The 111,814-nt window shown below is 71.9% G+C and carries 106 protein-coding genes (1 of these 106 cut by a window edge); 58 read left to right on the top strand and 48 right to left on the bottom strand.

The genetic code is table 11. From position 1 onward, the window contains the following. The 3 genes in view from ngcE to ACBJ59_RS42435 are tightly spaced (at most 19 nt apart) and all read right to left on the bottom strand, a layout consistent with a single transcriptional unit that may run on beyond the window. Positions 1-789, bottom strand: the 5' portion of a protein-coding gene (gene ngcE / locus ACBJ59_RS42445; RefSeq protein ID WP_375115762.1) for an N-acetylglucosamine/diacetylchitobiose ABC transporter substrate-binding protein. The gene continues 624 nt to the left of window position 1, outside the view; only the first 789 of its 1,413 coding nucleotides appear in the window; it begins with the start codon at positions 787-789; its stop codon lies beyond the left edge, outside the window. A gap of 19 nt (positions 790-808) precedes the next feature. Further along, the gene (locus ACBJ59_RS42440) at positions 809-1,543 is read right to left on the bottom strand and encodes a sugar isomerase domain-containing protein (RefSeq protein WP_375115761.1); all 735 of its coding nucleotides are present in this window, start codon (positions 1,541-1,543) and stop codon (positions 809-811) included. Then, positions 1,544-2,413, bottom strand: coding sequence for a MurR/RpiR family transcriptional regulator (locus ACBJ59_RS42435; protein ID WP_375115760.1), 870 nt, complete (start codon positions 2,411-2,413; stop codon positions 1,544-1,546). It abuts the gene before it with no gap. A gap of 82 nt (positions 2,414-2,495) precedes the next feature. Between ACBJ59_RS42435 and ACBJ59_RS42430 the strand changes: the two genes are divergently transcribed. Then, complete coding sequence (locus ACBJ59_RS42430; RefSeq protein ID WP_375115943.1) at positions 2,496-3,512, top strand: N-acetylglucosamine kinase; 1,017 nt, start codon at positions 2,496-2,498, stop codon at positions 3,510-3,512. 544 nt (positions 3,513-4,056) lie between these two features. On the opposite strand, the gene ACBJ59_RS42425 is transcribed toward ACBJ59_RS42430, so the two are convergent. After that, positions 4,057-4,359, bottom strand: coding sequence for a hypothetical protein (locus ACBJ59_RS42425; RefSeq protein ID WP_375115759.1), 303 nt, complete (start codon positions 4,357-4,359; stop codon positions 4,057-4,059). A gap of 111 nt (positions 4,360-4,470) precedes the next feature. Here ACBJ59_RS42425 and ACBJ59_RS42420 point away from each other — a divergent pair, with 111 nt between their 5' ends. Both ACBJ59_RS42420 and ACBJ59_RS42415 read left to right on the top strand, forming a co-directional pair. Then, the gene (locus tag ACBJ59_RS42420) at positions 4,471-4,947 is read left to right on the top strand and encodes a GntR family transcriptional regulator (RefSeq protein ID WP_364130250.1); all 477 of its coding nucleotides are present in this window, start codon (positions 4,471-4,473) and stop codon (positions 4,945-4,947) included. A gap of 41 nt (positions 4,948-4,988) precedes the next feature. Continuing rightward, the gene (locus ACBJ59_RS42415) at positions 4,989-5,480 is read left to right on the top strand and encodes a GntR family transcriptional regulator (protein ID WP_375115758.1); all 492 of its coding nucleotides are present in this window, start codon (positions 4,989-4,991) and stop codon (positions 5,478-5,480) included. Here the strand turns inward: ACBJ59_RS42415 and ACBJ59_RS42410 are convergent. From ACBJ59_RS42410 to ACBJ59_RS42385, 6 genes are all read right to left on the bottom strand, one after another. Beyond that, on the bottom strand, positions 5,470-6,288 hold the full coding sequence (locus tag ACBJ59_RS42410) for a carbohydrate ABC transporter permease (RefSeq protein WP_375115757.1): 819 nt from the start codon (positions 6,286-6,288) through the stop codon (positions 5,470-5,472). The genes ACBJ59_RS42415 and ACBJ59_RS42410 overlap by 11 nt on opposite strands. Further along, positions 6,285-7,169, bottom strand: coding sequence for a sugar ABC transporter permease (locus ACBJ59_RS42405; protein WP_364130242.1), 885 nt, complete (start codon positions 7,167-7,169; stop codon positions 6,285-6,287). Before ACBJ59_RS42405 ends, ACBJ59_RS42410 begins: the two co-directional genes overlap by 4 nt. Then, positions 7,169-8,416 (bottom strand): extracellular solute-binding protein, encoded by a 1,248-nt coding sequence (locus ACBJ59_RS42400; RefSeq protein WP_364130239.1) that lies wholly within the window; start codon positions 8,414-8,416, stop codon positions 7,169-7,171. The genes ACBJ59_RS42405 and ACBJ59_RS42400 overlap by 1 nt, the downstream gene beginning before the upstream one ends. Positions 8,417-8,473: 57 nt before the next feature. After that, the gene (locus ACBJ59_RS42395; protein WP_375115756.1) at positions 8,474-9,844 is read right to left on the bottom strand and encodes a cellulose binding domain-containing protein; all 1,371 of its coding nucleotides are present in this window, start codon (positions 9,842-9,844) and stop codon (positions 8,474-8,476) included. A 75-nt stretch (positions 9,845-9,919) separates the two neighbouring features. Beyond that, on the bottom strand, positions 9,920-10,666 hold the full coding sequence (locus tag ACBJ59_RS42390) for an SIS domain-containing protein (RefSeq protein WP_364130235.1): 747 nt from the start codon (positions 10,664-10,666) through the stop codon (positions 9,920-9,922). After that, a complete protein-coding gene (locus tag ACBJ59_RS42385) occupies positions 10,663-11,532 on the bottom strand; it encodes a MurR/RpiR family transcriptional regulator (RefSeq protein WP_375115755.1) in 870 nt (289 codons plus the stop codon). The genes ACBJ59_RS42390 and ACBJ59_RS42385 overlap by 4 nt, the downstream gene beginning before the upstream one ends. A 60-nt stretch (positions 11,533-11,592) precedes the next feature. On the opposite strand from ACBJ59_RS42385, the gene ACBJ59_RS42380 reads away from it, so the two are divergent. Beyond that, entirely contained in the window at positions 11,593-12,651 is a 1,059-nt protein-coding gene (locus ACBJ59_RS42380) for an N-acetylglucosamine kinase (RefSeq protein WP_375115754.1), read from the top strand. 13 nt (positions 12,652-12,664) lie between these two features. Here ACBJ59_RS42380 and ACBJ59_RS42375 read toward each other — a convergent pair whose 3' ends face one another. Next, entirely contained in the window at positions 12,665-13,735 is a 1,071-nt protein-coding gene (locus ACBJ59_RS42375) for an acetyl-CoA acetyltransferase (RefSeq protein ID WP_375115753.1), read from the bottom strand. 297 nt (positions 13,736-14,032) lie between these two features. On the opposite strand from ACBJ59_RS42375, the gene ACBJ59_RS42370 reads away from it, so the two are divergent. After that, positions 14,033-14,881, top strand: a complete 849-nt coding sequence (locus ACBJ59_RS42370; protein ID WP_375115752.1) for a LysR family transcriptional regulator — start codon at positions 14,033-14,035, stop codon at positions 14,879-14,881. Between the two features lie 15 nt (positions 14,882-14,896). Next, positions 14,897-15,517, top strand: a complete 621-nt coding sequence (locus ACBJ59_RS42365) for a MerR family transcriptional regulator (RefSeq protein WP_375115751.1) — start codon at positions 14,897-14,899, stop codon at positions 15,515-15,517. On the opposite strand, the gene ACBJ59_RS42360 is transcribed toward ACBJ59_RS42365, so the two are convergent. Then, a complete protein-coding gene (locus ACBJ59_RS42360) occupies positions 15,514-16,401 on the bottom strand; it encodes a hypothetical protein (RefSeq protein ID WP_375115750.1) in 888 nt (295 codons plus the stop codon). The genes ACBJ59_RS42365 and ACBJ59_RS42360 overlap by 4 nt on opposite strands. A gap of 74 nt (positions 16,402-16,475) precedes the next feature. Here ACBJ59_RS42360 and ACBJ59_RS42355 point away from each other — a divergent pair, with 74 nt between their 5' ends. Next, a complete protein-coding gene (locus tag ACBJ59_RS42355; RefSeq protein WP_375115749.1) occupies positions 16,476-16,895 on the top strand; it encodes a TIGR03668 family PPOX class F420-dependent oxidoreductase in 420 nt (139 codons plus the stop codon). Here ACBJ59_RS42355 and ACBJ59_RS42350 read toward each other — a convergent pair. Then, positions 16,885-17,559, bottom strand: coding sequence for a ThuA domain-containing protein (locus ACBJ59_RS42350; RefSeq protein WP_375115748.1), 675 nt, complete (start codon positions 17,557-17,559; stop codon positions 16,885-16,887). The genes ACBJ59_RS42355 and ACBJ59_RS42350 overlap by 11 nt on opposite strands. 171 nt (positions 17,560-17,730) lie before the next feature. Here ACBJ59_RS42350 and ACBJ59_RS42345 point away from each other — a divergent pair, with 171 nt between their 5' ends. After that, the gene (locus ACBJ59_RS42345; RefSeq protein ID WP_375115942.1) at positions 17,731-18,591 is read left to right on the top strand and encodes an RNA polymerase sigma-70 factor; all 861 of its coding nucleotides are present in this window, start codon (positions 17,731-17,733) and stop codon (positions 18,589-18,591) included. 33 nt (positions 18,592-18,624) lie between these two features. After that, positions 18,625-19,386: an SDR family NAD(P)-dependent oxidoreductase gene (locus ACBJ59_RS42340; RefSeq protein WP_375115747.1), complete on the top strand. Its 762-nt coding sequence runs from the start codon at positions 18,625-18,627 to the stop codon at positions 19,384-19,386. On the opposite strand, the gene ACBJ59_RS42335 is transcribed toward ACBJ59_RS42340, so the two are convergent. Beyond that, positions 19,376-19,948, bottom strand: coding sequence for a helix-turn-helix domain-containing protein (locus ACBJ59_RS42335; protein ID WP_364132756.1), 573 nt, complete (start codon positions 19,946-19,948; stop codon positions 19,376-19,378). The genes ACBJ59_RS42340 and ACBJ59_RS42335 overlap by 11 nt on opposite strands. A gap of 79 nt (positions 19,949-20,027) precedes the next feature. Here ACBJ59_RS42335 and ACBJ59_RS42330 point away from each other — a divergent pair, with 79 nt between their 5' ends. The 3 genes from ACBJ59_RS42330 (at position 20,028) to ACBJ59_RS42320 (ending at position 24,440) form a co-directional block, all read left to right on the top strand. Further along, positions 20,028-21,683, top strand: a complete 1,656-nt coding sequence (locus ACBJ59_RS42330; protein ID WP_375115746.1) for an FAD-dependent oxidoreductase — start codon at positions 20,028-20,030, stop codon at positions 21,681-21,683. After that, positions 21,680-23,116, top strand: a complete 1,437-nt coding sequence (locus tag ACBJ59_RS42325; RefSeq protein ID WP_375115745.1) for an ATP-binding protein — start codon at positions 21,680-21,682, stop codon at positions 23,114-23,116. Before ACBJ59_RS42330 ends, ACBJ59_RS42325 begins: the two co-directional genes overlap by 4 nt. A 190-nt stretch (positions 23,117-23,306) precedes the next feature. Continuing rightward, the gene (locus tag ACBJ59_RS42320; RefSeq protein WP_375115744.1) at positions 23,307-24,440 is read left to right on the top strand and encodes a M20 family metallopeptidase; all 1,134 of its coding nucleotides are present in this window, start codon (positions 23,307-23,309) and stop codon (positions 24,438-24,440) included. Positions 24,441-24,488: 48 nt separating this feature from the next. Here the strand turns inward: ACBJ59_RS42320 and ACBJ59_RS42315 are convergent, their stop codons facing one another. Next, positions 24,489-25,499, bottom strand: a complete 1,011-nt coding sequence (locus ACBJ59_RS42315; RefSeq protein ID WP_375115743.1) for an ROK family transcriptional regulator — start codon at positions 25,497-25,499, stop codon at positions 24,489-24,491. Between the two features lie 71 nt (positions 25,500-25,570). On the opposite strand from ACBJ59_RS42315, the gene ACBJ59_RS42310 reads away from it, so the two are divergent. The 3 genes from ACBJ59_RS42310 (at position 25,571) to ACBJ59_RS42300 (ending at position 29,982) form a co-directional block, all read left to right on the top strand. Then, positions 25,571-26,758, top strand: coding sequence for an MFS transporter (locus tag ACBJ59_RS42310; protein ID WP_375115742.1), 1,188 nt, complete (start codon positions 25,571-25,573; stop codon positions 26,756-26,758). 148 nt (positions 26,759-26,906) lie between these two features. Further along, the gene (locus ACBJ59_RS42305; RefSeq protein WP_375115741.1) at positions 26,907-29,081 is read left to right on the top strand and encodes a protein kinase; all 2,175 of its coding nucleotides are present in this window, start codon (positions 26,907-26,909) and stop codon (positions 29,079-29,081) included. A 94-nt stretch (positions 29,082-29,175) separates the two neighbouring features. Next, on the top strand, positions 29,176-29,982 hold the full coding sequence (locus ACBJ59_RS42300; protein WP_375115740.1) for a GNAT family N-acetyltransferase: 807 nt from the start codon (positions 29,176-29,178) through the stop codon (positions 29,980-29,982). 226 nt (positions 29,983-30,208) lie between these two features. Here the strand turns inward: ACBJ59_RS42300 and ACBJ59_RS42295 are convergent, their stop codons facing one another. From ACBJ59_RS42295 to ACBJ59_RS42285, 3 genes are all read right to left on the bottom strand, one after another. Further along, on the bottom strand, positions 30,209-30,625 hold the full coding sequence (locus ACBJ59_RS42295; RefSeq protein WP_375115739.1) for a hypothetical protein: 417 nt from the start codon (positions 30,623-30,625) through the stop codon (positions 30,209-30,211). Positions 30,626-30,738: 113 nt separating this feature from the next. Next, positions 30,739-30,939: a hypothetical protein gene (locus ACBJ59_RS42290; RefSeq protein WP_375115738.1), complete on the bottom strand. Its 201-nt coding sequence runs from the start codon at positions 30,937-30,939 to the stop codon at positions 30,739-30,741. Between the two features lie 40 nt (positions 30,940-30,979). Further along, the gene (locus ACBJ59_RS42285) at positions 30,980-31,807 is read right to left on the bottom strand and encodes a DUF899 family protein (protein ID WP_375115737.1); all 828 of its coding nucleotides are present in this window, start codon (positions 31,805-31,807) and stop codon (positions 30,980-30,982) included. Positions 31,808-32,451: 644 nt separating this feature from the next. On the opposite strand from ACBJ59_RS42285, the gene ACBJ59_RS42280 reads away from it, so the two are divergent. The 4 genes from ACBJ59_RS42280 (at position 32,452) to ACBJ59_RS42265 (ending at position 36,993) form a co-directional block, all read left to right on the top strand. Next, positions 32,452-33,768 (top strand): ferric reductase-like transmembrane domain-containing protein, encoded by a 1,317-nt coding sequence (locus ACBJ59_RS42280; protein WP_375115736.1) that lies wholly within the window; start codon positions 32,452-32,454, stop codon positions 33,766-33,768. A 147-nt stretch (positions 33,769-33,915) separates the two neighbouring features. After that, positions 33,916-34,230, top strand: a complete 315-nt coding sequence (locus tag ACBJ59_RS42275) for a hypothetical protein (RefSeq protein WP_375115735.1) — start codon at positions 33,916-33,918, stop codon at positions 34,228-34,230. A gap of 198 nt (positions 34,231-34,428) precedes the next feature. After that, the gene (locus ACBJ59_RS42270) at positions 34,429-35,487 is read left to right on the top strand and encodes an LLM class flavin-dependent oxidoreductase (protein ID WP_375115734.1); all 1,059 of its coding nucleotides are present in this window, start codon (positions 34,429-34,431) and stop codon (positions 35,485-35,487) included. Positions 35,488-35,499: 12 nt separating this feature from the next. Continuing rightward, positions 35,500-36,993 carry an AMP-binding protein gene (locus ACBJ59_RS42265; protein ID WP_375115733.1) on the top strand — a complete coding sequence of 498 codons (1,494 nt, stop codon included), beginning with the start codon at positions 35,500-35,502 and terminating at the stop codon, positions 36,991-36,993. Here the strand turns inward: ACBJ59_RS42265 and ACBJ59_RS42260 are convergent. Then, on the bottom strand, positions 36,978-37,634 hold the full coding sequence (locus tag ACBJ59_RS42260; RefSeq protein WP_375115732.1) for a TetR/AcrR family transcriptional regulator: 657 nt from the start codon (positions 37,632-37,634) through the stop codon (positions 36,978-36,980). The two genes, ACBJ59_RS42265 and ACBJ59_RS42260, sit on opposite strands and share 16 nt — an antisense overlap. A 98-nt stretch (positions 37,635-37,732) precedes the next feature. Here ACBJ59_RS42260 and ACBJ59_RS42255 point away from each other — a divergent pair, with 98 nt between their 5' ends. Beyond that, complete coding sequence (locus ACBJ59_RS42255; protein WP_375115731.1) at positions 37,733-38,896, top strand: cytochrome P450; 1,164 nt, start codon at positions 37,733-37,735, stop codon at positions 38,894-38,896. Here the strand turns inward: ACBJ59_RS42255 and ACBJ59_RS42250 are convergent. Further along, the gene (locus tag ACBJ59_RS42250) at positions 38,874-39,782 is read right to left on the bottom strand and encodes a cyclase family protein (RefSeq protein ID WP_364132776.1); all 909 of its coding nucleotides are present in this window, start codon (positions 39,780-39,782) and stop codon (positions 38,874-38,876) included. The genes ACBJ59_RS42255 and ACBJ59_RS42250 overlap by 23 nt on opposite strands. A gap of 30 nt (positions 39,783-39,812) precedes the next feature. Here ACBJ59_RS42250 and ACBJ59_RS42245 point away from each other — a divergent pair, with 30 nt between their 5' ends. Then, positions 39,813-40,970 (top strand): serine hydrolase domain-containing protein, encoded by a 1,158-nt coding sequence (locus tag ACBJ59_RS42245; protein WP_375115730.1) that lies wholly within the window; start codon positions 39,813-39,815, stop codon positions 40,968-40,970. Between the two features lie 12 nt (positions 40,971-40,982). Here ACBJ59_RS42245 and ACBJ59_RS42240 read toward each other — a convergent pair whose 3' ends face one another. Both ACBJ59_RS42240 and ACBJ59_RS42235 read right to left on the bottom strand, forming a co-directional pair. Beyond that, positions 40,983-41,720, bottom strand: a complete 738-nt coding sequence (locus tag ACBJ59_RS42240; RefSeq protein WP_375115941.1) for an SDR family NAD(P)-dependent oxidoreductase — start codon at positions 41,718-41,720, stop codon at positions 40,983-40,985. Beyond that, entirely contained in the window at positions 41,720-42,310 is a 591-nt protein-coding gene (locus ACBJ59_RS42235; RefSeq protein ID WP_375115729.1) for an isochorismatase family cysteine hydrolase, read from the bottom strand. Before ACBJ59_RS42235 ends, ACBJ59_RS42240 begins: the two co-directional genes overlap by 1 nt. Positions 42,311-42,473: 163 nt before the next feature. Between ACBJ59_RS42235 and ACBJ59_RS42230 the strand changes: the two genes are divergently transcribed. The 8 genes from ACBJ59_RS42230 to ACBJ59_RS42195 all read left to right on the top strand — a co-directional run bounded on the left by ACBJ59_RS42230 (position 42,474) and on the right by ACBJ59_RS42195 (position 52,184). After that, on the top strand, positions 42,474-44,315 hold the full coding sequence (locus ACBJ59_RS42230) for a protein kinase (protein ID WP_375115728.1): 1,842 nt from the start codon (positions 42,474-42,476) through the stop codon (positions 44,313-44,315). A gap of 88 nt (positions 44,316-44,403) precedes the next feature. After that, the gene (locus ACBJ59_RS42225; protein ID WP_375115727.1) at positions 44,404-44,766 is read left to right on the top strand and encodes a Zn-ribbon domain-containing OB-fold protein; all 363 of its coding nucleotides are present in this window, start codon (positions 44,404-44,406) and stop codon (positions 44,764-44,766) included. Beyond that, on the top strand, positions 44,763-45,116 hold the full coding sequence (locus ACBJ59_RS42220) for a VOC family protein (protein WP_375115726.1): 354 nt from the start codon (positions 44,763-44,765) through the stop codon (positions 45,114-45,116). The genes ACBJ59_RS42225 and ACBJ59_RS42220 overlap by 4 nt, the downstream gene beginning before the upstream one ends. A 42-nt stretch (positions 45,117-45,158) precedes the next feature. Continuing rightward, a complete protein-coding gene (locus tag ACBJ59_RS42215; protein ID WP_375115725.1) occupies positions 45,159-46,667 on the top strand; it encodes a class I adenylate-forming enzyme family protein in 1,509 nt (502 codons plus the stop codon). Next, a complete protein-coding gene (locus ACBJ59_RS42210; RefSeq protein ID WP_375115724.1) occupies positions 46,664-48,676 on the top strand; it encodes an acetate--CoA ligase family protein in 2,013 nt (670 codons plus the stop codon). Before ACBJ59_RS42215 ends, ACBJ59_RS42210 begins: the two co-directional genes overlap by 4 nt. Further along, on the top strand, positions 48,663-49,412 hold the full coding sequence (locus ACBJ59_RS42205; RefSeq protein ID WP_375115723.1) for a glucose 1-dehydrogenase: 750 nt from the start codon (positions 48,663-48,665) through the stop codon (positions 49,410-49,412). The genes ACBJ59_RS42210 and ACBJ59_RS42205 overlap by 14 nt, the downstream gene beginning before the upstream one ends. A gap of 261 nt (positions 49,413-49,673) precedes the next feature. Next, entirely contained in the window at positions 49,674-51,416 is a 1,743-nt protein-coding gene (locus ACBJ59_RS42200) for a CHAP domain-containing protein (protein ID WP_375115722.1), read from the top strand. 78 nt (positions 51,417-51,494) lie between these two features. Further along, positions 51,495-52,184, top strand: a complete 690-nt coding sequence (locus ACBJ59_RS42195; protein ID WP_375115721.1) for a hypothetical protein — start codon at positions 51,495-51,497, stop codon at positions 52,182-52,184. Here the strand turns inward: ACBJ59_RS42195 and ACBJ59_RS42190 are convergent. Genes ACBJ59_RS42190 through ACBJ59_RS42180 form a run of 3 tightly spaced genes read right to left on the bottom strand, consistent with a single transcriptional unit; the run spans position 52,162 to position 55,078 of the window. Continuing rightward, positions 52,162-52,989: a TIGR03619 family F420-dependent LLM class oxidoreductase gene (locus tag ACBJ59_RS42190; RefSeq protein ID WP_375115720.1), complete on the bottom strand. Its 828-nt coding sequence runs from the start codon at positions 52,987-52,989 to the stop codon at positions 52,162-52,164. The two genes, ACBJ59_RS42195 and ACBJ59_RS42190, sit on opposite strands and share 23 nt — an antisense overlap. Beyond that, a complete protein-coding gene (locus ACBJ59_RS42185; protein ID WP_375115719.1) occupies positions 52,986-53,984 on the bottom strand; it encodes an acyl-CoA dehydrogenase family protein in 999 nt (332 codons plus the stop codon). Before ACBJ59_RS42185 ends, ACBJ59_RS42190 begins: the two co-directional genes overlap by 4 nt. Further along, complete coding sequence (locus tag ACBJ59_RS42180; RefSeq protein WP_375115718.1) at positions 53,981-55,078, bottom strand: acyl-CoA dehydrogenase family protein; 1,098 nt, start codon at positions 55,076-55,078, stop codon at positions 53,981-53,983. Before ACBJ59_RS42180 ends, ACBJ59_RS42185 begins: the two co-directional genes overlap by 4 nt. 67 nt (positions 55,079-55,145) lie before the next feature. Between ACBJ59_RS42180 and ACBJ59_RS42175 the strand changes: the two genes are divergently transcribed. Beyond that, positions 55,146-56,195 (top strand): helix-turn-helix domain-containing protein, encoded by a 1,050-nt coding sequence (locus tag ACBJ59_RS42175; RefSeq protein ID WP_375115717.1) that lies wholly within the window; start codon positions 55,146-55,148, stop codon positions 56,193-56,195. On the opposite strand, the gene ACBJ59_RS42170 is transcribed toward ACBJ59_RS42175, so the two are convergent. Then, positions 56,173-57,135 carry an alpha/beta hydrolase gene (locus ACBJ59_RS42170; RefSeq protein ID WP_375115716.1) on the bottom strand — a complete coding sequence of 321 codons (963 nt, stop codon included), beginning with the start codon at positions 57,133-57,135 and terminating at the stop codon, positions 56,173-56,175. The two genes, ACBJ59_RS42175 and ACBJ59_RS42170, sit on opposite strands and share 23 nt — an antisense overlap. A gap of 95 nt (positions 57,136-57,230) precedes the next feature. Beyond that, on the bottom strand, positions 57,231-57,899 hold the full coding sequence (locus tag ACBJ59_RS42165; protein ID WP_375115715.1) for a type 1 glutamine amidotransferase domain-containing protein: 669 nt from the start codon (positions 57,897-57,899) through the stop codon (positions 57,231-57,233). A gap of 72 nt (positions 57,900-57,971) precedes the next feature. Here ACBJ59_RS42165 and ACBJ59_RS42160 point away from each other — a divergent pair, with 72 nt between their 5' ends. Both ACBJ59_RS42160 and ACBJ59_RS42155 read left to right on the top strand, forming a co-directional pair. Further along, positions 57,972-58,859: a LysR family transcriptional regulator gene (locus ACBJ59_RS42160; RefSeq protein WP_375115714.1), complete on the top strand. Its 888-nt coding sequence runs from the start codon at positions 57,972-57,974 to the stop codon at positions 58,857-58,859. Positions 58,860-58,874: 15 nt separating this feature from the next. Next, positions 58,875-59,594, top strand: a complete 720-nt coding sequence (locus ACBJ59_RS42155; RefSeq protein WP_375115713.1) for a dienelactone hydrolase family protein — start codon at positions 58,875-58,877, stop codon at positions 59,592-59,594. A 19-nt stretch (positions 59,595-59,613) separates the two neighbouring features. On the opposite strand, the gene ACBJ59_RS42150 is transcribed toward ACBJ59_RS42155, so the two are convergent. Genes ACBJ59_RS42150 through ACBJ59_RS42140 form a run of 3 tightly spaced genes read right to left on the bottom strand, consistent with a single transcriptional unit; the run spans position 59,614 to position 64,191 of the window. Further along, entirely contained in the window at positions 59,614-60,354 is a 741-nt protein-coding gene (locus ACBJ59_RS42150) for an ABC transporter ATP-binding protein (RefSeq protein WP_364132803.1), read from the bottom strand. Between the two features lies 1 nt (position 60,355). After that, positions 60,356-62,956 (bottom strand): ATP-binding cassette domain-containing protein, encoded by a 2,601-nt coding sequence (locus ACBJ59_RS42145; protein WP_375115712.1) that lies wholly within the window; start codon positions 62,954-62,956, stop codon positions 60,356-60,358. Further along, a complete protein-coding gene (locus ACBJ59_RS42140; protein ID WP_375115711.1) occupies positions 62,953-64,191 on the bottom strand; it encodes an ABC transporter substrate-binding protein in 1,239 nt (412 codons plus the stop codon). The genes ACBJ59_RS42145 and ACBJ59_RS42140 overlap by 4 nt, the downstream gene beginning before the upstream one ends. Positions 64,192-64,336: 145 nt before the next feature. Between ACBJ59_RS42140 and ACBJ59_RS42135 the strand changes: the two genes are divergently transcribed. After that, positions 64,337-65,425: an alcohol dehydrogenase catalytic domain-containing protein gene (locus tag ACBJ59_RS42135; protein WP_375115710.1), complete on the top strand. Its 1,089-nt coding sequence runs from the start codon at positions 64,337-64,339 to the stop codon at positions 65,423-65,425. 31 nt (positions 65,426-65,456) lie between these two features. Here ACBJ59_RS42135 and ACBJ59_RS42130 read toward each other — a convergent pair whose 3' ends face one another. Next, positions 65,457-66,269 (bottom strand): SGNH/GDSL hydrolase family protein, encoded by an 813-nt coding sequence (locus ACBJ59_RS42130; RefSeq protein WP_375115709.1) that lies wholly within the window; start codon positions 66,267-66,269, stop codon positions 65,457-65,459. Positions 66,270-66,374: 105 nt separating this feature from the next. On the opposite strand from ACBJ59_RS42130, the gene ACBJ59_RS42125 reads away from it, so the two are divergent. The 6 genes from ACBJ59_RS42125 to ACBJ59_RS42100 all read left to right on the top strand — a co-directional run bounded on the left by ACBJ59_RS42125 (position 66,375) and on the right by ACBJ59_RS42100 (position 69,780). After that, complete coding sequence (locus ACBJ59_RS42125; RefSeq protein WP_375115708.1) at positions 66,375-66,962, top strand: TetR/AcrR family transcriptional regulator; 588 nt, start codon at positions 66,375-66,377, stop codon at positions 66,960-66,962. A gap of 70 nt (positions 66,963-67,032) precedes the next feature. Continuing rightward, on the top strand, positions 67,033-67,926 hold the full coding sequence (locus ACBJ59_RS42120) for an LLM class flavin-dependent oxidoreductase (protein WP_375115707.1): 894 nt from the start codon (positions 67,033-67,035) through the stop codon (positions 67,924-67,926). Positions 67,927-67,967: 41 nt separating this feature from the next. Further along, positions 67,968-68,462: a cupin domain-containing protein gene (locus tag ACBJ59_RS42115; protein ID WP_375115706.1), complete on the top strand. Its 495-nt coding sequence runs from the start codon at positions 67,968-67,970 to the stop codon at positions 68,460-68,462. Next, positions 68,462-69,109, top strand: coding sequence for an ArsR/SmtB family transcription factor (locus ACBJ59_RS42110; RefSeq protein ID WP_375115705.1), 648 nt, complete (start codon positions 68,462-68,464; stop codon positions 69,107-69,109). Before ACBJ59_RS42115 ends, ACBJ59_RS42110 begins: the two co-directional genes overlap by 1 nt. Positions 69,110-69,161: 52 nt before the next feature. Next, a complete protein-coding gene (locus ACBJ59_RS42105; RefSeq protein WP_375115704.1) occupies positions 69,162-69,479 on the top strand; it encodes a hypothetical protein in 318 nt (105 codons plus the stop codon). Positions 69,480-69,492: 13 nt separating this feature from the next. Beyond that, positions 69,493-69,780: a hypothetical protein gene (locus ACBJ59_RS42100; protein WP_375115703.1), complete on the top strand. Its 288-nt coding sequence runs from the start codon at positions 69,493-69,495 to the stop codon at positions 69,778-69,780. A 45-nt stretch (positions 69,781-69,825) separates the two neighbouring features. Here ACBJ59_RS42100 and ACBJ59_RS42095 read toward each other — a convergent pair whose 3' ends face one another. Continuing rightward, positions 69,826-71,283 (bottom strand): alpha/beta fold hydrolase, encoded by a 1,458-nt coding sequence (locus ACBJ59_RS42095; RefSeq protein ID WP_375115702.1) that lies wholly within the window; start codon positions 71,281-71,283, stop codon positions 69,826-69,828. A 169-nt stretch (positions 71,284-71,452) separates the two neighbouring features. Between ACBJ59_RS42095 and ACBJ59_RS42090 the strand changes: the two genes are divergently transcribed. Next, positions 71,453-72,682, top strand: a complete 1,230-nt coding sequence (locus tag ACBJ59_RS42090; RefSeq protein WP_375115701.1) for a sensor histidine kinase — start codon at positions 71,453-71,455, stop codon at positions 72,680-72,682. Then, the gene (locus tag ACBJ59_RS42085) at positions 72,670-73,326 is read left to right on the top strand and encodes a LuxR C-terminal-related transcriptional regulator (protein ID WP_375115700.1); all 657 of its coding nucleotides are present in this window, start codon (positions 72,670-72,672) and stop codon (positions 73,324-73,326) included. Before ACBJ59_RS42090 ends, ACBJ59_RS42085 begins: the two co-directional genes overlap by 13 nt. A gap of 87 nt (positions 73,327-73,413) precedes the next feature. Here ACBJ59_RS42085 and ACBJ59_RS42080 read toward each other — a convergent pair whose 3' ends face one another. Then, positions 73,414-75,630 (bottom strand): MMPL family transporter, encoded by a 2,217-nt coding sequence (locus ACBJ59_RS42080; protein WP_375115699.1) that lies wholly within the window; start codon positions 75,628-75,630, stop codon positions 73,414-73,416. Between the two features lie 100 nt (positions 75,631-75,730). On the opposite strand from ACBJ59_RS42080, the gene ACBJ59_RS42075 reads away from it, so the two are divergent. Next, positions 75,731-76,255 (top strand): helix-turn-helix domain-containing protein, encoded by a 525-nt coding sequence (locus ACBJ59_RS42075; RefSeq protein WP_364131824.1) that lies wholly within the window; start codon positions 75,731-75,733, stop codon positions 76,253-76,255. 26 nt (positions 76,256-76,281) lie between these two features. Here the strand turns inward: ACBJ59_RS42075 and ACBJ59_RS42070 are convergent, their stop codons facing one another. Next, positions 76,282-77,379, bottom strand: a complete 1,098-nt coding sequence (locus ACBJ59_RS42070; RefSeq protein ID WP_375115698.1) for an ROK family protein — start codon at positions 77,377-77,379, stop codon at positions 76,282-76,284. A gap of 101 nt (positions 77,380-77,480) precedes the next feature. Here ACBJ59_RS42070 and ACBJ59_RS42065 point away from each other — a divergent pair, with 101 nt between their 5' ends. Further along, positions 77,481-78,764 (top strand): Gfo/Idh/MocA family protein, encoded by a 1,284-nt coding sequence (locus tag ACBJ59_RS42065; protein ID WP_375115697.1) that lies wholly within the window; start codon positions 77,481-77,483, stop codon positions 78,762-78,764. A 114-nt stretch (positions 78,765-78,878) separates the two neighbouring features. Further along, the gene (locus ACBJ59_RS42060; RefSeq protein WP_375115696.1) at positions 78,879-80,894 is read left to right on the top strand and encodes a hypothetical protein; all 2,016 of its coding nucleotides are present in this window, start codon (positions 78,879-78,881) and stop codon (positions 80,892-80,894) included. Between the two features lie 605 nt (positions 80,895-81,499). Here the strand turns inward: ACBJ59_RS42060 and ACBJ59_RS42055 are convergent. The 4 genes from ACBJ59_RS42055 to ACBJ59_RS42040 all read right to left on the bottom strand — a co-directional run bounded on the left by ACBJ59_RS42055 (position 81,500) and on the right by ACBJ59_RS42040 (position 86,586). Further along, positions 81,500-81,688, bottom strand: coding sequence for a DUF6203 family protein (locus tag ACBJ59_RS42055; RefSeq protein ID WP_375115695.1), 189 nt, complete (start codon positions 81,686-81,688; stop codon positions 81,500-81,502). Positions 81,689-81,725: 37 nt separating this feature from the next. After that, on the bottom strand, positions 81,726-83,945 hold the full coding sequence (locus ACBJ59_RS42050) for a PASTA domain-containing protein (protein ID WP_375115694.1): 2,220 nt from the start codon (positions 83,943-83,945) through the stop codon (positions 81,726-81,728). A gap of 107 nt (positions 83,946-84,052) precedes the next feature. Beyond that, positions 84,053-85,735 (bottom strand): serine/threonine-protein kinase, encoded by a 1,683-nt coding sequence (locus ACBJ59_RS42045; protein WP_375115693.1) that lies wholly within the window; start codon positions 85,733-85,735, stop codon positions 84,053-84,055. Positions 85,736-85,776: 41 nt separating this feature from the next. After that, positions 85,777-86,586, bottom strand: a complete 810-nt coding sequence (locus ACBJ59_RS42040) for a TIGR03619 family F420-dependent LLM class oxidoreductase (RefSeq protein ID WP_375115692.1) — start codon at positions 86,584-86,586, stop codon at positions 85,777-85,779. 90 nt (positions 86,587-86,676) lie between these two features. On the opposite strand from ACBJ59_RS42040, the gene ACBJ59_RS42035 reads away from it, so the two are divergent. The 6 genes from ACBJ59_RS42035 to ACBJ59_RS42010 all read left to right on the top strand — a co-directional run bounded on the left by ACBJ59_RS42035 (position 86,677) and on the right by ACBJ59_RS42010 (position 91,026). After that, complete coding sequence (locus ACBJ59_RS42035; protein ID WP_375115691.1) at positions 86,677-87,924, top strand: LLM class flavin-dependent oxidoreductase; 1,248 nt, start codon at positions 86,677-86,679, stop codon at positions 87,922-87,924. Beyond that, positions 87,921-88,793 (top strand): TIGR03619 family F420-dependent LLM class oxidoreductase, encoded by an 873-nt coding sequence (locus ACBJ59_RS42030; protein WP_375115690.1) that lies wholly within the window; start codon positions 87,921-87,923, stop codon positions 88,791-88,793. Before ACBJ59_RS42035 ends, ACBJ59_RS42030 begins: the two co-directional genes overlap by 4 nt. A gap of 196 nt (positions 88,794-88,989) precedes the next feature. After that, the gene (locus ACBJ59_RS42025) at positions 88,990-89,460 is read left to right on the top strand and encodes a hypothetical protein (protein WP_375115689.1); all 471 of its coding nucleotides are present in this window, start codon (positions 88,990-88,992) and stop codon (positions 89,458-89,460) included. Next, on the top strand, positions 89,460-89,762 hold the full coding sequence (locus ACBJ59_RS42020; protein WP_375115688.1) for a winged helix-turn-helix domain-containing protein: 303 nt from the start codon (positions 89,460-89,462) through the stop codon (positions 89,760-89,762). The genes ACBJ59_RS42025 and ACBJ59_RS42020 overlap by 1 nt, the downstream gene beginning before the upstream one ends. A gap of 77 nt (positions 89,763-89,839) precedes the next feature. Further along, positions 89,840-90,652: a HipA family kinase gene (locus ACBJ59_RS42015; RefSeq protein WP_375115687.1), complete on the top strand. Its 813-nt coding sequence runs from the start codon at positions 89,840-89,842 to the stop codon at positions 90,650-90,652. Beyond that, the gene (locus ACBJ59_RS42010; protein WP_364131792.1) at positions 90,649-91,026 is read left to right on the top strand and encodes a DUF3037 domain-containing protein; all 378 of its coding nucleotides are present in this window, start codon (positions 90,649-90,651) and stop codon (positions 91,024-91,026) included. The genes ACBJ59_RS42015 and ACBJ59_RS42010 overlap by 4 nt, the downstream gene beginning before the upstream one ends. 68 nt (positions 91,027-91,094) lie before the next feature. On the opposite strand, the gene ACBJ59_RS42005 is transcribed toward ACBJ59_RS42010, so the two are convergent. From ACBJ59_RS42005 to ACBJ59_RS41995, 3 genes are all read right to left on the bottom strand, one after another. Then, positions 91,095-91,922 carry an NAD(P)H-binding protein gene (locus ACBJ59_RS42005; protein ID WP_375115686.1) on the bottom strand — a complete coding sequence of 276 codons (828 nt, stop codon included), beginning with the start codon at positions 91,920-91,922 and terminating at the stop codon, positions 91,095-91,097. Positions 91,923-91,932: 10 nt separating this feature from the next. Then, on the bottom strand, positions 91,933-92,775 hold the full coding sequence (locus ACBJ59_RS42000; RefSeq protein ID WP_364131834.1) for a GNAT family N-acetyltransferase: 843 nt from the start codon (positions 92,773-92,775) through the stop codon (positions 91,933-91,935). Between the two features lie 72 nt (positions 92,776-92,847). Further along, positions 92,848-94,437 carry an alpha/beta hydrolase gene (locus ACBJ59_RS41995; RefSeq protein ID WP_375115685.1) on the bottom strand — a complete coding sequence of 530 codons (1,590 nt, stop codon included), beginning with the start codon at positions 94,435-94,437 and terminating at the stop codon, positions 92,848-92,850. Between the two features lie 239 nt (positions 94,438-94,676). On the opposite strand from ACBJ59_RS41995, the gene ACBJ59_RS41990 reads away from it, so the two are divergent. Further along, complete coding sequence (locus ACBJ59_RS41990) at positions 94,677-95,843, top strand: hypothetical protein (protein ID WP_375115684.1); 1,167 nt, start codon at positions 94,677-94,679, stop codon at positions 95,841-95,843. 54 nt (positions 95,844-95,897) lie between these two features. On the opposite strand, the gene ispG is transcribed toward ACBJ59_RS41990, so the two are convergent. Further along, on the bottom strand, positions 95,898-97,061 hold the full coding sequence (gene ispG, locus ACBJ59_RS41985; RefSeq protein WP_375115683.1) for a flavodoxin-dependent (E)-4-hydroxy-3-methylbut-2-enyl-diphosphate synthase: 1,164 nt from the start codon (positions 97,059-97,061) through the stop codon (positions 95,898-95,900). 39 nt (positions 97,062-97,100) lie between these two features. Beyond that, a complete protein-coding gene (gene dxr / locus ACBJ59_RS41980) occupies positions 97,101-98,291 on the bottom strand; it encodes a 1-deoxy-D-xylulose-5-phosphate reductoisomerase (protein WP_375115682.1) in 1,191 nt (396 codons plus the stop codon). A gap of 196 nt (positions 98,292-98,487) precedes the next feature. On the opposite strand from dxr, the gene ACBJ59_RS41975 reads away from it, so the two are divergent. Continuing rightward, complete coding sequence (locus ACBJ59_RS41975; protein ID WP_375115681.1) at positions 98,488-99,486, top strand: peptidase; 999 nt, start codon at positions 98,488-98,490, stop codon at positions 99,484-99,486. A 55-nt stretch (positions 99,487-99,541) separates the two neighbouring features. After that, the gene (locus ACBJ59_RS41970; RefSeq protein ID WP_375115680.1) at positions 99,542-100,624 is read left to right on the top strand and encodes a trypsin-like serine peptidase; all 1,083 of its coding nucleotides are present in this window, start codon (positions 99,542-99,544) and stop codon (positions 100,622-100,624) included. Positions 100,625-100,675: 51 nt separating this feature from the next. Here ACBJ59_RS41970 and ACBJ59_RS41965 read toward each other — a convergent pair whose 3' ends face one another. Continuing rightward, the gene (locus ACBJ59_RS41965; protein WP_375115679.1) at positions 100,676-102,103 is read right to left on the bottom strand and encodes an aldehyde dehydrogenase family protein; all 1,428 of its coding nucleotides are present in this window, start codon (positions 102,101-102,103) and stop codon (positions 100,676-100,678) included. A 293-nt stretch (positions 102,104-102,396) separates the two neighbouring features. Between ACBJ59_RS41965 and ACBJ59_RS41960 the strand changes: the two genes are divergently transcribed. Continuing rightward, positions 102,397-103,023, top strand: a complete 627-nt coding sequence (locus ACBJ59_RS41960) for a TetR/AcrR family transcriptional regulator (RefSeq protein ID WP_364131778.1) — start codon at positions 102,397-102,399, stop codon at positions 103,021-103,023. Here the strand turns inward: ACBJ59_RS41960 and ACBJ59_RS41955 are convergent. Next, positions 102,989-104,710, bottom strand: coding sequence for a PucR family transcriptional regulator (locus ACBJ59_RS41955; RefSeq protein ID WP_375115678.1), 1,722 nt, complete (start codon positions 104,708-104,710; stop codon positions 102,989-102,991). The genes ACBJ59_RS41960 and ACBJ59_RS41955 overlap by 35 nt on opposite strands. Positions 104,711-104,802: 92 nt before the next feature. Between ACBJ59_RS41955 and gabT the strand changes: the two genes are divergently transcribed. Beyond that, positions 104,803-106,131: a 4-aminobutyrate--2-oxoglutarate transaminase gene (gabT, locus tag ACBJ59_RS41950; RefSeq protein WP_375115677.1), complete on the top strand. Its 1,329-nt coding sequence runs from the start codon at positions 104,803-104,805 to the stop codon at positions 106,129-106,131. A 157-nt stretch (positions 106,132-106,288) separates the two neighbouring features. Beyond that, positions 106,289-106,540: a hypothetical protein gene (locus ACBJ59_RS41945; RefSeq protein ID WP_364131771.1), complete on the top strand. Its 252-nt coding sequence runs from the start codon at positions 106,289-106,291 to the stop codon at positions 106,538-106,540. Positions 106,541-106,650: 110 nt separating this feature from the next. On the opposite strand, the gene ACBJ59_RS41940 is transcribed toward ACBJ59_RS41945, so the two are convergent. The 3 genes from ACBJ59_RS41940 to ACBJ59_RS41930 all read right to left on the bottom strand — a co-directional run bounded on the left by ACBJ59_RS41940 (position 106,651) and on the right by ACBJ59_RS41930 (position 110,655). Further along, positions 106,651-107,784 (bottom strand): extracellular solute-binding protein, encoded by a 1,134-nt coding sequence (locus ACBJ59_RS41940; RefSeq protein WP_375115676.1) that lies wholly within the window; start codon positions 107,782-107,784, stop codon positions 106,651-106,653. Positions 107,785-107,869: 85 nt separating this feature from the next. Next, positions 107,870-109,378 (bottom strand): CoA-acylating methylmalonate-semialdehyde dehydrogenase, encoded by a 1,509-nt coding sequence (locus ACBJ59_RS41935; RefSeq protein WP_375115675.1) that lies wholly within the window; start codon positions 109,376-109,378, stop codon positions 107,870-107,872. Continuing rightward, positions 109,375-110,655 (bottom strand): aspartate aminotransferase family protein, encoded by a 1,281-nt coding sequence (locus ACBJ59_RS41930; RefSeq protein ID WP_375115674.1) that lies wholly within the window; start codon positions 110,653-110,655, stop codon positions 109,375-109,377. Before ACBJ59_RS41930 ends, ACBJ59_RS41935 begins: the two co-directional genes overlap by 4 nt. A gap of 234 nt (positions 110,656-110,889) precedes the next feature. Between ACBJ59_RS41930 and ACBJ59_RS41925 the strand changes: the two genes are divergently transcribed. Beyond that, positions 110,890-111,588 carry an alternative oxidase gene (locus ACBJ59_RS41925; RefSeq protein ID WP_375115673.1) on the top strand — a complete coding sequence of 233 codons (699 nt, stop codon included), beginning with the start codon at positions 110,890-110,892 and terminating at the stop codon, positions 111,586-111,588. A gap of 73 nt (positions 111,589-111,661) precedes the next feature. Further along, positions 111,662-111,814: transposase (locus ACBJ59_RS41920; RefSeq protein ID WP_375115940.1), on the top strand; the 153-nt coding region annotated here is incomplete at its 3' end.

Below are 111,814 nucleotides of genomic sequence, written 5' to 3'. Positions count from 1 at the left end.
CATGGCCTCGCTGGTCCAGGCGCCGTCCTCGAGGTTGTCGATGTTGACCAGCACCTCGTTGCCGCCGACCTTCGCGGCCATGGTGAGCAGCGGCTCGTAGAGGTACTGCGGGAACTTGCCGGCGTAGGTGAAGGGCGCCATCTTGCCGGACTTCTTGATGGTCTCGCACAGCGCCAGGAACTCGTCCCAGGTCTTCGGGATCTGCCAGCCGTTGTCCCGGAACACCTTCTGCGAGTACCAGATGCCGTGGATGTAGTTGACGTACCCGAGGACGCTGAACTTGCCCTCGTACATGCCGATGTCGATGACGGACTGGTCGATGGTGTCCCTGACCTTGGTGTTCGGGTCGTCCCACGAGGGGGCGTCGAGCAGCGGGGTCAGGTCCTGCAGCTGGCCGTCCTGGGAGAGGGCGCCGAAGTCCATGAAGTTGGCGCCGGAGTTGTCGATGACCTCGGGCGGGTTGCCACCGGCGAAGCGCGGCTGGAGGACCTTGGTGATCTCCTTGGTGGCGTTGTGCTTGATCTCGACGCCGGCGTACTTGCTCTTGAAGAGCGGCTGGTGGATGTTCTTGGCGTAGTCCTGGCCGAAGCCGCCGTCGAAGATCCAGACCTCCAGCGGCTTGCTGCCCACGCCGAAGGGGTTGGCCGCGCTGGTCGCGGCCGGGGCCGCCGAGCTCGATGCGGCCGGCGGTGCGGCGGGGGTGGCGCACGCGGCCAGCGCCCCTGCCACGGGCACGAGCGCGGCACCGCGGAGGAGCTCGCGCCTACTGAGGTGGGGGGTGTTAGGCATTATGACTACTCCTGACTGTTCATGATCCGCGCCTGATGCGCCCTGCGTAGCGGCTCTCCAGCGCCTTGTTGTGCTCGTCGCCGCCGGTCACGTTCGCCGACAGGTAGATGGGAGGCGTCTCGCCGAGCGCGACGAGCTCGTCCACCGCCTCGGTGACCACCATCTGCGCGAGCAACGCGGAGGTGATCGTGGAAACCGCACCGTAGCTGCCGCCGCCCGGCAGGTCGAGGATGGCGTCGCCGTACGGCGCGCCGTTGTCCAGCACCACGTCGGCCAGGTCGAGCAGCTTGCGGCCGGACGGGTGGCGCGAGGTCATGCGGGTGCTGTGCTCGACCGAGGTGATCGCGATCAGCCGGTGGCCGCGGTCCTTGACGATCCCGGCCAGCTCGACGACCGTGCCGTTCACGCCGGAGCTGGAGACCAGCACGAACACGTCCTCCGGCGCGACCGGGGCCAGGTCGTAGATCTGGTGCGCGACCGTCGGGTCCCGCTCCAGCTCCGGGGTGAGCACGCTCGCGGGCCGCCCGCCGTACAGCACGAGGTCCCTGGGGGTGAGGCGGTTGCTCGGTACGAGACCGCCGGCCCGTCCGGCGATCTCCATGGCGATGGCCTCGGAGTGCCCGGAGCCGAAGGCGTTGACCACGCCTCCCGCCCGGATCGAGGTCACGATGAGCGCGGCCGCCCGGCGTACCGGCTCGGCCTGGCGCTCCGCGACCTGATGTGCCAGATCGAGGACCTTGGATGCGTACGTCATTCAGCCTCTCTCCACCCGGTGGCTCTCCACGGCGCTGATCGTGCGCTCGAATGCCTCGTTCGTCCGCTCGTAGGTGCGTTGCGCGACCGCCACGTACACCGCGTCCAGCACGAAGACCTGCGAGTGGACGGCGGCCAGCCCGCCGAGCCGGAACGTGGTCTCCCTGCTGGCGGTGGTCAGCACCAGGTCGGCCAGCTCCGCCAGCGGCGAACGGGCGAAGGAGGTGACGGCCACCGTCAGCGCGCCGTGGCTGCCCGCCTCGGCGAGCGCCTCCATGACCTCCCGCGTACGGCCCCGGTGGCTGATGCCGATGGCCACGTCGCCCGCCTTCAGCAGCGCCGCCTCCGACAGGGCCACGTGGGCGTCGCCCGCGCTCCAGCCCGGGATGCCGATGCGGCGCAGCCGCCCTTCGAGCATCGTGGCGACGTCTCCGCTGGTGGAGACGCCGACGAGGAGCACCCGCGGCGCGGCCACGATGGCGTCGGCCACCCGGGCGACGACGTCGAGGTCGAGCTGGGCGGCGGTGTCCTGGATCAGCCTGGTGTCGGCGGCGGCCATCACCTCGATGGCCGCGTCGAGCGGGTCGTCGGGGCCGATCTCGTGCCCGACGCCCGCGCCCCAGCCCGCCTGGGCCGCCCGGCCGGTCTCGGTCGCCAGGGCGACGCGCAACTCGGCGTAGCCCGAGAAGCCGAAGGCCCGGCAGAACCTGGTCACGGTCGCGGGCGAGCTGCCCGCGCGTTCGGCCAGGGCGATGATGGTCGACCGCGCGGCCTCGGCCGGGTCGCCGAGAATCACCTCGCCGACCCTGCGCAATGCCTCCGGCAAACCGGGTAGTTCCGTTTCGACGCGCCCGAGGGCTCCTGAAGTCACGAATATTCCTTCCGAATACCCGGTCTTCTGGCGAAAATTATTCTTGCTTCCCGGCTGCGTCAACCCCCAGACTCGGACCGTGATGCAATCGCTAGTGGTTGGTGTCGATGCCGGTGCCACATCGACGCGGATCGCCGTCCACACGCTCGACGGCACGCGGGTGGGCTACGCCCGCAGCGTGGCGGGCAATCCGAGCGCCCACGGGGTGGCCAAGGCGGTGGCGGCCTTCGACGCGGCGCTGGCGCAGGCGCTCCCGCCGGGCTCGGGGAGCCGGGTGGTCGCATCGCTGGCCGGGGTGGCGGGGCACGTCGAGGAGATGGCGCCCGAGGTCACGAAGGTCTGGGCCGCTCACGGGATCGCCAACGCTCCTCGGTACGTGGGCGACGTGCCGATCGGCTTCGCCGCCGGCTCCCCCGACCCTGACGGGTCCTTGCTGCTCTCGGGCACGGGCGCGGTGGCGGCCCGGCTGGTGGGCTACGAGCAGGAGGTGCTCGCTGACGGGCTGGGCTGGCTGCTCGGCGACGCCGGGTCCGGCTTCTGGATCGGGCGCGAGGCGGCCAAGGCGGTGGTCCACGCCCTGGACCGCGGGATGCCCGTGGCGGCCGTGACCCCGGGCGCGCCGGTCGAGGCCGCCGGCCCCGAGCGGGGCGCCCGCGCGGACGGCGCCGCGGGAGGAGTGCTGGCGAGGCTCGTCGGGGCGCACTTCCTCGGAACGGAGCGGCCCGCCACGCCGCGGGCCGCCGCCGACCGCATCGTCCGGCTGGCGCAGGCCGACCACATGCGGCTGGCCGCCCTGTCCTCGCTGGTCAGCGAGGCGGCCGTGGCGGGCGACCCGCTGGCGGTCAAGATCGTGCACGAGGCCGCCGACCATCTGGTGGCGACCCTGCGCCGGGTGCACGTGTCAGGTCCCGTGGTGCTCGCCGGGAGCGTACTGACCAGTGACGGCCCTGTGCGGCGGGCCGTCACCGAGCTTCTGGGCAGCGAACGGATCACGACGGCCGGCGACGCGGCGGGCGCGGCGGCCTGGCTGGCCGCCCGCGACCTGCTGTCGGAGGCCGACGCCCGCGCCCGCCACGCCGCCTTCACCGCCGGCCGCTAGTGAGCCGGTTATGCGATGAGGGAGGCCTGCTGGAGTGATGGCGGACAGCAGACTCGAACCGCTGGTGTCATCGCAGCAGAGCGGCGGACGCTGAAGGGCTGGGCTCGGCGGCGTTCGACCACCCAGGGGCCGGCCTTGCGGGCCGGGGTCGTGCCGGCCTGCGCCGAGGGAGGTAACTGCGTGGCACGACCAGCACGGTGCGCTATCGGCGGGCGATCGGGTCCCCAGGTGCTGAGAGATGCGCAGTAGGTAGCCGTCCGGATCCTGCACCGCGAACCGGCGCACGCCCACGGCGTCGACGGTGCGATTGATCCCGAGCCCGTAGGGGTAGTCCCAGCTCCGCGCGCGGGCAGAGACGGTCCCGGCTCAACGGCTGCTCCAGCATCAGGTCCGCCCCACCACGTTCCAGGTAGGCAAGTCGAGACACCTCATCACAGCAAGTGCGCCCGCCTGGGGCGTTCACCCGTCTGACCGGCCAGCCCGCCACCCGATCGCTGATCGCCTGCCACCGCTGGCCGGGCTCAGGGTTTGCTCGTCCACCGGGTCACGCAACGTCGCCCGACAGCAGCTTGCTCCAGACCTCCATCGCCTTGGCGACCCGGCCGCGCGCGGTCTCGTGGACCTCAACCGTTCCGTTCCGCAACCGGGTCCTGCGGATGAAGTATTGGCCGCCGGACGAGCACAGCTCGTAATAGGGGTTCTGGCAGTCGCAGGTGTAGTCCCGGATGCGTGCGGTCTGGCCTTCCCGTAGGCGCTCCCATTGCAGTCGGGTGAAACCCGGGCGGGGCTTTGGTACGTGGGCCGAGTGGTACCGGTCGTCGTCTGGAACCGGTGGGGGTTCGATCATGCGGCCAACCGTAGATCTGGTCGTCTCGCCTTGTCTACATGTAGAGAGCACTCTGTCTAAATGGACAGAACGATATGAGAACTCTCTCCCGTCTTCGCCTATGTTGCCTACGTGCTCGACTACGAAGGGGACACCCACGTCTACATCCAGATCGCGAACATCCTGCGGGAAAGGGTCGCCGGCCTTCCGTCCGGCAGCCCGGCGCCCAGTGAGGCGGAGATCCAGCAGGAGTTCGGGGTCGCCAGAACCACCGCCAGGCGGGCGGTTCGCCTGCTGCGGGAGGAGGGGCTCGTCTACACGGTTCAGGGGGAGGGCGCCTTCGTCGGGCAGCCGGCGGGAGCGCCGCGCCAGAAACGGAAAATGCCGCTCTACCAGCAGATAGCGACAGAGATCACCGATCAGATCAAGGCCGGAGAACTCCTACCGCGACGCCCCATACCCGGCGAGACGGCACTGGTGAAGCGGCACGGCGTGGCGCGCGAGACGGTGCGGCGGGCCATGGCGCTCCTCCGGGAGCAGGGCTGGATCTACACCGTCGCGCAGCGCGGCAGTTACGTCTCGCCGAAGGAGTCGTGGCCCAACTCCTGACTTTGCCTGCCTGCTCGTATCGATACGTCTACGCTATGAGCATGCTCGACCGCGATGGCCCGACGCCCATCTACGTACAAGTCGCCGAGATGATCCACGAGCGGATCACCAGCGGGGAGTTGCGGACCGGCGACCCCGTGCCGAGTGAGACGGCTCTGGAGGCGGAGTTCGACATCGCGCGGACCACCGCGCGCAACGTGGCCCGGGAGCTGCGCCGGCGGCAGCTCGTCCACACCGTTCCGGGCGAGGGGACGTTCGTGGGGCCGCTCGGCGTGCCGCGGACGAAGCCGACGCGGGCGGTGCACGCGATCATCGCCAGAGACCTCATCGCCCGGATCACCCGCGGCGAGCTCCGGCCGAACCGGGCGATCCCCAGCGAGAAGGCGTTGATGCGCCAGTACGGGGTCGCCAAGGTCACGGCCCGGCAGGCCGTCTCGCATCTGCGGGACAGCCGCTGGGTCTTCACCGTGCCCAGGCGGGGCACCTTCGTGTCCGACCCGGAGGACTGGCCCGAGACCTCGCTCAGCCCTTGACCGCCCCCGCCGTCATCCCCGTGCCGACGCGGCGCTGCAGGAACAGGAACAGCAGCAGCGCGGGCAGCGCGAACAGGCTGGCGGCGGCCATGGTGGCGCCCCAGTCCGTGCCGAACACGTCCCGGAACGACGACAACCACACGGGCAGCGTCCGCTTGTCCTGATCCTTGATGATCAGCACGTTGACGAACGCGAACTCGTTCCACGCCGTGATGAACCCGAACAGCGAGGTCGCCATCAGCCCCGGCGCCAGCAGCGGGAACACCACCCGCCGGAACGCCACGACCCGGCTGCACCCGTCCACCTGCGCCGCCTCCTCCAGCTCCAGCGGGATGGCGGCCAGGAACCCGCGCAGCGTCACGATGGTGAACGGCAGCGTGATCATGAAGTAGACCCCGGTCAGCATCGCCAGCGAGTCCAGCAGCTCGGTGTCGCGGGCGATGATGAACACCGGCACCAGCAGCGCCTCCCACGGCGCCATCTGCGCCGCGAACACCGCCACCACGAACGCGCCCCGGCCCCGCCACCGCATCCTGGCCACCGCGAACGCCGCCAGCAGCGCCACCACCAGCGCGATCAGCACCGCCGCCACCGTCACCAGCAGGCTGTTGCGCCAGTAGGTCCAGAAGCCCGGCGCGTTGATCGCGGTGACGAAGTGGTCGAGCGTGGGGTCGCCGGGCCAGAACGTCGGGGTGTCCGCCTGGATGTCCCTGGTCGGCTTGAACGCGGTCAGGAACATCCAGTAGACCGGGAAGATCGTCGTCACGAGCACGGCGACCGCCGCGGCGTTGAGCATGAGCCTCTTCACGAGCGCACCATCCGACGCAGGTTACTGATCAGGGCGACGGCCAGGATGACCACCGTGAGCATGGCCACCGCCGAGCCGAGGTCGTAGCGGTGCAGCACGCGGGCGATCTTGAACGCGTACACGGGCAGGGTGGTCGTGGCGCCGTCGGGCCCGCCCTGGCTGAGCACCCAGATCTGCGGGAAACACTTGGCCACCCAGATCACCTCCAGCGAGGCGACCAGCGCGAACAGCGGCCTGAGCATGGGGAAGGTGACCTTCCAGAACACCTGCCAGCCGGTCCCGCCGTCGATCCTGGCCGACTCGAACAGCTCCGTGGGGATCGTGGTCAGCCCGGCGTAGAGGGTGAGCGCGGCGAACGGCACCGACTGCCACACGACCAGGATCACGAGTACGGCGAACGTGGCCGTGCCGTTGGCGAACCAGGTGTAGCCCTGGAAGGAGTCGAAGCCGAGGGTGACCAGCAGCCAGTTGACCACCCCCAGCTCCGACTGGAACAACCACTGGAACACGGTGGTGGCCGCGATGATCGGGGTGGCCCAGGCCAGCGCCAGGGCGCTCATCAGGGCCAGGCGCAGGCCGCGGCGCAGGCGCGGCAGCATCAGGGCGACGCCGGTGGCCAGCACCACGATGAGCACCACGTTGATCGCGGTCCACACGACCGTGCGCAGCAGCACCTGCCAGAACTCCTCGCCGGTCAGGAGCTCCTCGTAGTTCTCCAGGCCGACGAGCGTCGCCCCGCCCCTGATCAGCTCGCCCATCCGGAAGTGCTGGAACGAGATCACCGCCGCCTTGAGCAGCGGGTAGAGCAGGAGGAAGGCCCCGCCCGCCACCGTGGGCGCGATGAGCAGGTAGGGCCAGGGCGAGCGGTCCCTTCGCCACATCAGGATCCGCTGTTCAGGGTCGTGGTGATCGTCTCGGAGACCTTCTTCGCCTCCGCCGCCGGGTCCGCGCCGGTGAGAACGGCGGTCATGTACTGCTTGATCACGGAGGTGGCCTCCACGGCGGCCCAGTTGGGGGTGTTCGGGGTGGCGCGGCCGTTGGCGGCGCCGGTGGCCATGGCGGCGGTGCCCTCCTCGCCGGAGAGCACGCCGGCCAGCGAGGTACGGTTCGGCACGAAGCTCATGGCCTTGGCCAGCTCGGTCTGGAACTGCTCCCCCGCCAGCGCCTTGACCAGCTCGTACGCCTCGTCCTGGCGCTTCGAGGCGGCCGGGATGATCAGGTCGGAGCCGCCGGTGAAGACGGTGCCCGGCTTGTCGGCGGTCTTGCCCGGGATGGGGAAGAAGCCCATCTTGTCCTTCAGCTTGGCGTCCACCTCCAGGACGCGGGCGGCGACTCCGGGCACGGCGATGATCTGGGCGACCTTGCCCTGCGCGAAGACCTCGTGCTGGGGCGGGTTGGCCTCGTCGGCGTCCTTGGGACCCTTGCCGAGGGCCTGCAGGCGCCGGTAGTAGTCCATGCCGGCCAGCGCCTGGGGCGTGTCGAGGGCGCCCTTCCACTTGCCGCCCTCCTGGACCGCCAGGTCGCCGCCCTCGTCCCAGACGAAGCCGGCGAGGGCGTACCAGGTCTGGCCGGTCAGGTAGATGCCCTGGTTGCCGTCTTTATTGAGCTTTGTCGTGATATCTAGCCACTCGTCCCGCGTTTTGGGCGGCTGCTCGATGCCGGCCTTCTCGAACAGGTCCTTGTTGTAGACCACCACGCGGTTGGCGGCGTACCAGGGGATCCCGTACTGCTTGCCGTCGATGTTGCCCGGCTGGGCCAGGCCCGGCAGCCAGTCCTCGCCCTTGAGGTCGGCCACCTTGGCGGTCAGGTCGGTGACGCCGCCGCTGGCCGAGTACTGAGCGACCTGGGTGTTGCCCACCTCGATCACGTCAGGGGCGTCCGTGCTGGCCAGGGCGGCGGTGACGCGCTCGCCGATGCCGTCCCACGCCTGGATCTGGAGGTCGAGGTCGATGCCCTGGTGCGCGGCCTCGTACTCGGTCTCGAACTTCTTCAGCAGTTCCTGGGTGACGCTGCCGTCCATGATCCAGACGGTCAGCTTCGTCGGGCCGGTCGCCTTGGGCTCCTCGGCGGCGGTGCCGCACGCGCCCAGCGCGAACACGGCCGCCAGGGCCAGGATGCGGTTCTTCATGGCGTTCCTTCTGGTGGGGGGTGCCCGCGCCCGCTGGTCGCGGGCGCGGGGCTTTCGTCACGAGTTGGGGACGGTGTCCTTGAAGGCGGTGCCGGCGGCGCGCAGGGAGGCGACGCGGCTGAGCACGTCGGCGGGCGCGACGACCTCGTTCTTGCTGTGGTAGAGGTAGTCGACCTGCTGCCGGTACGTACGGGTCCCGGTGGCGCCCTGGAGATCGATGAACCACTGGTTGAACATGATCCACATCGGGGTCTCGGGATAGTAGATGTCACCGTGGTCGGCGAACAGGCGGCCGTCCACGTAATACCTGATCCGGCCACCCGACACCTGGATGACCAGGTCGTGCCAGCCGGCGAAGCTCGTCCGCTCCTCGGTGTGGGTGTTCACGGCCTGCCAGGGGTCGCCCTGGTAGGTCTCCCAGCTCGTGGCGTAGAGGATGTTGGACGGCTCGCCCCAGCCGCCGTTCGGCAGATACTCGAAGTCGAGCTCGCCGTACTCGGGGTCCAGGTTGTAGCGCAGCGGGGTGATGGTGAAGAACGTCTGCACCACGTGCTCGCCGTCGGGGCCGCTGGTGGGGGCGTCGCTGAAGCGGACCCGGGCGGCGTACGTGCCCTCGTGGAACTTGCGGTTCGCGGTGGACAGCTCGGTCTGCACGGTGCCGGCCGCCGTGCCGTTCGTGGAAGAGTCGAGCGTCAGCAGGCCGCCGGGGAACGAGACGCCCGCGGGCGACCAGGTGGCGCCGGGCACGCCGGGGCCTCCCGAGCTGGAGCGCACCGTCCAGCCACGCTGGGCGAGCAGCGGGTCGCCCGACCCGGAATACGTGAAGTCGTCGAACAGCACGCCCGCGCCGCCCGGGGGCACGGTCGGCGTGACGGTCGGGGTCGGGTCGGGGTCGGTGCCCGTCGGCTTGCCCCATGCCAGCTGGCCGTTCACGTAGACGGCGATCTTGTCCCAGTTCGCGTAGGCCGTCTGGGCGCCGTAGGAGTAGTCGTCGCTCTGGGTGAACGTCTGCCAGTCCGCGCGGTAGAAACGCAGCTGCATGTCGCTGGTGTTCTGGCCCGGGGCCAGGCTGCCGGAGCTGAAGCCCACCTCCAGGTACTGACCGCTGCCCTGCTGGCGGACGAACTGTCCCGTGATCGTCGAGCAACCGACGACCGCCCAGGAGCAGGCGAAGCGGTAGGTCTCGGTGCCCGTCAGGTAATAGCGGATCTTGACCTGGTTGAGCGGGATCGTGGTGGTGCCGTCGTTGAACAGGCGGAGCCAGGGCTCGGCCTGGGCGGTGGTGGCGCCGGGGGCGCTGGTGCGGTACTGGAGGCGGACGGCCTGGTCGGCGTTGGCCGGGGCGACCAGGGTGCCGAAGACCAGGGCCGAGATCAGGATGGCGGGGATGGCTAAGGAGAAGACAAGTTTTCCGAAATTTCGGGACATGGGCGGGCTCTCCTTGCGGTGGTTACGGCCCCCGAATTTCGTGCATGCCGAAGAGAGGTGGTGGCGCGAGAACGGTCAGGCGCCGCGGCGGATGCGGCCCGCGTACAGCGCCTCCAGGCGAAGGTTGTGCGCGTCGCCCTCGGGGACGTTGGCCGAGAGGTAGACGGGCGGCACTTCACCGGCTTCGAGCAGGTTGCGTACCGTCCGGGTGACGACGAGCTGGGCCAGCAGGGCTGAGGTGATCGTGGAGACGGCCCCGGTGGCGCCTCCGTCGGGCAGGGGCAGGACGGCGTCGCCGTACGGCGCGTGGTTGTCCAGGACGACGTCGGCCAGATCGATGAGCTTGCGGCCCGAGGGGTGACGGGACGCGGCGGCTTCGCTGTGGGCTCGGGAGGTGATCGCGATCAGGTCGTGACCGCGTTCCTTGACGAGGGTGGCGAGCTCGACGACCACGCCGTTCACGCCGGAGTTGGAGATGATGACGAACAGGTCGTGGCTCTGGACGGGGGCGAGGTCGAGGATGGTGCGGGCGACGGCGGGGTCGCGTTCGAGGTCGTAGCGGTCGAGCTCGGACGGGGGCGCGTCGCCGTACCGGACGATGTCCCTGAGGGCGAGCCGGTTGGTGGGCACGAGGCCTCCGGCGCGGCCGGCGATCTCCATCGCGACGGCCTCGGAGTGGCCGGAGCCGAACGCCTGGATGACGCCGCCTCCGGTCAGCGCCTTGGTGAAGAGATCTGCGGCACGCGAGATCTCCGGATCGTCCGGGATCGTGCGTACGAGGTGAGCGATGTGCTCGACGAATTCCTGCGGATCCAGCGTCATACATCCCCTTCTGGTAGACGGTGTCCGGCCACGGCGCGGACGGTGACGTCGAACGCCTGCTTCGTCCGCTCGTAGGTCTGCTGGGCGACGGACACGTACACGACGTCGAGCACGAGCAGTTGCGAATGGATCGCGGCGAACCCCTCGGAGCGGAAGCTCGTCGCCCGGCTGGCCGTGGTGAGCACCAGCTCGGCCACCTCGGCCAGCGGCGATCTCGGCTGCGAGGTGACGGCCACGGTGATCGCGCCGTGGCTGCCCGCCTCGGCGAGCACCTCGATGACCTCGCGCGTCCGGCCGCTGTGCGAGATGCCGATCGCGACGTCGCCCTGGCCGAGCAGCGCCGCGTCCGTCAGCGCGCTGTGGGCGTCGGACCTGCTCCAGGTCGGTACGCGCATGCGCTGCAGCCGGTATTCCATCTCGCTGGCCACGGCCGCGCTGCTCGACACCCCGAACAGCAGCACCCGCCCCGCCCTGGCCACGGCCTGCGCGGCCTTCTCGACCACGGCCAGGTCGAGCTGGTCGCGGGTCTCCTGGATCAGGCGGATGTCGTTGGCGGACACGACGCCCAGCACGCGTTCGAGGCTGTCGTCGGGCAGGATCTCCTGACCGATGTCGGTCTCCCAGGTCTGCTGCGCCACCCGGCCGGTCTCGGTGGCGATGGCCACGCGCAGCTCGGCGTACCCGGCGAAGCCGAGGGCGCGGCAGAAGCGCGTGATGGTGGCCGTGGACGTCCCGCTCCGCTCGGCGAGATCGACGATGGTCAGCCGGGCGGCCTCGGCCGGGGCGTTGAGGATGGCGTCGGCCACCTTGCGCAAGGCCTCCGGCATGTCGTGCCGTTCGGCTCCGATGCGGTTGAGGAGTTCCACGCGGTGATAATTATGCTCAGACAGTGGCGCCGTCAAGCTATTCGGGCAATAATTTTTGACATGCAGGTGGTTCTTGGGGTCGACGCCGGGGGCACTTCCTCGCGTGCGGCGGTGTTCACGGTGGCGGGCGAGCCGTTACGGCGGGGGCAGGCGGGCGGGGCCAACCCGGGGGCGCTGGGCCCGGACCGGGCCGCCGCCAACCTGACGGCCGCCGTGCGCGCCGCCCTGGCGGGGATCGATCCGGCGCAGGTCAGGGGCGTGGTGGTGGGGCTCGCGGGCTCGCCCGGGCGGTGCGCGGAGCTGACCGAACGCGTCTTCCGCGACCTCCTGCCCGGGGGCGTGCGGGGGGAGACCGCCGGGTCCCTGCCGGTGCGGACGGTCGGGGACGTCGTGACCGCGTTCGCGGCCGGCACGCCGGCGCCGTCCGGGACCGTGCTCATCTCGGGGACGGGGGCCATCGCGGCAAAAATTACCGACCACGTGCCGGTCGCCACCGCCGACGGGTACGGGTGGCAGCTGGGCGACGAGGGCTCGGCCTTCTGGCTCGGCCGCGCCGCCGCCCGCGCCACCATCCGCGCCCTGGACGGTGGGATCCCCGAGGGCGGGGTGCCGGCGGGCGGGCTGGTGGCCTCGGTCGTCGATCGGCTGGTGCCGGAGGGGCTGAACGGACTCGACGGGGCGATCGGCGTGGACGGATCGGGCAGGCCGGACGGGGCCGGATCGGACCTGGCGGGCGGCTCGGGCGGGGAGCTGGTGGCGCGGGTGGCGGCGGCGGTGCACGCGCGGCCGCCGCTGGCGCTGGCCGAGCTGGCGCCGCTGGTGAGCCGGGCCGCCCGGGACGGCGATCCGACGGCGGTGTCCATCGTCGCCGAGGCCGCGTCGCGCCTGGTCCGGACCGTGTCCGAGGTGCACGAGCCGGGGCTGCCGATCGTGCTCGCCGGCAGCGTGCTCACGGCGGAGGGCCCCGTACGGGACGCCGTACAGGGCCTTCTGGAGGGGGCGTCACCTGCCGTGGCGGGCGACCCGGCGGGCGCGGCGGCCTGGCTGGCGGCGCGCCCGTTCCTGGACCCGCGAGAGTCGCAGGCACGCCACCCGCGCTTCGTCCGCCCCGCCACCTGAGCATCGCCACCGCTCACCGCGTGAGCAGGGCCGCGCTCCCGTAGCTGCCACCGAACCCCGTCACCAGCGCCACCTCACGCCCCGCCCGCAGCTCCCGGACGGCCTGGGCCACGTTGTTCAGCCCGTGCACGTAGCCCTCGGACAGCAGGCCGCCGTGCGGGTTCACCCAGGCGTGCCGGCGCTCCAGCAGGTACGCCCCCAGCTCCCCCCGCCCGACCAGCCCGAAGTCCTCCAGCTGCCGGGGCACCAGCCACGAGTACGCGTCGTACGCCAGCACCACGTCCACGTCGGACGCCCGCATCCCGGACGCCTCCCAGAGCATGGGCGCCACGTACGCCGAGAAGATCGCCGTGACGTCGGGTGCCCGGTCCATCGAGGAGCAACCATGGCCTCCCCCGCGTACCACCGCCCGCACGCGTGGCCCGTCGATCACGCCGCTGACCAGCAGGGCGCAGGCCCCGTCGGTCTCCTGGCAGCAGTCCACCGTGCGGAGCGGGGTACAGACGTACGGCCTGGCGAGGTAGTCGGCCAGGGCGAGCGGCTCGCGGCGCAGGGCCCTGGGGTTGGCCTTGGCGTTGTCCCTGGACTGGGCGACGACGGCGTGCAGGTGCTCGGCCGTGAGCCCGGTGTCGTGCAGGTAGCGGGTGGCGGCCAGGGCGAACAGCGGGACGGGCCCGGCGAGGCCGTAGGTGAAGCGTTCCTGCGGGCCGGTGGAGACGGTGTTCATGCGCTTGCCGGAGCGGCCGTTAAGTGCCCGATAAATCAAGATATTTCGCGCCAGACCGGCGTGGATGAGCATGGCCGCGTCCCCCAGGATCGACGCCGCCTGCGTGCCGCCCCCGGCGATGTCGTTGTGCCAGCCGAGCCGTTCGATCCCCAGCGCGCGGGCGACCTGCACGACGGGCGCCGAGTCGTTCAGGTGGTAGCTGAGCACGCAGTCCACCTCGCTCGGGCCGATCCCGGCGTCCGCGCACGCCGCCCGGCCCGCCTCGACCGCCAGCTCCAGCTCGGAGCGCCCGGACTCCCTGCTCAGGGCCGTCATCCCGATCCCTGCCAGGGCTGCCCGCCCCGCGAACGGCTGCATGCCGCCTCCTCCGCTCGCCCGCACTGTCGCGATCTCACTATACGAGGCAAGCGCTTGCTCGGCAGAGCGGCGCGGCCACCCCTGCATGGCCTTTCCGGAAGGCCGTAATGGCGGCCTTTTCCGTCCCAAGTCATTCGCCGCCGGGCGGCTCCATGTCCGGGAAATCCCGCGTGACCAGCGGGTTACGCCGTCCCGCCAGGAATCAGGTGACTGAGAACCTTCACGGGAGCTGTCCCCTCTTGTAATACAGAGGTGCGATCTCCCGATAGCCCATCATCATCAAGCCCGAGGTGAGCGATGGATCTACGCTACGTCCGGTACGCCATGGCGATCGCACGGGCGGGCAGCCTCCGCCGGGCCGCCGCCGCGCTGCACATCGCTCAGCCCACGCTGTCGGAGCAGCTGAGGGCCCTGGAGAAGGAGATCGGCGTCGAGCTGTTCAGCCGATCGTCGAGCGGCGTGCAGCTCACCGAGGCGGGCGAGGCGTTCCTGGCCCAGGCCACCGTGGCCGTCGACGCCTTCGAACGCGCCGTGGCGGCCGCCAGGAGCACGGCCGAGACCGCCCGCCTGGGCGTGGCCGACGGCCTGGCCGACGTGGTCGCCCGGCTGCTGTCCCAGCTCCACAACGGCCACCTGCGGGTCGCCCCGATGGGCACGGCCGAGCAGATCGTCTCGATCGCGGACGGCGCCCTGCAGGCGGGGCTCGGGTACGCGCCCGGCTCCCTGCCCAGGGGCGTGGCCCGGATGCTCATCCACCGCTACCCGGTACGCGCGCTGCTGCACCGGGAGCACCACCTGGCGGCGCACGAGGCGGTGTCGCTGTCCGACCTGGCGGGCGAGCCGCTGCTCATGCCGGAGTCCGACGCCGTGTCCGGCGCCCGCCGGTTCCTGGAGGGCTTCGTACGCCACCGCCTCCACCCCCGGCTCGGCCCGTCGGCGGCCACCCACGACCTGGTCATCAACATGGTGGAGGAGGGCGCGGGCTACGCTTTGTGCGTGCACGAGGGCACCACGGTGCCCGAAACCCTGGTGTTCGTCCCGGTGAAGGAGGACGTGCCGCCCCTTGAGGTGGTCTTCCTCTGGAACCGCCAGGCCGACGTGCAGGAGCTCGTGAGCGCGGCCCGGCATCTGGCCCGCTCTGGATAGCTCTATTATCTAACGATGCGCATCTCCGAACTCAGCGCCAAGTCCGGCGTGGCCATCCCGACGATCAAGTACTACCTGCGCGAGGGCATGCTGCACCAGGGCCGGCAGACGGCCGCGACCAGGGCCGAGTACGACGAGTCGCACCTGCGCAGGCTCCGCATGATCCGGGCCATGCTCGAGGTGGGCAGGCTCTCCGTGGCCTCGATCAAGAAGGTCGTCGCGGCCGTGGAGGACGAGTCGCTGCCGACGCACGAGATGCTCGGGACGGCCCACTACGCGCTGAGCCCCGCAGTGGAGCCGGAGCCCGGCGCGGAGTGGCAGGCCGCCCGCGCCGAGGTGGACGGCTTCATCGCGGACCTGGGCTGGGACATCCACCCCGCCGCCCCCACCCGCGACGAGCTGGCCCAGACCCTGGTCCGGATGCGCCAGCTCGGCGTGCCGGTCGACCTGGCGCCGTACGCCGAGCTGGCGCGGAAGCTGGTCGCCGAGGTGGAGATGGACGCCATCCCGTTCGACGGCCCGCGCGACGCGGCCGTGGAGGCCCTGGTGCTCGGCACCGTCCTGTACGGCCGGGCGTTCGACACACTGCGCCGGATGGCCCAGGAGTCGGAGTCGGCCCGCCGCCTCACGTCCTAGACCAGCCCGTTCGCGCGCAGGATCGAGACCGTCTTGACCGTGACGGCGCCGCGCCACTCCAGCGAGCCGGCGGGCGAGAACCGCGCGTAGTCCACGGTCCACCCGCCGTCGTCCTGCTGCTCCCCCGCCAGCCGTACGAGGTCGGCCGCGATCACCTCGGGGTCGAACAGGCCGCGGGCCGGCCGCCCGGGGTAGGGCGCGATGTCGAGGGGCCGCAGCGCCTCGTTCTCGGTGCCGCCCTCGACGGGCACCCGCCCGTCCTCGGGGACGTGGGCGCCGAGCCGCTTGAGCAGGTCGGCGGCGCGGGGATGGCTGTCGTACACGGCGTCGAGGAAGTGCACGGCGAACGACAGCACGTACGCATGCGGCATCTCCTCCAGCGCCGCGATCGTGTCGAGGCAGTAGCGCGTGGCCTTCTCCAGCCACGGGTGCCCGGCCACGGCCGGGTCGTGGACCGCGACGCGGTGGGCGACCGCCGCCGTGATGGCGGTGATCTGCAGGGACGAGGTGTCGGCGGCGCCTCCCGCCCACCAGGTCGCGGTGGCGGTGGGAACCGTGAGCGGCAGCGAGAACGGCAGCCCGCCGTCGGGCAGCGTCACCGAGTCCAGCCAGTCGCACAGGGCCGCGGCGTGCGGCGAGGTGACCGGGGCGATCTCCTCGAACACCTCGAAGGCGTGCAGCGCCGAGCCGGGCTGGCTCTCGGGGGAACGCAGGTCGGGCTCCAGGCCCCAGCCGTAGCCGCCGTCCGGGTTGCGGTAGCCGTCCAGGGCGGCCAGCGCGCCGGCCGCGTCGCCTTCTCCCATGAGCAGGTCGTAGCGGCGGCGGTCCAGGATGCGTGCGTGCCCGGCCATGAAGCCGGGGACTGCGGAAAGGTTCACGTTCATGCAGCCATCGTGCCCGGATCGCCGCGGGCCGGTCTTGTAGGTTCCGGACACGCCGGCAGTGCGATCATGGCGGCATGGGGGTCGACTTCCACACCGGTCCGGCGCGGGCGAGGTTCGCCGCGCAGCGGGTGGCGCGCCTGGCCAGGCTCGCTCCCGACGGCACGCCACGCGTGGTGCCCATCACGTTCGCCCTGGACGGCGACACGGTGGTGACGGCAGTCGATCACAAGCCCAAGACGACCACCGACCTCAGCCGGCTGCGCGACATCAGGGCGAACCCGGCCGTCAGCGTGCTGGCCGACCACTACGAGGACGACTGGACGCGGTTGTGGTGGGTGCGCGCCGACGGGCGGGCCTTCGTCCTGGAGGACGGGCGGGATGCGGCGCTCGACCTGCTGGCGGCCAAATACCGGCAGTACCGCGAGCGCCGGCCCGAGGGCCCCGTGATCGTCGTCGAGGTGACCAGGTGGAGCGAGTGGTCGGCTACTCCCTGATCGTCACCGGCCGCTTCAGCAGCCACAGCGCCGCCCGCTGGAGCAACGTCCGGTGGATCTCGTTGTCGTACGACCTCGTGTCGTGCCCCAGCGCGTCGTAGAACACCCGCCCGCGCCGCACCGGCCGCGCCCAGATCAGCGGCTGGCCGTTCGACGAGGCCAGCGGCTCGACGTCGGGCAGCACGTCCAGGTCGCTGTAGACCTCGTCCACCACGTCGAAGTCCCGCAGGCCCTCCACCACCGGATGCGTCCCGTGCACCCGCACCCCTGTCCAGCCCAGCGGCGGGTGGTGGGACTTGGGCCAGGTCCAGCAGCCGCCCAGGACGCGTGGCCAGCCCTGCCAGTCGTCGAAGCAGATCGACGCCGAGTGCATGCACAGCAGCCCGCCACCCCGGTCGAGGTGGTCGAGGAGAGTCGTACGCGCCCCGGCCGGTAAGGCGAAGCGCCACTCGTCACGCAGGTCGGCGAAGCGGTCCTGGGTCATCTGCCAGCGCAGCGCGTTGACCGTGATGAGCTGGACCTCCGACGGCTCGCTCAGCGCGCCCGCGATGTCCTCGGTGATCTCCGACTCGATCCCCACCTCGGCGAACGCCTCCGCGAGCGCGCCCGACGTGGCGGCGAAGTCGTGGAAGGGGCCTCCTGACAGGATCAGATTTCTCGCCACTTGCCAACCTCATCACGCTTACCGCGACATTTCTACCCATGTCCTGGCAGTACGCGCCGCTGTGGCGGGAGGCGCCCGGGGTACGCGCCCGTGGTGGCGGGGATGGGGGTGGGCGGGCCGGTGCCGCGGTTGGCGGCCCCGGCACACCTCTTTCTTCGGCGGGCGGGCATGATGCCGGTCGTGGAGGACTTCGAGGAATGTCGCCCGATGCTGCTCGGTCTGGCCTACCGGCTGCTCGGCAGCATGTGGGACGCGGAGGACGTCGTACAGGAGGCCTGGCTGCGCTGGGAGGGCACCGACAGGGGCGCGGTCAGGGAGCCGCGGGCGTTCCTGGTGACCGTGGTCTCGCGGCTGGCGCTCGACCAGCTCCGCTCCGCGCGGGTCAAGCGGGAGGCCTACACGGGGCCGTGGCTGCCCGAGCCGGTCATGACCTCCGAGGCGGGGCCGCTGGACACGGCCGAGCTGCGGGACACGGTCTCGTACGCGACCCTGTACATGATGGAGCGGCTCTCACCGCCGGAGCGGGCGGTGTTCGTGCTGCGCGAGGCGTTCGAGCTGCCGTACGACGAGATCGCGGAGATCGTCGGCTCCTCCGTGGCCAACGCCAGGCAGATGCACCACCGGGCCTCCGTCAGGCTGGCCCAGGGGCGCGACCGGTTCCGCCCGTCCACCGAGGAGCACGCCAAACTGCTGGTGAGCTTCATGCGGGCGGCGCAGAGGGGTGACCTGGCCGCGCTCACCGAGCTGCTCCACGAGGACGTCGTGTCCTACAACGACGGCGGCGGACGGGTCCGCGCGGCGCTGCGGCCGATCATCGGCCGGGAGAAGGTGCTGCGGCTCCTGGAGGGCCTGGCGGAGCGCTACCGGGTCACGGACTCGCAGATGCTCGACGTCAACGGCACGCCCGCGGTCTTCACGCGGGTCGACGAGGTCCTGCGGCAACTCGTCCTGATCGACGTCCGCGACGGCCGCATCTCCGGGATCTACGCCGTGCTCAACCCCGACAAGCTCGCACACGTGAGCCGGGGCTGAGATCCGCGGCCCCCACAATCTATAGTCGCCCCTATGGATCTCGGCATCTCGGGCAAGGTCGCCCTCGTCACCGGAGGCAGCGCGGGCATCGGGCTCGCCGCCGCCAAGAGCCTCGCGCGGGAGGGCTGCGACGTCTGCGTCAGCGCCCGCGACCCGGAGAAGCTCGCGGACGCGGTGGTGGAGCTGCAGGAGTTCGGCAAGGTCGTGCACGCCGTGCTGGCCGACGTGGAGGACCCGGCCGCCGCCCGGCGGGTGGCCGAGGAGACGCGCGACGTGCTCGGCCCGATCGACATCCTCGTGGCCAACGCGGGCGGGCCGCCGCCCGGCCGCTTCGACGAGCTCGGCCTCGACGCCTGGGACGTGGCCGTGCAGCGCAACCTGCTCGGCACCGTGCGCCTGGTGCACGCGGTGCTGCCGGAGATGCGCTCGCGCGGCTGGGGCCGGATCGTCACGATCACCAGCAGGTCGGCCCGCGAGGCGCTCGACGGCCTGGTGCTGTCCAACGCCACCCGCTCGGCCGTGGCCGGCCTCGTGCGCACGCTGGCTCGCGAGGCCGGCCGCGACGGTGTGCGGGTCAACAACGTGATGCCGGGCCCGATCGAGACCGAGCGGCTGCGGGAGACCGCGGGCGGCGAGGACGCGCTGCGGCAGCGGGGCGAGTCGGTGCCGGTCGGCCGGATCGGTCGGCCCGAGGAGGTGGGGGACGTGGTGGCGTTCCTGGCCAGCGAGCGGGCCTCGTTCGTGAACGGGGTCTCGATCCTGGTGGACGGCGGGGAGAGCCGCGTCATCGCCTGAGGAGGGTGCGCACGACCGTGGCCGCCCAGGTCTCGTCGTCCTCGGGCAACATCACGTAGTGCGACAGGTTGGCCCGGTGGAAGCAGGCGCCCATCAGCAGGGAGGCGGCGGCGTCCGCGTCGATGCCCGCGTCGATCCGGCCCCGGCCCTGCTCCTCGCGCACGATCTCGGCCAGCGCATGGACCGGCAGGTGGGGCCCGGCACCGGCCTTGGCCAGCATGTTCCTGAACCCCTCCAGGAGCGGCGGGTCCCCCAGCACGCCGCCGCCGATGGCCGCGGCCCTGGTGTAGAACTCCAGGGCCATAATGGTGAACGTGCTGAAGTTGGCGGTCACGTCCTCCTGCCCCACGCTCTGCCGCAGCCGCGTCAGCGCGGGGCCGAGCGCGGGCATCCGCTCCAGCAGCACCGCGAGGAGGAGCGCCTCCTTGCTCGCGAAGTGCTTGTAGAGCAGCGCCTCCGAGCAACCTGCCTGGTGGGCGATGCGTTTCGTCGTGGCCCCCGCGATGCCGAACTCGTGAATCGCCTGCTCAGCGGCGTCGATGATGCGATCGCGTGTGCCCATCCGCCCATGATATGAGCGTGTGCTCACCCATACCGGCGTACATGACATCCTTCCTGTTAGGGGAACCATGGAAAGGGCGATGGGCATGGACAAGCCGGTCATCGTGACGGTGGATGACGATCCAGGCGTCTCGCGGGCGGTCGCCCGCGACCTCAGACGCCGATATGGGCAGGAATACCGGATCGTACGCGCGGAGACGGCCAGAGCCGGCATCGACGCGGTGAAGGAGATGCGGTTGCGGGGCGACGAGGTGGCGGCGATCCTGGCCGACTACCGCATGCCCCAGATGAACGGCGTGCAGTTCCTCGAGGCCGCCATGGACATGTATCCGTTCGCGCGCCGGGTGTTGCTGACCGCCTATGCCGACACCGACGCCGCGATCCAGGCGATCAACGTGGTGGACCTCGACCACTACCTGCTCAAGCCGTGGGATCCGCCGGAGGAGAAGTTCTACCCGGTGATCGACGGGCAGCTGGACGCCTGGTTGCGGACCGACCGGGTGGAGCGGGCCGAGTTGCGGGTGGTGGGCGACCGGTGGTCGGCGCCGTCCTACAAGGTGCGCGACTTCCTGTCCCGCAACCACGTGCCGTACCACTGGCTGCTGGCGGAGGACCCGGAGGGCGCGCAACTGGTGAAGGCGGCGGGCGAGAACTGCCACCTGCCGCTGGTGGTGACCGCCGACGGCGTCACGCTGGAGTCGCCCGACCAGGCGACGCTGGCCACGGCGGTGGGGCTGTCCACGACCCCGGCCACCGACTTCTACGACCTGATCGTGGTGGGCGGCGGGCCGGCCGGGCTGGGCGCGGCCGTCTACGGGGCCTCGGAGGGGCTGAACACCGTGCTCGTCGAGGCGTACTCGTCGGGCGGGCAGGCGGGCCAGAGCTCCCGGATCGAGAACTACCTGGGCTTCCCCGACGGCGTCTCCGGCCAGCAGCTCGCCGACCGGGCGCGCAGGCAGGCGCTGAAGTTCGGTGCGGAGCTGCTGACCGCGCGCAAGGTGGTCAGCCTGGAGCCGCGCGGGCAGGCGCGGGTGGTCGGGTTCAAGGACGGCGGGGAGATCGCGGCGCACGCGGTGATCCTGGCCACCGGGGTGACCTACCGGCGGCTGGAGGCGCCCGGGCTGGACGAGTTCGTCGGCCGGGGCGTCTTCTACGGCGCGGCCCTGACCGAGGCGCCCGCCTGCCGGGACACCGAGGTGTTCATCGTGGGCGCGGCCAACTCGGCGGGCCAGGCGGCGGTCTACCTGTCGGGATTCGCGAGCAAGGTCCACTTGTTGGTGAGGAGTGATGGTTTGGAGAAGTCCATGTCTCACTACCTCATCGAGCAGATCGCCGCGATCCCCAACATCGAGGTGCACGTCCAGACGCAGGTCGTGGGCGGCGCGGGCGACACCCATCTGGAGCGGCTGACGCTGTCCACGAAGGGCGAGGAGCGCACGGTCGACGCGCAGTGGCTGTTCGTGTTCATCGGAGCGGAGCCGTACACCTCGTGGCTGGGCGAGACGATCGAGCGGGACGCGCGCGGGTTCGTGCTGACCGGGCCCGACCTGGTGCAGGGCGGGCGGCGGCCGCGCAACTGGCCGCTGCGGCGCGAGCCGTACTTCCTGGAGACGAACGTTCCCGGGGTGCTGGCGGCGGGCGACGTACGCGCTGAATCGATCAAGAGGGTGGCCTCCGCCGTCGGCGAGGGCGCGATGGCCGTCGCGCTCGTGCACCGTTACTTGGAGAAGCAATGACCGACCAGATGACGATCGACATCGACGAGCTGCGCAAGTTGTTCCTGTTCGAGCGGCTCACGGACGAGCAGCTCACCAAGCTGGCCGGCAGCGGACGGGTGCAGACGTACGGCCAGGACGAGAACATCGTGTGCCAGGGCGAGCCGGCCGAGTGCTTCGCCGTGCTGATCGAGGGCGAGGTGCAGATGATCAGCGAGACGGTCAGCGCCGGCACCGTCGCCATGCCCCGCACCTCGCAGCCCGGCGTCTACGGCGGCGCCACCTCGGCCTACCTGGGCGACCGGGCGCCGGAGACCTACCAGCACACGCTGCGCGCCACCGCCCCGTCGCGGATGTTCATGCTGCCGGCCAAGAAGTTCGCCTACATCGTGGCCGAGTGGTTCCCGATGGCGATGCACCTGCTCGACGGGCTGCTGTCAGGCGGGCGGATGCAGCGGGAGATCATCGACCGGCGCCAGCGGCTGACCGCGCTCGGCACGATCACGGCCGGGCTCACGCATGAGCTGAACAACCCGGCCGCGGCGGCCGTGCGGGCGGTGAGCGAGCTGCGCTCGCTGATCAAGACCTCCCGCATCCAGCTCGCCCAGCTCGCCGAGGACGGCATCCCGCCGGAGAAGCTGCGCGCGCTGATCGAGGCGCAGGAGGCGTGCACGAGCAACCTGGGCAACCAGGAGCAGCGCTCGCCGCTGGAGATCTCCGACGCCGAGGACGAGCTCGGCGAGGCGCTGGAGGAGCTCGGCGTCGAGGACGCGTGGGAGCTGGCCCCCGCGCTGGTCAACGCCAGCTTCAACAACGCCTACCTGCAGAAGATCCGCAGCAAGGTGGGCGAGGAGCACACCCCGGCGGCGCTGCACTGGCTGGCCGAGGCCATCGAGATCTCGCAGATGCTCAACGAGGTGACCGAGGCGACCGAGCGCATCACCACGCTGATCCGCTCGGCCAAGCAATATTCACAGATGGATCGCGCGCCGTTCCAGCAGGTGGACGTGCACGAGCTGCTCGACAGCACGGTCGCGATCTTCCGCGGCAAGGTGCCGCCGGGCATCACCGTGGTCACCGACTACGACCGCACGCTGCCGGACATCCCCTGCTACGCGGGCGAGCTCAACCAGGTGTGGACGAACCTGATCCACAACGCGCTCGACGCGATGGGGCAGGAGGGCACGCTGACCATCCGCACCGCGCACGACGAGGACGAGGCCATCATCGAGATCGGTGACACCGGCCCCGGCGTGGCGGAGGCGATCAAGGACCGGATCTTCGAGCCGTTCTTCACCACGAAGAGCGTGGGCGAGGGCACGGGCCTCGGGCTCGACATCTCCTACCGGATCGTGGCCGGCCGGCACGGGGGCGAGATCAAGGTCCGCTCGGTGCCCGGCGAGACCTGGTTCGAGGTACGCCTGCCGCTCCGCGAACCCGTGGCCACCGCTTGAAAACAGGCGGAAAATCCTTTCCCCGGCGCCGGCTCCCACTTGTCAGATCGCTTACTGACCGCATGTAATGGGTGACCGAAATGCGGGAGGGAGGCGAGCCGGTGAGTGCGCTGCCGGACGTCCCGCCCGGTTTCGTGCTGCCGCGCGACCCCGGAGCGGCCGTTCCCTGAACACCGGTGGAAGGATTCTCGTGTTGATCACCGACTGGGCCCGGCGGGCCCTGCCGGCCATGCTCGACGACCTCAGGGCCGTGGTGGAGCTGGAGACCCACAGCTACGACAAGGCCATGCTGGTCAAGGGGCTGCGGGCGATCCGGGGCAGGGCGGTCGGGCACCTCGGGACGCCGGACGACGAGATCCTGCACGAGGGCGGGCAGCACGGCGACGTCCTGGAGCTGACCTACCGGGGCACCGCGCCCGGCACGGTGCTCCTGCTCAGCCACTACGACACCGTCTGGCCGACGGGGACGCTGCTGGGCTGGCCGTTCGCGGTGGTCGAGGGCAAGGCGACGGGGCCGGGCGTGTTCGACATGAAGGCGGGGCTCGTGCAGTCGATCTGGGCGCTGCGCGGGCTGCGGGAGCTGGGGCTGCCGCATCCGAGCGTGCGGTTCCTGTTCAACGGGGACGAGGAGCTCGGCAGCCCGGCCTCGCGCGAGCACATCGAGGCGGCCAGCGAGGACGCGCTGGCGACGCTGGTGTTCGAGGCGTCCATGGACGGCGCGCTGAAGACCGCGCGCAAGGGCGTGGGGCTGTTCAACGTGAGCGTGACCGGGGTGGAGGCGCACGCGGGGCTGGATCCGTACGCGGGGGCGAGCGCGATCCATGCCCTGGCCGAGATCGTCACCACGCTGGCCGGGGTGGGCTCGCGCGAGCGCGGCACGACCGTGAACGTCGGCCTGATCAGCGGCGGCACGGGGCGCAACGTCGCGGCCGGGCGGGCGGCGTGCGGCATCGACGTGCGCGTGACCGACGCGGCGGAGATGGGGCGGATCGACGACGTGTTCGCCGGGCTGCGGGCCTCGGACCCGCGCGTGACGGTCTCCGCGAGCGGCGAGTGGAACCGGCCGCCCATGACCCCGAACCCCGCCTCGCAGCGGCTGTTCAAGGAGGCGCAGGAGGTGGCGGCCGGGTTCGGGTGGCTGGTGAACGAGGCCGCGGTCGGGGGTGCCAGCGACGGGAACTTCGTGTCGGCGCTCGGGCGGCCGGTGCTGGACGGGATGGGGGCCGTGGGGGACGGGGCCCATGCGCGGCACGAGCACGTGCTGGTGGAGCACATCCCGGAGCGTACGGCCCTGACGATCGGCCTCATCGCCGCGCTGGCCTGACCCGTACCGCTCCGGTGCGGGCCCGCCTCGATGAGAGCGCTCTCACCCTCAGCCGAAGACGCGGTCCCGGGTCAGGTCGAGGGCCGTCAGCACGGCGCCCTGGAGCACCGCGTTGCCCTCCACCGTGCTGGCGCGCACCTCGGTGGGCGCCGGTGACAGCTCCCGCAGCCGCGCGGCCACCTCGGCGGCCAGCTCGTCGCCGCCCGCGCGCCCGCTCTCGCCGCCGAGCACCACGAGCCCGGGATCCAGGAGCGTGACGAAGGCGAAGGCCCCCTTGGCCACGCGGGCGGCGAACTCGGTGAGGCCGAGCCCGCGCACGTCCGAGACCAGGTTGCAGAACGCGGTGCCGTCCACCTCCAGGAAACCGATCTCCCCGGCGCCGCCCGAGGCCCCGCGCCGCACCCGCCCGCCGAGCACGACCGCCGCCCCGACCCCGTCGTCCACCCACAGCAGCACGAAGTCCTCGCTGCCCCGCGCCGTACCGGTACGCAGCTCGGCGATCGCCGCCAGGTTGACCTCGTTCTCGAGGATCACCGGCATGCCGAGCCGCTCGCGCCAGGAGGCCACCAGCCCGGCCCGCCACCCGGGCACGTCGTTGGACGACACGAGCTCGCCGTCACGCGGGGCCACCAGCCCGGGCGCGCCGATCACCACCGTGTCGAGCACCCGCTCCCCTGCGGCCTCGGCCAGCACGCCTTCGACCAGATCCACGAGATCGCCGCCGACCGCCCTGGTGGCCGACCCGACGACCCGGCCTGAGATGTCGGCGACCGTGACGTTGACCGTCTCGCGCCGCAGGTCCACCCCCGCCACATGAGCCCGGTCCGCCACCACCCCGTACAGGCGCGCGTTCGGCCCCCTCCGGTCCTCCCCGGACTCGCCCGTGACCTCGACGAACCCGCCCTCCATGAGCCGCTCGATCAGGTCGGACACGGTCGGCCTGGACAGCCCGGTCAGCGTGCGGAGCTGGGGCGCGGTCAGCGGCCCGCGCTCCAGCAGCAGGTCGAGGGCCAGCCGGTCGTTGATCGCACGGGCCATGGCGGGGGTCGCGGTCTTCATCCACCAATAATAAGCAGGGAGCCTTCCTGAAAGCTCTTTTCATCAGGGAGCCTTCCTGATAGTTTCGGGGCATGAGCCATCATCGCGCCATAGCGGCTGTCTTCGCCGTGCACGGGGCCGTGGCGGGCAGCCTGTCCACGCGCATCCCGTGGATCCAGGACCATCTGGCCCTCGACCCCCGCCTCCTCGGACTCGCGCTGCTGTGCCCCCCGATCGGCGCCTTCATCGGCATGCCGACGGCCGGCCGGTTGGCCTACCGCTTCGGCGGCCGGGCGGCCACCCGCGTGCTGATCGCGCTGTGGTGCGCCGGGCTGGCCCTGCCCGCGCTCTCGCCGTCGCCGATCTGGTTGTTCGCCGCGTTCCTGCTGTTCGGCGCGGCCGCCGGCATGTCCGACATCACGATGAACGCCCACGCCGTCGTCCTCGAACGCCGCCTCGGCCGCTCGATCATGTCCGGCCTACACGGCATGTGGGCGGTCGGCAGCCTGGCGGCGGGCGGCATCGGGACCGTGGCCGCGCAGGCGGGCGTGGACGCCAGGCTGCACCTCGCGACCGTCTCGGCCGTGCTGCTCGTCCTGGGCGGGCTGGCCGGGCGCCACCTGTACTCCGACGACTCACCCGCCGACGAGCCCGCGCCCCGGCGCTTCGCCCTGCCCTCGCGGGCGATCCTGCCGCTCGGGGTGGTCGGGTTCTGTGCCACGTTCGCCGAGGGCGCCAGCGCCAACTGGTCGGCCGTCTACATCACGGAGGTCACCGACGCCGGCCCCGGCATGGCCGCGGCCGGCTACACCATCTTCATGTTCTGCATGGCGGGCACCCGCCTGCTCGGGGACCGGGTCATCCGGCTGCTCGGTCCGGTCAGGGCCGTCCGGACGGGCGGGGCCGTCGCGGTGCTCGGGGGTGTCGTCGTGGTGACGGCCCGCACACCCGTACCGGCCATCGCCGGGTTCGCCCTGGTCGGGCTGGGGGTCGCGGTGATCGTGCCGCTGGTGTTCGCGGCGGCGGGCAACGCCGGGGCCACCCCGGGCGAGGGGGTGACGGGGGTGGCGACGATCACGTACCTGTCGGGGATGATCGCCCCGGCCGTCACGGGATGGGTGGCCGGCGGGCTGTCCTATCCGGCCGCGTTCGCGCTGATCACCGGCGTGGTGGTGGTGCTGACGCTGCTCGCCCAGGTCCTGCGGCCCTCGGGCGGCGGGGGCGGTGTGCCCCAGCCGTCGGTGCTCGCCCGGGAGGGCGTGGCGAGGACGCAGGAGTGAGACCGGCGCGCGGCGCTGCCGGGGGCGCTGCCGATGGCGCCACCGGGAGCGCGACCGGGAGCGCGCCTCGCGGCTCGCCGACCAGGGGCTGCGCAATTGGTGGCGCGGATCGCCGAACCGACGGCTTGTCCGGAACGTCGTCTTTTACGTGATCAGTGCGGATATGTTGCTGGCGGGCCGGTATCGCTTGCTGTCGCGGCTCGGCAGTGGCGGGCACGGCGAGGTCTGGCGCGCCCAGGACACGCTGCTCGAGCGGGTCGTGGCGGTGAAGACGGTACGCGCGGCGCTGGCCGACAACCCCGAGTTCACGGCCCGGTTCCATGCCGAGGCCCGCTCGATGGCCACCATCGACCATCCCGGCGTGGTGGGCGTGTTCGACTTCGGGATCGCCGAGATGCCGGGTGGGCGGACACCGTACCTGGTCATGCAGTACCTCGACGGCGAGCCGCTGCACCTGCTGCTGTCCCGCCGGGGGCGGGTCGCCGCGGGCCCGACGATGGAGCTGGTCGCGCAGGCCGCCGCGGCGCTCCAGGCCTCGCACGAGGCCGGCGTCGTGCACCGGGACGTCAAACCGGGCAACCTGATGATCCGGCCCGACGGGACGGTGGCGCTGACCGACTTCGGCATCGCCAGGACGGCCGAGGGCCTCCAGCTGACGGCCACGGGCATCGTGCTCGGCACCGCCACCTACTGCGCGCCCGAACAGGCCGAGGGCTCCGCGCCCACCCCCGCGATGGACGTGTACGCGCTGGGCGTGGTCGCGTACGAGTGCCTGGCGGGGCGGGTGCCGTTCGAGGGCGAGAACGCGGTCGCGATCGCGCTCAAGCACCTGCACGAAGAGCCGCCTCCGCTGCCTGACGACGTCCCGGCCGGGGTCCGGGAGGTCGTCAAGCGCGCCATGGCCAAGGATCCGGCAGCTCGCTGGCCGAGCGCCTCCGCCTTGGCGGCGGCTGCCCGTGCCCTCGCGGACGGCGTTGACGCGCCGATGGCGGGCCTCTCCGGTGCCGACGGCCCACCCCAGCACCCCACACCCACCAGCGCACGTCAGCACCCCACACCCACCAGCGCACATCAGCACTCCATGCCCACCGGCGCGTCTCCAGACTCCCCGTCCGCGGATCCACCTGGCGACTCCGCGTCCGCCGACTCATCTGGCGGCTCGGTGTCCGCCTCCCGGACCACCGCCGAGGCCTCCGGCGAAGGCTCTCGCCGGGAGCAGACCACCGGCGTGCGAGGCGCACGTCGTACCCGACGGGGTGTGCTGATGGCAGGAGGCGGGCTCGCCGCCGCAGCGGCAGCGATCGCGGCGGCCGTGGCCTGGACCCTGCTCCAGCCCAGCCCACCGCCCACCACGGCGGCCCAGTCACGCGCCGGCGAAACCCTCCCGTCCACCGCGCCGGAGCCCGTACCGAATCCCAAGACGGACGCCAAGGACGGCGAGCCTCGCGACACCCCCACGACCCCTGACACGTCCCAGGATCCGGACGCATCCGCGAACCCCGACCCCTCCGCCGACCCCTCCACCGACCCCGACCCGTCCGCGAACCACCAAGGCCCGAAGACCGGCCTGCTCGTCGGCGGCATCGTTCACGTCGGCAAGCCCTCACCCGGCAGTGCAGCCACCGACGGCTACCAGCCCGGCATGGTCGAGGTCTTCACCGACAAGGGCCGGCGGGTGGCGGGCAAGCGCTCGGAGCAGAGCGGGTTCCGCTTCTCGTTACCTCAAGGCGGCTACCGCCTCCAGACCGCCGTGGGCGATGAGACGTGCTCGACGACGGCCCAGGTCAAGCTGGGCAAGACCACGCGGGCAGACCTGAAGTGCACCATTTCCCCGCCCCCCGCGTCCGAACCGGCCTTCCAGAGCGCGAGCATCAAGGACAAGAGCGGTGACGCCAAGGGCGGGCCGAACGCGGGGAAGCCACCCCTGTACGCCGACCTCCTGGCCGCCGTGGTGCGGGGCGGCAAGGAGGGCGCGACCGCCGAGTTCACCACCGCCGGCACCGTCCCCACGACCGCCCCCTCGGAAGTACGCAGCCGCAGCGCCTGGACCGTCTCCGTCGAGCAGGACGGCAAGACCGCCACCCTGTCGCTCACCGGCGCGAAGGACACGTGGACCCTCCGCTGGGCGGCGAAGGACAACAAGACCGACCAGGTGTCGGCGGCGGCCAAGCCCACGATCTCCGGGGCACGGATCTCCGTCGCCCTCGGCCACCGCGCCCCACTGAAAACGGCCCCGATCGACTTCGCCAAGCCGTACCGGATCGTCGGCGCCGGCTCCAACGTGATCCACGCGCTCCACGGCTGGACGGACGCCGCCCCCTGACGCCGGCCTCCCATGGAGACGGTGTGACCGGGCGAGTCCAGAACCACGAACCCGGTTGCCCGCAGGCATGCTGTGGTCAAGCATCATGGACCCGATGAAGAGCCCCGCCCGTGATGAAGGTGGGCTGCTGGCCAGGATGGAGCAGAACCTGGCCGAGCATGCCTGTCACCTGCACCGACGTATGGAGGGCGCGACCGTCGCGGAGACCGACGATCTCCTGGTTGCCGACAGCGGTCTCGCCGACGACACGTTCAACATCGTTGCCGCGGCCCGCTTCACCCCCGACACCGCCCAGGCACGGATCACCGAGACGATCCGGACGCTGGCCGCCACCGGCCGCCCCTTCTCCTGGTGGGTGGGCCCTGCCTCCCTCCCGGAGGATCTGACCGCCCGCCTGTCGGCGGCCGGCCTGCCGGCCGGCGAACAAGAGACGGCCATGTGGGCCGACCTGGAGGGCCCCCTGCCCCAGCCGTTCGTGGACGGACTGGACATCCGCCCGGTGACCACACCTGAACAGCTCTCCGACTACGCCACGGTCGTCGCCGCGAACTGGGACCCACCCGCCGCGGCGGTGCGCCGCTTCTTCGACCGGGCCGTCTCCCAAGCGCTGGCCGCCGACTGCCCGGCCCTCTATCTGGTCGGCTATGCGGAGGGCCGTCCGGTGTGCTCGGCCGAAGTCTTCCTCCACGCACACGTGGCCGGGATCTACAACATCTGCACCCTGGCCACCCACCGCCGACGCGGCTACGGAGGCGCCATGACACTCGCCGCCCTCCACACCGCCCGCCGTGAGCACCACCGCATCGCGGTCCTCCAGGCGTCCCCGAACGGCGAACCCGTCTACCGACGCCTGGGCTTCCACTCCTGCGGCCAGTTCACCGAGCACCACATCACGCCCTGAACCCCGACGTTCTCCCTGCCCGCTGAGCAAGAGGCTCCAGGACCACCGATGTCTCCGCATATCAGAGCACTGCCAAGGGCATCCGGTCCAACATGATCACATCGTGACCATCAGTGCGGCCACCCGCAGCGCCACCCCGAGAGCGTGTGAGCGCGATCCCGACCCGCCACCACCAAGCGCGTCAAGATCTAAAGGCAGGGACAGACACGACTTCGATGGCCACCGACTATGCGGCGGTGAACACATCGATGATGACCAGCCCTTTTTCCATTGCTATTTTTCCGGCAAGCGCTTCTTGAAGATCTGGCACATCGTGAAGATTCATGGGATCGTACGGCGCAATGGAGAGCTGCGCACCAGTCCATCTAGTTGATTTCATCAATACCCGCACTGGCCTGCTTTCGGCCTCGACAACCCACTCTTGTGCCTGTAAGTTCGCAACAGCCTTCGCCACCGCGCCCCGTGAGTCCGCCGCGCCAACGTCGATCACCAAGAAGTTTGTGATCTCGACCTGCCCGTTGGCGTCGCTCCGCATTTCGCTTTCGCCACTCAGTGTTCCGATTGCGCGGACTTCACTGAGTACGACGGGATCAACCTGGAGATCTCCTTTCAGCCAGCCGCATCCAACGACGAATGCGGCCATACAAATGAGAGCGCTTACCATTCTGAGCGAGCGCCCTCGCTCCACGCCGCATCTTGCAAGGTCCACCAGCGAAGCAACCTTCCACTTTTCGCATCGGCAGCCGACGTTCGAGCCTACTCCTCAACTGGCAGCTCAAACGTGCTGCTTGCTGGCGGGGTCTGGCCCGCAACGGAGCGGATGTGCGGCAGGCCGTAGCGGGCCCTCGGCGCCGGCATCACCTCATCCGGCACCGGCAGGTCGATGTTCCTGAGGTCCACCAGTCCTGCCCCGGCGTCGCCCCGTTTGGCCGCGAGGTCGCGGACCTGGTCAGCCACAGCCGCGCGGTCCGATCCAGCGGTCCGTACGACGGTGCCGTCACTTCTTCGCCGCGGCCGGGGGGCCGGCGTGCAGCGAGCAGGAACACGCGGTCCATCCGTCCGGCACTGGGCCGAGGTCGTCGTCGCGGCCGGCCTGGATGCGCGGTCCCTGGGCCATCGGGCGGCCGTCGTCCGACCGGAACTGGCCGCCTTTGGAACCCCAGCGCTGCGGCCAGCCCTCCGGTGAGTCCTCCCAGAGCTCCTGCCGCCCGTAGGCGGTCCGGTCCAGCAGTCCGTACGAGGGTGCCATCGCTTCGTTGCCGCGACCGGAGGTCCAGTAGGTCTCGTAGACCTGGTCGCCGACTCGGAGATAGCACGCCAGGATGCCGAAGTACCGGCCTGCGATCAGCCGTTCCACGGAGTCCTGCGGCACCGAGTACCAGGGAACGGTGTAGCCCATGAAGTCGCGGTACCGCGAGCTCTCCTCGTACGGCCCCTCGGAGAGGACCGCGTAGCTCACGTCGCGTGAGTGCAGGTAGGCCAGCTCGTTGATGTGGGAGGTGTTGAAGGTGCAGCCCTCGCACTGCTCCGCGGCGGGCCGGCCGGTGTGCCACATGTGGAAGTAGGCGATCAGCTGGGACCGGCCGTCGAAGATGTCGATCAACGGGACCGACCCGTCCGCACCGATCAACGGAGTCCGCGGATCGACTTCGGCCATCGGCAGGCGGCGCCGGGCGGCGGCTATCGCATCGCCCTCGCGGGTGTGCGCCTTTTCCCGGATCCGAAGCCGGTCCAGTTCGGCCTGGAACGCGGCCCGATCGGCGACCAGGGGTCTGGCCGTGTCGCCGATGGCTGAAACGTTGGGGTCGGTGGGCTGGTGGGTCATGTGAAATCCTTTCTCGTAAATGCCTGTCCCCGTCATCTAATTTGCTGCTGCACAACGATCGAAAGGCTACTTTCCGTGTGGGGAGGTGGCTCTTGACCTCGGTGGGCGTTGCCGGTCGGCGCGGTTTCCGCACGATGCGACCGCACGTCTCTGCGTCCGTACGGTTCCGTCGATGTCCGGTGCGATTACCGGGTCCACCGATCAGCGCCACGACGCTCATCAATGCCGGCTCTCACGTTAACCGTCGATAATCGTGCTTTCCACGCTGTGCGGTCTGGGATGTTTCGGAGTCAATATCTGCGCCTGCCAATACTGATTTACGAATGGAGGCGATACAAGGGCGAACGAAGGACATCAACCGGACAGATGGTCAGTTCGGGTTCGCGTGCGGGAGTTCTCGTTGGACCTGCCCAGGAACACGTACGTGCCCGAGCTGGAAGGACGGCACCGAATGAGTCTGACCACCGCGCCCCCGTCCCGGGATCGTTTTGGCACGGTGCGGACGGGTACGCACGTCATGTTGTTGCAGCTCATCGCGGGGGTGTGAGCGGTGTTGACGGTGGTTCGGTGTTCGCCGCGGTCGCGGAGCGGGCCCGGGGGTGGCCCGTGCCGGCGACTTCGCTGAGCGCCCCGGGACGTCCGGCATGAGAGCGGCTGCCCAGGGCATCGTGTGGATCGGCGTGTTCCTGGGAGTCTGCGTGGCACCCCTGGCGTTCGCGCTGATGGGGGTGAACCGCCCGGGGCAGGGCTTCTGGACCGACTTCTCCGTTGCCCTCGGGTTCGTCGGCCTGGCCTTGATCGGGATCGAGTTCGCCCTCGTCGCGCGGGTCCGGGCCATTGCGGAGCCGTTCGGCACGGATGCGGTGATCCAGTTTCACCGGGAGATCGGTTACGTCGGTCTGGCGTTCATCGTGGTGCACATGGCGCTGTCAGGTCCTGGCGTGTTCGCCGCCTTCTCCCCCACCGAGTTGCCGTGGAGGGCGCGGTTCGCCGTGCTGTCGGTGCTGGCGCTGCTGATACTCATGGTGACCTCGGTCTGGCGACGACGCCTGCGACTGTCGTACGAGGTGTGGCAGGCACTGCACGCGGTGATGGCGACGGTCGCGGTCGTCGCGGCGCTGATTCACGTGCTGCTGGTCAACTACTACATCGACAGCCTGTGGAAGCAGGTGTTGTGGGCGATCATGTCGGCGGCGTTCGTGGGGTTGCTCCTGTGGATTCGGGTGCTGCGGCCGCTGTGGTTGTGGCGCCGCCCGTGGGCGGTCGAACAGGTGATCCCCGAGCGTGGCCGCATCACGGTTCTCGTGCTGCGCCCGAACGGGCACGACGGGTTGCGTTTCCAGCCCGGCCAGTTCGCCTGGATCACGGTCGGCCGGTCGCCGTTCTCGGTCACCTCGCACCCGTTCTCGTTCTCCTCCAGCGCGGAGAGCGCCGAGATGGGTGGCACGGTCGCCGTGGCCGTCAAGGCGCTCGGAGACTTCACCTCCGGCGTCAGCGCGGTGCAGCCGGGCACCACCGTCTACGTCGACGGCCCGCACGGGGTGTTCTCCATCGACCAGTACGAGGGCGCGGGGTTCTGCCTGATCGCCGGCGGGGTCGGCATCGTCCCCGCGCTGAGCATGCTGCGAACCCTCGCCGACCGGGACGATGTGCGGCCGGTCGTGCTGTTCTCCGCCCACCGCGACTGGGACAGCGTCCCCTTCCGCGAGGAGATCGGCGAACTCACCGGCCGGCTGAACCTGCGGGTCGTCCACGTGCTCGAACAACCGCCGCCCGACTGGACGGGGGAAACCGGCCACATCACCGCCGACACGCTACGCCGGCACCTGCCGTCCGCCAATCCGCGCTTCCAGTACTTCATCTGCGGCCCGAACCCGATGCTCGACGCCATGGAGGCCGCCATCCCGCAGCTCGGCGTACCCATCGACCGTATCCACACCGAGCGCTTCGCCTGGGTCTGAGCTGTCTCTTCCGGAGGTACCGTGCGCCACGCCTACATGACCCGGATGACGGTCGCCGTCGCCCTGCTCCTGGTCCTCGCGTGCCTGGCCTTCGCCGCCATCCAGAACTGACCGGCATCCGCGTCGAACGAGCCAAGGAGTACGCCAATGGGAGAACCGCGGGACCTGCAGATCGAGATCCTGGACCGTCCGGCCATCGAGGACCTGATCGGGAAGGTCGAGAACGTCGCCGACCAGCCCGGCGCGGCCGAGCGGGTGAGCCAGTGGCGTGCCGAACACGGCACCGAGCGTGCCACGCCGATGGCCCGCTCGTTCGTCGTCGTCGGTTCGACCCTGATGTTCCTGCATCCGTGTCCGGACGGCGTCGTCCTGCCGTTCGCGGCGTACCCCGACGGGACGGTGAAGGTCTACACCGACCCCGAGCATGCCGGGCTGAGCTTCTACCGGGACGGCACCATGTGACGGGGGTGAATCTGGATGTCTGATCCGGATCCACCCCACGCGCGAAGCGCCCCCACGCGAAGGCCCATTCAGGGCGGGGTCCCGCCGGCTCAGCCGGTAACAAGGATTGGGGCGGGCACCGAAGCGAGCGGCGGGTTGCGGGGGTGGCTGTGGTACGCTCCCAAGCGAGCGCTTGGTTTACCGTTGAGGGGCCGCCGCATGAAGTTCTCGACCTTCCACCTCTTCCACCGTTTCGACGGCCAGAGCTTCAAGGACGTCTACGACTACCACCTGGAGCTCATGGAGCTGGCCGAGGAGCTGGGGTTCGACGGGGTACGGCTGGCCGAGCACCACTTCCGCGACTACGGCGTCGTACCGAACCTGTTCACCATGCTCGCCCACGCCGCCGCCCGCACCTCCCGCCTGCGCCTCGGCACCGGCATCGTGGTGCTGCCGCTGCACAACCCCGTCCACGTGGCCGAGGAGGCCGCCCAGGTCGACGTGCTGTCCGGGGGGCGGCTGGATCTGGGTATCGGGCGGGGGTACCAGAGCTTCGAGTTCGAGGGGTTCGGGATCGACCTGGCGGAGGCCCGGGACCGGTTCAACGAGGCGCTGGAGGTGATCGTCGGGCTCTGGACGCAGGAGGCGTACCAGCACGAGGGGAAGTTCTACAAGACCGGCGCCGAGGTCTCGCTGGTGCCCAGGCCGCTGCAGGCCCCGCACCCGCCGCTGCACGTGGCGGCCGTCTCGCCGGAGACCGTGACCATGTACGCCGAGCGCGGCCTGCCCATCCTGGCCGACCCGGCGGCCACGTTCCGCAAGGTCGTCAAGGCGGCCGAGACCTGGCGGGAGACGGCCGCGCAGGCCGGGCACCCGGCGGGGGCCGACCTGGTGGTGGCCCGCAGCGTGTACGTCGCCCCCACCCTGGAGCAGGCCCGCGCGGACCAGGCGAGGTTCGAGGCGTCGTTCGACCGCTCGCGCATCTTCAACGAGCGCAGCGCCCCCATCGACCCCAAGACCGGCCGGACCGCCCAGGGCTTCGAGTACTACCAGGACCGTTATCTCAAGGGCGGCACGGTCTCCCCCGACTTCCGGTGGGAGCAGCTCGAGGTGATCGGGGACCCGGCGCGCGTGATCGAGCAGATCTCGCTGCTCAGGGACGCCGGGTTCGGCAACCTCCTGTGCGACTTCGGCAGCACCCGGCCGATGCCGCTGGAGGACATGAAGCGGGTCATGCGCTTCTTCGCGACCGAAGTCATGCCGGCCTTCAGGGCCTGAGGGAGACCGAAGATGATCCACAGCCTGTCCCTGTCAGACGTCCTCGCCGACCACGCCCGCAGCCGCACGCAGGTGACGGCGGTGGTGGACGGTGACGTCCGGCTCGCCTACCCGGAACTGGACGTCCGCGTCACCCGGCTGGCGGCGGCGCTGGACGGGTTGGGCGTCGCGGCCGGCGACCGGGTGTTGTGGCTGGGGCAGAACTCGCACGCGGTGCTGGAGCTGCTGCTGGCCTGCTCCCGGCTGGGCGCCGTCCTGTGCCCGGCCAACTGGCGGCAGTCCGAGGACGAGCTGCGCTTCGTGCTCGACGACCTGGCCCCGGCGGCCGTCGTCGGGGAGCCGTCGGAGGCCACCACGGCCCTGAGCGCCTCGGCCCGGCAGCCGTGGGTACGCGCGGGCGACGAGTATCAGGAGCTGGTGGCGGGCGCCGACCTCAGGGAGTTCCCCCAGGTCAGCGATGCCGAGCCGGTCCTGGCGCTCTACACCGCCGCGTTCGGCGGCCGGCCGAACGCCGCCCTGCTCAGCAGCGCCGCGCTCGTGGCGCACGCGACCTCCCTCCTCGTCGTACGCCAGATGGAGCCCGGCTTCACCTTCCTCAACAACGGCCCGCTCTTCCACGTCGGGACCATGATGTTCTGCCTGGCCACCCTGCAGATCGGCGGCACGAACGTCTTCACCCCCGCCTTCGACCCCGAGGAGACGTGCCGGCTCATCGACGCCGAACGGGTGACGCAGGCGTTCCTGTTCGGGCCGATGATCGACGCGGTGACGAAGGCGAACGCGGGCGGCAAGTACGACCTGTCGTCGCTGCGGTTCGTCGCCCACTCGGCGGAGTGGGACGACATGATCACCGTGGACGACTCCCCCTGGTGCCGCTCCAAGATGGGCGGGTACGGGCAGACCGAGGTGGGCGGCATGCTGACCTTCCTCGGGCTGGCGGAGGGCGGGGCCGGGTTCGCGGGGCGGCCGTCGCCGCTGGCGCAGGTACGGCTGCTGGCCCCGGACGGCAGCGAGGTCCCGGCGGGCGAGGTCGGGGAGATCTGCGCCCGCGGCAAGACCCTCTTCTCCGGATATTTCGCCCGGCCCGACTTAAATGCCGAAAAGTCGGCGTACGGCTGGCACCACACCGGCGACCTCGGCCGCCGCGAACCCGACGGCACCATCACCTTCATCGGCCCCAAGCTTCGCATGATCAAGTCCGGCGCCGAGAACGTCTACCCCGCCGAGGTCGAACGCGCGCTCAAGACCCACCCCGCGGTGGCCGACGCCGCCGTCATCGGCGTCCCCGACCCCGACTGGCACCAGGCGGTCAAGGCCGTCGTGGCGCTGAAGCCCGCGGCCGAGGCGTCGGCGGACGAGCTGGTCGAGCACGTCAGAACGCTGCTGGCGTCGTACAAGAAGCCGCGGCACGTCACGTTCGTGGACACGATCCCCAAGCGCGGCTTCACCCCCGACTACGACGCCCTCGACGAGACCCACGGCGGCGGCAACTACCCGGGCGCCTGACCGCGCCGATCCACGGCCCGACCCGCGGCCCGATCCGCGGCCCGACCCGCGGCCCGATCCAGCGGCAGCCCCGCCTCCAGGTGGAGCAGGGCGCGGTCGAGCTCGGCGGGCGCGTCCATGCCCGGATCCTGCACCCAGTCGACCCACACCCCCATGATCAGCCCCACGATCGCCCCCGTGACGTTGCGGATCTCCGGGTCGTCCGGCGCGCGCCCCTCGCGCGCCGCGAGCCGCTCGTTGAGGCTCCTGACCACGCCGGTGATGTTCTCCAGGCTCGCCGCCCACAGCTCGGGCACGGTGAGCATGAGCCGCTCGCGCTCCAGGCTGTCGGCGCGCTCCTCCGGCGTCTGCGCCTCGATCACGGCACGCATGGCCATCCGTACGGCCGGCACGGGCCCCACCTCGGGCGGCACCTCCTGGAGCGCCTCGACGAAGGGCGGGAACTGGTCGACCATCACCAGTTCCTCCTTCGTCGCGAAATAGCGGAAGACGGTGCTGGGCGCCACCTCCGCCGCCTCCGCGATCTGCTCGACCGTCGTGGCCGAATAGCCCTGCTCGCGGAACAGCCGCAGCGCCTCCTTCTGGATCGACGCCCTCGTCTTGGCCTTCTTCCGCTCGCGCAGGCCCGGTCGGTCGCTCATGACTCCGCATTCTCCGGGGTACGGCGGTCCGCGTCCACTCACGAGAGATCACCATGTTTCGCTATACAACTCTCAATTGGGAGTCTACTCTCAGATTTATGCGACTTCCCATGGAACGCGATCCGCGATGCCCCTTCGACCCGCCCGCCGAGCTGCGCGGCCTGCCGCCGATGAGCCGGTTGGAGTTCCCCGACGGCCACCTGGGCTGGCTGGCCACCACGAGCGCGGCGGGCCGGGCCGTGCTGAGCGATCCCAGGTTCAGCGCGCGGCGGGAGCTTAAGCACGCCGCCCTGCGGTTCACCACGGCCGGCGAGACCGGGCAACCCGCGCCGCCAGGGTTCTTCGGCGCCATGGACCCGCCCGAGCACACGCGCTACCGCCGCCTGCTCACCGGCCAGTTCACGCTGCGCAGGATGCGCGTGCTGGAGCCGCGCATCGAGCGCATCGCCGCCGAACACCTGGACGCCATGGCCGCAGCGGGGCCGCCGGTGGACCTCGTGAGCGCCTACGCGCTGCCGATCCCGTCGGTGGTCATCTGCGAGCTGCTCGGCGTGCCGTACGAGGATCACGAGTTCTTCCAGGACCGCAGCCTCCAGATCGTCGGGGCGGACGGCGACGTCGCCAAGGCGATGGCCGACCTGGCCGGCTACCTGGGCGAGCTGGTACGGCGCAAGCGGTCCACGCCGGGCGACGACCTGATCAGCGGCCTCACCGGCGAGCTCACCGACGAGGAGCTGGTCAACGCCGCGATGATCCTGCTCGTCGCGGGCCACGAGACCACCGCCAACATGCTGGCCCTCGGCGTGTTCGCGCTGCTGGAGGCGGGACGCGCGTACGAGGAGGGCGTGGTCGAGGAGCTGCTGCGCTGGTTGTCGATCGTGCACCTCGGCGCGCCCAGCAGGGCCGCGACGGAGGACGTGGAGGTGGCGGGCACGCTGGTCAGGAAGGGTGAGACCGTCGCGCTCTCCCTGCCGCTGATCAACCGGGACCCGGACGTGTTCGACGACCCGGAGGCGCTCGACCCCGGCCGCCAGGAGGCCCGCAGGCACCTGGCGTTCGGCCACGGCGTGCACCAGTGCCTGGGGCAGCAGCTCGCCAGGATCGAGCTGCACATCGGCTATCGGGCGCTGTTCGAGCGCTTCCCCGGCCTGCGGCTGGCCGTCCCCGCCACGGAGGTGCCGCTGAAGCACGACGCCGCCGTGTACGGGGTCGCCCGCCTCCCGGTCACCTGGCCTGCGATCACAGGATCGCCAGCGGGGTGAGCGGGCTGCCGGTGCCGCCCTCGATCCGCAGCGGCGCCGCGACGAACACGAACTCCGTGCGTCCTGACGCCGCCAGCTCCTCCAGCCAGAGCATCTCGATCAGGTGGATGCCGTGCCGGTGCAGCAGCACGAGGTGCAGGTCGTCCTCCAGCGGCTCGTCGGCCAGCCCCTTCGCGTTGAGCCCGCCGATGGCGGCGTTGTCCGAGGCCACCACGGCCACGTCCCGCGCCGCCAGCCAGCGGCCCGCCTCGGCGGACAGCCCGGGCTGGCCCGACCAGTACTCCTCGCGCGAGCGCTCCCACACCACCGGCCACCCCGTACGGATCACCGCCACGTCCCCGGGACGCGGCGTGGCCAGCTCCTCCAGCAGCCCGGCCGGGACGCGGTAGCCGGCCGGCAGGTGGTCCACGCCGAGCCGCCGGGGCACGTCGTACAGCACCCCCCTGGCCACCACCCCGCCCACGTGCTCGATGCCGCAGCGGGTGGCGCCGTACGAGCGGACCCGGGCGGCCGGATGGCCGTTGTACAGCTCGTCGCCCGACCACATGTGGCACAGGGCGTCCATGTGCGTCGTGGTGCCGTGGTGGGTGACGACGAGGGCGTCGTCGGCCACCCGCAGGCCCGCGCCGATCGGCCGGGCGCCCGCCGCGTAGTCGCCGCCGTCCACGGACATGAAGTGCTGCGGCAGCGGGCGGCCCGGCAGGTGCGGCACCGTGCCGGGGGCGGGTGAGGACGTGGCGCCCCTGATCGGCATGGCCAGGCTCAGCACCTCGCCGGTGGTGGCGCTGCGCAGGGCGTCGAGGACCACGGCCGGGGTGAGGAGGTTGAGGGTGCCACGCTGATCGTCTGGGCCGAATCGTCCCCAGTTGTTAGGCTCGTGAACCAAGTAAGCGCTCCCTTTCTCTCCGGAGGTCCGATGCACTGCGATCCGCGGTTCTCTCGTGTGCGCGAGGTGTTCGAGCGGCATTTCGCCGACGGCGAGGAGCTGGGCGCCGCGTTCGCCGTCTACCTGGACGGCGAGCCGGTGGTCGACCTGTGGGACGGGATCGCCGACCGGCACACCGGGCGGCCCTGGGCGGCGGACACGCCGGCCTTCGCCTACTCCTGCACCAAGGCGATCACCGCCGCCGTGCTCCTGCAGCTCGCCGAGCGGGGGCTGGTGGACGTGCGCGCGCCGGTCGCGGACGTGTGGCCGGAGTTCGCGGCCGGCGGCAAGGAGACGGTCACCGTCGAGCACCTCCTCACCCACCAGTGCGGGCTGCCCGTGGTGGCGGAGCCGGTGCCGGTGGAGGAGTTCGAGGACCAGCCGGCGATCGCGGCGCGGCTGGCCGGGCAGGCGCCCCTCTGGGAGCCGGGGTCGGCGCACGGCTATCACGCGCTGACGTACGGGTTCCTGGTGGGCGAGGTGATCAGGCGGGTGACCGGCAAGTCGGTGGGCGACCTGGTGGCCGCCGAGATCGCCGGGCCGCTGGAGCTGGAGCTGTGGGTGGGAGCGCCCGACTCCGTGATCGCCCGTACGGCGCGGCTCAAGGCCGGCGAGCGCCCCGGGCCCGGCGTCACCGAGACCCCCGCCGGTGGGCGGCCGCCGGAGGTGCTGGCCGAGATGGCGCGCGCGGCGCTCGACCCGCAAAGCCTGATGAACCGGGCGCTCGGCAACCCCGGCATGCACCTGCTCAAGGGCGGCGCGAACAACCCCGTGGTCCTGCGCGCGGGCTGGCCGGCGGCCGGCGTCGTCACCACCGCCAGAGGGCTGGCCGGGTTCTACCGCGCGCTGGTCGGCGGCGAGCTGCTGCGCCCCGAGACGCTCCAGGACGCCATGCGCCCCCGCGTGCACGGCCCCGACCGGGTCCTCCTCCTGGACACCTCGTTCGGGCTCGGCTTCATGCGGCCGTCGCTGACCTTCCCGATGCCGTCGCCCACCGCGTTCGGCCACTCGGGCATGGGCGGCTCCCTCGGCCTGGGCGACCCGGGGCGCGGCCTGGCGATCGGTTACGTCATGAACAAGATGGCCGACGCCATCTCCGGCAACCTGCGCGGCCTGCGCCTGGTGCAGGCGGTCTACGACTCGTTGTGAGGTCATGGGCGCTCAGTGCATGGTCACGCCGCCGCTCACCGACAGGATCTGCCCGGTGATGTAGGCGGCGCGATCGGTGCACAGGTAGGCGACCAGCCCGGCCACGTCGGCGGGCGTGCCGAGGCGGCGCAGCGGGATGCCACGGGCGATCTTGTCGACCAGCCCCGGCTCGGCCGCGGACACCCGGCGGAGCATGGGGGTGTCGGTGGGGCCGGGGCAGACCACGTTCGAGGTGACGTGCGCCCTGGCGGCCTCGCGGGCGAGCGTCTTGGCCAGGCCGAACAGCCCGGCCTTGGTCGCCGCGTACGCACCCTCGCCGCCCGAGCCGGCCCTGGCCCCGTCGGAGGAGACGAACACCAGCCGCCCCCACCTCCTGGCCAGCATGCCCGGCAGCAGCAGCTTGGTCAGGAGCATCGGCCCGCGCAGGTTGACCTGCCACATGAGGTCCCAGCCCGCCGGGTCGCTCTCGGTGAACGGCTCCACGATCGACACCCCGGCGTTGTGCACCAGGACGTCCACCTCGCCCACCGCGCCCCCGAACCCCTCCACCGCCGGCGGCGAGGCCAGGTCCACGGCCATCGCCCGCGCGCCGGGCAGGCCGGCCGCCACCTTCTCGGCGTTCGGCAGGTCCACGTCGGCGATCACCACTTGCGCGCCGAGCGAGGCCAGGTCGGCGGCGATGGCCGCGCCGATCGCGCCCGCTCCCCCGGTCACCACCGCCACGCGCCCGTCCAGGCGCAGCCCGTCCATCACTGCCACGCCTCGACCAGGTCCGCCGTGGTGGTACGGGTGGCGAGCAGGCTGATCGTGTGCTTCAGCACGCCCCGCGCGTAGTCCTCCGGGATGCCCGCGACCGCGTCCGTGACCACCGTCACCCGGTAGCCCAGGTTGACCGCCTCCAGCGCCAGGCCCGGGATGCCCAGATTGAGCGAGACGCCGAGCGCGACCACGGCCGAGACGCCCAGCGAGCGCAGCGTCATGTCCAGGGAGGTGCCGGTGAACGGGGAGAAGCCGTGATGGCGCCGGCTCTCCAGGTCGCCGCCGTCCCGCAGTTCGGGCAGGACCTCGACGGCCGGCGTGCCCTCCAGCATGTGGTCCGGGTCCTTGAGCAGGGAGACGATGAACGGGCTGTTGGCCGCGTGCGAGCCGGCCCGGTCGGGGCGGAAGGCGGCCGTGCAGTGGATCACCGGCAGCCCGGCCTGCCGGGCCGCCTGGAGCAGGCGGGCCGCGTTGGCGATCACGTCGTGGCGGGCACACGCCTCCACCAATTCCGGAAATTTCGTACGATCGCCGACTACGCCCCGCTGCATCTCCATGACCAGCACCGCCACGCGCCCCACCGGCGACCTCCACAGCTATTTAGCCGAGCGCTTGCTTGGGAAGCATAACACCGACACTCAGCGTCAACTCGCATTAACGCGGGGCGAAATATCTGCGGTCGTGACAACCCGAACCCCGGGTGAGACCGTCGAATCCAAGACGGCTGCCTGATGGGGGTACGACTTGGTCCCTGGTTACCGTGAAGTGCGCCAGCTCGGCGCCGGCCGAACCGGCCGCGTGTTCCTCGCCACCTATCAGTCGACCGGCGCGTACGTGGCCATCAAGTACCTGAACGCCACCCTGCGCAGGGACGCCGAGTTCATGGACCGCTTCCGGTCGGACACCCACGAGCTCGTCGAGCTCGACGACCCCAACGTGGTGCGCCTGTACGAGTACGTGGAGACCCCGACCAGGGCCGCCGTGGTCATGGAGCTGGTGGACGGCGTGTCGTTGCGCACGCTGCTGGCCGAGCACGGCCGGACCAGCCCGGAGGCGGCGCTGGCGCTGGTCAAGAGCACGCTGCTGGCCCTGGCCGCCGCCCACGAGAAGGGCGTGCCGCATCGGGACGTCAACCCGGGCAACATCCTGGTCCAGGCCGACGGCACCGGCAAGCTGGCCGACTTCGGCGTGGTGGTGCACGCCGAGGAGCCGGGCGTGCCGGCGGGCAGCCCGGCGTACATGTCGCCCGAGCTGTGGACGCAGGAGCGGGCGGGGCCGCCTGCCGACGTGTACGCCGCGGCGTGCGTGCTGTTCGAGGCGGTCAGGGGGCGGCCGCCCTACCGGGCTAAGGAGGGCCCGGACGGCGAGCGGGACGAGGAGCCGGACGTCCCCGCGCTGCGGGACAAGCACCTGGTGGAGCCGGTGCCGCTGGAAGTGGCGCCGGACACGCTGCGCGATCTGCTCCGGCAGGGCCTGGCCAAGGACCCGGCGACCAGGTACGCCTCGGCCCGGCAGTTCGCGGCGGAGCTGGAGGAGGACGCGGTCGCCGGGTACGGCCCCGACTGGGAGAAGCGGGGGCGGCGGCACCTGGCGGAGCAGGCCACGCTGCTCGCCCTCCGCTTCCCCCTGGCCAGGACCGACCGCGAGGCTCCGGCCATGGCCGGCCTGCGCGACCGGGTACGGCGGATGCCCAGGCTGCCCCCGCAGCTGTGGGTGGCGGGCGCGACGGTGGTGGCGGCGCTGATCGCCATCATCCTGTCCGGCGGCCAGATGCCTCCCGGGCCGGGGGCGATCCTGATGCCGCCTCCCAGGGCCGAGACCCAGGCCGCTCCCGCGCCCACCACCGAACCCCCCGCCGCTCCCAGCCGGACGTCCGCCCCGGCCACCCCCCGCCGCACGCCCACGACCCTCGCGCCGCCGCCACCCCCCACCGGCACGACGACGCCCCCACCCCCGCTCCCCACCGGTCGCCAGGGCGGGACCTCGGTGCCGCTCCCCACCGTGCGGGCCGCCAGCATCGTCCGGTGGAGCGGCACGGCGGGCGCGGTCTCGGTCACGGCGGACGGGACGGGGCCGGTGCGGCTGCGGATCTCGTACACGCGCCGGGACGGGGAGGGCGGGACGGCCAGGACGGTCCGGCGGGAGACCCGGACCCTGCGCGGCAGCACCGCCTACACCAGCGACCTCACGCACGATCCGGGGGCGGTGGCGTGCGGGGAGCGGGCGTACTTCGGGATCCTGGTGATGACGGAACCCGCGGCGGGGAACGGGCCGCAGGTGAGCGAGGTGGCGGCGAACGGCCCCGCCTGCCCGCCGCCCCCCACCCCGACCCGCTCCGCCGACCCCACGCCGACCACGGACCACACCGCCTCCGGCACCGACACCCCCGCCCCGCCCACCTCCGACGCCCCCGCCGCCCAGCCCTCGGACGCCCCCGTCGCCCAGCCCTCGCCCACCCCGTCCACGGCGCCCCTCCGCACGTCCGAGGAGCCTTCGCCCGACCTCCTCCCCGCCACGCCGGACCCGTCGGACCCGTCGGACCCGTCGGACCTGTCGGACCTGTGGGAACCGTCGGACCCGGAGTGAGCGCCACGTGGGGTGCGGCAGCGGGGGTCGGCGCACTGCGGCCAGGCGGGCCTTGTCGGGAAACCAAGCGTGCGCTAGCTTGGCAGCGATGAGCGGTGACACCTCTGCCTACTGGGCCGCCTGCGGGCGCGGCGAGCTGGTCATCCAGCGCTGCACCGCCTGCGACCGCCGCATCCACCTCCCCGAGGCCGCCTGCCCCTGGTGCGGTGGCGACCGGCTCGTGTTCGAGCCCGCCTCCGGCGAGGGCGTGGTGCACACCTACACCGTCGTGCACCGCTCGTTCGCCCCCGCCTACCGGGGCCGCGAACCCTACGTGATGGCCTGGGTGGACCTGCCGGAGGGCGTGCGGGCCTTCGGGCACGTGGTGGAGTGCGCCCCCGAGCAGGTGCGCGTCGGCCTCCCGGTACGCGTGACGTTCCTCGACGACCTTCCCCACTGGAGGCCCGCGTGAAGCTCGGCAACGTGCTGATCCCCGTCGCCGACCTGGACGAGGCGATCGCCTTCTACGGGTTGCCGGTGAAGTTCCGCGACGGCGACCGGTTCGCCGCGCTCGACGGCGGCGGGGTCACCGTCGCGCTGGCCGGGCCGGCCGAGCACGTCACCACCTCGGCCGCCCCGTCGTACAAGGTGGACGACGTCGAGCGGGCCGTGCGGGAGCTGGCGGCGCGCGGCGCCGAGGTGGTGCGGGCGCCCGAGGCCGGGCCGCACGAGACGCGGGCCGTGCTGCGCGACCCCTCAGGGAACGTCTTCGTGCTGTACGCGTCCCTCCCAGCCCCTGCGAGCCCTCCCGAACCCCTCTGATCTGCCCCTCTGATCTGCCCCTCTGATGTGGAGGCACCCCCCATGGCACGATCACCCTACGGCAACTACGGCCACGCGATCCTGACCGCCGGAGCGCTGCGCACGCCCGACCGGGTGGCGCTGACGTACTGCGGTGAGCAGAGCTTCACCTACGACCAGCTCAACCGGAACGTCAACCGCCGCGCCAACGCCCTGCTCGCCGCCGGGATCACGCCGGGCAGGCGGGTGGCGGCGCTGCTCAACGAGACGTTGCGGGTGGCCGAGGTCTACCTGGCGCAGGCCAAGATCGGGGCGGTCACGGCGGCGCTGAACCCGTACTGGCCGGAGGAGACGCTGCGGGACGTGGTGGCGGCCTCCGGGTGCACGGCGTTCGTCCACGACGCGACCGTGGAGGCGGTGGTCGAGCGGATCAGGCCCAGCCTGCCGGAGGTGACCACGTGGATCGACGTGCGGGAGCTGGCCGAGGGGTCGGACGAGGAGCCGCCGCTCGCCGGGTTCCACGACGACCCGCTGGCGCTCTACTACACCTCGGGGACGACCGGGCTGCCCAAGGCGGTCACGCACACGCACGCGTCGTCGCTGGCCACGGCGCAGATCTGGCTGGACGTGCCGCGCGGGCCCGACTCCGTGTTCGGCACGGGCGCGATCATCTGGGGCATCGGCTTCCCGGCCATCGTGGGGCCCGCGCTGTACGCGGGGATGCGGCTGGTGCTGGAGCAGGACTGGGGGCCGGAGAACTTCCTGCGGGTCGTCCCCCGCGAACGGGTCACGCACGTGTCGCAGATCCCCTCGTTCTACGCGGCCCTGCTGGCCTCGGCCGCCCACGAGGGCGTGGACCTGTCCTCGATCCAGGTGATCATGCTGGGCGGCGAGCCGCTGACCGCGACCATGCTCGACCGGATCAAGGCCCGGCTGCCGCAGGCCGGGGTGTTCTCGTACTACGGGCAGACCGAGGCGCCGTACACGTGCATGGGGCGCGTGGACGACGGCTCCACCCCGCTGGGGTCCTCGGGGCGCGCCCGTACGGGGAACGCGGTGCGGATCACCGGCCCCCAGGGGAATTCGGTGATCGACGAGGTCGGCGAGATCAACCTGGCCGGGCCGCACCGGATGGCCGGGTACGACGGCCTGCCGGACAAGACGGCGGAGGTGCTGCGCGGCGACTGGTACGTGGGGGGCGACCTCGGGACGCTCTCCGCCGACGGCGTGCTGCGCGTCCTCGGCCGCAGGGAGGACTCCATCCTCAAGGGCGGCGTCTGGACCCAGCCGGTCGTGATCGAGGAGGCGGCCTCGGCGCTGGACGGGGTGGCCGAGGCCGGCGCGGTCGGGGTTCCCGAGGGGGCGGCGGAGCAGGAGGTGCTGCTGGCCGTCGTACCGCGCGCCGGGCACACCCTCGACGCCTCCAAGCTGGCGCTGGCCCTGGCCGACACCCTGCCCGCGCACCAGCGGCCGGACCGCATCGTGGTGACCGGCGAGCTGCCGCACTCGCAGGACGCCTCCGGCGGGCCCGGCAAGCTGCTGCGCAGGAAGATCCGCGAGCTGCACGGGTGAGCGCGTACGAGCACGAGGTCAAGGCGCTGCTCGCCGCCGCCGGGGTGCCGGTGCCGCGCGGGGTGGTGGTGCGCGACCTCGACTTCGGGGCGGCTCGGGAGCTGAACGAGCCGCTGGTGCTGAAGGCGTTCGGGCCCGGGCTGGTGCACAAGTCCGAGGCCGGGGCCGTGGCGCTGGGGCTGCGGTTCGCGGACCTGGAGGCGGCGGCGGCCGGGATGGAGGCGCGGCTGGAGCCCGCCGGGTTCCTGGTGGAGGAGCAGGCCGCGGCCGGGGTCGAGCTGATCGTGGGGCTGGTGCGCGACCCGGCGTTCGGGCCGGTGCTGCTCGCCGGGCTGGGCGGGGTGTGGACCGAGGCGCTGCGCGACACCGCGCTGCGGCTCTGCCCGATCGCGGAGGGGGACGCGCGGCGCATGCTGGCGTCCCTGCGCGGGGCCGGGCTGCTGGACGGCTGGCGCGGCGGGCCGCCGGTGGACGTGGACGCGGTGGTCAAGCTGCTCATGACGGTGGGCGGGCCGGGAGGGCTGTGGGAGCGGCTGGAGCTGGGCGAGTTCGAGCTGAACCCGGTGATCGCCGGCCCTGCCGGGGTGATCGCGGTCGATGCCCGCCACCTGCCGGGCGAGGCGTCCCCCGGCGAGCCCGTGACGCGCGCGACGGACTTCCTGCCGCTCTTCGAGCCCGGGGCCGTGGCCGTCGCCGGGGCCTCCACGTCCAGGCCGAACTTCGGGAACATGTTCCTCGGCTTCTACCGGGCCGCGGGCGTCCCGCTGGTGGCCGTGCATCCCACGGCGGCCGAGGTGGCGGGGGTGCCGGCCGTGCCGTCGCTGGCCGCGGCGGAGGTGGACTACGCCCTGGTCGCGGTGCCCGCCGAGCGGTGCGCCGAGGTGGTGCGGCAGGCGCGCGGGGTGCCGTTCGTGCAGGTGATGAGCGGCGGGTTCGGGGAGGCCGGCCGGCCGGAGCTTGAGGAGGAGCTCGTCGCGGCGGCGCGGGCGGCGGGGACGCGGCTGCTCGGGCCCAACTGCATGGGCGTGTACTCCCCCAAGGGCCGCCAGACGTTCGTGGGCGGCGGGATGGGACCCGCGGGCACGGTCGCGTTGATCTCCCAGAGCGGCGGGCTCGCCGGAGAGGTGATCAAGGTCGGGGAGCGGCGCGGGCTGGCGTTCAGCCGGGTCGTCACCGTCGGGAACGCGGCCGACGTCACCCCCGCTGAGCTGCTGCGCTGGCTCGCCCGCGACTCCGAGACGCGGGCGGTCGGGCTGTACCTTGAGGATCCGCGGGACGGGCGCGAGCTGTACGCGGCGCTGCGGGACGCGGAGCTGCCCGTGGTGCTGCTGGTCGGCGGGCGCACCGGGCAGGGGCAGCGGGCGGCGGTCTCGCACACGGGCGGCATGGTGAGCGACCGGCGGATCTGGGAGGCGGTGGCCGAGCAGGCGGGGGCGGCGCTGGTGTCCACCCAGGACGACCTGATCGGGGTGCTGGCGTTCTTCCAGGCGCACGGCTCCCGCGTCACCTCGGGGGACGGGGTGCTGGTGGTGGGGCCGAGCGGGGGCGCGAGCGTGCTGGCGGCGGACGCGTTCGACCTGGCCGGGGTGCGGCTGGACGCGCTGCCCGGCGACCGCCTGGACGCGCTGCGCGGGCTCGGGGTGGTGGCGGCGGGCAACCCGCTGGAAGTGCCGGTGGGGCCGCTGGGCCGGGCCGGGCTCGTGGCCGAGGTGATCGACGCGCTCGCGGGGCCGTACCGGGACGTGGTGGCGCACGTGAACGTCCCGGCGTTCTTCACCTACGGGGACAGGACCGAACCCCTGTACGCCTACACCCGCGCCCTCGCCGGAGCCCAGGCCGCGCGGCCCGGGATCAGGGTCACCCTGGTCACCAGGAACGGCGAATGCGCGCCCCCGGGCGTCGAGGACGAGGTAAGGCGGATCGCGGCGGCGGCGGGGATCCCCGTCTACCGCACCATGGAGGCGGCCGCCGTGGCCGTCGCGGCAGGAGGGCGTCATGGGACTGCTTGACGGCAAGGTCGCGCTGATCAGCGGCGGGGCCCGGGGCATGGGGGCGGCGCACGTACGGCTGTTCCTGGAGGAGGGGGCCCGGGTCGTGTTCGGGGACGTGCTGGAGGAGGAGGGCAAGGCGCTGGCGGCGGACACCGGGGCCACGTTCGTGCGGCACGACGTGACGAGCGTGGAGGAGTGGGAGCGTGCCGTCGCGACGGCCACGGAGGTGTACGGCAGGCTGGACGTGCTGGTCAACAACGCTGGGATCCTGCAATTTCGGCGGATAGCCGATATGTCGCCCGAGGAGTTCGACCGGGTGATCAGCGTCAACCTCAAGGGCACCTGGCTGGGGATCAAGTCGGCGATCGAGCCCATGAAGGCGGCCGGGCGCGGGGCCATCGTGAACATCTCCTCGATCGAGGGATACGTCGGCGCCGAGGGGCTGTCGGCGTACTCGGCCTCGAAGTTCGGGATCCGCGGCATCACCAAGTCGGCGGCGCGGGAGCTGGCCAGGTTCAAGATCCGGGTCAACTCGGTGCACCCCGGGGCGATCAACACCGCGATGGCCATGGACCCGGTGATGATGAACGAGGTCGACGGCGAGGCCTTCGTCAAGTCCATGGTCATCAAGCGCTTCGCCAAGCCCGTGGAGGTGTCGCACGTGGTGGCGTTCCTGGCCTCCGACCGGGCCAGCTACTGCACGGGCAGCGAGTTCACCGTGGACGGCGGGCTGCTGACGGGCGCAGGGTACTGAGACCTCACCTCAAGGTAGATCTTTTCTGGTTAAACCACCTAGGCATGGACATTTCTGGCAACATCCTTGACCTGCGGTTTCTATCCCTGGAGTGGCATGGGTCTCTCTTGGGACGTGCTTGACCTGGGGTTACAGCACGGTAGCCTCACTCATCACGGAAGACGACAGGCCTCCGGTCTTGTCACACCAGTCCCTGGTTACCTCTTTACCTAGGGCTGCGTGGATAAACCGGTCTTGCGCGGAAGGTTTCCCCACGCTTCCATGACGCCAGAGATCCAGAAGTACATCGAGCTGCTCGAGAGTCAGGTCGGCTACGCCGAGAAGTCGGGCGCGTACACCAAGTTCGGCGACTGGTACGGCAAGAACGTCGAGTTCGACGCCGACTACAGCTCCGCACCGTGGTGCGACATGTATCTCTCCTGGGCCGCGCACAAGCTCGGCTACGAGGAGTGGATCGGGCAGTTCGCGTGGACGGTGGCGCACGCGGAGTGGTTCAAGGAGCAGGGGGCGTGGGGCAAGACGCCCAAGGTCGGCGCGTTCGTCTTCTACGACTGGAGCGGCTCGAACGACGTCGACAACATCGATCACGTCGGCGTCGTGACGAAGGTCGAGAACGGCCGGATCTTCACGATCGAGGGCAACATCGACGGCGGTGTCGCCAAGCGCAAGGAACGTGACACGAGCAAGGTCGTCGGCTACGGCTACCCGGAGCGGATCAAGTCCCGGCTGGACGAGGCGGCGGCGAAGCGGGCCGAGAAGGAGGCGGCCAAGGATGGCGATCAAGTTGGCACGCTCCAGCTTCCCGAGGAGTCGCTCAGCTCGCTGATCCCCAGGGGCGAGGTGGGGCGGGCCCAGACCCCGCTGGCCGGGGCCGACCGGCTCCAGTCGCAGACCCCCGGGCGGGAGGAGTCGGGTGCCCAGGGGCGTACCGAGGGCCAGACCCCGGAGGAGGCCCAGGGCCGTGCTCAGGAGCAGCCCAAGACCCAGGTCCAGCCGCAGCCCCAGCCCTCCGTCTCCGCCTCGGCGTCGGTGACGACCAGCCCGAGGACGGCGGCCTCCCCCTCGCCCAGCACGGTCAAGAAGGGCAAGCACGCCAAGCCGGCCACGGCGGACACCGAGGCGGCGACCGCCGAGCCCCTTCCGACGCACACCGACGCCTCCGCCACCGGCCCGCTCCCGGCCGTCAGCGCCCCGACGCTGGTCGGCTCGGCCCTGGTGGCCGCCCTCGCGCTGCTCGCCGTGGCCAAGACCCGCCGCATGCGCCTGAGCCCGGTCGCCGCGGCGGGCAAGCCCGCCCGCCCGTCCCGCTCCAAGGCCGGCCGCCGCCGTCGCCGCCGGACGACCACCGTCCCGGTGACGGCCCCATTGACGGCCACGGTGACCGCCCCGATGACCGCCGCGGCCACGGCCGCCCAGCCCTCCCTCGTCACCGCGGGGGCCGCCCGCCCCGCCACGCACCGGAAGCTGCCGCACGAGACCAGGCCGTTCGACCTGGCCACGGACGCCGTGCCGCGGCACCGCAGCACCCGCTCCCACGGCCAGGCAGCCGGCGGCAGCGGCCCGTTCACGCCCGCCTTCGACGACGACCCCTTCGAGCCGGACTTCGACCGGAGCCGGTTCGAGTTCACCGACGAGACCGGGCCGCTGGAGGTCGTCCTCGACACCGGCCCGCTGCAGCGGGTCGTCGACACCGGGCCGTTCGAGCGCATCGTCATCCCCGGGGCCACCAGCGCGTTCGACGCCTTCAGCCCGCCCAGGCGCAGGCGCGGGCACGAGGACGTCCTCGACTCCTCCGAGGCCGCCTACCGGGGTCGCCGGCGCCGCCGTGCCGCCGAGGAGCACGCCACGTTCTCGCCCGACCTGCCGCCTCGGGGCCGCCGGCACCGGCGTCCGGACCACGAGCCGCTCACGCACGACGTCCCGCTGAGAGGGCGCCGCCACCGCCGGTCGGATCACGAACTGGTCGGCGCGACGCGCGCCGGAAGAGGCCGGCACCGGGCCTGAAAAGGTATATCGGGAACTCCCTTTCCGCGGCCGTCGTTGAGCCGTCCAGCGATAGACGAATACGGAAAGTGGGGCCAATTGTCGCCGACCGCCTTACGCACTTCTTCCCTCGGCCTGGCATTGCTCCTGGTCGCCGGATGCGCCGGACCGCCGGAGGAGTTCGTCCCGGAGGCCGTCTGGGAGGAGACCGACGAGGACGAAGGCACAGAGGTCGACCGGGCGGAGATCTGCGTAAGGAAGGCCACCCTGGTCAGGGCCGCGGACCAGCTCTGCGACGACAACAATCCTGGCCACGTTTGGTACTACGTCCCCCTGACCGCGAAAATACCCGCCGTCGGGAAGAAGGCGGGCTCCGGCACATTCGACGCCTCCGATCTGCCGTATCGGGTATCCGAAAAGGGCGGCACGGGAGAGGACATCGTCATTGCCGATGACGAAATGGACCGCATTGAAATCTGCGTGCGGAAACAGACCAGGATCCGGGTCAGGGACGGCCGCTGCGACGACGGTGACACCGGCTACGAGTGGTATTACTTCCCGCCCGACCGCCAGGTCCCCGCGGTGGGCAAGAAGGCGGTGAACGGCTCTTTCCACCGGTCCGACTACTCCGAGACGTTCCGGGCGCGGCCCTACGGCGGCAAGGGCCGCAAGGTCATGCTGGAACCCCCGGACGACGGTACGGGTGCCACGCCGCCGAGAACGACGACGAGGCCGCAGCAGTGCACCACGATCACGACGGGCAGGGTCACGACCCGCCGCTGCTCGTGACGCCGTAGTCGGCGGCGAAGGCGGCCAGCCGGGACACCGCGTCCCGGCTTCGCGTCCAGGGCCGTACGATGAGCCGCTCCACCCCGAGCGCCGCCCACGCGGCCACCTCGTCCGGCGAGGCCAGCGCATACGCGTGCGCCGTCACCGGCACGCCCGGCCCGAGCCGGTCGAGCTGCGGCTTGATCGACTCGATCGTGTGCGGCATGCTGACCCACCCGTCGCACAGCCGCGCCGCCCGGCGCAGGGCGGCGGCCGACTCCCCGCCCGCGAGCACGGGCAGCCGCCGCTGCACCGGCTTGGGTTCGAAGGCCACCTCGGAGAAGGAGTAGAACCGCCCGGAATGGGCGATCACGGGCTCGCTCCAGAGCCGCCTGACCACCTCGATCGCCTCGTCCAGCCGTGCTCCCCTGGTCTCGAACGGCACCCCGGCCACCTCCCACTCCCCCCGGTACCAGCCCGCCCCGACCCCGCAGATGGCGCGCCCCGACGAGACCACGTCCAGGGTGGCGAACGCGCGGGCGGACACGAACGGGTGGCGCAGGGCGAGGAGCTGGACCGCCGTGCCGAGCCGGACGCGCGTGGTGAACGCGGCCAGCCAGCACAGGTACGCGGGCGCGTCGAACAGCGGCGTCGTCGGCTTGATCCCCGGATCGGTGGTGCCCGGGTAGACGGCCAGGGACAGGTCGGTGGCGAAGACGAGGTGCTCGGGCAGCCACACCGACTCGAACCCGAGCTCGTCGGCCGCCACCGCCACGTCCTTCCAGGCGGCCGGGTGCAGCAGGCCGAGCGGGACGCCGAACTTCACGGGTACCTCCGCGGGGAGCCGCCGACGATCTCGGAACGCAGGTGCTCGCGGTGCGCGGCGGTGGTGCCGTACGCGGCCGACAGGGACCAGGCCCGCGCGAGCCAGAACCGCAGGTCCAGCTCCTCGGTGTAGCCGATGGCGCCGTGCACCTGCAGCGCCACCCGCGCCGCCAGCGTGGCGGCCTCCCCGGCGGCGGCCTTGGCGGCGCTCACGTCGCGCCCGGCGCTCGGCACCGCGCCGTCCACGGTCAGGGCCGCCCGGTGGACCAGCGGCGCCGCGAACTCCACCGCCACCGCCACGTCGGCGAGCTGGTGCTTGACCGCCTGGAACGACCCGATCGCCGCCCCGAACTGGGTACGGGCCCGCGCGTAGGAGACGGTCACCGCGAGCAGCTCCCTGGCGACCCCGACGAGCTGCGCGGCCGTCGCCACCGTGCCCCGCCACAGGGCGGCCTCGACGGAGACGGCCGGCGACCCGCCCAGCGGCCCACCCAGCGGCCCGTCGAGCGGCTCCGACGTGTCGAAGGCCACCTCGAACAGCGGCCGGCACGGATCCACCCCGGCCCGGGCGGCCAGGCGCACGGACTCCCCGGCCACCAGCCGCGCCCCGCCGTCCCGCACCACCACGAGCAGGTCGGCCAGGTCGGCGTCCGCCGCGTACGCCTGCCCGGGCGGCAGCACGCCGACGCACACCGTGCCGGAGGCCAGCTTGGGAGCCCCGGGGAGCAGCGACGGCGCCACCACCGCCGTCTCGACGACCGGCCCGGGCAGGCACGCGCGCCCGGTCTCCTCCAGCGCGGGCAGGACGTCGGTCAGCCCGAGCCCCAGCCCGTCGGCCTCGGGAGGCAGCAGCAGCCCGAAGAAGCCGAGCGCGGCCAGCTGCTCCCAGGCCGGGCGGCGCTCGGAGCGCAGCGCGGCGGGCGGGCAGTGCGCCCGCAGCACGTCGCGCACGGTCGCGGCCAGGGCGAGCTGGTCGTCGGTGAATCCGAAGTTCATCGCGGCAGCCCCAGGACCCGTTCGGCGACGATGTTGCGCTGGATCTCGTTCGTGCCCGCGTAGATGGGCCCGGCCAGCGAGAACAGGAACCCGTCCAGCCACTCCTGCGCCCGGTCCCCGAGCAGTTCCAGGGCCAGGGCGTGCATGCGCAGGTCCAGCTCGGACCAGAAGATCTTCCCCATGCTGGCCGCGGACCCGATCTCCTCCCCCGCCATGATCCGGCGGGCCGTCCCGAACGTGTGCAGCCGGTACGCCTCCGCCTCCACCCAGCACCTGGCGGCCCGGTCGGCCAGGGCCGGGTCGGCGGCGTCGCGGGCCAGCGCGACGAGCCGGTCGGCGGTGGCCAGGAAACGTCCGGGGCTGCGCAGGGTCAGGCCGCGTTCGGAGGAGGTGGTGGCCATCGCGATGCGCCAGCCCTCGCCGGCCTGGCCGAGCACCATCGACTCGGGCACGTACACGCCGTCGAAGTGCAGCTCGGCAAAGCCGGGCAGCCCGTCGAGCTGCGCGATCGGCCGCACGCCGACCTCGGACAGGGGGAACAGGAAGTACGTCAGCCCCTTGTGCCGCGTCCCCGAGGTGCGGAAGAGGCCGAACCCGTGGGTGGCGTGGGCGGCGCGCGAGCTCCACGTCTTGTGGCCGGACAGCCGCCAGCCGCCCGGCACGGGCTCGGCGCGGGAGGTGAGGGCGGCCAGGTCGCTGCCGGCCTCCGGCTCCGACCACGCCTGCGCCCACACGTCGTCGCCCCTGGCCATCCTGGGCAGCCAGCGCTCGCGCTGCTCGGCCGTGCCGAACCGCATCAGGGACGGCGCCAGCAGGAAGATGCCGTTCTGGGTGACGCGGGCGGGGGCGCCGGCGGCCCAGTACTCCTCCTCGAAGATCAGCCATTCGATCAGGGAGGCGCCGCGCCCGCCGTACTCCTCGGGCCAGGAGACGACGGACAGCCGCGCGCCCGCCAGCTCGGCCTCCCAGGCGCGGTGGGCGGCGAAGCCCTCGGGGGTGTCCATGGACGGGAGCGGGCCCGGCACGTGCGTCCTGAGCCAGTCGCGAACCTCGGCGCGGAAGTCCCGCTCGGCCGGGGAGAAGTCGAGATCCACGACAACCAACCTAGCGCACGCTTGGTAAGCTCGCCAGGCCGCCGCCCACCGACTTAGTCTGGTCACCGTGCAGGGACTGCTGCTGCGGCTCTCCACGCTCGACGCCGACGCGGAGAGCGCGGTGCGGGTCATCGCCTACTTCGACTCGCTGGTGCGCGACCACGTGAGCGTGCCGGTGCTCCTCGCCGCCACGGCGCGGCTGGCGCAGTGCCCGGTCGGCCTGCTCGACGCGACCACCGGCCGGCGCACGCGCACCTCGCCGGACGGCTCCGCCGACGCGCCCGCCGCCACTCCGGCCCGGGCCAGGGAGCTGAGCTCCGGGCTCGGGGCGGTCTGGATGGAGCGCGAGGGGCCCGCGCACGGGCTCGACGAGATCGTGCTCGAACGGTACGCCGCCGCGGCGGAGGTCACGCTGGAACGTGCCGCCGCGCTGACGCGTACGGGCCAGGACCCGGCGCTGGTGGAGCTGGCGCTGTCGGCCGAGACCGGCGAGGCCGAGCGCGCCCGCGCCCTGCGCCTGCTCGGCTTCGACCCCGCCACGCCGCTGCAGGCCCTGGCGATCGCGCTGCCGGACCGGGGGCTGGCGTCGGGCCTGCGCGCGATGGGCCACCACGTGCGCGAGGCCACCATCGGCGACACCCAGGCCGTCCTGGTGACCACCACCCTCCCACGAGAGGTGCCGGAGGGGGCCAGGGTCGGGATCGGCCCCGAGCTGCCGGGCATCCGGGCGGCCGAGTCGTGGTCGGGCGCGCGGGCCGCCCTGCGCTTCACCGGCCCCCACGACCTGGTGATGCGCTGGTCGGACCTGGGCGCGCTGGCGCTGTTCGCCGACCTGCCGGAGGCGGCGATCGCGGAGCTGGCCGACGTCCGGGCGATGGCGCGGCTCGGCGAGGAGTCGATGCTCGCGGTGCGGGCGCTGTGCCTGGCGGGCTCGATCCGCGGCGCGGCCGGAGCCGTGCACCTGCACCACAGCTCGCTGGCCGCGCGCATCGCCCGCGCCGAGTCGGTGCTCGGCTTCTCGCTGGCCGACCAGCCCGGGCGGATGCGCGCCCACCTGGCCCTGGCCCTGGTCCGCCTGCTCGCCAATCCGCAGGTCAGCGGCGGAACGCCCGCTTGAGCGCGGACATCCGGGCCTGCTGGGCCCGCCGGCTCAGCTCGGCGCCGGGGACCATGATGTCGAACCCGTGGAACGCCCCCGGATAGAGGTGGAACTCGGTCGAGACCCCCGCCTGCGCCAGCCGCCGGGCGTAGTCGAGGCACTCGTCCCTGAACACCTCCAGCTCCCCCACGTCCACGAACGCCGGCGGCAGCCCGGACAGGTCGGTGGCGCGGGCCGGGGCCGCGTACGGGGGGACGTCGTCGGTGCCGGCCCGGTCGCCGAGCAGCGCCGACCAGCCGAAGAGGTTGGCCGACCGGTCCCACACCACGGCCTCGGCGAACTCGTGGCTGGACGGCGTGGTGTTGCGGTCGTCCAGCATCGGGCAGACGAGGAGCTGGAAGGCCACCCCGGGGCCGCCCCGGTCCCGGGCCAGCAGCACGGTCGCGGCGGCCAGCCCGCCGCCCGCGCTGGCGCCGCCCACGGCCAGCCGGTCCGGGTCGATGCCTAGCTCGGCGGCGTTCTTGGCGGTCCAGACCAGCCCGGCGTAGCAGTCTTCGACGGGCGCGGGATGCGGGTGCTCGGGCGCGAGCCGGTAGTCCACGGACACCGCGACGACGCCGAGCCGCTCGACGTAGTCGATCATCATGGCGTCGTCGATCTCCGGCACGCCGATGATCATGCCGCCGCCGTGGATCCAGTAGAGCCCCGGCCGGCCCTCACCCTGCTCCTCCGGCCGATAGATCCGCAGCCGGACGTCCGGCTCCCCCTCAGGACCCGGGACCATGCGGTTCTCGATCGACACCCGCGTGTCGGGGGCGGGCGCGGCGGCCATCATCGCGTTCATCTGCGCCCGCTGCCCGGCGAGGGTCTCGAACGACAGCGCCATGTCGGCCGCTGCGAAAGGGACCTGCTCCATCCCGGCGCGCAGCTCGGGATCGAGGTTGGGGTGCAATGCCATGGGGTTTCCCTTCCAGGGGAACGGTGGGGCTACTTCCTCGATGGTCGGGCCCGCGACCGTGGCGCACAACCGCCATCCGGCGGCGATTACCCGTCTCAGCCCCGCCGTTCGGCGAGCAGCCCGACCACCTGCTCGGCGAGGGGGGCGGCGCTGGCCGGGTTCTGGCCGGTGGCCAGGCGGCCGTCCACGACGACCCGGGCCTGCCAGTTCTCGCCCGGCTCGTGCTTCGCGCCGCGCGCCACCAGCGCGTCGGCCAGCAGGAACGGCACCACGTCCGCCACGCCGCGCTGCTCCTCCTCCGCGTTGGTGAACGCCGCCACCCGCTTGCCCGCCACCAGGTACGAGCCGTCGGACAGCGTGAGGTTCACCAGGGCGGACGGGCCGTGGCAGACGGCCGCCACGACGCCACCGCGCTCGTACACCTCCCGCCCGACGCGGATCACGTCGGCGTCGTCGGGGAAGTCCCACATGGTGCCGTGGCCGCCGGCGTAGAGCACGGCGTCGTAGCGGGAGGGGTCGACGTCGGCCAGGCGGGCGGTGTCGCGCTGCTCGGGCGAGGCGAGGAAGGCCACCTGGGCGGGGTCCTCGGGGTCGTACCCGTCCTGGGGCGGCTCGCCGCCGCGGACGCTGGCGACCTCCACCTCGAACCCGGCCGAGCGGAAGATCTCCCAGGGGTGGGCGGCCTCGGGCACGTAGTATCCGGTCTTCTCCACGCCGCCGAGGTCGTCGTGGCTGGTCAGAGCGATGAGAATGCGCTTGGTCATGCCCCCAGCATCGCCCCGGCCCGCTATCAGCGACAAATCACAGAACCCGCCCCGAGGCATCAGAATACTGATATGTCGCCTCTCTCGCTGGACCTGCTGCGGACCTTCCTCGCGGTGCACAGGACCGGCTCCATCACGGCCGCCGCGCAGACGCTCGGCCTGTCGCAGCCGGCCGTGACCGCGCAGGTCAAGACGCTGGAATCGGTGCTGGACCGGCCGCTGTTCGACCGGCTGCCGCGCGGCGTGGCGCCCACGCCCGCCGCCGACGAGCTGGCCCGGCGGGTGTCGCCCGGGCTCGACTCGCTGGATGAGGTGGTCGAGTCGGAACTGCCCTCCGACGAGGCCGTCCATCTGGGCGGGCCGGCCGAGTTCCTTTGCGAGGAGGTGATGCCGATGCTCGCCCCGCTCGTACGCGACGGGCTGCGGCTGCGCTTCACCCTCGGCCTGTCCGACGACCTGCTGGCCGGCCTCGCGGCGGGGCGGCTGGACCTGGTGCTGTCCACGGTCCGGCCCCGGCTGCGCGGGGTGCGGGCGGACGCGGTCTACGACGAGGAGTTCGTCCTGGTCGCCTCGCCCGAGGTCGCCCGGTCGGTGTCCGGGGCCGGGCCGCGGGAGCTGGCCGGCGTGCCCCTGGTGGCCTACGCCGAGGACCTGCCGATCGTGCGCCGCTACTGGCGTGGCGTGTTCGGCCGCCGTCCCACGATGGCGGCCCAGGTCGTCATCCCCGATCTGCGGGGCGTGCTGAGCGCGGTCCGGGCCGGGGTCGGGGTGTCGGTGCTGCCCGCGTACCTGTGCCGGCGCGACCTGGCCGCCGGCGCGCTGGTCAAGCTGGCGGAGCCGCCGGAGGCGCCGATCAACACCGGCTATCTCGCCGTCCGCTCCGGCGCGCAGGCCAGACCTGCCGTGGCGGAGGTGCGGGCCCATCTCATCCGGTCGTTGCGGGCTGCGCCACCGTATTAGGGGCATGCTGATCGCATGTGCCATTCCACCGACAGCAGGCCGCCCGCCCCGCCCGTCCAGGGCGAGGTGGTCGCGCACGAGCAGATAGAGCTGACCGCCGCCGACGGCAACCGCCTGATGGCCTACCGGGCCGAGCCCGCCGAGCCGAACGGGCGGAGCATGGTGATCCTGCCCGACGTACGCGGGTTGCACCCGTTCTACCGGGACCTGGCCGTGCGGTTCGCGGAGGCGGGGTTCCGTACGATCGCGATCGACTACTTCGGCCGCACCGCCGGGCCGGGCGACCGGGGCGACGACTTCGACTTCATGACGCACGTCAACCAGCTCGCCAACGACCACGTCAGGGCGGACGCGAAGGCGGCCACCGAGGCGCTGGACGGGCCGGTGTTCACGGTGGGCTTCTGCATGGGCGGCGCCCAGTCGTGGCGGCAGGCCGCCGAGGGCAACGGCCTGGCGGGCGGCATCGGCTTCTACGGCGCCCTGCGCTTCATCGACGCGCCCACCACCGGCCCTGGGGCGCCGCTGCTGCTGCTCCGGGGCGGGGCCGACAAGGTGTCCACGCCGGAGGAGTTCGACGCGTACGAGGCCGCGCTCGACCGGGTGGGCACCGAGCACGAGACCCACGTCTACGAGGGCGCCCCGCACTCGTTCTTCGACCGCTCCTACGCCGAGTGGGCCGGCGCCTGCCAGGACGCCTGGCGCCGCATCCTGTCGTTCACCGAGCGGCACTCATGACGTTCGCCGAGCGGCGCTCCTAACCGAGGTAGGCGGCCCTGACGACCGGGTCCTCGCGGATCTCCCCGGGCGCCCCGGCGGCGATCACCTTGCCGAGGTCCAGCACGACGATCCGGTCGCAGGTGTCCATGACGAAGCCCATGTCGTGCTCGACCAGCAGCACGGTCGTGTCCAGGGCCCTGACGACCTCGCCCAGGCGGGCCGTCTGGCCGGTGTCCAGCCCGGAGGTGGGCTCGTCGAGCAGCAGCAGGCGGGGCCGGTCGGCCACGGCCCTGGCCAGCTCGACCAGGCGGCGCTGGCCGACGGGGAGCGCGGCGGCGTACGCGTCGCGCAGCTCGGTGAGCCCGCACAGCTCCAGCACCTCGGCCACGCGCTCGCGCCGCTCGCGCTCCAGCCGCCGCCGGGCCGGCCAGCCGACCAGGTCGGCGGCCAGCCCGCCACCGCCGCCGTGCCAGTCGAGCGCGGCCAGCACGTTGGCGGCCACGGTGAGCCGGCCGAAGACCTGGGTGCGCTGGAACGTGCGGCGCAACCCGGCCCTGGCCCGCCTGACCGGGGACAGGCCGGTCAGGTCCCGGCCGGCCACGCGCACGCGGCCCTCGCTCGGCCTGCGCAGGCCCGACACGACGTCGAACAGCGTGGTCTTGCCGGCCCCGTTCGGCCCGATCACGCCGCAGACCAGGCCCTCGCCGACCTCGAACGACACCTTGTCCAGGGCTCTGACCCCGCCGAAGGCCACCGACACGCTCTCCACGGCCAGCACGTCACTTCACCCCCAGGTAGGCGGCGGTCAGCCGCTCGCTGTCCACCTCGGCGCGGGGACCGGCCCAGGTGACCCGGCCCAGCCGCATGAACGCCACCCGGTCGGCGATCGCCAGCGCCTCCGTGGCCTTCTCCTCGACCAGCAGCAGCGCGACCCCGCGCTCGCGCAGCTCGGCGAAGACCTCGAACACCTGCCGCACCACCATCGGCGCCAGCCCGAGCGACGGCTCGTCGGCGATCAGCACGCGGGGCGGGCGCACGAGGGCGGGCGCGAGCGTGAGGAGCTGCTGCTCGCCGCCGGACAGGGCGCCGGCCAGGACGGTACGGCGCTCGGCGAGCTGGGGCAGGCGCTCGAAGACGGGCTCCGGGTCGGGCAGCCAGGTCCGCAGGTTCTCCTCCACCGTGAGGCCGGGGAAGACGCCCCTGCCCTCGGGCGCGAGCAGGATGCCGGCGCGGGCCCTGCGGTGGGCGGGCCAGGCGGTGATGTCCTCGCCGTCCAGCAGGATCCGGCCGCCGGTCACCGGCAGGTCCCCGGCGGCGGCCGCGCAGGTGGTGGACTTGCCCGCGCCGTTCGCGCCGAGCAGCGCGACCACCTCGCCGGGGCGTACGGCCAGGTCCACGCCGCGCAGCACCGTGCAGTCCTCGTACCCGGCGACCACGCCCTGCATCACGAACAGCGCCTCCTCGCGCTCGGCCGGCGCCTCCGGGACGACCCGCACGTCCGCGGGCCGCCGGCGATGGCGCAGCTCGGCGAGCTGGGTGAGCACCCCGTCGGGGTGCTTGGCCAGGATCATCCCGCCGAGCCCGAACAGGATCGCGCCCACGTGCGCGGACACGTGCCAGGTGGCCAGCAGCTCGGGCACGGCGACGGCGATGAGCCCGCCCAGCACGGCCCCGCCGATGCGCCGCACGCCCTGCAGCACCACCACGGCCAGCCACACGAACCCGGAGAACGCGGGCAGGTCGGTGGCGGTGATCGAGCCCTTGGAGATGGCGAACAGCACCCCGCCGAGCCCCGCGATCGCCGACGCCAGCACGAACAGCATGATCTTGGTACGCGGCGCAGACAGCCCCGACGTCGTGGCCGCGGCCGGGGCCGACCGCACGGCCAGGATCGCCCGCCCGGACGCCGACCTCTCCAGGTTCCGCACCAGCAGGGCCACCCCTCCGATCAGCAGGAGCAGCACGACCACCCGCACCCGGGGGTCGGAGGTGTCGGCGAAGCCGAACCCGAGCGCGGGCAGCGACCACCCGATCGTCCCGTTGCTGAACGCGTCCACCTGGAACAGCACCTGGTCGGCCAGCAGCGCCATGGCCAGCGTGGCCAGCGTCAGCACCCGCCCGCCCAGCCGCAGCGCGGGCAGCGCCACCAGCATCCCCACCGCCGCGGCGGCCAGCACGCCCAGCAGGATCGCCGCGAAGAACGGCAGCCCCGACGAGAACGCCCACCCGCAGGTCAGCGCCGCCATCGAGGCGAAGGCGGCCTGCGCCAGGTTCACCATGCCGCCGATCCCGGTCACGACCACGAACGAGCAGAAGATCAGCGCCAGCACGAGCCCCTGCGCCGCGACGCCCACGTAGTATTCGGACCCCGCGAAGGCGAACGCCACCAGCGCGGCCACCCCCAGCGCCCACGGCAGGCGCCGCCGCCACGGCGGCAGCCCGGCCAGGTGGTCGGGCGGCGGCGCGTCCTCCGCCGCGCTGCCCGCGACCCGGTCACGCGACCGGTTCAGCAGCACGAGCCCGGCGAACAGCAGGATCACCGGCACGGCCGTGCGCAGCCCGGTCACCTCTTCGAGGAAGTCGGTGTAGCCGGCCACCAGGTTCTGGACCACGCCGAGCGCCAGCCCGGCCGCGAACGTCCAGGGGATCGAGCGCAGCCGCCCGAACACCGCCGCCGTGGCCGAGGCGAACAGCAGCACCGTGTACGCGGTCGCGTCCAGCCCCAGCACCGACACCGCCAGCACCCCGGCCAGGCCGGCCAGCCCGGAGCCGAGCATCCAGGCCAGCGCGGAGGTGGCGTCCGCGTCGATGCCCCGGAGCGTGGCCAGGCGGCGGCGGTCCACGGAGGCGCGCATGCGCAGCCCGTAGCGCGAATGCCGCATGAACGCCCACAACCCGGCCGCCGTCACCGCCGAGAAGCCGAACGTGATGAGCTGGTCGCTGTCCAGGCGCACCCCGAGCACCTCGAACGCCTGCGCCGGGTGCGGCCCGACGCCGCGCGGCAGCGATGTCGCGTCCGCCGGCGGCAGCCCGGCCAGATCCACCACCAGCAGGCCGAGCGCGGGCAGCGCGATCGTGAGCCCGATGGTGGCCACGATCTGCGCGGTCTCCCCCGCCTGGGCGAGCCCGCGGAACATCGCCCTGTGCAGGACGTAGCCGAGCGCGGGCGCGAACAACGCCACCGACACCAGGGCCGACAGCCACGCGGGCAGGCCGGCCGCCTGGTTGAGCTCGTAGAACAGCAGGGCGGTCAGGAAGCCGACGGCGCCGTGGGCGAAGTTGAACAGCCCGGTGGCCGCGTACGAGAGCGTCAGGCCCGATCCCATGATCGCGAAGATGGCGCCGGTGACCAGGCCGCTGAGGATGTAGTTCAGGATCATTTGAGCGGCACGTTGTCGAAGCACTTCATGCTCTTGGCCACCTGGAAGGCGCCGCCCTCCAGCTTGACCAGGGCGCCGCAGCCGTTCGGCTCGCTGTGGTCCTTGGGATACTGGATCTTCCCGAAGCCGGCGTTCTCGTACAGGTACGAGCCGTTGCCCGTGGCCAGGAACTTCTCCCTGGTCAGGTCCTTGCCGGTCTTGTTCAGCATGTCGAGGAAGATGTCGGCGGCCCAGTAGCCGATGGCCAGGTGCTGGGTGAGGACGGTGCCGGGGGCGACCTTCTCGACGTCCTGCCTGAGCCGGGCGATCTCGGGGGCGGTGGACTCGAAGGGCTCGAACATGGGCGCCGCGATCACGCCCTCCAGGGCCTGGGCGCTGGCCGGGTCCTTGAGGATGGCGGCGTCGTAGCTGGTGGCGTCCGTCAGCACGCCTTTGTAGCCGGCCCGCTTGAGAGCCGCGTACAGGCCGACGTTGAACTTGGTGCCGGCGATCACGGAGACCACGACGTCCGGGGGCGCCCCGCCGTCCGAGGTCATGATCTTGTTGACGTACGGGAGCCAGTCCGGGGGTGGGGCGGCGGCCGGGAGGCCGGAGTTCACGCCGGCCAGCTCGAAGCCGGCAGCGGTGAACGACTGGGAGATGGTGGTGCCGCCGTACTTGCTGCCGCTGGAGTCGGAGGTCTGCACGTAGACGCTCTTGCCCTCGGCGCCGCCGAGCAGGTCGGCCATCTGCCGGCCCCACCACGTCTGCGAGCCGGCCCCCTGCTTCGGCGCGAGGCACCCGTTGTACCCGAATCCGGTCTTCGTCCCGCACCACTGCGGCCCCGTCGCCCAGCCGAACCACGGGACGCCCTGCTGCTCCAGGAAGGCGGCGCCGCCGAAGTTGGGGGCGTGCACGGGGACGAGGGCGAACACCTGGTCCTTCTGCACGAGCTTCTTGGCCGCCGCGTCGCCCTTGGCCGCGTCCTGGCCGTCGTCCTCGGCACCGAGGAACTCGATCTTCCGCCCGTGCACGCCGCCCTCGGCGTTGGCCCGCTCGAACCTGGCCTTGGCGCCGAGCTCGGCGTCCTTGGTGGAGTATCCGCTGGCACTGGTCTTGGTCAGCACGCCGCCGACCTTGATCGTCGTGTCGGTCACACCCGCCGCGCCGCCCTGCGCGGTCGTACCCTGCTGCTGGGCCGCGCATCCGGCGGCGAGCAACGCGACCACGACCGCCATCGATCTACCCCGCACCATGACGGCCTCCCGTGCATTTGGCCTAGCGCTCGCTTGGTTTTGTGTCATGAGCGTAAATTCGCCCGGGAGGGCCGTCAACGGGCGCGGTCACATGTTCCCGAGCAACCGCTTGCTCGTGATCGCCCGCCCGGCTAGCGTGTGGCGCATGCTGATGCGCGCGGCCGTGCTGACCGCATTCCACGCCCCCATGGAGATCCGTGAGGTCGAGATCGCGGATCCGGGCCCCGGCGAGGTCCGCGTGCAGATCAAGGCGTCGGGCGTGTGCGGCTCCGACCTCAAGGCCATCGACGGCAAGAGCCCCGTGGTGAGCAGGCTGCCGTTCATCCTCGGACACGAGAGCGCGGGAGTGGTGGAGAGCGTCGGTACGGGCGTCACCACCGTCAAACCCGGCGACCACGTCATCATCGCCATGAACGGCCCCTGCGGCCGCTGCCGCCCGTGCGGCGCGGGCCGCTTCCACCTGTGCTCGGGCCCCGCCCGCCTGCCCACGATCATGGGCGGCCTGCCGAGGATCACCCTGGACGGCGAGGAGACCCGCCGCTTCATCGGCATCGGCTCGTTCGCCGAGTACGCCGTGGTGGCCGAACTCATGTGCGTGAAGATCGCGAAGTCCGCCCCCTTCGACGCGATGAGCCTCCTGGCCTGCGGCGTCGTCACCGGCATCGGCGCCGTCCTGAACGTCGCCCAGGTCCCGCCCGGCGCCTCCGTGCTCGTCGTGGGCTGCGGCGGCGTGGGACTCAACGTCATCCAGGGCGCGGTGCTGGCGGGCGCGACCACCATCATCGCCGCCGACGTGGCCGACCAGAAGCTCAAGCTGGCCGAACGCTTCGGCGCCACCCACACCCTGCGGGCCACCGACCTGCCGAAGCAGGTGGGCGAGCTGGCCAGGGGCGGGGTCGACTACGCCTTCGACGCGACGGGGGCCCCCGGCGTCCTGGCCCAGACCTTCGCCTCGACCCAGCCCGGCGGCACCACCGTCATGGTCGGCAGCCCGCCCCAGGGCCACCCGATGAGCCTGGACACGGGCCTGCTGTTCGCCTCCCGCCGCCTGATGGGCACCCAGGGCGGGGACGCCGCCCCCCACCGCGACCTCCCGATGCTGGCCGCCCAGTACCTGGCCGGCCGCCTCGACCTCAACGGCCTGATCTCGGAACGCCTCCCCCTGGCCCAGATCGACGAAGCCGTCACCCACGTCCGCCAGGGCACCGTCGCCCGCACGGTCATCACGTTCTGAAAGGCTGCCCGCCTTCCGCCCATCCCCGGCGTCAACCGGCAAGCCACCCGCCGACGAGATCCGCCACCAGCGCCCCGCCCCGATCGCTCAGGTGGACATGGTCGACCAGCAGCGCCCGCCCACCCGCACGGGCGATCTCATCCCAGCTGCGCCCCAGCAGGTAGTGCTGAGCCGCGACAGCCAGAGCGAGCGGAAAGCTGAAGTCGTAGGGCATCCGGCCTTCTGTCAGCCGCAACTCCTCGACCACCCGCTCGTACAAGGGCAGGTAGTCGGCCCGCGCCCGAGCGGCGACCTCCCGGATCACGGCGTTGTAGGCGCCGAGCCGGCCGTTGATCTCGCTGCCCAGATCCTCACCGAGCGGCGGCAGGGACACCAGCGCGACCCGGGCGCCCGTGCGAGCCCTGACCCGATCGACGATCGCGTCGAGGTTGGCGCGATACTCCTCCAGCGGAACCCCGTTGCGAACGTCGTTGGTGCCGATGAGGATCGTCACCGCCGCCGGCCGGCAGGCCACGATGTCGCCGTCGACACGCTGCCGCAGATCGGCCGTCGTGTTGCCGTTGACCCCCGCGTTCACGAACTCGTGACCGCGGAATTCGGCCCGCTCCCGCAACGCGCCGACCCAGTTCGCGCCGAGCGCCCCCTGCGTCATGCTCGCCCCGGCGGCCACCACCCGGGGGCGCGTCCCGGCCCCACCCGCACACGCCTCGGCCGGCGGGTTGTCGGCCGGGCGCAGGAAGGTGAGGTAGCCGACTGCGCCGGTGAGACCGAGCACCGTGGCCAGCACGGTGGCCAGCAGCGCGCACAGGCCGATGATGATCCGCCTCTTCATGGTCCGCTTCACCTAGACTCCTTGGTTAGTAAACGCTCGCTAACGCTTGCGGGAAGGAGGCTAGTGAGCGTTTACTAACCACGTCAAGCGCTACCCCGGCACAAGGAAGGGACGAAGATGGGCAACACCAGGGATCTGATCATCGACGCGGCCGCCCAAGTGATGGCCGAACGTGGCCTTGCCCACGCGACCACCCGTCAGATCGCGCAGGCCGCCGGGTTCACCGAGGCGGCCCTCTACAAGCACTTCACCAACAAGGCCGACCTGCTCGTGGCGGTGATGCGGGAACGCTCACCCGGCTTCGCGTCGCTGGCGCAGGCGCTGAACGGCAGGGCGGGCACGGGGACGCTGGCGGCCAACCTCACCGCCGTGGCGCGGGCCGCGATCAGCTTCTACGGCGAGGGCTTCCCGATGCTCGCCTCCATGTTCGCCGACCCGGCCACCCTCACCGCGCACAAGGAGGAGCTCCGGCAGCAGGGCGCCGGCCCGCACAAGGCCAACGAGTTCGTCGCCGCGTACCTGCGCGCCGAGCAGGACCTCGGCCGGATACGCCGGGAAGCCGACGTCACCGCCGCCGCCGGCCTGCTGCTCGGCGCCTGCTTCCAGTACGCCTTCCTGGGACACATGGCGCCGCCCGCCGGCCGCGACGACGCGGCCGCCGCGGCTGCCTTCGCCCGCACCCTCCTCCAACAGCTCGCCTCATGAAGCCCGAAGTAGCGCGCGGGGCGGCGCGGGAAGCTGGACGGCCCGCCGTCACCGGGTTATTCGGTGGAGCATGACAGAAACCACGACCCGCTTCGCCATCTCCCTCCCCCAGCAGGTCCGCGACGGCGCCTTCGACCCCGGCGCCTTCCGCGCCTACCTGCGCCGCGTGGAGGACCTGGGCTTCCACAGCGTCTGGACGCGCGAGGGGCCGCTGTCGCCCATCCCCACCCTCGGCCCCATCGAGGTCATGACGTACGCCGCCGCCGCCACCGAGCGCCTGCGCATCGGCTGTGCCGTGTTCGTCAGCGTCCTGCACAACCCGCTGCACCTGGCCAAGAGCCTCAGCACCCTGGACCAGCTCAGCCAGGGGCGGCTGGAGGTGGGGTTCGGCCTCGGCGCCGCCGACATGCCGGCGCCGTTCGGCGTGCCGCCCGAGGGGCGGGTGACGCGCTTCGTCGAGGGGATCGAGCTGATGAAGGCCTGCTGGACGGAGCCCAAGATCGCCTTCCACGGCCGGTTCTGGCAGGTGGAGGCCGCGATGGAGCCCAAGACGTACCAGAAGCCGCATCCGCCGGTGTGGATCGGCGGGCACCAGCCCGCCGCGATCCGGCGCGCGGTCCGGCACGGTGACGGGTTCGTGGGGGCGGGCGGGGCGACCACGGCGGCGTTCGCCGAGCAGGTGCGTACGCTCAGGGCGGAGCTGGAGCAGGCCGGGCGCGACCCGGCGCGCTTCGGCGTCGCCAAGCGGGTCTACGTCTCCGTGGGCACGGAGGGCCGGATCGAGGAGCAGCTCCGCCGCATGTACGGCGGCGCGGACGTGGCCGTCACGGGCCCGCCGGAGGCGTGCGTGCGCGGCCTGCGCGAGGTGGTCGACGCGGGCGCGGGCCTGGTGCTGCTGGACCCGATGTTCGACGAGCCGGAGCAGCTCGAACGCCTCGCCACGGAAGTACTACCGGAATTGTGAGGACTATTCTAAGCTTCCATGGAAAACTAGAGGAGGCGGAAATGTCCTATCCCGAACCCCGCTACTTCGGCGAGACCGGCGAGCACAGCGGCGTCTTCAAGCCGGCCGGCCAGGCGCCGGACCTGTCCATGGGCGCAGGCGGCACGCAGGTCCACTACCTCGCGACGGGTGGCTCCACGAACGGCGCCTACGGCCTCTACCGCTGGGACATGGGCCCGCGCCCGTCCGGGCCCGGCGCGCACTTCCACCGGACCATGACGGAGTCGTTCTACGTGCTGTCCGGCACGATCAAGCTCTACAACGGCGACAAGTGGGCCGACGGCAGGCCCGGCGACTTCCTGTTCCTGCCGGAGGGCGGCGTGCACGCCTTCAGGAACGAGTCGGGCGAGCCGGCCTCGATGCTGATCCTGTTCACGCCGGGGGCGCCGCGCGAGGCGTACTTCGAGGAGCTCGCCGAGATCGCCACCACCGGCCGGCAGCTCACCCCGGAGGAGTGGACCGAGCTGTACCTGCGCCACGACCAGTACATGGTCTGATGTCCGCGTTCCCGGAAGAGCCGATCTACGCGCAGCTCGCCCGCATCGGCAAGGCCCTGGCCAGCCCGGTGCGGCTGCGCCTGCTGGACGTGCTCGACCAGCGCGAGCGCACGGTCGAGGAGCTGGCGCAGGCGGCGGAGATCCCGCTCAAGAACACTTCGGCCCAGCTCCAGCAGCTCCGCGCCGCCAACCTGGTGACCAGCCGGCGGGAGGGCACGCGCGTTCACTACCGGCTGGCCGACGAGGGGGTCTCGCGCTTCCTCGGGGAGTTCCAGGCGTTCGCGGACGGCCGGCTGGCCGACCTGCGCGAGGCCGTGCGCGCGCGGCTGGGCTCCCTGGAGGGCGTGACCGCCGACGAGCTGGCGGCCCGGCTGTCCGATCCGGGCACGGTGGTCGTCGACGTGCGCTCGGCGGCCGACTACGCGGCCGGGCACGTGCCGGGGGCGATCTCGGTGCCGGCGGCGGAGCTGCGCGACCGGCTGGCGGGGCTGCCGAGGGAGGCGGAGATCGTGGCGTACTGCGGGGGGCCGTACTGCGTGGTCTCCCCCGAGGCGGTACGCCTGCTGCGCGAGCACGGCTACGACGCCCGCCCGCTGGACGGCGGCTATCTCGCCTGGAGGCGCGGGGAAAAACCATTGGAACGTTGAGTGACCGTGCCATTACTGTGAGAGACGATCTCGACTCACAGAGGGAGGCACGGTGCACATCAGACGAGCCACCATGGCCGGCCTGCTGGCGGCCCTGACGCTGGGCGGGCTGGTCCCCGCCGAGACCGCGCAGGCCAGACGCCTGTACGACTTCGGCGCCCAAGGCGTGATCATCTGGAGCGAGCCGCGGGCGGGGTCGGGCCGCAACGGGCTCGGCTACGCGGGGCAGGGGTTCGAGGCGAACCGGTCGGAGGAGCACGGGCTCTACCGGTGCGACAACTTCGAGAGCACCCTGTGGCACCACGGCCGCAACGTGACCACCGGCGTCGTCGGCTGGGTCCCCGCCTGCAACCTCGCCGACCCGGACTAGTGGAGGCCCGCCGATGATCCGCCTCATCACCGCCACCGTCCTCGTTCTGAGCGCCCTGAGCGCTCCCGCCCACGCGGCCGGCGTGCCGACCTACACCTGCGACACCGTCCGCGGTGACCCGGGCGTGTCGGTGCTGTTCGGCCACTGCCACGCCTCGCCGGGCGCCGTGACCAACGGCCGCTTCAGCGGCGAGGCGATCGGGGTGGCCCACACGGTCCCGCTCAGGATCAAGTGCGTGAGCGGCGGCACGGCCGCCCTCCCCGAGGAGGTCACGCTGGTGGACTGCACGCAGATCAGCTGACCCGCGCCCCGGGGGGCGGTCCGCGCGCCCCCGGGGTCCACGGCCTCATTCGGCCGGGCAGACGGTGCCGGCCGGCGGCAGCTTCAGCTCGGTCAGGTACGCGGTCGCGTGCGCGATCGGGCACTTCCTGCCGCTGAGATACATGACGTGCCCGGGCCCGTCATAGCCCACGGTGACCGACCCCGGCACCATCCGGGTGAAGCGCTCCGTCCACGGGAAGTCCCCCTCCAGGGAGCCGACTCCCAGCACCGGCGGCACCCCGCGCACCTCCAGCGGGCGGGCCGGGTTGGCCACCTCCTCCGGCCAGCCGATGCAGCCCAGCGCGTCGAACGCGGCCCCGGCGAAGCTCGGCGCGACCTCGCGCAGCTGGCGGCGATGCTCCCTGAGCTGCCCGTAGCCGGTGTAGCCGCGCTCGTCGCCGCAGGTCATGGCCAGCATCCCGGGCATGGCCCACACGTGCGCGTTGCCGAGCACCCACTCGGCGAATCCGGACCCGTCACCGCGCCGCGCCCGGTCGACGGCCGTCGCCAGGGTCAGCCAGTTGGCGGCGTCCGGGCCGGGATCGGGGACGAAGCTGAAGCTGCGCAGGCGCCAGCCCGTCAGCTCGCCCGCACCGAACTGCTCCGACGTGACCGGGATCGGGTCGCGGTCGGCGGCGCGGGTGAGCTCGCGCCAGACCTCCGCGGCGTCCTCCCCGTGCAGCGCGCAGGCGGGCGTCTCCGCGCACCAGCGCCCGAACCGGGTCAGCGCCTCCTCCGCGCCGCGGAACGCCACCAGGCCGGCGGCCGGCCAGCCCTCGGTCTGGTTGATCACCCCGTCCACGTACATGGCCCGGATGCGCTGCGGGAACAGCCGGATGTAGGCGGCCGCGGCGACGCCTCCGTACGAGTTGGCCATGATGCTCAGCCGCTCCTCGCCCAGCGCCCGGCGGACGGCGTCCATGTCCCTGGCGACGGACAGGGAGTCCAGGTGCGCGAACAGGCCCGTGCGGTCGTCGGCCCGGCACGCGGCGAAGGCTCTGGCCATGGTCGCGGCCAGGGCGGCGTACTGCTTCCGGTCGCGGGGCTCGTACAGCGCGAGCGGGGCTCGGGCACACGAGGCGGGCATGGACTCTCGCCAGACGGTGGTGCGCGGCCGGTAGGCGACCAGGTCGAAGCGGCGGCGCAGCTCGGTGAGGTCGTCCGCCGCGTGCTTGAGGTCGTCGATGCCGTTGGCCCCGGGGCCGCCGGGCACTCCGAGCACGCTCCCGACGCGGCGCCCAGTAGTGGACCCGGTGGTGGGCAGGCGGGCCAGGTCCAGCCGGACCTTCGGGCCCTGGGGCCGGGCCCAGTCCACGGGCACCTCGATCGTGGCGCACTCCATCCCGGCCGGCACGTTCCCGCCCGCGCACGGCCGCCACGGGAGCCGGGGCGTCTCAGCGCTCGCCGGGGCGGTCAGCGTCATCGCCAGGACCCCAGCCACAGCCACAGCCACCGCCACCGCCCCACTGATTCTGCCGAACATGTGTCTCCTCCATCCGACTTGTGATCACCTCCCCACCCTCGTTCGCGGGCCCGGCCGCGGACCACGGGGGCGTCCGCCGGATCCGTTCGGGACATCCCCCGGGGGCGCACCGGGTGGCCGTCCCTGGACGGGGTCGTCACGCTGTAGGGGAGGAGAGAGGAGCAAGCCGGTGCGGATCTGGCGCGAGCTCGCCTACACGCTGACGCTGCCGCTGCTGGCGGGCGTCGGCCTGGTCCACCTGGTCGTCGTGCTGCTGAGCGCGGTCGCCTCGGCCTACGTCGTCGGGCTGCCAGTGCTGGCGCTGTGCGTGCTGGGCGCCCGGCGGCTCGGCGCGGTCAACCGGGGGCTGGCCGGGAGGCTGGCGGGGGTGCGGGTGGCGGCGCCCGAGCCGTTCCGGCCCGGCCGGGGGCTGGTGAACCGGCTGGGTTCGGCGCTCGGCGACGTCACCGGCTGGCGAGCCCTCGTACACGCCTTCGCCCGGCTGCCCGCGGCCGTCCTCGCCGTCGCGGTGGCCGCCGGGTCGTGGGGGTTCGGGCTGGTCCTGCTCGCCTGCCCGCTGTGGTGGCGGACGTCCGCGATCCCGGTCCTGACGCCCGGCGGCTGGCCCGGCGCGCTGCTGATGAGCGCGGCGGGGGCGGTGCTGCTGCTCCTGGCCCCGTGGGCGGTGCACGTGGCGCTGGCCCCGGAACGGCTGCTGGCGCGTACGCTGCTCGGCCCGGCCCCCGGTCAAGCCCGCATCCGCGCGCTGGAAGAGACCCGGGCGCTGGCCGTGAACGACGCCGCCGCCGTGCTCCGCCGGGTCGAGCGCGACCTGCACGACGGCACGGCCGCCCGCCTGGTGGCCCTGGCCATGAGCATCGGCATGGCCAGGGAGGAGCTGGCCGCGGCCGACGACCCCGTCCGGCTCGACCGCGCCCGTACCCTCCTCGACGGCGCCCACCGCAACGCCAAGGAGACCCTGTCGGAGCTGACCGACCTGATCCGCGGCATCCACCCGCCCGCCCTCGACAAGGGCCTCGAGGTCGCCCTGGCCACGCTGGCCGCGCGCGGCCCGCTGCCCGTCGACCTCGACGCCGACCTGCCCGACCGGCCCTCGCCCGCCATCGAGACCATCGCGTTCTTCTGCACCGCCGAACTGCTGGCCAACGTGGCCAAGCACAGCGGCGCCCGGCGGGCCGCCGTCCGGGTGCGGGCGGAGGACGGGCTGCTGCGCCTGCGGGTGTGGGACGACGGCGAGGGCGGCGCGGTGGTGGGCGCCGGGTCGGGGCTGCGTGGGCTGACCGACCGCGTACGGGTGGTGGACGGCGAACTGGTGATCCACAGCCCCGCCGGAGGCCCTACGGTGGTCACCGTCGACCTCCCGCTGCACTCCCGGACGGAGCAGGCATGCGCATCGTGATCGCCGAGGACGCCGTGGTGCTCCGCGACGGCCTGTGCCTGCTGCTCACCTCGCGCGGCCACGAGGTGGCGGCGGCCGTGGGCGACGGAGAGGCCCTGGTGGCGGCCGTGGCCGAGCACCGCCCCGACGTGGCCGTGGTCGACGTCCGCATGCCGCCGTCCCACACCGACGAGGGCCTGCGCGCCGCGATCCGGATCCGCCGCGACCACCCCGACCTGGGCGTGCTGGTGTTCTCGCAGTACATCGAGACCCGCTACGCCGCCCGGCTCCTCGCCGGCGGGGCGCGGGGGGTCGGCTACCTGCTGAAGGAGCGCGTCGCCGACGTCAGGGACTTCCTGACCGCCCTGGAGCGCGTCGCGGCCGGGGAGACGGTGCTCGACCCGGAAGTGGTCACCCAGATCATGGGCGCCAGCGGGCGCACCGACGCCCTCGCCCTGCTGTCGCCCAGGGAGCGGGAGGTGCTGGCCATGATGGCGCAGGGCCGCTCCAACAGCGCCATCGCCGAGGCGCTGTTCCTGTCGTACGGCTCGGTGGAGAAACACGTGACGCAGATCTTCACCAAGCTCGGCCTGGCGCCCTCGGACGGCGACCACCGCCGGGTGCTGGCCGTCCTGCGCTATCTCCAGGTAGGTTCCGGCTCGTGACCGTTCAACCCGAGGGGCCACGGTGCTGGTCGCCTGGCTGGGCACCCGGCGCGGCGAGGTGAGCGGCAAGGTCAGCCGGGGCCGACCCTAAACGCCCAGCTTGACCGGCTCCCGCCGCTCCACGGCGGGCGCGTCGTCCTCCTCGTGCCCCTCGACCGACAGGTTCGGCAGGATCCGGTCCAGCCACCGCGGGCACCACCAGTTGAGCCGTCCCAGCAGCACCATCGTGGCCGGCACCAAAAACCCGCGGATGATCGTGGCGTCCACCGCGATGGCCACCGCGAGCCCCACGCCGAACGTCTTGACCATCGCATCCGGGTAGGCGATGAACGCCACGAACACCGCCACCATGATCAGCGCCGCCGACGTGATGACCCGGCCGGTCGAGCCGAGCCCCTCGGCCACCGACCGCGCGTTGCGCCCGTGCCGCAGGTACGACTGCCGCACCGCCGTCAGCAGGAACACCTCGTAGTCCATCGACAGCCCGAACAGCACCGCGAACAACATCAGCGGCACGTAGCTCTCGATCGGCACCGAGAAGAAGATCGTCTGTACGTACGAGGCGCTGGCCGGCGCGTCCATGCCCACCAGCCCGCTGCCCAGCCCGATCGAGAACACCATCGCCAGCGCCCCGAACGCGGCCCCCAGCGACACCAGGTTCATCACCGCCGCCTTGATCGCGATGACCGGCGCGCGGAAGGCCAGCAGCAGGAGCAAGGCGCTGAGCAGCACCACGACGCCGATCACGAGCGGGGTGCGCTCGGCCATCCGGTCCCCGGCGTCGGTCAGGGCCGCGACCTTGCCGCCGACGTGCACGTCCACGCCCGGCAGCGAGATGGCCCGGACGTCCCTGACCACCTGGGCGGCCCGGTCGTCGCTGGGGGCGTACTCGGTGACGGTCTGCAGCAGCACCGAGCGGCCGGAGGTGTTGACCTTGGGGTCGGCCACGTGGGCCACGCCCTCGACGGCCTTCACCTCGCGGACCAGGTCCTCGACGACGGGGTCCGCGGCGTCCGCCACCTTGGCGGGCAGCTCGGCGACCACGATCAGCGGCCCGTTGGAGCCGGGGCCGAAGCCGGTGGCCATGAGCTCGTACGCGCGGCGCGGCTCCGAGCCCTTCGTGCCGTACCCCTCGTCGAGCGCCCCGAGCTTGAGCGCCAGCGCGGGGGCGGCCAGCGCGCCCAGCACGACGACGCTGGCGAGCAGCACCTGCCACGGGCGGCGCGCCACCCACGACCCCAGGCCCGCCCAGCCGGAGCCGGACGAGCCGGCGCCGCGCAGGAACGGCACCTTGAGCGCGTTGACGCGGTGGCCGAGCAGCCCCAGCAGGGCCGGCACCAGCGTGATCGAGGTCAGCACGGCGGCCACGACCGAGATGCCGGTGACCCAGCCGAGCGTGGCCAGCAGGGGGAAACCGGCCAGCATCAGGGCGCTCAACGCGATGATCACCGTGCCGCCGGCGAACACGACCGCCCCGCCCGAACTGGCCACGGTACGGCGGACGGACTCCGCGACCGGCACTCCTTCGGCCAGCAGCCGGCGATGGCGGGACAGCAGGAACAGCGCGTAGTCGATGCCCACGCCGAGCCCGATCATCGTGGCCATGATGCCGGCCTGCTTGGGCATGTCCACGACCCACCCGAGCAGCCCGATGATGCCGAGCCCCGAGGCCACGCTGACCAGCGCGGCGAAGATCGGGATCATCGCCGCCACCAGCGTCCCGAACGCGAACACCAGCACCAGCAGCGCGCACGCCACGCCGATGATCTCGCTCGGCCCCGTCTTGATCTCCTTGTCGGCGGGGGTGGAGCTGTCGGCGGGCACGACCTCCAGGCCGGCGGCCCGCGCCGGGTCGGCGGCCTTCGACAGGGCCTGCGTGGTCTCGGCGATCTTGTCGGAGTCGTTGCCCTCCAGGCGGATGGTGATGAGGCCGATCTGCAGGTTGGAGGCGATGCCGCCGACGCGGTACGGGGTGTCCACCCGCTCGACGTGCGGCATCGTGCGCAGCCGGTCGACGGACTGCTCCACGGCCTTCTTGCGGGAGTCCTCGGTGAGAGGGCCGTCGGCGGAGTAGAGGAGGAGTTGTACCGTTCCGCCCGTGGCGTAGCCGGAGCCGAAGCCCGTCTTCATCAGGTCGTGGGCGCGTTGCGCGTCGGTGCCGGGAATGCTGGCGTCGCTGCTGGTCGGGCTCGGAAAGGCCAGGCTGCCGCCGATCAGCGCGGCGGCCGCGAGCACCCAGCTGATCAGCACGATCCAGCCGTGTCGCGCGCACCAGCCACCCAGACGTCCCAGTAACCGCGTCATCGCTCAGTCCCCCGGCTCGACGACCGTCCTGTACGGTCGTACAGGACATACGATAAAACGGGAAATATCCGGAAGGTTGTCTTCCACAGGGAATGAGACGATGACCACACCCGACGACACCCGCACCCGGATCCTGGCCGCCGCCAGAGAGCTGTTCGCCGAGCGTGGCTACGCGGCGACGTCGCTGGCCGACATCGCCGCCGCCGTCGGCCTGACCAAGACCGCGGTCGCCTACCACTTCCACCCGAAGGACCGCCTGGCGGCCGAGCTGCTGTCGCCGGCGGCGGGGGACATGCTGGCGCTGCTCGACACCTCGTACGCGAGCCGGGGGGAGTTCGTCGAGGCGCTGGTCGGGTTCGCGGTGCGCTATCGCTCGGTGATCCGCCTGTTCATGGAGGACCTGGCCGCGGACGACGCCGCGACGACGCCGGGCTCGGAACGCGACACGGTCCGGACGTTCCGGGACGAGATCTACGCCAAGCTCGTGGGCGACGACCCCGGCCCGGAGGCCAGGCTCAAGAGCTGGGCGCTGCTGGGGGCGCTGCAGTGGGGCGCGGTCAGGACGATGGACCTGCCGGAGGAGCAGGTGCACGCCGTCCTCCTCGAGGCCGCCCGGGCGTACTAGCGCCTCCTCGAGGCCGCCCGGGCGTACTACAGCCCGAGCACCTCGCGCTCGACGTGGTCGAGCGCCAGCCGTACCGCGCCGAGCGCCACCGCCTCGTCCCCGAACGTGGAGGCCGCCACCTCCGGGGCGCTCACGCACAGCTCGGCCAGGTGCCGCCGCAGCGGTTCGAGCAGCACGTCACCGGCCCGCGCGTAGCCGCCGCCGAGCACCAGCAGGTCGGGGTCGATGGCCAGGGCCAGCGCCGAGGCGCCGACGGCCAGGTTCTCGGCGTAGCGGTCCACCCGCCGCAGCGCGTCGCGGTCGCCCGCCAGCGCCGCCTCGAACACCTCCGCCGCCGAGGCGTCCTTGACCAGCTCGCGGGCGGCGTCCTCCCAGCCGACCTGGCGCAGCGTGCCGATCTCGCCGGCGGCCCCGTTGCGCCCGGGATGCAGCCGCCCGCCGATCAGGACGCCGGCGCCCGCCCGGTGGCCGATCAGGACGTACACGACGTCGGAGGCGTGCTGCGCGCCGCCGCGCCAGTGCTCGGCCAGCGCGGCGAGGTTGGCGTCGTTGGCCGCCAGCGCGGTGCAGCCGAACCAGCGCCCGGCCAGCCCGGCCAGGTCCACGCCCGTCCAGCCGGGCAGCGTGATCGACAGGGACACGCGACCGCTGCGGTCCACGATGCCGGAGGTGCCCGCGGCCACGGCCCAGACCCGCCGGCGCGCCACGCCGGCGGCGTCCACGCACGTCAGCGCCGTACGCTCGGCCACCTCCAGCCGCTCGTGGGCCGCGGCGTCGCCGGAGACCCCGGCCCGCTCCCACGCGACCACCTCGCCGTTGAGGTCGGCCAGCGCGGCCACGATCGCCTCGGCGCCGATCTCCACGCCCACCACGTAGCCGGCGTCCGCGCGGAACCCGAACCGACGCGCCGGCCGCCCCATCACGCCCTCGTCGGGCGGCACCTCCCGCACGTAGCCGCGCTCGCCCAGCTCGTCGAGCACCGCCTCCACCGTCTGCCTGGACAGCCCGGCGACGCGGCCGAGCTGGGTCAGCGTGGCCACGCCCGCGCGGCGCAGTGCTCTGAGCGTGACCTGAGTGTTCACTTTGCGCAGCAGCGACGCGTCACCCGGCCGGAGCTCGGTCACTTATGAGACCCTTTCCCATAACTTCCCTATTGACGACTACCAGCCCGGATCCTAGCATCGGCCCGACATACGTGAATTGGTTACATAAATTGGAGGAAACGATGGTGACGCTCGCCGTCGTCGGCGCGGGTTCGCGGGGGACCTCCTATGCCCGCCACGCCGTCGCGAGCGGCCGGGCGCGGGTGGTCGCGGTGGCGGACCCGCTGGACGGCCGCCGCGGCAGGTTCCCCGGGGCCGAGCAGTACGCGGACTGGCGCGAGCTGGCCGCGCTCCCCCGCCGGGCGGACGCGGTGATCATCGCGACCCAGGACCGGGACCACGTCGAGCCCGCGGTGCGCTTCGCCGAGCTGGGCTACGACGTCCTGCTGGAGAAGCCGATGGCGGTCTCCGAGGACGACTGCCGGAAGATCGTGGCGGCCGCCGAGCGCTCCGGCGCGATATTCGCGGTGTGCCACGTGCTGCGTTACACCCCGTACACGCGGGCCCTGAAGGCGCTGCTCGACGGCGGGCGGATCGGCGAGATCGTCAGCGTGCAGCACCTGGAGCCGGTGGGGTGGTGGCACCAGGCGCACTCGTACGTGCGGGGCAACTGGCGGCGGACGGACGAGTCCACGTTCATGCTGCTCGCCAAGTCCTGCCACGACCTCGACTGGCTCGTCCACCTGACCGGCAGGCAGGTCACCCGCGTCTCCTCCTTCGGCGGCCTCAAGCACTTCCGCCCCGAGAACCGCCCGGACGGCGCCGCCGACCGCTGCCTCGACTGCGCGGTCGAGCCCTCCTGCCCGTACTCCGCCAGGCGCATCTACCTCCCGCTCGCGGGCAAGGAGGTCTGGCCGGTGTCGGTCCTCACCGACGACGTCTCCGAGCAGGGGTTGCTGGAGGCGCTCAGGACCGGCCCGTACGGCAGGTGCGTGTACGCCTGCGACAACGACGTGGTCGATCACCAGGTCGTGAACCTCGAGTTCGAGGGCGGCGGCACGGCGTCGTTCACCATGACCGGGTTCACCCCGGCGCTCCACCGGCAGACGCGGATCTTCGGCACCCGCGGCTCGATCGACGGCGACGGCGACCGCCTGACCGTCCACGACTTCGTCACCGGCCGCACCGAGACCGTCGAGACGTCCCCCACGGGCGACGCGACGGCCAGGGGCGGACACGGGGGCGGCGACGAAGCGCTCGTCGAGGCGTTCCTCACGGCGGTCGCCACGAGGGACGGCTCGACGATCCTCTCCTCGCCCGGCGAGAGCCTGCACAGCCACCTCATCGCCTGGGCCGCCGAGCGGTCACGGCTGACCGGTGAGACCGTCTCCCTGGAAGGAACTCCCCGCGCCGGCGCCCGGGTCGTCTCCGGCTGTACGTCCGACGCCGGAAAGTCGCCGGATTGACCGCAGGCGCACTGAAGTAGCCGAAGAGCAGCCCATCGAGCCGTACGAACCGGAATACTGGTACGCCAGACTTTCATTTCACCCCTCCCCCCAGCACAGCAGGGAGTTCGTGCTTTGCGTACCTGGTTCGAGCCCGAGGAGGCCGAGGAGTTCGAGGCGGCCAAGACCGTGCTGATCCGGCGCTGCCTCTCCTGGGCGGGCCGGCACGGCCTCCCCGCCGACGACCTGCTGATCACCGCTGCCATCGACGCCCGCCACCAGAGCCGCGACGGCCGCCTGGCCTACTGGGACGCCCGCCAGATCCGGCGCTTCCTCCTGTCCTGGATCCCGCGTAACGTCGTGGCCCCGAGGGAGATCCTCGACACGGCCCCGGAGATCCTCCGCACCTACCTGCGCTACCTCGCCGCCACCGGCCTGCGCGACCCGCGCGGCGCCACGGAGGCCGAGACGGACCAGGCGATCACCCAGGCCGCCGCCGAGTTCCAGAAGGCCCTCGACGACCCCTACCGCCAGGGCCTGGCCAAGTTCTGGGCGCAGACGGCCCTCGACCACGGCCTCAACCTCACCGACCCCGGCACCTTCGAGGACTTCAAGAACGACCTCGATGCCGGCCGCATCCGCTACGACCAGGGCGTGCTCGACAAGATCCTGGAAGCCCGCCTCACGGAGTCGGCCCTGGACGCCGACGACGAACGCGCCTACGTCCAGCCCCCCATCGCCCTTCCCCCGGCCTCCGACCTCACCGAGGCCGCTGCCCGCAGCAAGATCGTCCAGCGGCTCGTCACCCTGGCTGACTGGCTGGGCAAGGACGGCCGCCAGCTCACCAAGGCCGGCCACCTCCCCCTCACGGCCGCCCGCCGGCTGTCAGAGCTGCTCGGCACCGGCGAGGAGCGGTTGCACGTCCGCAGCAGCGCCGAGCTCCCGCACCTGAGCCTCCTCCTCGCCTGGGCGAAGGAGGCCCGCCTGATCCGCGTCAGCAAGGGCCGCCTCCTCCGCGTCGCCAAGGCCGCCCCTCTCCTCCGCGACCCGGAGGCGCTGTGGAGCCGCGCCTTCGCGGTGCTCCCCCACCTGGGCGGCGTGATCACCACCCCCGTCGCCACCTGGCGACCGGCCGCCCTGCTGGCGGAGCTCTTCGACGAGATCCTCCCGGACATCCTCAACACCCTGTACGGCATGGACGACATGCCGGTGACCCGCCTGGCGGAGACGGTGTGGCTGGCCTGCCAGACGTCCTTCGTCTTCGACGACGCCGAGCCCCACCTCCGGGACCTGTGGCGCGAACAGGTGGCCCATGACCTCGAAAGCACCTTCGCCGTCCTGTCCGACCTGGGCGCCGTGGAGCTGACCCGAGGCCCGGCGGACGAGCTCTACTCCAGCGACCTCGACCACGAGGACCAGGAGCTCCCCCCGGAGGCCGTGGACCGCCTCCGCACCGGCCTCGCGGCCCCCGACCTCCTCCTGTCCACCCTCACCCCCCTCGGCCTGCGCGCCGTCCGCGAACGCCTCCTGGAGGAAGGCCGCGACGCCCCTCTGATCGGCGAGCTCGCCACCGCCCCACCCGCCGAACTCCTGGGCGTCCTCACCCAGCACTACCCTCCCCAGGAAGCCGCCGCCGAACTCAACGCCTGGCTGTCCCACCCGGGCCAGGACGTCGAAACCCTCCTGGAGGCCATCAGAGCCTGCCCGTTCCGCACCCGCACCGCCGCCATGCTCAGCGTCCTCACCGAAACCCTCCCCCAGGGCCCCGCCCTCCTCCGCAGCCTCCGCCAAGACCCCATCCTCGGCCCCACCGCCCTGACCTTCCTCATGGACGAGGGCGAGATCGACCCGGGGACGCTCGGGGAGCGCGATCACCTGCTGCTGGGGGCGGAGAACTTCCTCACGTTGCTGGAGCTCGGGGGTCCTGAGCCGTTGATCGAGCAGCTCAGGGCCATGGCGGGGAAGGACGCGTACGAGTTCGCGGAGGCGGTGCTGGCCTCGGGGCACCACGATGCGGAGGGCCTGGCGGAGATGCGCGACCTGGTCGCCGAACCCTTGCGCGCCGGCCGCCACCGCCTCCGCCTGGTCCACAGCGCATCACCGGGCGAACGCGGCCGCCCCAAGGGCACAGGCAAGAAGCGCAGGCGCTGAGAGGGCTCCCAGGCCGAAAGGCAAGGCCTTCCACAAGGGGGCGCTGCGCGCCGTTCGGTTCCAGACAGCGCCTCCCAAGGGGGCTCCGCCCCCTTTCGATCCCCCGAAAACCCCGCTCGCTCGCGCTCGCCCCGTGCCCCCGGCCCCACGCAGGTTCGCTGGATCTAGGGGCGTCCTTGTTCCGACGCCTGACAGCACGCAGGATGCGGCGGACCGGCCAGCTCTGAAGCCTTCCTAGCCGAACGGCTCAGATCAGGCCGACGTCCAGCAAACAGCCGAGGCTGCTGGTCGATCACTTCGCCCTGGACGGAGGGTCAGTGGACCACGTCCGCCAGGATCAGGGACATACCGGCGACGACATTGTCGCCGGCGCGCGCCGACCCGCAGCGCCTGGAGACGCGACATCAGCTCCAGCAGCCGTGCCTCTACGTTCACGCGTTCCTACCTTCGCGAAGCCAGGCAAGGCGATCCCCGCGCCGGGTGCTCCGTGCTCACGGAGAGCACGCACAGGAAGTCGACGCTGATCACAGGTGATCGGGTCGGGCGGGAGATCCTCCCCCGCCGTTCATACGCGAGGGCGGTTCGACGCCGGTGCGCTTATGGATCTACCTAGGGCCGTGGTGTGCGTGGTGCTTGGTTCTCGCCGGGTGGCGTCGGGTGTGCTGGGTCTCGTGCGGCGGCTGCTGTCGTCTGCGCCGGCGTCGGGCCAGGTACCAGCCGATCCCGAGGGCGACCAGGCCGATCGGGGTGCGGGCCAGCCAGCGCGCCACCACCAACTTCAGGAATTTCTGCATGGACGCCAACTGCCCTTGAACAGGCGGTGCACGCCCGTCAGTCTCCGGTGACCGGGCCGGTCGGGGTCTCTGTGGGTTCGTGGGGGTCGGGGCCCGACTGGCCGGCGAGGCCTACCGCGATCACGATCTGGCTGGTGGGTCTGGCGCAGGTGCCTGGTGGGAGGCTCTGGGAGAGGACGACGCCTACCCGGGATTCGTCGTCCACCACCTGGTCTCTTACGCGGACGGTGAAGCCGGCGGCGATCAGGGCGGCTCGGGCGTCCTCTCTCGCCTGGCCGACGACTGAGGGGACGGGGGTGCCGGTGCGGGCCAGGGTGAGGGCCACCGGGGTACTGCCCGGGACGCGGCGGCCCGCCTGCGGTTGGGTGGAGAGGACCTGGCCGTTCGGCTGCGGGGAGCAGGAGCGGGTGATGGCGCCGACCTTGAGGCCGGCGGCCGTGATCGCGGCTTCGGCGGGTTTGCGTTGCATGCCCGTGACGGCTGGTACGGGCAGGCCTGCCGACACCTGCAGCGACACCGTGCTGTTCCTGGGCACGGACGTGCCGGAGGCGGGCTTGCTGGACAGGACCTGGCCGATCTTCTGCGGTGAGTCGGCCTGGGAGACCGTGCCGAGTGTCAGACCGGCGCGCTTGAGGGCCTTGGTGGCGTCGGCTTTGCTCAGCCCCGTCAGGGCGGGGATGGCGACGGTTACGGGTGGGCGTACCACCGGTGGACTGGCCGTTGGTTCGCGGGGGCCGTGGGTCTCCGCGGGTTTGGTGGGGGGTTCGGCCTTGTCGGTCTCGGGGGCGGAGGTCTCCGGGTTCGGTGGTTCCGACTTCGGGGGGACGGAGGGGCCTGCCGCCTGGGGGCCGGTGGCCGTGTCGTTGCCGGTCAGGGAGGGGATGACGACGGTGAGGAGGACGGCGGCCGTGACCAGCAGGGCGACGCAGACCGCGATGGCGGCTCTGGGCCAGCCCTTGCCACGGCCGTTGCCGTCACCTGCCGGGGATCCGGCGCCTTGGCTCGGGTCGCCGCCACCGTCCGAGTGATCGGCTAAGACGGAGTGGGCGGGGTTCGCGGGTGCGTATGGCTGCGCGCCGCCGCCACCACCGTCATGCCCGCTGCCCCGGCCGAGACCGCTCCCATTGCCAGGTCCGTTCCCATTGCCAGGTCCGTTCCCATTGCCAGGTCCGTTCCCATTGCCAGGTCCGCTCCCATTGCCGGAGCCACTGTCTCCGATGGGAGGCCAGGGCTCGCCATCCGGCGGCCGGGGTCCCGAAGGGTGCGAGTCGGGCAGCCGGTAGGCGTCAGGTGCGCCGGTCGCCTCCGGCTCGGCCATCGGCGGCCATCCTCCCGGCTCGCCGCCCGGCGGGCGCGACTCGGGTTCGGCGACGGGCGGGCGGGGTTCGGGGACCAGGGGTGGTGGGGCGCGGAGGATGTGGGGCGGTGGTGAGCGGAGGACCTCGGGCGGCACGTCCCCGGTCGACTCCCCCAGCAGCTCGAACAGCAGGTCCCTGCTCGTCGGCCGGTTGCGCGCGTCCTTGTCCAGGCACGCCTCCACCAGCGTACGCAACCGCCCGTCCAGCAGCCCCAGATCGGGTGGCGCGGTCAGGATGCGGTGCAGGACCGGCGCCACCGAGTCCTGACCGAACGGCGCGGAGGCGTTGGCCGCGAAGCACATCGTCGCGCCCCACGAGAAGACGTCGGCCGCCCCCGTGACCGCCGACGCGGTGATCTGCTCGGGCGCCATGTACGCGGGCGTGCCGACCCCCCGCCCGCTCACCGTCGCCGCCGCGTCCAGCGCCCTGGCCAGGCCGAAATCGATCACGCGCGGCCCGTCCGATCCGAGCAGCACGTTCTGCGGCTTGAAGTCCCGATGGACGATCCCGGCCCGGTGAATCGCGGCCAGCGCAGTGGCCGTGCTGACGGCCAGGCGTTCCAGCCCTCCACCGCGCCGGGGCCCGGTGAGCGCGACCTCCCGCTGGAGCGAGGGCCCGTCGACGTACTCGCTCACGATGTACGGCCGGCCCTCGTCGAACCCCGCGTCGATCACCTGGGCGGTGCAGAACCTCGCCACATGCTTGGCCAGCTCGACCTCCCGCAGGAACGCCGCCCGCTCGTCCCCCACGGGCCCATGCAGCAGCTTGACCGCGTACGTCTCGCCGCCCCTGGAACCGAGGAAGACCGCGCCTTGACCGCCCTCACCGAGGCGCCCGGAAAGGTGGTACTCCCCGAGTCGCTGCGGATCCCCCGTTCTGAGCGGCTGCGCCGTTGGCACGGGGCGCCTCCCCTCGCCGCAACCCCTTCTGCTCTCTACTGAACGCAACAGGCCGCGAACAGTCAACGGTGCTCAGAACAATCGCTGCCTGACCGTGACACAGCCGGTCAGGATGTACGCGCGACCTTGCCGGAATACGTCACTTCGTCCTTAGCATCGCGTGTCACCTTGATGGCCATCTGGTTCACGTCGGCGGTGGGGAACATCCGCAACGTCCCCGGGTAGCACTCCGCGCCCTGGACCTGATCGAGGACGAAGACCATCCCGCTCCCGACCCGCCCGAGCCGGCCCGTGCAGTGCAGGTCCGCTCCCCAGCGCATCAACCCGCCACCGTCGCCGCCCAGCCGCACCTCGATCGGGAAGACCCGCCGGGCGGAGAAGTGCTCGGCCGACCCCGACCACGTCCCCTCCAGTCCCGGCCCCTGAGCGCTGCGCAGCCAGAACACGAACCCGCCGACCCCCATCAGCAGCCCGGCGACCAGCACGGCCACCTGCCAGCCCCGCACCCGCCGCCAAACGGGCCTGGGGCCGGGGGTGGTGGCGACGCCGGGGGCGGCGTCCGGGGTGGTGGTGTCGTCAGGGGTGGTGGCGGCGTCGGGAATGGTGGTGTCGTCGGGGGTGGCGGCGGCGGCTTCGGCGTCCCGCTTGGCCCTGGCGGCCAGCTGAGGCGCGGTGATCGCGGGGAAGCTCGTGGTCGGATCGGGATCGGTGATCACACCGGCCTCGGCCTCGGCCGCCCCGAGCCCGAGGACGGCGCCAGGACGAGCGGTGAGCGACCTCAGACCGCCACCACCCGTCCCGCGCCCCTTCGCCCCACCACGACCGGCCTTCCCGGCCTCGGAACCGCCCTCCGTGGAACCGCTTTCTGTGGGATCACCCTCTACGGAATCGCCCTCCGCCGAGCCGCCATCCTCCGGGGCGTCCGTCTCGCGGGCCGGCCCTTCGACGGCCGCCATGGCCCCGGTCGACAGCAGCGCGTCCGCCCCGCCCACGCTCTGCCCCAGCAGCAGCCGCAGCACCTCCTCCGCATCCGGCCGCTCCCCCGGATCCGTCGCCAAGCAAGCCTGCACGATCTCCCGCAGCGTCCCGCCCAGCGCTCCCAGGTCCGGCTTGCCGTAGAGGACGCGAGCCAGCACCTCCTGATGCGTATCAGCCGTGTACGCGTTCCGCCCCGTAGCGGTATAGACGACGGTCAGCCCCCAGGCCCACATGTCGGCAGGCGGCCCGGCCGGCTCCCCTTTCATCCGCTCGGGCGCCATGTAGGCAGGCGTCCCCATCGGCAGGTGGCTCGTCGTGGTGGCGGTGTCGACCAGCCGCGACACCCCGAAGTCGATCACCCGCGGCCCGTCGATGCCGAGCAGCACGTTCCCGGGCTTGAAGTCCCGATGCACCACCCCGGCCCGGTGGATCGCCCCCAGCGCGGTGGCGGTGCCGATGGCCAGGCGGTCGAGGGAGCCACCCCGGCGGGGCCCCTGCGCGATCACGTGCTCGCGCAGCGAGGGGCCTTCGACGTACTCACTCACCAGGTACGGCCGATCGCCGTCGAGGTCGGCGTCCAGGAGCTGCGCCGTGCAGAACGCGGCCACCCGCCGCACGGCCTCGACCTCGCCCAGGAACCGGCGCCGCACGTCCGCATCCCCGGAGAGGCTGGCGTGCAGGAGTTTGACCGCCACCTGCGATCCCTGCGGGGAGTGGCCGAGGTAGACGACCCCCTGGCCACCCTGGCCGAGCCTGCGTGTCAGCCGGTACGACCCCAGCTGCCGCGGATCATCGGCACGTAGCTCGGACATATCCCGCCATTATGCCCGCCACCCGGCGCTGAACTGTCCGTTCAGAGAAGCGTGGCGTACTTGTCCAGCAGCGGCAGCACGACCTCGGCCGGCCCGCTGGGCAACGTGGCCACCGCTTCCTCGACCCCGAGCCCGGCGAAATACTCCAGTTTCTCCTGCGTGGGCCGCGTACCGAAGGGGATGACCTTCGCCATCGGCCGCCCCGCCTTGTCGCACGCCTCGCGCAGCGCCGGCAGCGCGGCCTTGATCCCGTGCCCGCCGATCGGCATCCACCCCTCGGCGTACTCGGCGACGTGCGCGAACAACTTCGCCCCCGCGGCCCCGCCCACGTAGACGGGCAGCCCGGCCAGCGGCTTGGGCCAGGACCAGCAGGGTTCGCACCCGTCGATGGAGGCCACCTCGTCGCGCCACAACGCCTGCATGGCCAGCACGTTCCGCCGGGCCACCTCGCGCCGCCGCCCGTACGGGACCCCGTGGTTCTCGATCTCCTCCACGTTCCACCCGAACCCGACCCCGACCACGACCCGCCCGCCCGACAACCGGTCGAGGGTGGCGATGGCCTTGGCGGTGACGATGGGCTCGCGCTGGGCGGCGAGCAGGATGCCGGTCCCGACGCGCAGGCGGCTGGTCGCGGCGGCGGCGAAGGAGAGGGCGACCAGGGGGTCGAGCGTGCGCCGGTACTCGTCGGGCAGCTCGCCCGCCCCTCCCGGGTACGGCGTGCGCCGCGAGACCGGGATGTGCGTGTGCTCGGGCACGTACAACGAGTCGAAGCCGCGCTCCTCCGCCGCCCTGGCCAGGTCCTGCACCGGCATGGCCAGATCCGTGGTGAACATCGTGACCCCGAGCCTCATGCGACCCCCAAAGGCAGCGAACCAAGCGATTGCTCGGTTAAGATTTCCAGAGTACCTTGCAGAAGACCATCCCGCGGAAAGAGGTCCCCGGTGAAGTTTTCTATCTTCCTGAATCCGCAAATTCCAGGCTCTGGTTACGCGGCCGAGCAGAATGCCAAGGCCAAACGACCCATCGGGCGCGACACGGAGTCGTACCAGAGGCTGCTGCACGAAGTACGGGAGATAGCCGTCCACGCCGACCAGCTCGGGTTCGACGCGCTGATGATGACCGAGCACCACTTCCACTCCGAGGGCATGGAGTTCTCGGTCAACCCGCTGATGTTCCTCACCGACCTGGCCGCCAGGACCGAGCGGATCCTGCTCGCGCCGCTCGGCCTCGTGCTGCCGGCCTGGGACCCGATCCGGGCGGCGGAGGACGTGGCGCTGCTCGACCAGTTCTGCAAGGGCCGGCTGCGGCTGGGGGTGGCGCGGGGCTACCAGAACCGCTGGATGAACGTCCTGGGCCAGCGCTGGCACGCCGCCGCCGCCCGCTCCGACGGCTCGGCGAGCGACACGCGCAACTTCGACGTCTTCGGCGAGGTGCTGAAGATCATGAAGCTGGCCTGGACGGAGGAGACCCTCCGCTACAAGTCGGACGTGCTCGACTACCAGGTGCCCTACCCCTACGAGGGCATCGAGGGCTGGCCGGCGCTGGAGTGGACCAAGACGTTCGGCGCGCCGGGCGAGATCTCCGAGGACGGCAAGGTGCAGGCCGTCTCCGTCTGCCCCCGGCCGTACCAGAACCCGTACCCCGAGCTGTGGCAGCCGTTCACGATCTCCGACCGGTCGGTCATCAGGGCCGCGCAGGAGAACATCCTGCCGTGGATGTTCACCCCCAACCCGGACGACCACGCCGCCAAGGCCAAGCTCTACCAGGAGGAGTCGGCCAAGCAGGGCCGCCACTACAAGCTGGGCGAGCACACCGGCATCCTCAAGATCGTCGGCATCTCGGACACGACCGAGGACGCCATCAACACCTTCGGCCGCAGCATCCCCAAGGACTTCGCCGCGTTCTTCGGCCCGTTCGGCTACCTGGAGGTGCTGCGGAAAAAGGAGGACGAGAAGCACAAGCCCATCTCCCCGGAGAAGGGCGACGCCAAGCGCATGAACGACGTCGAGATGGCGCTGTTCGGCACGCCGGACGACGTCAAGCGCGGGATCCAGCGCATGCTCGACCGGATGCCGGACCTGGAGTGGTTCGGGCTGTACATGCAGGGCCAGCAGGGTGTGCTGCCGCTCGACACGGTCAAGCGGAACCTCGAACTGTTCGCCACCAAGGTCGCACCGGAGTTCCGATGAGATTCTGGCTGGGAGCCTCGTTCGTCGACACCGACCAGTTCGTCGAGCTCGCGCGGGCGGCCGAGCGCTGCGGGTTCGACACGCTGACGCTGTCCGACCACCTCTTCTACACCGACTTCGCCTCGCCGTACCCGTACTCGCGGTCGGGGCGGCCGCGGTGGGACGCGCGTACGCACTGGCCGGACGTCTGGGTGACGATCGGCGCGATGGCGGCGGTGACGAGCACGCTGCGCTTCTCCCCCAACGTCTACATCGCGCCCGCCCGCGACCTGTTCACCGTGGCCAAGCAGGTCTCCACGGCGGCGGTGCTGTCGAACGGGCGGGTGACGTTCGGGGTGGGGGTCGGGTGGTGCAAGGAGGAGTTCACCGGCACCGGCCAGGACTTCCACACGCGCGGGCGGCGCCTGGACGCGATGCTCCCCGTGCTGCGCTCGCTGTGGGCGGGCGAGACGGTCACGATCGAGGACCTCCCGCCGCTGTCGATCTCACCCACCCCGTCCGGCCCCATCCCCGTGTACGTGGGCGGCGACAGCGAGGCGGCCCTGCGGCGCGCGGCGCGGCTCGGCGACGGCTGGATCGGCAACCGCATCTACACCGAGGAGCAGTTCGACGGCGTGCTCGACGCCCTGCGCGGCCACCTCGACGCGAACGGCAGGACCGGCGAGGGCTTCGAGATCATCGCCCCGCTCGCGGTGATGCCGGACGCGGACACCTACCGCCGGTTCGCCGCCAAGGGCGTGACGGGGACGATGGCCGCCCCGTGGTGGCTGGCCACCCCCGAGGAGAAGGCCCGGTACGGCGAGGGCACGCTGGACCTCAAGATCGCCACCATGGAGCGCTTCGCCGAGGAGGTCATCGCGAAGATGTGAGCCCGAGTCCGGCCACGGCAGGCCGCGGGGTCGCCGGCCTCGCCGATCAGCCGGAAGGAGACGGCGGCGGCGTGCCGGTCGCCGAAGGCCCGCTCCAGCAGCGCCGACCGGCCTTTCACCCGGACCACTTTCCTATGAGGAAAGTAGATGCTACTTTCCTCATAGGAAAGTAGCCGACTTCCGGGGGGAACGTCCCATGAACCCGCACGACGCACAGAATTCGCTCGACGACATCCACCGCCTCCAGGACAGGACCCGGGAGGAGATCGTCCGCCAGAGCTTCACCCTGCCCCGCGTGATCATCTCGGCGCTCGGCCTGTTCGTCGCGTTCTCGACCATCGACCTCCCGCGCCCCTGGAACCTCAGCTTCATGGTGCTCGGATTGGCCGTGTACGCGGGGGTGGGAATCGTCTGCGAGCACCGGGCCTCGGTCCGCCGGAAGACCACCACGCAGGAGGCCCTGTTCCACGGCGGGCTGATCGCCTGCATCATGGTGGCCTTCGCCGTCGGCCGGATCGCCGCCTTCGCGCTGTTCGACCTGCCTCCCCACGGGCTGCTGTCACAGGCCGCCGGGGGCGCGATCGTGGCGGCGGTGGCGTACGTCGCGGCCACGCCGCTGAACCGCTCGGTGCTGAAGTCGATCGTCCAGCAGGGCGGGCGCGCCTGATGGACCCGCTCTTCGACGAGTTCCTGCACGTCCCGGCGCGGCTGTCGATCGTGGCCCTGCTGGTGCCGGCCGAATGGGTGGACTTCGGCTTCCTCAGGGACTCCGTCGGCACCAGCGACTCGGCGCTGTCCAAGCAGGTGTCCGCGCTGGCCGCGGCCGGATACGTCACCGTGCGCAAGGACCAGGACAAGCGGGCGCGGCGCACGTACGTACAGCTCACCCCTCATGGACGGCTCGCCTTCCAGCGGCACGCCGCGGCCCTGGAGCGGATCGTCGCCCTCGCCCGCGAGTCCGCCGAGTAGCCCGCGCCCGGCCCGCGCCCAGTGCCCGTTCCAGTGCCCGGTCCTCGGCGCCGGGCCGGGAACGATAGCCTCATCTCGTGCTCGAAAAGATCGCGGCCACCCGCTATGTGACCCCGTTGCGGGAGGGCGGGTCGCTGCCCGGCGTCGTCGAGGCCGACGACCTCGGCACCTACGTCGTGAAGTTCCGCGAGGCCGGTCAGGGCCGGCGGGTGCTGGTCGCCGAGATCATCGCCGCCGAGCTGGGCCGCCGCCTCGGCCTGAAGACCCCCGAGCTCAAGCTCATCGACCTCGACCCGCAGCTCGGCATCAGGGAGCCGGACGAGGAGGTGCAGGACCTGCTCAAGGCCAGCACCGGCCTCAACCTGGCGGTCGACTTCCTGCCCGGCGCCCTCGGGTTCGAGCCGCTGGCCTGGGTGCCCGACCCGCTGTTCGCGGCCAGGGTGGTGTGGTTCGACGGCCTCATCCACAACATCGACCGGAGCTGGCGCAACCCCAACCTGCTGATCTGGCACCGCGACACGTGGCTGATCGACCACGGGGCCGCGCTCTGGTTCCACCACAACTGGCGCACCGCCGACCCGCAGCGGCCGTTCGACGCGGGCGATCACGTGCTCGCGCCCTACGCCGGCGACGTGGCGGCGGCGGGCGAGGAGCTGGCGGAGAAGATCACGACAGAGCTGCTGGAGACGGTGACGGCGCTGGTGCCGGACGAGTGGCTGGCCGGGGAACCGGGCTTCGACTCCCCCGACGACGTGCGCGCGGCGTACGTCGAACATCTGCTCCAGCGGGCGCACGGTCCCCGCGAGTGGCTCACCAGTCAGCAGCCCAAGGGGCACAAGACGGGTCCGGGGTCGGTCGGCGAGTTCTGGCGGGGAGGCGGCGACCGATGACGAGGGACGTCTACGAATACGCGACGATCCGCGTGGTGCCCAAGGTCGAGCGGGGCGAGCTGATCAACGCGGGCGTGCTGCTCTACTGCCAGCCGCGCGACTACCTGTGCGCCCGGGTCGAGCTCGACCCGGGCCGGCTGCGGGCCCTCGACCCGGGCGCCGACGTCGACGGGGTGCGGCGGGCGCTCAGCGCGTACGAGCTGGCCTGCGGCGACGAGTGCGGCCCGCTCGCGGGCGAGCCGCTGGGCGGCAGGTTCCGCTGGCTGACGGCACCGCGCAGCACGATCGTGCAGACCGGGCCGGTGCACGCGGGCCTGACCACCGACCCCGGCACCGAGCTGGCCCGGCTGTTCGACAAGCTCGTACGCGTCTAGCGCTGACGGAGGCCGGCTCTGGCGGAGCCGACTCTGGCGGAGGCGGCCGCGACGCGGAACTCGGCGGGCTAGCTCTGGCGGAACGCCTCGGTGCTGGCCGCCGCCCACTCCTCGAACGTGCGCGGCGGCCGTCCCGTGACCTGCTCGACGGTGGGCAGCACTACCGACTCGTCCAGCTCACCGCGCGCGAAGAACCCGAGGAACACCTCGGCGTACGCCTCCGGCATCCCCGCGAGCAGTTGCTCCCTGGCCTCGGCGTCGGTCAGCCCCTCGAACCGCAGCTCCCTGCCCAGCGCCGCTCCCAGGATCCGCACCCGGTCGGCCGGGCGCAGCGCCTCGGGCCCGGTCAGCCCGTAGACCTGGCCGTCGTGCCGCCCCTTCTCCAGCAGGGAAGCGGCGGCCACGGCGGCGATGTCGAGCGGGTCGACGGTCGCGACGGCGACGCCGGGGAAGGTGTCTCGCACGACATTTCCGGCTCTGATCTGGTCGGCCCAGCGGAGCGTGTTCGACATGAACGTACGCGGCCGCAGGATCGTCCACGGCACCCCCGACTCCCGTACCAGAGCCTCGGACTCCACGTGATACTTCGAGATCGGGTTGCCCAGGTCGGCGGCCTCCGCCGCGCTCGCCGACAGCAGCACCACGTGCTCGACCCCGGCCCGCGACACGGCGGCCAGCGTCTCGTCCATCCGGTCGTAGCCGCTCAGCAGGAACACCCCGCGCACCCCGCCCAGCGCGCCCGCCACCGACTCGGGGTCGTTCAGATCACCGAGGTGCAGGTCGGCCGGCAGGTCGACCTCGCGCCGCACCAGAGCCCGGACCGGCTCGCCCGCCCCGGCCAGGGTGCGCACCAGCGCCCCGCCCGCGTTCCCCGTGGCACCCGTAACAAGGATCATGCCCCGGATGCTAGAACAAAACGGACATGAAGGTGTCGACCTCGTGGAAGCCCACCTTCCGGTAGACCGCCCGCGCCGAATGGTTGAAGTCGTTGACGTAGAGCGAGACCACGGGGGCGAAGCAGCTCATCGCGGCCTCCACCACGGCGGCCATCCCCGCCACCGCGTGCCCCTTCCCCCGCAGCTCGGGGGCCACCCAGACGCCCTGGATCTGGCAGGCGTGCGGCGTGACGGCACCCACCTCCGCCTTGAACACCACCCGCCCGTCGTCGATCCGCGCGTACGACCGCCCGATGCGGATCAGCTCGGCCACCCGGGTCCGGTAGAGCGCGCCGCCGTCACCGAGGTTCGGCGAGACCCCGACCTCCTCGGTGAACATCGCCACGCACGCCGGCAGCAGGATGTCGAACTCCTCCGGCCGCACCCGGCGGACGAGCGGATCGGCCGGCACGGGTGACTTGCGCGAGGTCGCCATGACCGGTTGCGCCCAGCGGATCGCGCGGGCGCGCCCCCAGTGCGGCTCCAGCCGCTCCCACAGCAGGGAGACCGCGTCGACCGGGCCCACGATGGACGAGCACCGCCGCCCCTGTTTGCGGGCGCGGTCGGCGAACGCGTGCACGGCCTCGGGACCGGCGTTGACCGGCACCATGTTGGCGCCGGCGTAACAGAGTGACACGAGGCCGCCGCGCGTCCCGAATCCCCACATCTGCCCGCCGAGCCTCGCCGGGTTGAGTCCGACGGCCCGCACCCGGGAGGAGACGAAGACGTTGGCGACCGGGTCGGAGTCCAGCAGTGCGAGAACTTCGTCCCGGTCGTTGTCGTCGAGCACGCGCGACGCCGATGTACGCAGCATCACACGGTCAGACTACGCGAAGGGTTACCGATTAACTCATCCGGCAATGCCCACGGTAACCCTTTCTTGACATCAGCCGGCGCTGAGCCTTTCCAGCACGCCGAGAATGCCGAGGAGTTCGTGGGTCTGAGGGCTCCCCGACGTCATGTGCGCGGCCGGACGGGGCTCGGGCGGCGCGGCGCACTTCGCGCCGCGGCCCGGCAGCTTGCCGTCCCGCAGGTACGCGGCCAGGTGTCCGTCCATGCACTGGCTGCCGGTCAGCGAGACTCCGTGGTTGCCGCCGCCGTCGAGCACCATGCGGGCGCGCGGGAAGCGCTCGGCCATGTTGAGCGCCCCCTCGTACGGGGTCGCGGCGTCGTACCGGGACTGGAGGATGAGGAACGGCGGCAGCTTCGGCGACGCCTTCACCGGCACCGGCGTGCCGCCCTTGACCGGCCAGAACGCGCACGGGGCGTTGAACCAGGCGTTCGGCCAGGTCAGGAACGGCGCCTTGCGGTGCATCGCGGTCATGTCCGTCCGCCACCGGTCCCACTGGCGCGGCCACCGGGCGTCGCGGCACTGGACGCCGAGGTAGATGGCGTAGCCGTTCTCGTCCGCGGCGTCGTTCTTGCCGTGCCTGTTGTAGATCTCGGTGAGGCCCGTGACGTCGCCCTGGCGTACGTAGGAGGACCAGGCCTGGGCGAACTGGGGCCAGATCTTGTCGCTGTACCCCGCCACGGTGAAGGTGTCGTCGAGCTCGCTCGGGCCCACGACGCCGCCGGCCGGTCGGGCGCGCAGCCGGTCGCGCATCGCGTAGTAGGCGAACGACGTCTGCTTCGGCGTGGCGCCCAGCTTGTAGACGTCGTGGTGCTTCGCGGTCCAGGCGAGGAACTGGCGGTGGCGGCGTTCGAAGGCGCGGTCCTGCTTGAGGTTCGACTCGTACCAGACGCCGGTCGGGTCCACCGCGCTGTCCATCACCAGGCGCTTGACGCGGTGCGGGAAGAGGGTGGCGTAGACGGCGCCGAGGTAGGTGCCGTACGAGTAGCCGAGGTAGCTGATCTTCTCCTCACCGAGGGCGGCCCGGATCACGTCCATGTCCCTGGCGGAGTTCTCGGTGGTGAGGTGCGGCAGCAGCCAGGACCAGAAGTGGCCGCAGCGCTGGGCGTACTCGGCGGCCCGGCCCAGCAGCACTCGCTCCTCCGCCTGCCCGTGCGGCACCTGGTCCGGCCTCGGGGCCTTGTAGTACGTGGCCGGATCCACGCAGTGCACCGACGGCTCGCTCCCGCCGACGCCCCGCGGGTCGAAGCCCACGATGTCGTACCGCTCGGACACGTCGGCGGGCAGTGACGTGGCCACGAGCTCCGTCAGATCCCGCCCCGACGACCCCGGCCCCCCGGGATTGAGCAGCAGCGTGCCCAGATGGTTGGCATCCCTGGACACCTTGGCCTTGATCCGGTTGAGCGCGATCTCGATCGACTGCCCCATGGGCTCGCGGTAGTCGAGCGGCACGCGTACGGAGGCGCATTCGAGCGCCGCCGACGCGGTCTTCCCCGCCACCTTCGGGCAGGCCCCCCACACCACGGCCGCCGGCGCCCCTCGATTGGCCACCGCCGCCCCATCCGCGCCGCCCACCCCGGCGACGAGCACCACCAGTCCGGCGACAACCCCAACTACCCGCTTCACCCGGCCCCCTTCACTTTCATAGGCGTTGCGATATTCCCCTAAGTGACAGGGCGATGACGGTGGGTATGGGGAAACGCTTGCCATTCTGTAATCGTCGGATGGCATGCGGTAACCGACCGGCGAGCCGGCATCCTGCGAGGAGGTCTTCGGACCGGCGAGCCACACCGAAATCAGCCGCGTGAGATGTGCGGGCGAAATACATTCGCTCGCCTCACCGTGCCCTCGCTAGGGTCACGCGGATGCGTGACGTTCCGCTGCCCGTGCTGTGGCTGTCGGGGCCGACCGGGGTCGGGAAGTCCTCGGTCGGCTGGGAGGTGTTCGCGCAGCTCACTCGTGATGGCGTCAAGGCGGCCTTCGTCGACACCGACCAGATCAGCCTGTGCTACCCCATGCCGGAGGCGATGACGCATCGCGTCCGGGCGCGGAGTCTGGCGGCGATGTGGCCGCATTTCCGGCTGGAGGGGATGCGGTGCCTGGTTCTTTCGGGTTTCGTCGACACGCTTGAGGAGGTGCGCGAGTACACGGCCCTGCTGCCCGAGGCCGCGTTCACGTTGTGCCGGTTGCGGGTCGACAGTGCTGAGCTCAGGGAGCGGTTCCTCGGGCGGGGGTGGCGGCCGGAGCTGGTGGCGGAGGCGGTCGCGGAGGCCGGCAGGCTGGACCGGAGCGAGTACGCCGACCTGGTCGTGGACACCGGTGGCCTGGCGGTGTCCGAGGCGGCTCGGCTGGTGCGGGAGCGGGCCGAGGGGTGGCCGGGCGACCTCTCCGCGGCCGGGCACGGGCTCGGTCCGCGGCCGGCGGCGGCTGCCGGTTCCGGGGCGGTGCCGGTGTTGTGGCTGCGCGGTGCCACGGCGGTCGGCAAGTCGACGGTCGGCTACGAGATCTTCACGCAGGTCTGCCGGAGCGGCGTGCGGGCCGCCTATGTCGACGTGAAGCAGATCGGTGCGCTGCGGCCCGTCGCGGATGACGATGTGGACGGTCATCGCCTCAAGGCGCGCAACCTGGCGGCCGTCTGGGCCGGGTATCGCGCGGCGGGGGCCCGGTGCCTGGTCGTGTCCGGGGAGGCCGACTCCGACGACACGGTACGGCGCTACGCCGCCTTGCTGCCCGGAACCGCGTTGACCGTGTGCCGGCTGGATGCCGGGCCGGCGACGCTGGCCGAGCGGGTGGCGCGGCGTGGGCGGGGCGGCGGGCCGGCCATACCGGGTGACGAGTTGAGGGGGCTCGGCCCGGAGGCCCTGCACCGTGCCGCCGAGCGAGCGGCGCGGGAGGCCGCGGCGCTGGACCGTACCGGGGCCGAAGGGCTGTGCGTCGACACCGATGGCCGGTCGGTGGAGGAGGTGGCGGCGGACGTGCGGCGGCGCGGCGGCGATTGGCCGGACCTGGGCCGGATCTGGACCGGCCGATGAGGGCGCACGGTGTGAGCCCGGGCGCCGAGCCCACACCTTCCGCTGGACGGGACGTCAGCCGACCGTGACCGTGGGGCCGGAGTCCTCCTCCAGGTCCACCTCGACGCCCATCTCGTCGGCCAGGCGCAGGGCCTCCTCGATCAGGGTCTCAACGATCTGCGACTCCGGCACGGTCTTGATGACCTCGCCCTTGACGAAGATCTGGCCCTTGCCGTTGCCCGAGGCCACGCCGAGGTCCGCCTCGCGGGCCTCGCCGGGGCCGTTGACGACGCAGCCCATCACGGCCACCCGGAGCGGGACCTTCATGCCCTCCAGGCCGGCCTGGACCTGCTCGGCCAGGGTGTAGACGTCGACCTGGGCGCGACCGCACGACGGGCAGGAGACGATCTCCAGGCCGCGCTCCCGCAGGCCGAGCGACTCCAGGATCTGGGCGCCGACCTTGACCTCCTCCACCGGAGGGGCCGAGAGCGAGACGCGGATGGTGTCGCCGATGCCCTCCGCGAGCAGGGCGCCGAAGGCCACGGCGGACTTGATCGTGCCCTGGAAGGCCGGGCCGGCCTCCGTGACGCCCAGGTGCAGCGGGTAGTCGCACCTAGCGGCCAGCAGGCGGTAGGCGTTGATCATCACGACCGGGTCGTTGTGCTTGACCGAGATCTTGATGTCGCGGAAGCCGTGCTCCTCGAAGAGCGAGCACTCCCAGAGCGCGGACTCCACCAGCGCCTCGGGGGTGGCCTTGCCGTATTTCTGCAGCAGGCGCGGGTCGAGGGAGCCGGCGTTGACGCCGATGCGGATCGGCACGCCGGCGTCGGACGCCGCCCGCGCGATCTCGCCGACCTTGTCGTCAAATTTCTTGATATTTCCGGGGTTGACCCGGACAGCCGCGCAGCCCGCCTCGATGGCGGCGAACACGTACTTCGGCTGGAAGTGGATGTCGGCGATCACGGGGATCTGCGACTTCCTGGCGATGATGGGCAGCGCGTCGGCGTCGTCCTGGGACGGCACCGCCACGCGTACGATCTGGCAGCCGGACGCCGTGAGCTCGGCGATCTGCTGCAACGTGGCGTTGACGTCGGCGGTGACCGTCGTCGTCATCGACTGCACCGAAACCGGGGCGTCGCCGCCCACGGGCACGCTGCCGACCATGATCTGGCGGGAGTGGCGGCGTTCGGCCAGCGGCTTGGGGCGGACTGTCGGGATGCCGAGAGCTACAGAAGACATTTCAACCCTTAATGTGACGACGCTTTCCAGTTTAGGTAGCTAGCGGGACTGCCCGGATGTGAGTTCGGCCGCACGGGCCCGAGCCCAGGCGTCGGCCGCCAGCACCTCTTCGACGGAGTCGGCGGGAGTCACCTGGTGCTCCTCGACGACCTTGGCCACCGTGTCGACGATGGCCAGGAACGGCAGCTCGCCCCGCATGAACGCGTCGAGGCACGCCTCGTTGGCGGCGTTGTAGACGGCGGGCGCGGTGCCGCCCTCGGTGCCGACGTGCCTGGCCAGCGCGACCGACGGGAACGCCACGTCATCGAGGGGCTCGAACGTCCACGTGTGCGCCCTGGTCCAGTCGATGGGCCGGGCGGCGCCGGGGAGGCGGCGGGGATGGCCGAGCGCGAGCGCGATCGGCAGGCGCATGTCGGGCGGGCTGGCCTGGGCGATGGTCGAGCCGTCGACGTATTCGACCATGGAGTGGATGATCGACTGCGGGTGCACCACGACCTCGATCCGGTCGAAGCCAAGGTCGAACAGCAGGTGCGCCTCGATCACCTCCAGCCCCTTGTTGACCAGGGTGGCGGAGTTGATCGTGATGACCGGGCCCATGGACCAGGTGGGGTGGGCCAGCGCCATCTCCGGCGTGACGTCGGCCATCTCCTCGCGCTTCATGCCCCGGAACGGCCCGCCGCTGGCGGTGATCACGAGTTGCCTGACGCAGGAGGGGTCGTAGCCGTCGGGGCCGGCGGCCCACAGGCACTGCTGCACCGCCGAGTGCTCGGAGTCGACCGGGAGGATCTGCCCCGGCCGGGCCAGCCGCTTCACCAGCGGCCCGCCGATGATCAGCGACTCCTTGTTGGCCAGCGCGAGTGTCCTGCCCGCCTCGAGCGCGACCAGGGTGGAGGTCAGCCCGAGCGCGCCGGTGATGCCGTTGAGCACCATGTCGCACTGCCACCCGGCCACCTCCGCGACCCCTTCGGGACCGCCGAGAACCGTGGCGCCGGCGCCGTGCGCCGCCAGCGCCTCCTTCAGCTCGGGCACGACCGAGGCGTCGGCCACCGCCACCACCTCGACACCGAACTCGGCCGCCTGCCTGGCCAGCAGCTCGACCTTGCCGCCCCCGGCAGCCAGCCCGGCGACCTTGAACCCGCCGGGGTTGGCGGCGACGACGTCGAGGGCCTGGGTGCCGACCGAACCGGTGGAGCCCAGCACGACGACGGAGCGGAGGGTCTCTTCATGCACCCGTCCATTGTCCCCGCTGTGCGGCGCGCTCGGGCACGCGGCACCGGACGTCCTAAAATTCCCCTCCTTATGTGACACGAGGTGAGCCAGTGAATTCATGCCGGAATATTGCTATATCGGTATGCGCAAATCTTGAGAAATCTGGATATTGAGGCGGCTACCTTCCAAGCCCAAGTCCGGTTTAGGGAGGTACGTAATGAACCGCAGTTTCGCCCTGCTTTCCGTAGCCACGCTCGCCATCGGTGCCGCCTTGCTTCCCGCTGGTGGAGCCCAGGCCGCTGACACGCGGGCCCGGCCGAAGCCCGCCCAGCAAGCCGCCGCCGACACGACCTCGGAGCAGCGGCAGGTCCTGACGTACTGGACCGAGCGGCGGATGGAGGCCGCCCAGCCCCTGGACGCGCCCGGTCCCAAGCAGAAGTTGACGGCGGCCGAGCCCGAGCAGGGCAGCGCCTGGACCGCTCCACCCACGCGCGGGCAGGCCGGTGGCGGCGTGGACCTGCAGGCGGCCAGGAGCTCGGGTGAGGCGTGGACCGGGGGCGGCGCGGTCACGCGGACGACGGGACGGGTCTTCTTCACCACGCAGGGCCGCAACGCCTCCTGCTCGGGCACGGCGGTGACCAGTGCCAACAAGAGCGTGGTGATGACCGCCGGCCACTGCGTGAAGATGAACGGCGCCTTCCACACCAACTGGGTCTTCGTCCCGGGCTACGCCGGCGGCAACCGCCCCTTCGGCACCTGGGCCGCCACCAGGCTGCTGACCACGCAGCAGTGGAACGCCCGCGAGGACGTCAACTTCGACGTGGCCGCCGCCGTGGTCGCGCCGCTGGAGGGCAGGACGCTGGTCGACGTGGTGGGCGGCCAGGGCGTGGCGTTCAACCAGCAAAGACGCCAGCAGATGTACGCCTTCGGCTACCCCGCCGCGGCCCCGTACGACGGCTCGAAGCTGATCTACTGCAGCGGCCGCACCTTCGACGACTTCCTCGCGACCGACGACCACGGCCTCACCTGCAACATGACCGGCGGTTCGAGCGGCGGCCCCTGGATGCTGAATTTCAACGAGTCCACCGGCCTCGGCACCCAGAATTCGGTCAACAGCTTCAAATACAACTTCGCCCCCAACTGGATGTTCGGCCCATATTTCGGGAACGAGGCTCAGTCCGTCTACCAAGCAGCACAAAGCGCCAACGCACTCTAAGCAATTTACCGAAAGTAGTCACAAGAACACATCTCGTAGTGCACACTCGGTGGGCATGACCCTGAGCACCCCCCTGCTTGCGGCCGCTCCGCTCCTCGCGGGGCTCGTCGGCCCCGCGCTGCTCGGCGCGGCTCCCGGCCGCCAGCAGGCCGCACCACCGGCCGTCGCACCCGTGCGCACGGTCCAGCGGAGCGACATAGTCGAGCACGTGGCCGCCCGCACCGCCGCCGATCAGCAGCGCGTGCTCGACTACTGGACGCCCGAGCGCATGGCCAAAGCCCTGCCGATCGGCCTGCTCGACATCGTGACGAACGGCGACGACCTGCTGAGCGGCCTGACCGGCCGGGCGGACCTGAGCACCACCCCCGACCTGTCGGGCAGGAAGGCCGACCTGTCGGTCCCGCGCAGGCTCATGGGCTCGCGCCACCTGTCGGCGGCCCGACCGGACGCCAGCACGATCGGCTCCCGGTGGATCACCGGCGGCCTGGTGGCCAGGACCACGGGCCGGGTGTTCCTCACCGTGGCCGGGGCGGACTTCGTCTGCTCGGCCAGCACGGTCAAGAGCGCCAACAGGGACGTCGTGGTCACCGCGGGCCACTGCGTCAAGGACGGAGCGGGCGAGTGGGCGGCGAACTGGACGTTCGTCCCCGGCTACGGCACGGCCGGCGAGCACCCCTACGGCCAGTACACCGCCCGCCGCATGTTCGTGGCCGGCCCCTGGTCGCGCAGCGGCGACGACAACTACGACGTGGGCATGGTCGCCCTGGCCACCTCGCGCGGCAAGCACGTGGCGGACGCGGTGGGCACGCAGGAGATCGCGTTCAACCCGGGACGCGGCGGCCAGGCGTTCGGCTTCGGCTATCCCGCCGACCCGCCGTACGACGGGGGCGACCTGGTCTACTGCGCGGGCCGGCTCAAGGACGACCCGTACGGCCAGACCCGCGACCAGGGCCTGGGCTGCGACATGACGGCGGGCTCCAGCGGCGGCCCCTGGATGACCGGGTTCGACGCCGGCACCGGCAAGGGCACGATCACGTCGCTGAGCAGCTTCAAGTACAGCGACGACCAGCGCACGATGTACGGCCCGTACTTCGGCGACTCCGTCAAGGCCCTCTTCAACACCGCGCAGCACGCGTGACCGGGCCCGCCGCCGCGATCCGGGCGCCGCGGCGGGCCCCATCGCCAGAGGTCAGAGCGTCAGCCCCGTCAGGACCATGACCTTCTCGTACGTGTAGTCCTCCATGGCCGAGTGCAGCCCCTCGCGCCCGACCCCCGAGTCCTTCACCCCGCCGTAGGGCATCTGGTCCGCCCGGTACGAAGGCACGTCGCCGATGATCACGCCGCCCACCTCCAGCTCCCGGTTCGCCCGGAAGGCGGCGTCCAGCGAGCGCGTGAACACCCCGGCCTGCAGCCCGTACTTCGAGTCGTTGACCATCGCGTACGCCTCGTCGACCGAGGCGGCCGGCTGGAGGATCATGACGGGCCCGAAGACCTCCTCGCAGGAGACCTTGGCGTCGTGCGGGACGTCGGCCAGCACCGTCGGGGCGAGCGTGGCGCCCTCCCTGGTGCCGCCCGCCAGCACCTGGGCCCCGGCGGCGACCGCCTCCTGGACCCACTGCTCGACCCGCTCGGCCGCGGCCTCCGAGACCAGCGGGCCCACCTGGGTCTTCTCGTCGGCGGGGTCGCCGGTGACGAGGCCGTCCACCGCCGGGAGGAGCCGCTCGACGAACGCGTCGTAGACCGGCCGCTCGACGATGACCCGCTGCACGGCGATGCAGCTCTGGCCGGCCTGGTAGTTGGAGTAGAGGGCGATGCGCTGGGCCGCCCAGTCGAGGTCGGCGTCGGCCAGCACGACCGCGGCCGCGTTGCCGCCCAGCTCCAGGGTCACGTGCTTGCGCGGCACCTGGTCGGCGATGGCGTAGCCGACGGGCGCCGAGCCGGTGAATGACACGACCGGGAGCCGCGGATCAAGCACCAGGCCGGACGCGCGGTCGTTCTCGATCGGCAGGACCGAGAACATACCGGCCGGCAGGTCCGTCTCGGCCAGGATCTCGCCCAGGAGCAGCGAGGACAGCGGGGTGGCGGGGGCGGGCTTGACGATGACCGGGGCGCCGACGGCGATGGCCGGGGCGACCTTGTGTGCGACGAGGTTCAGCGGGAAGTTGAACGGGGTGATCGCCAGCACGGGACCGTGGGGGACGCGCGAAACGTACGCCAGGCGCCCGGCCGCCGCCGGCTCGGTGTCGAGCCGCTGCACGCCGCCCGACCAGCGGCGGGCCTCCTCGGCGGCGAAGCGGAACGTGGCCACGGCCCGCCCGACCTCCCCGCGCGCCCAGACGATCGGCTTGCCGTTCTCGGCCGTGATCAGGTGGGCGATCTCGTCGGCCCGTTCGGCGAGGCGGCGCGAGACGTGCGCCAGGGCCTCGGCCCGTACGTGCACGGGCAGCGCGGCAGCCTCCCTGGCCACCGCGTGCGCGGCCGCCACGGCCTCCTCGACCTGGGCGTCGGTCGGCACGGAATGCCGGCCGACCTCGCGGCCGTCATGCGGGTTGGTGACAGTGAGCTCGGTGTCCCCGGTCGCGGCGCGGCCGGCCAGCCAGAAGGTACGCACGTCCATACCCACGACGTTATGCCAAGGCGTACATCGGGGATTTACACCACGATGCACAAGACTCCCACGAGGGCTCACCGTTAAGTACAAGCCCCGTTGTATACCCATGATGTAACAGAAGTAGACCCAATTCGGGATGTTTACCATGCGGAGTGGTTTGAGCGATCTCCGCTATGGCTAAGTCATCGGTGCGGGTCTCCAGCGCGGCGGGCCCCCGATCAGAAAGGCGTGGGCCCCGTGACCGAACAACGTGAGGTCACAAGGACGCATAGCTGGTCCTTGGCCACCAGGGAGGTCTCATGACCTCGGCGCCGCTGGGACTGCAGGGCGCCTACCTCCTCGGTGAGCGCGCCAGCCACGACGAACTCCGCTCCCGCCTCCTCGACGTGGCGGTCAACCTGCTCCGGACGGACGGGCCCGACAGCCTCACCATGCGCAGGATCGCCGCCGAGGCGGGCTGCACGACGACCGTCATCTACACGATGTTCGGCAACCGGGAGGGCCTGGCGGAGGCGCTCTACCTGGAGGGGTTCGAGCGCTTCCGCCGCTTTCTGGAGGCCGTGCCCCAGCGGCGCAACCCGTTCGAGCACCTGACCGCGCTCGGCCCCGCCTACCGGCAGGCGTGCCTGGCCGAGCCGGGCTACTACAGCCTGATGTTCGAGCGGGCGATCCCCGGCTTCGAGCCGAGCGAGCGTGCCAGGACGCTGGCCCGCGCCGCGCTCAACATCCTCGACCGGGTCATCGCCGACTGCATCTCGGCCGGTTACCTGATCCCCACGCAGCCCCGCAAGATCGCGGACGCGCTGTGGTCGGCGGCGCAGGGCGCGATCAGCTTGGAACGCGCCGGGCACCTGCGCGACGGCCGCACCTACGAGGCGGTCACGACCGCGATCATCTGCTGCTATCTGGTGGACAAGCAGAAGTAACGGGCCGGCGGGCCACTTCCAGGGCCAGCCACAGCTCCGCGCGCACACCCGGGTCGTCGAGGTCGCGGCCGAGCAGGTCCGCGACGCGTCTCATGCGATAGCGCAGGGTGTGCCGGTGCACGCCCAGCCGCTGCGCCGCCGCGTCCCAGTGGCCGTTCCCCTCCAGGTACGCGCGCAGCGACTCCACCAGGTCGGCCCGGGAGCCGTACGCGTTGAGCGGGGCCAGGATCGCGGCCGAGAACGCCTGGGCGGCGGCCGGGTCGAGCAGGCCGAGCAGGCCCTGCCCCGCCAGCTCCCCGAACCTGACGACCATCCCCGGACCGGCCGGCCCGGTGATCCCGCGCGGCCCGGCCTCGGGCTCCTCGCCGTCCCCCGGCCCCTCACTGCGACGGGCCGCACCGCTGCGGGCCGCCTCCAGGGCGCGTCTGGCCTGGTCGAGCGCGTTGTGCAGGGAGGTGGCGGCGTATCCGGCAGGCAGGCTGAGACCCACGGGCGCCTCCGCGCTCATCGCCGCCTCCTCGGCCGCGGACCCGGCCACGATCGCGACGGCCGTCCGTCCCACCCCGTCCCCGTCGCCGGCCAGGGCCGCGAACGTGTGCGGCTCCAGGGCCTCCAGGGCGTCGGGGCCGGCCGCGAGGACCACCAGCGGCTCCTCCGGCAGCCGCCCGCCGAGCGGCCGCAGCACGTCGCGGGCCCGCGCCTCCTCCCCCGCCAGCAGCAGCTCCAGCACGGCGGTGCGGACGCGGCGTTCGGCGGCCAGCTGGGTCCTGCCCTGGGCCATGGCCAGCGTCAGCAGGGAGCCGGCGGCGTTGATCACGGTGTGGGTGACGGGCGAGAAGGCGTGCCCGGCGCCGACGGCGAAGAACCCGCGCGGCCGCCCCCCGCCGCCCAGCGGCTGCACCACGATGTGCTCACCGGGCCCGGACAGCGCCAGGCTGGCCGGCATCCGCTCGCCACCCGCACGGCCGGCCTGCACTCCGCCGCCCGCTCCACGGGGCCCGCCGGTGCCCGCGTGCACCCCGTCGCCGGTCTCTTCGGCCTCGGGGGCGGCGGGCGGGCCCGGATCGGACGGGCGGGAGGCGGTGGGGGCCGGGAGGCGGCCGCGGCGGCGGGACAGCTCCCCGGCGACCTCGTCGGTCCTGGCCCCGCTCGTGGCGTGCCGGACCTCGCCCGACTCCGCCAGCAGCGCGGCCCAGCCGCCGACCTCCTTGGCCAGCCGGTCGATGACCGCGTGCAGGCCGTCCGGCCGCAGCGCCGCCCGCGTCAGGCGGCCCTGGGCGGCGAAGGCGCGGCTGATCTCCTCGTACTGCTCGGCCGCCAGCAGCTCGCTGACCGTCTTGCCGACCGCGATGAACGGCGTCTCGCGCGGCACCTCCAGCAGCGGCAGCCCGGCCTCCTCGGCGGCCGTGACGAGGGCGGGCGGCACCTCCTCGTGCGAGACGCCGACGCCGAAGCCGAGCCCGGCCACGCCGCGGGTCACCAGGCGGGCCACGTAACCCGTCAGGTCGCCCTCCATCCGCAGGCCGGTGGTGAGCAGCAGCTCCCCGCCCTCCAGGTAAGGTGTCGGGTCCGCGAGCTCGCTGACCGCCACCCAGCGCACCGGCGCGTCGAGCACCCCCTGGCCCGACGTCCCGGCCACCGGCCGCAGGTTCATGCGGCGGACGACGATCTGCAGGGAAGGCGGCATGCGAGTTTTGTCCATTCCGGCAAAGACGAGCACTCCTAGTGTGACATATCGACGTATCGGTCCTGGTGAGAGCCCGCCGTAGCGTCAGAGCCATGAGCATTCCCCAGGAGCGGCGCGTCGTGACCGCGATCCCAGGCCCCAAGTCCCAGGAGCTGCTGGCCCGCAAGCAGGCCGCCGTCCCGCCCGGCATCGGCACGACCCTGCCGGTCTTCGTCACCCGCGCCGGCGGCGGCGTGGTGCAGGACGCCGACGGGAACTCGCTGATCGACTTCGGCTCCGGCATCGCGGTGACGAACGTGGGCAACGCCGCCCCGAAGGTCGTCGAGCGCGTCCGGAAGCAGGTCGCCGACTTCACCCACACCTGTTTCATGGTCACCCCGTACGAGTCGTACGTGGAGGTGTGCGAGAAGCTCAACGAGCTCACCCCGGGCGACCACGAGAAGCGTACGTTCCTGGTGAACTCGGGCGCCGAGGCCGTGGAGAACGCCGTCAAGATCGCCCGGCACGCCACCGGCAGGCAGGGCGTCGTGGTGTTCGACCACGGCTACCACGGCCGCACGCTGCTCACGATGACGCTGACGGCCAAGAACATGCCGTACAAGCAGGGGTTCGGCCCGTTCGCGCCGGAGGTGTACCGGGTGCCGCTGGCCTACCCGTTCCGCTGGCCGAGCGGCCCCGAGAACTGCGCGGAGGAGGCCGCCGAGCAGGCCATCGACATGATCACCAAGCAGATCGGCGCGCAGAACGTGGCCGCCGTGGTGATCGAGCCGATCGCGGGCGAGGGCGGGTTCATCGTGCCGGCCAGGGGGTTCCTGCCGCGGATCGCCGAGTTCTGCCGGGCCAACGGGATCGTGTTCGTGGCCGACGAGGTGCAGACGGGCTTCGCGCGTACCGGGACGCTGTTCGCGTGCGAGGACGAGGGCGTCGTGCCGGACATCATCACCACCGCCAAGGGCATCGCGGGCGGCCTGCCGCTGGCCGCGGTGACCGGGCGGGCCGAGATCATGGACAAGGTGCACGTCGGCGGCCTGGGCGGCACGTACGGCGGCAACCCCCTCGCCTGCGAGGCCGCGCTCGGCGTGCTGGAGACCATCGAGTCGGAGGACCTGGTCGCCAGGGCCCGGCGGATCGGCGAGATCATGCTCCCCCGGCTGGAGGCGCTCAAGGAGCGCTTCGACGTGGTCGGGGACGTGCGCGGCCGGGGCGCGATGATCGCGATCGAGCTGGTCGAGCCCGGCACCAAGGAGCCGAACCCGACCGCCGTCCAGGAGCTCGTCAAGCGCTGCCACGCCGAGGGCCTGCTGGTGCTGACGGCGGGCACGTACGGCAACGTGCTGCGCTTCCTGCCCCCGCTCGTCATCCCCGAGCACCTGCTCGAGGAGGGCCTGGGCATCCTGGAGAAGGCGATCGCCGAGCTCTAGACGAACCCCTACGAAACGGGCATCCAGCTTGCGGCTGGATGCCCGTTTTGCGGTGTAACAGGTGCCACTCGGGTAGAGAATTCACCCTGACTTGACGCTCAGCTAGACGCTCACGGCCTCGGTCAGGGTTATAACGGTTCCGACATACGGAGGGGCGATGGCTGCTGGGAGCGTGATGAACTGGGGTCCGACCAGAACGGCGCGGAACATGTTGACGTTCGACCCTGAGGGCCTGACCTGGGCCCAGCGCGACGGCGACGCCTGCGTCGTCTGCCACAAGAGGTGGCCGCGCCCGCGCGTGCGCGTGGGCCGCCTGCCCGACGACTCGCCCGTGCTGGCCTGCGGCGACTGCGCCGAAGCGCTCATCCCCGCTCCCATGGCCACCGTGGTGGCCTTCCCGTCTCGATAGCGAGACGCCCCGGGACGGGGGGGAAGGCCCGGGGCGCCTCTGACGGGCCGCGCCCAGCGGGGGGAAGGGCGGGTCCGCGGCACGGTCACGTGGGGATCGGCGGCTCCCACTCACTTGGCGAGCTCGCGCCACCGTTCTGTCCATGCGGCGTAGTCAGTGCATTCCCCGTCCTCCGCGCCGCAACCCCCGGGCGGCCGCACAGCGAACACGACGCGGTCGAGCCGCTTGTCGTCGCCCACCCCATAGGTCTCGCACATCGTCCTGGCCCGCCCCTTGCACGCCTTGTCGTTGGCGGGCGCCATGCCCACCCACGCGGCCGCGTCGCGCTGCGCGTCCGGCTCGGTCACCCAGTTGAGCCACCGGTAGGCGCAGGTGGTGTCGGGGACGTTCGCGCCGAGCATCCAGGAGTCGACCCACCCGGTGGTCTTACGCGTCTCGATCACCTTGACCGGCTTGCCGGCCGTCTGCAGGAGCAGGCGATGGTAGGGGGTCATCTGGGCGTAGTCGAGCGACCCGGTGGCGAAGCCCTTGACCAGGTCGACCGGGTTGCGCCAGTAGGTGCGGTCCTTGTTGCGCTCCAGCAGCGTCATCGCCTTGCCGAGCTCGGTCTCGCTCAGCTCGTACGGGTCCTTCGCCGAGCCCTCGGCCAGCGCCGCGTCGGCGATCGTCAGCGGGCTGTCCCTGAGCGCCACCCGGTCGGAGGCGAACGCCTGCCCCAGCCCGCCGCCCCTGACCTTGGCCGAGTCGTAGACGAACTCGTCGTACGCCCACAGGTAGGGCACCCCGTAGACCTTGCCCGACACCGTGGCCATGTCGCGGAAGCGCTCGTCGAGGTCGTCGTAGCCGCTCACCTTGGCCGGGTCGATGGCCTGCACCTGCTTGGCCTCGATCAGGCCGGCGGCCAGCACGGGCCCGGCGGTGATCACGTCGTAGGGGCGCTGGCCGACCCTGGCGGCCATCTCGTCGGCGGTCTGCACGGTGTCGATCCGGGCGATCCGGCAGCCGGTCTCCTTCTCGAACGAGCCCACCCAGTTGGCCTTGGGGCTGGTGCCGCCGTATTCGGCGTAGCCGCGGTAGGTGAGGATCTGCAGCGTGCCGTCGCTCTGCGTGGCGCTCGGGCTCGGGGTGGGAGTGGGCGAAGCCGAGGGCGACGGCGAGGGCGAGGGTGTGGGACGGGCCGCGCCCATGCCGGAGACCAGCGCCGATGCGGCGAGCGCCAGGGCAAAAGCACGACGACGATTCACCAAGTCCCCCCTTGTCCGTGTGCTGGAGCTTACCGGGGACAGAGCCGGGAGGGACGCCAGTCCCTCCCGGCGCCGCGATCGCCGCTCACCTGTTGGTGGGGAAGCCCAGGTTCACGCCGCCGTGCGAGGGGTCCAGCCAGCGGGAGGTGACGACCTTGCCCCGGGTGTAGAAGTGCACGCCCTCGGTGCCGTGCACGTGCGTGTCACCGAACAGGGAGGACTTCCAGCCGCCGAAGCTGTAGAAGGCCATCGGCACCGGGATGGGCACGTTGATGCCGATCATGCCGACCTCGACCTCGTTCTGGAAGCGCCTGGCCGCGCCGCCGTCGTTGGTGAAGATCGCGGTGCCGTTGCCGTACAGGCCGCCGTTGATCACTTCCAGGCCCTCCTCGTACGAGGAGACGCGCACGATCGACAGAACGGGGCCGAAGATCTCGTCGGTGTGCGTACGCGACCCGACGGGCACGTGGTCGAGCACGGTCGGGCCGAGCCAGAAGCCGGGCGCCTCCGACGCCTTGCCGCCGCCCAGCACCTCCGTCTCGCGGCCGTCCACGACCAGCTTGGCGCCCTCCTCGACGCCGAGGTCGAGGTAGGAGGCCACCTTGTCGCGGTGCGGCCCGGTGACCAGCGGCCCCATCTCGGACTTCGGGTCGTCGCCGGGGCCGATCACCAGCTTGTCCACCCGCTCGACGATCTTCTGGACGAGCTCGTCGCCGATCGGGTCCACGGCCAGCACGACGGAGATCGCCATGCACCGCTCCCCCGCCGAGCCGAAGCCCGCCGACACGGCCGAGTCGGCCACCAGGTCGAGGTCGGCGTCGGGCAGGACGAGCATGTGGTTCTTGGCGCCGCCGAGCGCCTGGACGCGCTTGCCGTGGGCGGTGCCGGTCTCGTAGACGTACTGCGCGATCGGGGTGGAGCCGACGAACGACACCGCGCGAACGTCCGGGTGCTCCAGCAGCCGGTCCACGCTCACCTTGTCGCCCTGCACCACGTTGAACACGCCGTCGGGCAGCCCGGCCTCCTGCCAGAGCCGCGCCATGAGCAGCGAGGCCGACGGGTCCTTCTCCGACGGCTTGAGCACGAACGCGTTCCCGCACGCGATCGCGATCGGGTACATCCACATCGGCACCATGGCCGGGAAGTTGAACGGCGTGATCCCGGCCACGACGCCCAGCGGCTGGCGCATCGAGTAGGAGTCCACCCGGGTCGAGACGCCCTCGGAGTAGCCGCCCTTGAGCAGGTGCGGGATCCCGCAGGCGAACTCCACGACCTCCAGCCCGCGGGCCACCTCGCCGAGCGCGTCGGAGTGCACCTTGCCGTGCTCGGCGGAGATCAGCGCGGCCAGCTCGTCGCGGTGGGCGTACATGAGCTCGCGGAAGCGGAACAGCACCTGTGCCCGCTTGACCAGCGACGCGTCCCGCCAGGCGGGGAAGGCCGCGACGGCCGCCGCCACGGCGGCGTCCACGTCCGCGGCCGAGGCCAGCGCGACGTGGCCGCTGACCTCGCCGGTGGCCGGGTTGTAGAGCTCGGCGGTACGTGCGGGGTCGCCGTCCGCGAGGGCTCCGTTGATCCAGTGCTTGACCGACTTCACTGAGCTGCTGCCTCTGCGTTGATGGTTTCGAGGGCGGTGACGATGATGCCGAGGCCCTCGGTGGCCTCGTCCACCGTGAGGGTGAGGGGCGGGGCCATGCGGATGGCGGTGCCGTACAGGCCGCCCTTGCCCGCCAGCAGGCCCGCCTGCTTGGTCAGCTCCATGAAGCGGGCGGCCTGGGCGGGGCTCTCCAGCTCGACGGCGAACATCAGGCCCTTGCCGCGCACGTCCTTGACGACGGGCAGGCGCCCGGCCGCGGCCTTGAGGCCGCCGATGATGATCTCACCGGTACGGGCGGCGTTGGCCTGGAGGTCGTGGTCGAGCACGTAGTCGAGGGTGGCGTTGGCCGCGGCCATGGAGATCGGGTTGCCGCCGAACGTGGACAGGCCCACGGCGTGCGGGCCGTCCATCAGGTCGCCGCGCGCCACGATGCCGCCGACCGCGAAGCCGTTCCCGAGGCCCTTGGCGAACGTGATCATGTCGGGGGTCACGCCGTGGTTCTGGATGCCGAAGAACGCGCTGCCGGTCCGGCCCCACCCCGTCTGCACCTCGTCGGAGATGAACAGGATGCCCTGCTCGTCGAGCACCTCCTTGTACGCGGCGAACAGCCCGTCAGGGGGCATCGTGAACCCGCCCACGCCCTGGATCGGCTCGGCGATCAGCGCCGCCACGTCGTCGGACACGGTCGTGGCCAGCACGTGGCGCAGGTCGTCCACGCACGCCTGGACGTAGTCGGCGTCCGACAGGCCCTTGAACTGGGTCAGGTGCCGGTCGGCGCCGTGCAGGAAGTGCACGTTGAGCGGGGAGAGCGAGTTGTTCTTCCAGGAGCGGTTGGAGGTCACGCTGATCGCGCCGAAGCTGCGCCCGTGGTAGCTCTGGCGCATGGCCAGCACCTGGTCGCTCTTGCGCGCGTACGTGGCCAGCAGCAGCGCCGTCTCGTTGGCCTCGGTGCCGGAGTTGGTGAAGAACACCTTGGCGTCGGGGATGCCGGAGAGCCGCGCGATCTTCTCGGCCAGCTCGATCTGGCCGCGCAGCAGGTAGACGGTGCTGGTGTGCACCACCCCGGTGGCGAGCTGGCGCTCGACGGCCTCGCGCACCTCGGGCACGTCGTAGCCGATCATGTTGGTCAGGATCCCGGCGAAGAAGTCGAGGTAACTCTTGCCGTCCGCGTCGACGACGCGGTTGCCCTTTCCGCTGACGATCTCGATGGGCTCGGTGTAGTTGAGGGCCAGCCAGTTGGGCATCACTGCCCGGTGGCGCGCGAGAAGCTCCGACATGCTACCGAGTATCCCTTTTCCCGCCATGCCGCTCCTACCCACAACCTGTCGGAAGGGCGGCCCGTTGCCTTACACACTGGAATATCCCCTAGGGGATTACCCGTCCGCCTCCAGACGTACGTATCCCGTGCCCAGTACACCGCCGGAATCACCGGAAAAGACCCCTGGCGGCCGACGACCGGAGGCCCCTCTGTCACCGACGATCGGTACATCCGAGGAACGAAGGAGACAGAGATGACCGTCATCGCCGACCACCGCCCTGAAGCCCCGTCCGGCCCGCCGAAGCTCGACCGGGCCCAGCTCCTCCAGGCCCAGCGGGACACCCTGGCCACCCCGCGCATGGACTACAGCCTCCTGGCCAAGATGATGTTCAAGCCGGTCGACCTCATGTACGGCGTGAAGGGGTCGTACACGAAGTTCGCCATGCTGGAGATCATCGCCCGGGTGCCGTACCAGGCGTGGGAACGGATGGGCTACTGGGCCGTCCACCGGCACGCGGGGCGCTCCGGGCTGGCCAGGAGGATCTTCGAGCGGATCGTGGAGGCCCGCGCCGACCAGGACAACGAGCAGTGGCACCTGCTGATCATGCAGGACCTGGTGCAGCGCACCGGGCAGAGACAGACGTGGTTGCTGCACAAGGCGGCGCCGTGGCTGATCGCGTTCTTCTACTACCACGTGTCCTGGGTGCTGTTCCTGGTCAGGCCGGACTGGAGCTACCGGCTCAACGCGGAGTTCGAGGACCACGCCGAGCATGAATACATGACCTTCGTGGCCGAGAACCCGGACCTGGACCTGGTGCCCGACCCCGGCACGTACGCCGCCGAGTACGGCCGCTACCGCTCGGTGGCCGACCTGCTCCGGCAGATCGGCCACGACGAGCGCACCCACAAGCTGGACAGCCTTGAGAGCATGAAGGAACCCCGTGTCCGCTAGGGCGTGTATTTGGTTGTGATCAATCTGCGGGATCCGCCCTCGTTTCGGGGTCCGATCTGGTAGATCGTTTTGCGTGACGCGAGTGCAATTGACGGACGCGGAGTGGGAGTTCATCGAGCCCTACCTGCCGATCGGTGGGTTCGGCCCGTACCCCGAGCGGCTGCGGCAGCAGTTCGAGGGCGTGATCTGGCGGTTCCGGACGGGCGGGCAGTGGCGGGAGATGCCG

It is taken from the genome of Nonomuraea sp. MTCD27 (genome assembly GCF_041950495.1).
Lineage (GTDB): Bacteria > Actinomycetota > Actinomycetes > Streptosporangiales > Streptosporangiaceae > Nonomuraea.
The sequence above is the reverse complement of the archived record's forward strand: the minus strand, read 5'-3'. Positions and strand labels throughout refer to the sequence as shown.

Coding starts and splice junctions, on each gene's coding strand:
- ACBJ59_RS42085 (WP_375115700.1), top strand. CDS start 72,670: ATGCGCATCGTGATCGCCGAGGACGCCGTGGTGCTCCGCGACGGCCTG.
- ACBJ59_RS42330 (WP_375115746.1), top strand. CDS start 20,028: ATGGGCATGGACAAGCCGGTCATCGTGACGGTGGATGACGATCCAGGC.
- ACBJ59_RS42405 (WP_364130242.1), bottom strand. CDS start 7,169: ATGTGGCGAAGGGACCGCTCGCCCTGGCCCTACCTGCTCATCGCGCCC.
- ACBJ59_RS41970 (WP_375115680.1), top strand. CDS start 99,542: ATGACCCTGAGCACCCCCCTGCTTGCGGCCGCTCCGCTCCTCGCGGGG.
- ACBJ59_RS42360 (WP_375115750.1), bottom strand. CDS start 16,401: ATGAACGTGAACCTTTCCGCAGTCCCCGGCTTCATGGCCGGGCACGCA.
- ACBJ59_RS42145 (WP_375115712.1), bottom strand. CDS start 62,956: ATGATCCTGAACTACATCCTCAGCGGCCTGGTCACCGGCGCCATCTTC.
- ACBJ59_RS42325 (WP_375115745.1), top strand. CDS start 21,680: ATGACCGACCAGATGACGATCGACATCGACGAGCTGCGCAAGTTGTTC.
- ACBJ59_RS42020 (WP_375115688.1), top strand. CDS start 89,460: ATGGACCCGCTCTTCGACGAGTTCCTGCACGTCCCGGCGCGGCTGTCG.
- ACBJ59_RS41960 (WP_364131778.1), top strand. CDS start 102,397: ATGACCTCGGCGCCGCTGGGACTGCAGGGCGCCTACCTCCTCGGTGAG.
- ACBJ59_RS42225 (WP_375115727.1), top strand. CDS start 44,404: ATGAGCGGTGACACCTCTGCCTACTGGGCCGCCTGCGGGCGCGGCGAG.
- ACBJ59_RS42165 (WP_375115715.1), bottom strand. CDS start 57,899: ATGACCAAGCGCATTCTCATCGCTCTGACCAGCCACGACGACCTCGGC.
- ACBJ59_RS42140 (WP_375115711.1), bottom strand. CDS start 64,191: ATGGTGCGGGGTAGATCGATGGCGGTCGTGGTCGCGTTGCTCGCCGCC.
- ACBJ59_RS42255 (WP_375115731.1), top strand. CDS start 37,733: ATGCGACTTCCCATGGAACGCGATCCGCGATGCCCCTTCGACCCGCCC.
- ACBJ59_RS42025 (WP_375115689.1), top strand. CDS start 88,990: ATGAACCCGCACGACGCACAGAATTCGCTCGACGACATCCACCGCCTC.
- ACBJ59_RS42170 (WP_375115716.1), bottom strand. CDS start 57,135: ATGGCATTGCACCCCAACCTCGATCCCGAGCTGCGCGCCGGGATGGAG.
- ACBJ59_RS41925 (WP_375115673.1), top strand. CDS start 110,890: ATGACCGTCATCGCCGACCACCGCCCTGAAGCCCCGTCCGGCCCGCCG.
- ACBJ59_RS42440 (WP_375115761.1), bottom strand. CDS start 1,543: ATGACGTACGCATCCAAGGTCCTCGATCTGGCACATCAGGTCGCGGAG.
- ACBJ59_RS41955 (WP_375115678.1), bottom strand. CDS start 104,710: ATGCCGCCTTCCCTGCAGATCGTCGTCCGCCGCATGAACCTGCGGCCG.
- ACBJ59_RS42280 (WP_375115736.1), top strand. CDS start 32,452: ATGAGAGCGGCTGCCCAGGGCATCGTGTGGATCGGCGTGTTCCTGGGA.
- ACBJ59_RS42335 (WP_364132756.1), bottom strand. CDS start 19,948: ATGGGCACACGCGATCGCATCATCGACGCCGCTGAGCAGGCGATTCAC.
- ACBJ59_RS42120 (WP_375115707.1), top strand. CDS start 67,033: ATGACAGAAACCACGACCCGCTTCGCCATCTCCCTCCCCCAGCAGGTC.
- ACBJ59_RS42260 (WP_375115732.1), bottom strand. CDS start 37,634: ATGAGCGACCGACCGGGCCTGCGCGAGCGGAAGAAGGCCAAGACGAGG.
- ACBJ59_RS42160 (WP_375115714.1), top strand. CDS start 57,972: ATGTCGCCTCTCTCGCTGGACCTGCTGCGGACCTTCCTCGCGGTGCAC.
- ACBJ59_RS42185 (WP_375115719.1), bottom strand. CDS start 53,984: ATGAACTTCGGATTCACCGACGACCAGCTCGCCCTGGCCGCGACCGTG.
- ACBJ59_RS42400 (WP_364130239.1), bottom strand. CDS start 8,416: ATGAAGAACCGCATCCTGGCCCTGGCGGCCGTGTTCGCGCTGGGCGCG.
- ACBJ59_RS42265 (WP_375115733.1), top strand. CDS start 35,500: ATGATCCACAGCCTGTCCCTGTCAGACGTCCTCGCCGACCACGCCCGC.
- ACBJ59_RS42430 (WP_375115943.1), top strand. CDS start 2,496: ATGCAATCGCTAGTGGTTGGTGTCGATGCCGGTGCCACATCGACGCGG.
- ACBJ59_RS42100 (WP_375115703.1), top strand. CDS start 69,493: ATGATCCGCCTCATCACCGCCACCGTCCTCGTTCTGAGCGCCCTGAGC.
- ACBJ59_RS42285 (WP_375115737.1), bottom strand. CDS start 31,807: ATGACCCACCAGCCCACCGACCCCAACGTTTCAGCCATCGGCGACACG.
- ACBJ59_RS42355 (WP_375115749.1), top strand. CDS start 16,476: ATGGGGGTCGACTTCCACACCGGTCCGGCGCGGGCGAGGTTCGCCGCG.
- ACBJ59_RS42000 (WP_364131834.1), bottom strand. CDS start 92,775: ATGCTGCGTACATCGGCGTCGCGCGTGCTCGACGACAACGACCGGGAC.
- ACBJ59_RS42310 (WP_375115742.1), top strand. CDS start 25,571: ATGAGCCATCATCGCGCCATAGCGGCTGTCTTCGCCGTGCACGGGGCC.
- ACBJ59_RS42115 (WP_375115706.1), top strand. CDS start 67,968: ATGTCCTATCCCGAACCCCGCTACTTCGGCGAGACCGGCGAGCACAGC.
- ACBJ59_RS42075 (WP_364131824.1), top strand. CDS start 75,731: ATGACCACACCCGACGACACCCGCACCCGGATCCTGGCCGCCGCCAGA.
- ACBJ59_RS42365 (WP_375115751.1), top strand. CDS start 14,897: ATGCGCATCTCCGAACTCAGCGCCAAGTCCGGCGTGGCCATCCCGACG.
- ACBJ59_RS42340 (WP_375115747.1), top strand. CDS start 18,625: ATGGATCTCGGCATCTCGGGCAAGGTCGCCCTCGTCACCGGAGGCAGC.
- ACBJ59_RS42055 (WP_375115695.1), bottom strand. CDS start 81,688: ATGCAGAAATTCCTGAAGTTGGTGGTGGCGCGCTGGCTGGCCCGCACC.
- ACBJ59_RS42125 (WP_375115708.1), top strand. CDS start 66,375: ATGGGCAACACCAGGGATCTGATCATCGACGCGGCCGCCCAAGTGATG.
- ACBJ59_RS41930 (WP_375115674.1), bottom strand. CDS start 110,655: ATGTCGGAGCTTCTCGCGCGCCACCGGGCAGTGATGCCCAACTGGCTG.
- ACBJ59_RS42080 (WP_375115699.1), bottom strand. CDS start 75,630: ATGACGCGGTTACTGGGACGTCTGGGTGGCTGGTGCGCGCGACACGGC.
- ACBJ59_RS42245 (WP_375115730.1), top strand. CDS start 39,813: ATGCACTGCGATCCGCGGTTCTCTCGTGTGCGCGAGGTGTTCGAGCGG.
- ACBJ59_RS42275 (WP_375115735.1), top strand. CDS start 33,916: ATGGGAGAACCGCGGGACCTGCAGATCGAGATCCTGGACCGTCCGGCC.
- ACBJ59_RS42395 (WP_375115756.1), bottom strand. CDS start 9,844: ATGTCCCGAAATTTCGGAAAACTTGTCTTCTCCTTAGCCATCCCCGCC.
- ACBJ59_RS42095 (WP_375115702.1), bottom strand. CDS start 71,283: ATGTTCGGCAGAATCAGTGGGGCGGTGGCGGTGGCTGTGGCTGTGGCT.
- ACBJ59_RS42215 (WP_375115725.1), top strand. CDS start 45,159: ATGGCACGATCACCCTACGGCAACTACGGCCACGCGATCCTGACCGCC.
- ACBJ59_RS42005 (WP_375115686.1), bottom strand. CDS start 91,922: ATGATCCTTGTTACGGGTGCCACGGGGAACGCGGGCGGGGCGCTGGTG.
- ACBJ59_RS41945 (WP_364131771.1), top strand. CDS start 106,289: ATGGCTGCTGGGAGCGTGATGAACTGGGGTCCGACCAGAACGGCGCGG.
- ACBJ59_RS42240 (WP_375115941.1), bottom strand. CDS start 41,720: ATGGACGGGCTGCGCCTGGACGGGCGCGTGGCGGTGGTGACCGGGGGA.
- ACBJ59_RS42315 (WP_375115743.1), bottom strand. CDS start 25,499: ATGAAGACCGCGACCCCCGCCATGGCCCGTGCGATCAACGACCGGCTG.
- ACBJ59_RS42390 (WP_364130235.1), bottom strand. CDS start 10,666: ATGACGCTGGATCCGCAGGAATTCGTCGAGCACATCGCTCACCTCGTA.
- ACBJ59_RS42425 (WP_375115759.1), bottom strand. CDS start 4,359: ATGATCGAACCCCCACCGGTTCCAGACGACGACCGGTACCACTCGGCC.
- ACBJ59_RS42270 (WP_375115734.1), top strand. CDS start 34,429: ATGAAGTTCTCGACCTTCCACCTCTTCCACCGTTTCGACGGCCAGAGC.
- ACBJ59_RS42135 (WP_375115710.1), top strand. CDS start 64,337: ATGCTGATGCGCGCGGCCGTGCTGACCGCATTCCACGCCCCCATGGAG.
- ACBJ59_RS42295 (WP_375115739.1), bottom strand. CDS start 30,625: ATGGCCGCATTCGTCGTTGGATGCGGCTGGCTGAAAGGAGATCTCCAG.
- ACBJ59_RS42010 (WP_364131792.1), top strand. CDS start 90,649: ATGACGAGGGACGTCTACGAATACGCGACGATCCGCGTGGTGCCCAAG.
- ACBJ59_RS42375 (WP_375115753.1), bottom strand. CDS start 13,735: ATGCAGCCGTTCGCGGGGCGGGCAGCCCTGGCAGGGATCGGGATGACG.
- ACBJ59_RS42030 (WP_375115690.1), top strand. CDS start 87,921: ATGAGATTCTGGCTGGGAGCCTCGTTCGTCGACACCGACCAGTTCGTC.
- ACBJ59_RS42045 (WP_375115693.1), bottom strand. CDS start 85,735: ATGTCCGAGCTACGTGCCGATGATCCGCGGCAGCTGGGGTCGTACCGG.
- ACBJ59_RS41965 (WP_375115679.1), bottom strand. CDS start 102,103: ATGGACGTGCGTACCTTCTGGCTGGCCGGCCGCGCCGCGACCGGGGAC.
- ispG (WP_375115683.1), bottom strand. CDS start 97,061: ATGTCTTCTGTAGCTCTCGGCATCCCGACAGTCCGCCCCAAGCCGCTG.
- ACBJ59_RS42205 (WP_375115723.1), top strand. CDS start 48,663: ATGGGACTGCTTGACGGCAAGGTCGCGCTGATCAGCGGCGGGGCCCGG.
- ACBJ59_RS42155 (WP_375115713.1), top strand. CDS start 58,875: ATGTGCCATTCCACCGACAGCAGGCCGCCCGCCCCGCCCGTCCAGGGC.
- ACBJ59_RS42065 (WP_375115697.1), top strand. CDS start 77,481: ATGGTGACGCTCGCCGTCGTCGGCGCGGGTTCGCGGGGGACCTCCTAT.
- gabT (WP_375115677.1), top strand. CDS start 104,803: ATGAGCATTCCCCAGGAGCGGCGCGTCGTGACCGCGATCCCAGGCCCC.
- ACBJ59_RS42040 (WP_375115692.1), bottom strand. CDS start 86,586: ATGAGGCTCGGGGTCACGATGTTCACCACGGATCTGGCCATGCCGGTG.
- ACBJ59_RS41975 (WP_375115681.1), top strand. CDS start 98,488: ATGAACCGCAGTTTCGCCCTGCTTTCCGTAGCCACGCTCGCCATCGGT.
- ACBJ59_RS42110 (WP_375115705.1), top strand. CDS start 68,462: ATGTCCGCGTTCCCGGAAGAGCCGATCTACGCGCAGCTCGCCCGCATC.
- ACBJ59_RS42370 (WP_375115752.1), top strand. CDS start 14,033: ATGGATCTACGCTACGTCCGGTACGCCATGGCGATCGCACGGGCGGGC.
- ACBJ59_RS42380 (WP_375115754.1), top strand. CDS start 11,593: ATGCAGGTGGTTCTTGGGGTCGACGCCGGGGGCACTTCCTCGCGTGCG.
- ACBJ59_RS42200 (WP_375115722.1), top strand. CDS start 49,674: ATGACGCCAGAGATCCAGAAGTACATCGAGCTGCTCGAGAGTCAGGTC.
- ACBJ59_RS42415 (WP_375115758.1), top strand. CDS start 4,989: ATGCTCGACCGCGATGGCCCGACGCCCATCTACGTACAAGTCGCCGAG.
- ACBJ59_RS41990 (WP_375115684.1), top strand. CDS start 94,677: ATGCGTGACGTTCCGCTGCCCGTGCTGTGGCTGTCGGGGCCGACCGGG.
- ACBJ59_RS42300 (WP_375115740.1), top strand. CDS start 29,176: ATGAAGAGCCCCGCCCGTGATGAAGGTGGGCTGCTGGCCAGGATGGAG.
- ACBJ59_RS42345 (WP_375115942.1), top strand. CDS start 17,731: ATGCCGGTCGTGGAGGACTTCGAGGAATGTCGCCCGATGCTGCTCGGT.